Here is a 111716-nt window from a genome sequence, read left to right on the forward strand (position 1 = left end):
ATGGGCAGCGCGGCCTTGCGGAGGTTAGACAGCTCGCCGTGGACGAACTCCTCCTTGACCTCGACACCGGCCACGAAGAAGAAGATCGTGAGCAGGCCGTTCTGAGCCCATTCGCGAAGATCGAGATCCAGGTGGAGGGAGGCGGGGCCGAACGTCGTGGCACGCAGCGCCTCGTAGGAGTCGGTGGACACGTTGGCCCAGACCAGCGCGACGACCGTGGCGGCCAGCATGACGACGCCGCCGACCGTCTCCGCCCTCAGCGCCTCGGCGAGCCTGCGGGAGTGGTGGATGGTCGGCCTGAACGGCCAGACCTCGACGACGCGACGCATGCGACCTCCGGGGAGTGCAGGCAGGGCCGGTTCCCTCCCTGGCCGACCAGACTTCCCGGCACACCTGATCGACAGCCTACAGAAGACCGGCGAAAGGGACTCACAGTGCCTTTGTGTCGCATATCACTCTTGGCGATCGGTCGCGCCCTCGGTCGCCCGTGCCTTGTGGGCGGCGACGTCGAGGGGCGCGAACCGGGAGCCATCATCTTTTTCCTGCTTGTTCGCGCGCCGCGCTGCTGGCGGGGTGTCCGCCCGCGGCGCCCGAGGTGGTCCTCAGTCCTCGCTCTTGGCGCTGGGCAGCTTCTCGGAGATGAGGTTCATCACCGTGCTGTCGGCCAGCGTGGTGACGTCGCCGATGCTGCGGTTCTCCGCCACGTCACGCAGCAGACGCCGCATGATCTTGCCGGAACGGGTCTTCGGCAGCTCGGGCACGACCAGGATCTGACGCGGCTTGGCGATCGGGCCCAGCGTCTTGGCCACGTGGTTGCGCAGCTCGGCCCCGATGTCCTCGCTCTCCTCCACGCTGCCGCGCAGGATCACGAACGAGACGATCGCCTGGCCGGTGACCGGGTCGGTCGCGCCGACGACCGCGGCCTCGGCGACCTTCGGGTGCGAGACCAGGGCGGACTCGACCTCGGTGGTCGAGATGTTGTGACCGGAGACGAGCATGACGTCGTCGACCCGGCCCAGGAGCCAGATGTCGCCGTCGTCGTCCCTCTTGGCGCCGTCGCCCGCGAAGTACATGCCCTCGAAGCGCGACCAGTAGGTGTCGATGTAGCGCTGGTCGTCGCCCCAGATCGTGCGGAGCATCGAGGGCCACGGGTCACGGATGGCCAGGTAGCCGCCACCGCCGTTGCCCACGCTGTTGCCCTGGTCGTCCACCACGTCTGCGGTGATGCCCGGCAGCGGACGCATGGCCGCGCCCGGCTTGGCGCTGGTCACACCCGGCAGCGGGCTGATCATGATGGCGCCGGTCTCGGTCTGCCACCAGGTGTCCACGACCGGGGTGCGGTTGCCGCCGATGTGCTCGCGGTACCAGACGTAGGCCTCGGGGTTGATCGGCTCACCGACGCTGCCCAGGACGCGCAGGGACGACATGTCGAACTTGGCGGGGATGGCATCTCCCCACTTCATGAACGTGCGGATCGCGGTCGGCGCGGTGTAGAGGATCGTGACGCCGTACTTCTGCACGACCTCCCAGAACCGGCCCCGGTGCGGGGTGTCGGGGGTGCCCTCGTAGATGACGCTGGTCGCGCCGTTGGCGAGCGGGCCGTACACGATGTAGGAGTGGCCGGTCACCCAGCCGATGTCGGCGGTGCACCAGTAGACGTCGGTCTCCGGCTTCAGGTCGAAGACCGCGTTGTGGGTGTAGGCCGTCTGGGTGAGATAGCCGCCGGTGGTGTGCAGGATGCCCTTGGGCCTGCCGGTCGTGCCGCTGGTGTAGAGGATGTAGAGCGGGTGCTCGGCGTCGTGCGGCTGCGCCTCGTGGGTGTCGGACTGACGCTCGACGAGGTCGTGCCACCAGACGTCCTTGTCCGTCTGCTCGACCTCCTGGCCGGTCCGCCGTACCACCAGGACGTGCTCGATGCCGGGACACTCCTGGACGGCCTCGTCCACGGTCGGCTTGAGGGCGCTGGGCGCGCCACGGCGGTAACCACCGTCGGCGGTGACCACGACCTTGGCGTCGGCGTCCTTGATGCGGCCGCTGAGGGCGGTCGCGGAGAAGCCGCCGAAGACCACGGAGTGGATCGCGCCGATGCGGGCGCAGGCGAGCATCGTGATCGGCAGCTCGGGGATCATCGGCAGGTAGACGGCCACCCGGTCGCCCTTGCCGACCCCCAGCTCCTGCAGGGCGTTGGCCGTCTTGGCGACCTCCCGCTGCAGGTCGGCATAGGTGATCGTACGGCTGTCGCCCTCGGGCTCGCCCTCCCAGTGGTAGGCGATCTTGTCACCGCGGCCCGCCTCGACATGACGGTCCACGCAGTTGTAGGCGACGTTCAGCTCCCCGCCGACGAACCACTTGGCGAAGGGCGCGTTCCACTCAAGGGTGGTGTCCCAGCGCTTGGACCAGGTCAACCTGTCGGCCTGCTTGTCCCAGAACGCGAGACGGTCGCGCGCGGCCTCCTCGTAAGCCTCGGCGGTCACGTTCGCGGACGCGGCCAGCTCGGCAGGAGGGGCGAACCGCCGGGTCTCGTTCAGCAGGTTTGACAGCGTCTCCTGGGTCTCACGCGACTCGGAACCAGGGGTCTCCGGGGCCACTGCTCACTCCTTATACGTACTGCTCGTCTACTGTTCGTGTCCCACTTCACCAGGCCAGAGGTGCCCGCCACAAGAGGTCTAGACTGGTCTGTACCAATCGGTGATAGCGGTCCGTACGGTTCACAGGCGCCTTAACACCGGATAACAACCGCAGCGGAAACGTTGCTCTTTTGTCATCGTAAGAATGTAGATGACGCTATTCGGCGGCCTTTAGCTGGGGGGCCTGACACGTCCGGAGGGCGGGTACTTACGGGCCGTCCGTAAGGACGGGGCGTGTCCACCTCCCGGCACCCGGCCGCTATGGTCGGGGAGCGTGAACGACCCATTGGCTGTCATCGCGGAGATGCCGGGCGTGCCGGAGGCCGTCGCCGAGGCGCGCAAGGCCGTTGACCGGCTCTACGGCCACCGTGTGCTGCGGCGCAAGAGCCCGGAGGTGTCGGCCAGGTCGGCACTGCGCGGCGCCCGCGCCTCCGCCGCCCTCGACGGTGCCGACATCCCGCTCGAAGCCGTCCCCGAGACCGTCGATCCGGTCGTCCAGGGCTCCCTGCGGGTGTCCGCCGAGCTGGGACGACTCGGCGCGACCTGGCGTACTGCCCCCCGCCAGGTGCTGGCCAGGCTGCACACCCTCGCCGCCGCCGGTCACGGTGACGACCTGGGCCGTCCCCGGTCCTCGGTGACGGCTCCCGACCCGCTCGGCCTGGGCGCCGCTCCCGGCCCCGAGGAGACCGTGGCCAGGGTTGACGGCCTGGTCGGCCTCCTGACCCGCCCGACCACGGCCCCCGCCCTGGTGCTGGCCGCCGTGGTCCACGCGGAGCTGGCCGTGCTGCGCCCCTTCGGGTCCGCGGACGGGGTGGTCGCCAGGGCCGCCGAACGCCTCACGCTGGTCGAACACGGGCTGGACCCCAAGTCGCTGGTGGCCGTCGAGGTCGGTCATCTCGAACTCGGGACGGCCTATCCGCAAGGGTTGCGCGCCTATCTGAGCGGGACGCCGGACGGGGTGGCGACGTGGGTACGGCACTGCGCGGACGCGGTCGTGCTCGGGGCGCGTGAGGCCACGGCGATCTGCGAGGCCATGCAACGCGGCTGACCGCGGGGCTGTGGCTTTTCCGGACACAGCGGACGGCGCCCCTGGTGATGGGACGCCGTCGCTAACACGACGCCACCGGGTTACCAAGCGTGCACCTGTCTGTCGTCGGAACGGGTCGAAAAACCCGTCCTCGACATGCCTCCCGCGGCTCGGCGGCACGTGGGTACCCGGCGGTCGTGCCCGGACAAGTGGTCCGTGCACCCTTTGTACGTCGGATCCGGGCCGATGGGAACCCCTTGCGGCGGGTCCTTTACGGAACATGGGACATTTATGGACAAAGCGCACATATGCCGCATCTCATGTGTTGGGTGATCATTGGTGCGGCCGATGTTGGTCACTCTGCGTTACCGAAAACGGGCCTATTAGGGACGTGCCTGATTGGGCCCTATGGCTATACGAGATCGTTACATTGAAAAAAACTAGCGGAAACTGCAGATTGCTCCTCGACGAAACTCAACTCGATCGGGCAGCATGAGGTGGTATCTCCACAAACTGGAGCGACCGCGCACGCGGGGGCATGCAATGTCCTTGCCGTGCCCTGGTCAACCCTTGAGGCTTTCTTCTGAAACAGGGCCGGCTCTACCCCCCCAGAGCCGGACCGGTTGGCGGCCCCCGCTCTCCCCCCCGGCGGGGGTCGCCACTTTTCCTCCATGTACGGCATGCGTTCCCATCGTCGGACACTTCGACTGCCCGCGTTCGTTGGTGTTCCCGCGCCCTGTCCGGGGCTCCCTCGGCGGCTGGTGGCTCCCTCGGCGGCGCCCGAATACCCGGGTTCGCTCCCCGCCGCGTTCCAACCGCCAGGCATCCACGCCTTCCGGGGCATCTCGCCAGAGGATCCAATTGCCCTGCTCGTTGGCGTTCTGTCCGCAGGCGCTGTCGGAGGCCCCTTCAATCGGACGCTCCGTTCGCCCCCGCCGCGGCTGCCGGTTGGCCTGTGTCCGTGCTCTGTCCGAGCCACCCGCCCGCTTTCCAATCAGGCGTTTCGTTCGCTTTTGCCTTGGCCGCTCGTTGGCGGACTTCCAGGTCGCCTGTCGGGCAGTGCTTCTCGTAGAGAGATCGTCCCCTCGCATCGGTCGCGGACGAAGGCCGTGATGCTCCGGGTGATCTCCGAGACCCTCTTCTGAGAAGTTATCCACAGGCTGAACCAGCCTCCTCGGGTTTTCCACAGAACGGCGTTCGGTGCCGCCGGGGGGAGGGCTCTTCGCCGAAAGTGGGCTTCCCGCGTCTCAGGGAGGCATCATTGGACCGTCCGCTGGTCATCACCGAGGACCACGATCTGCTCGACGACCTTCTCCGGGTCGCCGCCGCTGCGGGGGCCGAGCTCGACGTCGCCCACGCGCCCACCCACGCCAGGCCGTACTGGAGCCGTGCCCCGCTCGTTGTTGTTGGCGGCGACATGGCCGACGCGCTGGCGGCGACCGGGCCACCGCCCAGAGACCGCGTCCTGCTGGTCACCCGCGCGCCCGGCGATCCCGACACGTGGCGCAGGTGCGTCGCCGTCGGAGCCCAGACCGTCCTGGAGCTGCCCTCGGCCGAGCGGCGGCTGGTCGAGGAGTTCGCCGACGCCGTCGAGCCGGTGTCCAGGGCCGGGCCCGTGGTCTGCGTGACCGGTGGACGCGGCGGAGCGGGGGCCAGTGTCCTGGCAGTTTCCCTGGCGCTGACCGCCTCCCGGCGACGGCTGCGCACCCTCCTCGTTGACGCCGACCCGCTTGGTGGCGGCCTCGACCTGCTGCTCGGCCAGGAGGAGGCTGAAGGAGCCCGCTGGTCAGACCTGGTCGCCCGGGAGGGCAGGATCGGCGCCGCCGCCCTTCAAGCCGCGCTTCCCACATTCGCGGACCTCACCCTGCTCTCCTTCGGACGGGAAGAGGTCGAGGCCATCCCCGCCGAGGCGATGCGCTCGGTCCTCGAAGCGGGCAAGCGCGGTTTCGACCTGGTTGTGGTTGATCTGCCACGCCGCCGCGCAGGCCCTCGGCAGGGCGGCGACAACCCTGCTGGTCGTCACCGCCGACGTGCGCGGCGTGCTGGCCGCCGCGCAGGTGCTGGCCCGGCTGCGCGAGCACACCGCCGAGATCCGGGCCGTCGTGCGGGGCGGCGTCCTGGACGACGACGTCGTCACCTCCTCGCTCCGTCTGCCGTGCGCCGGTGGCCTTCCCGACCAGCCCAAGCTCACCGCCGCCCTCAACCGGGGAGATCCGCCCTCGCTCGGCGGGCGGTCCCCTCTGGGCCGTTTCTGCGCGTCGTTCCTGAACGCGCTGCCCGGGACCGGGCGATGAGCCGGGAGAGCACGGTCTCACCCGAGGTGGTCGAGGCCGTCCGGGTGCGACTGGCCCGCGCCGGGGCCGAGCCGAGCGCCGCGCACGTCGCGGCCGCCCTAAGGGCTGAACGCGCGGTGCTCGGCGACGCGGAGATCCTGGCGGTGACCCGCGCTCTGTGCGCCGACCTGATCGGTGCCGGGCCCCTGGAGCCGCTGCTGGCCGAGCCCGACGTGACCGACGTGCTCGTGAACGGCCCGGAGGAGGTGTGGGTCGACGACGGCCGGGGCCTGCGCCGCACGTCCGTCACCTTCCCCGACGAGGAGACGCTCCGGCGGCTCGCCCAGCGGCTGGCGGCGTCTGCGGGCAGACGTCTCGACGACGCCTGCCCCTTCGTCGACGCCCGTCTCACCGGAGGCGTACGGCTGCACGCCGTCCTGCCGCCCGTCGCCACGGGCGGGACCTGCCTGTCCCTGCGGCTTCCGCCACGCCGTACGTTCACCATGCCCGACCTGGTCAGGGCGGGCACCATCAGGGCGGAAACCGTGCCCGTGCTCGACGCGCTGGTCCGTTCAAGGCTCGCCTTCCTCGTCGCGGGCGGGACGGGCACGGGAAAGACCACTCTGCTGTCGGCATTGCTGTCCCTGGCCGATCCTGGAGAACGCCTGATGCTGGTCGAGGACTCGGCCGAGCTACGACCACTCCATCCGCACGTCGTGCGGCTGGAGACCCGTCCCGCCAACCTCGAAGGGGCAGGCGGCGTGTGCCTGCGCGACCTCGTGCGTCAGGCCCTGCGCATGCGCCCCGACCGCCTGGTCGTCGGCGAGGTTCGCGGCGCGGAGGTGGTCGATCTCCTCAACGCCCTCAACACCGGCCACGAGGGCGGATGCGGCACGCTGCACGCCAACACCGCGGTGGACGTCCCACCCCGCCTTGAGGCCCTGGCCTGTGCGGCGGGTCTCAGCAGGGAGGCAGTCCACAGCCAGATCGCCGCCGCGCTGGACGTCGTCATCCACCTCGTCCGAGACCACGCCGACGGGCGCCGCAGGGTCGCCGAGATCTGCGTGATGACCCGTCGCCCCTCCGGCCTGGTCGAGGCCGAGCCCGCACTCACCTTCTCTCCCGACGGCCGGGTGATCACAGGCCCGGGGCTCCCCGCCCTCACGTCCCGTGCCCCCGGCGTGGCCTACTCACCGATCCGAGCCCTGCCACGAGGCGGAACCCCACCGCCAGAGGTGGACCGCCCGCCGTACGAGGAGCTTCCCGAGATCGCAGGGCGCACAGGCCGCACGGGATACGCGGTGCGTCAGGTTCGTGAGAGCGATCGAGCCGGTCCGCCACCCACCCCCTCACCGATCGCCGGGCGAACCGTCGCGAGAGTGCTGTCATGACGGTGATGGCCGTGCTTCTGGCCGCCCTGGCGACCTGGCTGTGGACCGGCGCCGACCAGGCGACCGCCCGCCTGCACCGGGCAGCGCGTGATCACCGGCATCCACCTCTTCTCCCACACCGACCGTGGCCGTCGCTCGGGCGCGTCGTGGCCTCTCTGCCGTCGAGACGCGCTCAGGCCTGGCGGATCGCGTCGATCGAGCTGTGCCGGGGTCTCGCCGCCGAGCTGACCGCTGGACGGACGGCCGGGGAGGCGCTGGCCCGCGCCGCGTCAGCCACCGACTTCCCCGATCCGACGGCGACGCGTCCCCTGGTCGCGGTCGCGCGAGACGGCGGTGACATCCCTTCCGCCCTGCTGGCCGTGGCCCCGGAGAGAGGTGGGGAGGCCTTCCACGCCCTGGCGGCCTGCTGGCGGGTGAGCACGACGACCGGAGCGGCCCTGTCCGTCCTGGTGGACCGCGTCGCCGACTCCCTCGGGCAGGCGCGGACCCACCGTCAGGACCTCACCGCCCAGCTCGCCGGTCCCCGTGCCACCGCCCGGCTGCTGGCCTTCCTGCCCGTGCTCGGCCTGCTGATGGCCACCGGCCTCGGCATGGATCCCCTGGGTTTCCTGTTCGGCGGTCCCGCCGGTGTGGGGTGCCTCGTCGCCGGTCTCGCCCTCGAAGGCTGCGGTCTGTGGTGGACGAACCGACTCGTCGCCCGCGCCCAACCCTCCTGATCTCCGATCCCTACGGCGGACCATTCGCCGCCCGGAGCTACCCGTGATCCACAAAGCCGCTTTCGTCAGGCGGCCATGGCGACCGTGAGGAGTGGAACAAATGATCACCATGCTGGCCGTCGCCCTCGCCGGAACGGCCGGATGGCTGTGGACGTCACCCGGTGGTCCCGCTGACCGGGTCCACCGAGCCCTGCGGGCCGTACAGACGCCTTCAGCCCCTTCGCCGCCCTCCTGTTCGTCGCGGCCCGTCATACAGGGTTCGCCCGCCGTGAAACAGGTCTGGACGCCGTCTTCGATCCGAGGGCACCCCGAGCCGCCCTCCGGGCGGAGACGGCAACCGGCGCGGGGAGAGGTGCTTCTCTGCGCGGCCGTCGGCCTGACAGCGTTCCTCACCGTCGGGGGCGCTGCCGGGTTCGTCGTCGGTGTGATCGGGTTCGTGGTCGCGCTGGAGGCCGTGCGGAGGCGGGAGCCGTCCTGGCTTCGTCAGGAGCGTGACCGCCTGGCGAAGGACCTTCCGCTCGCCGCCGATCTCATGGTCGCCTGCCTGCGCGCCGGACAGCCGATCGCCGGTGCCGTCGATGTGACGGCCAAGGCGGTCGGCGGGCCACTCGGCGACCGGTTGGCGTGGGTGGGCGGGCAGTTGAGGCTGGGAGCCGCTCCCGAGGAGGCCTGGCAGGCTCTGTCGTCCGAAGGTCCATTGGCCCCGCTGGCACGGACGATGAGCCGTGCCGCGCTCAGCGGCGCGCCCGTGGCCGACATCCTCACCAGACTGGCCGACGACGCACGCCAGGAGGCCTGTGCCTTCGCCTCCGCTGCCGCTCGACGGGTCGGCGTGCTGGCCGTCGCCCCACTGGGGCTCTGCTTTCTCCCCGCCTTCGTCTGCCTGGGCATCGTTCCCGTCGTGGCCGGCCTCGCCGGTGACGTGCTGTTTCCCTGAGCCGTCCGGCGTTTGTCCACAGGGCGTGCCCGTGCCCCCGAGTTATCCACAGAACGCCGTTCAGGCCCTCGGAACCCGGTCGTCATCGAGAAAGCTGGCCTGACCGGCGCCGGGAGCCCATCCGGCGACGATCCCGACAACCCCCAGGAGGAAACGATGTCCCCGACGATGCCCTCATCGCCCGCTGGTCGTGACCGTCCCGAGCCACTGCGGTGGCTCCGCGACCGCTGGGCGCGTCTGACCACGGTTCCCGGTCGTGACCGGGGCATGTCCACCGCCGAATACGCCGTCGGCACGATCGCCGCCTGTGCCTTCGCGATGCTCCTTTTCAAGGTGGTGACAAGCCCCGAGGTCCGGCAGATGCTCACCAACCTGGTCAAACGGGCCCTCAACGTGGCCGGGTGAGCTCCATGAGGTCTGCCGTCTCCTTCCGCGGGTCGAGAGGGTCGGTGACCGCGGAGACCGCGGTCGCGCTTCCCGCGCTGGTCGTGGTCCTGGCGGCCGCACTGTGGGCGGTGATGGTGGCCGGAGCGCGACTTGAGTGCGTGGACGCGGCCAGGGCGGGCGCCAGGGCCGCATCGCGAGGCGAGTCCCTGGAGCGCGTGCGAAGCGGTGTCCTGGCCGCGGCTCCAGCGGGGGCGCGGGTGACGGTGACCCGAGGTTCGGAGACCACTCGGGTGGAGGTGTCCGTGACCGTCACTCCCGGCTGGGGCGCGTCGCTGCCCGGCATCACCGTCCACGCGACCGCCGTCTCCGCCACCGAACCGGGCGCGGAGCAACCAGGCGGCACACCGGAGTGAGAGAAGACCGAGAGCCAGGAAACAGCGGCAGAACCGTGCATAGAGGCCACACAGACGGCGTGGGAGCGGCCTGACCAGGGACTCCAGGTCCCAAAGAAGGCGACCAAGCCTCCAGGAAGCACGAAGGGGAGACGGGAGACGGACATGGGGCGCCGCGGACCGGACGGACGACAGAAGAGAAAAGAGACGAAGAACGATGAAGCGGCAGTAGTTACGACAGGCAGAGCCGTAGAGACAAACAGCCGCGAGGGACGAGGAGACAGTCGGGCAGGTGGGAAGGCCAGGGCGCCGGGAAGTCGGCGGGGAGGAGACCGGGGAGCGATGACGATCTGGATGGCCGGGCTCATGACGCTGATCCTCATGGTGATGGTCGCGATCATGTTCGCCGGAACGGTCAGGGTCGCCCGGCATCGCGCCATGAGCGCCGCGGACCTGAGCGCCCTCGCCGCCGCCCGCCTGGCCTTCGCCGACCCAGGACGCGGGTGCTCCCTGGCGGCCTCGCTGGCCGAGGACAACGGCACGAGACTCACCCGGTGCTCCATCAACGATCACGGGATCGCCGATGTTCAAGTGACCGTACGGTTCCACCTGCCCGCACTGGGACCGCAGACGGTCACGGCCGCCGCCAGGGCCGGTCCCGTTCAGCTCACCGTCCCCGGAGGCCCCGAAGGAGAGGCCGACGAAGCGGTGAGGGGTCCACCCCCGAGAGGGTCTTCCCCTTGAGGAAACCGGCTGTGGCTGAGGGCCGGTCGTCGCGCGGTCCGGCGACGGATTCCAGGTCCCGACGACCGGATGGCTGCGCACGCCGGTCAGAGGTGGTGGTCGCCGAGCGACATGCCCGCGATGGAGATCCTGAGGGGAGCGGTCATCGCCCGTTGGGCGGCCGACCGGACGGCGCGAATTTCCCGGTGACCTGCCGAGACGTGCCCGCCCCTTCACGCTAGGGTCTGTTTCCTGGATCTTCGTCGTGGTGAGGATCAGTCAGGCATGCGCGTCGTGAGGGAAGGAGCCCGTGACGGTGTTGTGGGCGATACGACCCTCCCGGGGCTTACGGCGAGCACGAGATTGGCGGAACGTCATCGCGGGTGAGCCGACGCCACAGGCGGCGCCCAGCCGATCACGGTGGGCGCGAGGCTTCAGGGAGCCGACCCGGGGTGACCCAGGGTGACCGTGCCGAACGGCTGGTCAGCGATGAGAAGACCAGTGCGGTGTCGAATGATTGCGTATGCCATGGCGGTCTGATCCTGATATGTGACGCCCGGTGCCCTGGCCAGACAGGCAGGACATCGGCTACACCAACGAACAGTGAAACCTCCCCTCCGGCCCCTCCTCTCCGATTCACCTGGCAGAAGGCGAAACGACTGCGCGGATCGCCTGCCTCCCCCTTGGGGGCTGCCGCTGAACACCAACCCCATATCGCGGCCGGAGTGATGAGTTGTCGGTAAGAAGCTCCCCACACCACGGTTCGCCACGACGACTGACCCGAACCGGGGAGAGAGACCATGCACGATCAGCCGTGGACCGCCGTGCCCCGCCTGGTGGCCTTCGACATGGAGGGCACAGGCGGCCAGGACAGGGAACGTGAGGCGGTCCTGGAGGTGGCCGTCGTCCCACTGGACGGCGGGTGCCCCGCCCTTTCGGATGCCTACCACTCCGTGGTGAACCCAGGTCGCTACATTCCGCCCCACCGGTGGATCTCGCCCGGACTGACCAACGACCTGCTCGGACTCGCCCCACCGCTGGAACACGTCCAGCCGGAGTTGGCGACCCGTCTGGACGGCGCCGTTGTCGTCGGCCACAACGTGCGTGTCGACGCACGGCTGTTGGAGTTGCGCTGTCCGGGCATCCATGTGGCCAGGCTGATCGACACGCTCAAGCTCGCCCGGCTCGTTCACCCTCACAACCGGCGCCTCGGGCTGACGGCACTGTTGGATCACTACGAGCTCACCGAGGAGGTGAGTGAGCTGACCGGCAGCGTCCCGCACCGGGCACTGTGGGACGCGGTGGGAGCCGCCCTGCTGCTGGGCAGTCTGCTTCGAGACATCCCGGGAGGCGCCGACTACACCTTCGCCCAACTGAGCGCGGCGGCCGGCCTGCCCGACACGGCCGGTGCCGAGGAGAGCCGCTCACACGAGGACGACCGGTCGCAGCTGTTCTGACGATGTTCTGACGGTTGTCCTGACGTGTTCTGGCGGCGAACCTGGTGGACCCCGCTTTCCGGTGGGGCGGTCGTTTGGGATTCCACCTCTATATGGCGGTCTTCCGCGTGCCGGTCGGAACCTCTGACGCGCATGGGCCGCCGAGCCGTACGGCATGCGGATCGTGGCCAAGTTCCTCGGTGCTTGGGGAACTCCGTGGGGCGCGGAGTTCGACGGGAGAGTCCCCGGAGAGACGATTGATGTGAAAAAACGGATATGTCGGAAATGGTATTTATGGAGGCGGTTTTTTGTCGGGCGCGTATTGACCTTCTTCCCTCGCCTTCCCTGATCTTCGCCCTTGTCTCAAGCTCTTAAGGCCCCTTCAGTCCGAAGTCCCAACCTTCCAGCTCCAGACCCAAAGCCCGCGCCTGCCGAGCCAGACCTCAACCTTCCGGATCGAGCCTCAGCCTCCAAGCTGAGATCTCCACCTGTCAGGCCAAGGCGCCCACCACCAGGGACACGATCCCAAGATCACCATGTCCACAGAGCTTCACAAGCAAAGACTCACGACAGAAAGGAGACCGGCAGGCGGCAAACGCCAGGCGGATACTCGGTCACCGTGGCCTCCATAAAGAGGTGCGTCGTAGGGACGGCGCCGGGCGGGTTCCCCAGGAGCGGAAAGGGTTCTCCGGAATACGTGGAATGAACTCTCCGGAATATCGGATGCCCGAAGAGAGCGCCTCAGCCCTCTAACACTTCACGCCGCCATCCCTAACCCCAAGCCCTCAAGCCGACCCCTCAAGAGCAGAACCAGGAGAGAGCAGGACGGCGAGAAGGCGTAGGGCTCCGGCCTTGTCGAGGGGTTCGTTGCCGTTGCCGCACTTGGGGGACTGGATGCACGAAGGGCAGCCCCGCTCGCACTCGCACGCGAGGATGGCCTCCCTGGTAGCCGTGAGCCAGTCGACGGCACGGGCGTAGCCGCGTTCGGCGAAGCCCGCGCCCCCCTCGTGGCCGTCGTAGACGAAGACCGTGAGCAGGCCGGTGTCGGGGTGCAGTTCGGTCGAGACGCCGCCGATGTCCCAGCGGTCACAGGTCGCGAAGAGCGGCAGGAGCCCGATGGAGGCGTGTTCGGCCGCGTGCGCAGCCCCGCCCAGGTCCAGGCCCTCCTGCGCCAGGGAGGTGGTCGCGGAGGCGGGCAGGGTCCACCAGACCGCCCGGGTGCGCAGGGTGCGCGCGGGAAGCTCAAGGGGTTCGTCCCCGAGCGACTCACCGCTCTGGACGCGGCGCTTGAGATAGGAGACGACCTGGCGGGTCACCTCGACCGAGCCGAAGTGCAGTTCCCCGGGGCCGAGGGGGTGGGAGTGGAGCGACTCCAGGACGGAGATGTCGGTGACGTCCCTGGCGAAGGTCGTGTAGTCGGGGCTGCCCTCCTCGACGAGGGCGACCCCCGCGTCGAGGTCCAGCTCCTCGACCAGGAACGTCTCTCCCCGGTGCACGTAGACGGCGCCGGTGTGCACGGCGGTGTGCGCAGAGGCCTCGTCCACGGTGCCGAGGAGCCGTCCCGTCGAGGCCTCGACGACCTGTACGGCGGGCCCGCCCGCCCCCCTGATGTCGGCGAGATCGGTCGCCCGTTCCCTGAGGGTCCAGAACCAGCCCGTCGCCCGCTCCCTGAGCAGGCCGTCCGCGACGAGGTCGGCGAGCACCTCCTTGGTGCCCTCCCCGAAGATCTCCAGATCGTCCCGGGTCAGCGGGATCTCGGCGGCGGCGGCGCACAGGTGGGGGCCGAGCACGTAGGGGTTGCCCGGGTCGAGCACGATCGCCTCGACCGGGCGGCCGAAGAGGGCCTCGGGGTGGTGGACGAGATAGGTGTCCAGCGGGTCGTCCCTGGCGATCAGTACGGCCAGCGCGTCCCGGCCGGCGCGTCCCGCCCGGCCCGCCTGCTGCCACAGCGAGGCCCTCGTCCCCGGCCAGCCCGCGATGAGCACGGCGTCCAGGCCGGACACGTCGACGCCGAGCTCCAGCGCGTTGGTCGTCGCGAGCCCGGCGAGCTCTCCAGACCGGAACGCCTTCTCCAGCGAGCGGCGGTCCTCGGCGAGGTATCCGGCACGGTAGGCGGACACCTTGTCGGGCAGGTCCGCCGGGGCCCCGGCGCCGAACACGAGGTCCTGGAGCCTGGCCCTGGCGGTCAGGGCGACGGACTCGGCCGCCCGGCGGGAGCGGACGAAGGCGAGGGTGCGGACGTCGGCGGCGACCAGGTCCGCGAGGAGGTCGGCGCTCTCCAAGGTGGCCGGGCGCCGCAGCGGGGCACCGCGCTCGCCGCGCAGCTCGGTCAGGGGCGGCTCCCAGAGGGCGAAGGTGGTCGCGCCCCGGGGAGAGCCGTCCACGGTCACCTCGGCCGCCTGGAGGCCCGTCAGACGCTCCGCGAAGGCCCCGGGCTCACTGGCGGTCGCCGAGGAGAGTAGGAAGACCGGACGGGAGCCGTGGCGCGCGCACACCCGGCGCAGGCGCCGCAGGATCTGCGCGACGTGCGAGCCGAACACCCCGCGATAGCCGTGGCACTCGTCGACCACGACCATCCTCAGCCGCCGCCAGAAGGCCGCCCACTGGGCGTGCCGGGGCAGCAGCGAGCGGTGGAGCATGTCGGGGTTCGTCAGGACGTAGTTGGCGTGCTTGCGGACCCACAGCCGTTCCTCGTAGGGGGTGTCACCGTCGTAGGCGGCCGCGCGCAGTTCGGGAAGGTCGAGATCGCGCAGCGCGCGGAGTTGGTCGGCGGCCAGGGCCTTCGTCGGCGTCAGATACAGGATCGTGCCGCCGTCCAGCACGGACGTCAGGGCGGGGACGAGGTAGGCCAGGGACTTGCCCGAGGCGGTGCCAGTGGCGATGATCACGTTTTGGCCGCGCCGTACCAGCTCGGCGGTTTCGGCCTGATGCGGCCAGAGGCCGGGGATCCCTTGGTTCGCCCAGCGCGTAACCAGACGTTCCTCCACCCAGTCCGGCCACTCGACCTGGGCGCTCTGACGTGCGGGAACGTGTTCGACGTGCGTCACGCGATCATGACGTGCGGAAACACGGAGCAGGGTGTCGAGCGCGGAACCCGCTCCGAGGGAGGAGGATGAGGTCGGAGTCACTGGTTTCCAGTCTGGCATCTGTGGGCAGAGTCGCCGGGAATCGTGATTTCGTATAGACACTGAGCGTACGCATGGTTGAATGCCGCGCGTCGGGGCTTGTCGTCTGGGGGCCACCCGGTCCCAGGAGTCACGCCTGAATCGGTACTTTCGCAGGCAAGGCGCTGGAGGATCTGTGGATCTGAAGTTGGACCACCATTCCGAGGACCGTCTCACCATCGTTGAGGTCGAGGGTGAGATTGACGTCTACACCGCGCCCAGATTGCGTGAGCTCCTGATCGACCTGGTCAACAAGGGAAACTTCCACCTTCTCGTGAATATGGAGAAGGTCGACTTCCTCGACTCGACGGGCCTTGGTGTCCTGGTCGGCGGGCTCAAGCGCGTTCGGGCGCACGACGGCTCACTGGAGTTGGTCTGCACCCAGGAGCGCATCCTGAAGATCTTCCGGATCACCGGACTGACCAAGGTCTTCGGGATCTACGCCTCGGTTGAGGAGGCCAAGGAAGCTCACGGCTCAGACAAGTAATCATGGCTACCGTCGAGCTGACGTTCAGCGCCCTTCCAGCCCACGTGCGCACGGCACGTCTGGTCGCCACGGCGATCGCCAGGCGCACCGGGGTGGAGGAGTCGCTGCTGGACGAGGTACGGCTCGCAGTCGGTGAGGCGTGTTCCCGGGCCGTCGAGGCACATCGTCTCCATTGTCCGGGAGAGCCGATCCGCATCGAGCTGCGTGATGATCTGGGACGGTTCGAGGTCACGGTCACGGATTCGGCCCCGAGCGACGAGCTGGAGCAGGAGCAGGCCTCGTTACGTTTCGAGGACCCGCTCGTGCAGCTTCCCGACACCCTGATGTCCGGTTTCGGCATCGCGGTAATCGTGGGGCTGGCCGACGACGTCCAGGTCTATCCGAGCCAGAAGGGCATGCGCATCCGCATGAGCTGGCCCGCGACGGCCAACGGCCTGTCCGCGGTCTGACCGTCCGTGGCACCGTGACCCGAGGTGATCCGGGCACGGGACCGGCGAGCAGCCCCACAACCTGATCTGACAGCGTGAGAAGACCCCGGCGACCGGGCGCGTCCTCCAGGACGCGCCCGGTTGTCTGTTTGGGGCAAACATAATTTTTGACACGTACAGACCGAAACGTGCATGAAGGCTGGTGAAGGTACCTCCTGTCCCAGTTTGAACCTCCCGTTAACCGGGGGAGTCGGGAAGGATTACTGACCCTGTCATCAAATGGCCACGCGCGGAGGCTTCATATCGGCGTCCTCGCTGCGTAGACTCCCCGCACCGGCCAAGGTTTGTCCTTCGGAAACGGCCCGCAGGCGGGCTGGGTTCCGCGGGAGGTCTGCGGACGCAACCGGAAGCGGCACTGCCAACCACCCCGGATGCGCGCCGCCTTCCACTGCCGATCACCTACCGCGGCGCAGTCCGGGCAGGACGTGTTCCCGTCTTGCCGAGGAGAGTCGGATGTCTGTGCTCGATCTCGCCGCTGCCAGTGAGCCAGCGGTTTCCCTGAGCGGTTCTCACTTCAACATCGTGATCGCTGTGGCCATTGTGGCCCTGATAGCACTCGCCGTGGCGGCCGTGCTGGTCCGGGAGGTGCTCGCTGCCAGCCAAGGCACCGAGCGCATGCGGGACATCGCGCGAGCCGTACAGGAAGGAGCTTCCGCGTATCTGACGCGGCAGTTCAGAACCCTGGCGTTGTTCGTGGTTCTCATACCCTTCCTGCTCTACCTGCTTCCCGCCGACTCGACCGGGGTGGCCGTCGGCCGCTCCGTTTTCTTCGTGGTGGGCGCGGTCTTCTCCGCGCTTACCGGCTTCGTCGGCATGTGGCTCGCGGTCCGGGGCAATGTCCGGGTCGCCGCGGCCGCCCGTGAGTCCGGCGAGAAGGTCGCCATGCGGATCGCCTTCCGCACCGGCGGCGTGGCCGGCATGATCACCGTCGGCCTCGGCCTGCTCGGCGCCGCCATCGTCGTGATCGTCTACGGTGGCGAGGCCCCCGCCGTGCTTGAGGGCTTCGGCTTCGGCGCCGCGCTGCTGGCCATGTTCATGAGGGTCGGCGGCGGCATCTTCACCAAGGCCGCCGACGTCGGCGCCGACCTGGTCGGCAAGGTCGAGCAGGGCATCCCCGAGGACGACCCGCGCAACGCCGCGACCATCGCCGACAACGTGGGCGACAACGTCGGCGACTGCGCCGGTATGGCCGCCGACCTGTTCGAGTCCTACGCGGTCATGCTGGTGGCCAGCCTCATCCTCGGAAAGGTGGCCTTCGGCACCGAGGGCCTGGTCTTCCCGCTGGTCGTGCCCATGATCGGTGTGCTCACCGCCATCATCGGCATCTTCACCACCGCCCCGCGCAAGGGTGACCGCAACGGGATGGCGGCGATCAACAGGGGATTCTTCATCTCCGCGGCCATCTCCGCGATCCTGGTCGCCGTCGCGGCCTACCTGTACCTGCCCAGCAGCTTCTCTGCGCTGAGCGGGGTCGACCCGCAGATCGCCGCGATCACCAGCGACCCCCGGCTGATCGCCATCGGCGCGGTGCTCATCGGTCTGGTGCTGGCCAGTGCCATCCAGATCCTCACCGGCTACTTCACCGAGACCAACCGGCGTCCGGTCAGGGACATCGGCGAGAGCGCCCGCACCGGTCCGGCGACCGTCATCCTGTCCGGCATCAGCGTCGGCCTGGAGTCGGCGGTCTACTCGGCGCTGGTCATCGGTGCCGCCGTCTACGGGGCGTTCCTGCTCGGCTTCGGCAACGTCACGATCGCCCTGTTCGCGGTCGCGCTCGCCGGAACCGGTCTGCTGACCACGGTCGGCGTGATCGTGTCGATGGACACCTTCGGCCCGGTCTCCGACAACGCCCAGGGCATCGCCGAGATGTCCGGCGACGTCGAGGGAGAGGGCGCCAGGGTGCTCACCTCGCTCGACGCGGTCGGCAACACCACCAAGGCCATCACCAAGGGCATCGCGATCGCGACCGCCGTACTCGCCGCGACAGCCCTGTTCGGCGCGTTCAGAACCGCGATCGAGACCCAGCTCGCCTCGGCGTCGCAGGGGGTGAAGGACGCGCTCGGGTCGTTCGCCACGTTCAACCTGAGCGTCGACTCGCCGAACGTGCTCGTCGGCCTGGTCGTCGGCGCGGCGGTGGTGTTCATGTTCTCCGGCCTGGCGATCATGGCGGTCGGCAGGGCGGCGGGCCGGGTGGTCTTCGAGGTCCGCGAGCAGTTCCGCACCAAGCCGGGCATCATGGCGGGCACCGAGCTGCCCGACTACGGCAGGGTCGTGGACATCTGCACCCGTGACTCGCTGCGGGAGCTGGCCACGCCGGGTCTGCTGGCCGTACTCACGCCGATCGCCGTCGGTTTCGCCCTCGGCTACCCGTCGCTGGGCGCCTTCCTCGCCGGTGCCATCGCCTGCGGCACGCTGATGGCGGTGTTCCTGGCCAACTCGGGCGGCGCCTGGGACAACGCGAAGAAGCTGGTCGAGGACGGTCACCACGGGGGCAAGGGGTCGGACGCCCACGAGGCGACGATCATCGGCGACACCGTCGGAGACCCGTTCAAGGACACCGCGGGACCGGCGATCAACCCGCTGCTCAAGGTGATGAACCTGGTGGCGCTGCTGATCGCCCCGGCCGTCGTGATCTACGCCGACAACGTCGCGCTGCGGACCGGGATCGCCCTGGTCGCGGTGGTCATCGTGGTCGGCGCCGTCGTGGTCTCCAAGCGCAGGTCGGCGAGCATTTCTCCGACCGAGGAGAACCACGTGGACCGCACGAGGGAGCCGGTCGGAAGCTGACGGCCGAACCGGTGTGAAGGGGTGCACGGTCACCGTGCACCCCTTTGCCGTCAAGGGGACCCCTCGGTGGAAGACTGACCCGTATGGAACAGCAGCCCTCAGGAGGCAGAACGCTCGTGATCATCCTGTTGGCGATGGTCGTGGTCTTCGCGGCGATCGTCGGCCTGGCGACGTGGGCGTCGAGGTGAGCGGGACGCGGACGCTGGTCGTCCTCAGGCACGCGAAGGCGGCGCACGTCCCCGGTCTCGCCGACCGGGAGCGGCCCCTCACCGATCGCGGGCGCCGCGACGCCGACCGGGTCGCGCGGACCCTCACGGACCTGGGCGTCCAGCCCGACCTGGTGCTCTGCTCGCCGTCCGTGCGGACCAGGCAGACCGCCGAGCTGGCGCTGCCGGGCGCGGACGTCGTCTACGAGTCCGAGATCTACGAGGCCTACGCCGACGAGCTGCTCGCCCTCCTGCGGCGCGGCGACCCCGAGGCCCGCACGCTGGTCCTGGTCGGGCACAACCCCGGTGTCCACGAGCTGGTCCAGCTCCTCACCACGAGAGACGACGAGGGCTTCCCGCCCGGCGCGTTCGCGGTCATCGAGACCGACGACGAGTGGTCCGGCCTCGACTCCGGGCGTGCCGTCGCGCGCTGGAGCCCGAAGGAGCAGTAGGAAACACGGGGTGGCATGCGCAGGATCGCCGGGGCGCTACGCGGTGACTTCGCGCTGGCCGCGCGTCCCGCGTGGGGGTACGGCCTGCTGTGCGCCCTGGCCATCTGCCTGCCGCTGGTCGCCGGGGTCCTCTCCGGTCACGTCCGGGAGGGCGCGGCGGCGGCCCTGGGCGGTTATCTCACCGTCTTCGGCGACGCCCCCGGCCTGCCGTACGGCGCGCGGGCCAGGAAGCTGCTGCTCACCGCGCTGATGGCCACGCTCGGGGTGGGGCTCGGGCAGCTGATCCAGCCGTGGCCGTGGCTCGCCGCCGTCGTGATCGGCCTGGTCGCCGCGGCCGGGGCGGTCTGGCCGGTGATCAACACTCCGGCCGTGCTCGCGGTGACCCTGACCTACTTCGCCCCGATGGGGATGAGTCTGCCCGCCCGGATGGCGATCACCGTGGCGGGTGGCCTGCTGATCACGGCGCTGGTCCTGGTGCTGTGGCCGGTGCGCCGCCTCCAGCCGCTGCGCACGGCCTTCGAGGAGGCCGGTACGGCGCTGGCGGATCTCCTGGTCGCGGCGGGACGCGCCCCGCTGTCCGACGAGAGCTGGGAGTCGCTGCGGCGCGAGGCCGTGACGACCCACGACGACGCCTCCCGGGCCTTCTCCCTCTACCGGGTCTCGCAGGAGGACGACAGGGCCCTCGAACGGCTGCTGACCACCATGGACCGGATCTTCCGCGAGACCATCGCGCTCCGGGTGCTGCGGGTGGCCGCCGTACAGGAGGATCCGGAGGGCGAGTGGGTCGGGGTGCTCGACGAGACGACCGAGGCGCTGGCCCACGCGCTGCGGGGGGCGGTCACCCGAGGTGGCCCGGTCACGGTGCCCGAGGCTATGGACGCCGTCGGACGCTTCGCCGACCTGAACGAGGAGGTCCGCAGGGCCGCCCACGCCAGGAGGACGCCGCTGCCGGTGGCCGTACTGCTCGGGCAGATCCGCCGCTGCCTCGACCGGATCGGCACGGCGGTGCGGTCGATCTCCCAGCAGGCGGAGGAGGCGGTCGAGGTCGGCCCGCGCCTGCCCAGGTTCACCCGCCCGCGCCGCCCGGTCTTCTCCACCGGCCACCATCCGGTACGGCTCGGCCTCGCGGTGACGCTGGCGATGGCGCTGATGCTGCTGACCCACGAGCACTACGCCAAGTGGTTCGTGGTGACCGTGCTGGTCAGCCTCCGTCCCGCCTACCGTGACACGGTCGACCGGGTGACGCTGCGGGGGATCGGCACCGCGGTCGGGGCGGCGGGGGCGGCCGTCGTGCTCGCGATCGCGCCCGGCCACACCTACCTGATCGTGTTCATCGGGCTCTGCGCGCTGCTGGGGTTCGCGTTCAGGGGCGTCAGCTACGGCTACTGGACGATGTTCGCCACGCCTCTTTCGCTGATGCTGTCGGACTTCACGCTGCCGCTGGACTGGGGAGCGGCGGCGGCCAGGGTGACGCTCACGGCCGCCGGTGGGGCGCTGGCGCTGGTCTTCGCGCGGCTGCTGTGGCCCAGGGGGCACCGGGCCAGCCTGACCGGCAGGATCGTGGACACCCTCGAACGGCACGCGGCGCTGGTGCGCGCCCTGGTCGACAGGGACTCCAAGAAGGTCCTGGAGCGGGTCTCCAAGGCCTCGGAGGCGGCGCACCTGCTCGCCGACTCCCTCGACCGGCTGGACAAGGAGCCGGGGGGAAGCGCCCCGCAGCGGCTCAGGGACGCCGTGACGGCCGCCAGACGGGTGCGGGACAACGCCCTGGCGCTGCTGGCCGTACCGGCGCCGGTCGAGGAGTCGGGGCCGACGGTCGCGCTCCTGGACATGGTCGCCGACCGGCTTGAGGACGTCGCCGAGGCGGTCAGGACGGGCCGGCCACTGAAGCGGGCCGACGACTTCGACCACGTGCTCGACGAGCTCGGCGCACACGTCGAGCGGCTCGCCGAGCGCCGTCTCGACGAGGTTGCCGAGGGGGCGGCCGACCGGATGACCGGGGTGCGCCGGGGCATCATGCACGCCGCCGCCGCACGGCCCGCCCTGAACGCGCTCGGCACCGAGGCGCTCAAACTGGCCTCGCTCACCGCCCCGCGCACCTGAACCGGTCGGATCAGGCGGTGACGACGCCGTCCTCGGCGTCGGCGGCCTCGACCTCGGCGCGCGGGATGCCCAGCAGGTAGAGGATCGCGTCGAGGTAGGGCACGTTGACCGCGGTGTCGGCGGCCTGGCGGACCACCGGCTTGGCGTTGAACGCGATGCCCAGCCCCGCCGCCGCGATCATGTCCAGGTCGTTGGCGCCGTCGCCGATGGCCACGGTCTGGCTGATCGGGATGCCCGCCTCACGCGCGAAGCGCTCCAGCGCCCGCGCCTTGCCGGGACGGTCCACGATCTCGCCGATGACCCGGCCGGTGAGCAGGCCGTCGACCACCTCAAGCGTGTTGGCCGCCGAGTAGTCGATGCCGAGGTCCTCGACGAGGGCGTCGGTGAGCTGGGTGAAGCCGCCGCTGACGATCGCGAAACGGTAGTCGAGCCGCTTGAGCGTGCGCACCAGCGTGCGGGCGCCGGGGGTCAGCACGAGCTCCTTGCGGACCTTCTCGAAGGTCTCCTCGCGCAGACCGGCCAGCAGCGCGACCCTGCGGCGCAGCGACTCGGCGAAGTCGAGCTCCCCGCGCATCGCCTCCTCGGTGACCCTGGCCACCTCCTCAAGGCAGCCCGCGTGCGCGGCCAGCAGCTCGATCACCTCGGCCTGGATGAGAGTGGAGTCCACGTCCATCACGATCAGCCGCTTGGCCCTGCGGTGCAGGCCGCTGCGCTGGACCGCGACGTCCACCTGCTGGGCCGCTGCCTCGATGGCCAGCTCGGCGCGGAGCGTGTCGGGGTCGGCCCCGGAGACCGCCAGCTCGAAGCAGGTCACCGGGTAGTTCGACAACCGTTCGATCCGGTCGATGTTGGCGCCCGCCGCGGCGATCCGGCCGGAGATGCCCGCCATCGCGGCCGGCTGCAGGGGCGAGCCGAGGACGGTCACGTGCAGCCGTCCGCGCCTGCGCTTCTCCTGCAGGTCCGAGCCGGTGGACAGCTCGACCTCAAGGCCAAGGTCCCCCGCGGTCCGCTCGACGGCGGTCCACAGGGCGCCGAGCGTGCCACCGGTCCCGGTCGGGGTGTCGCCCGCGTAGGCGACGAGGACGCCGAGGGTGAGCCTGCCGCGGATGACGACCTGTTCGACGTCGGCGACGACTATGGGAAAGCCGGACAGGACGGAGAAGAGCCGCGAGGTTACCCCTGGGCGGTCCGGTCCGGACAACGTGATCAGAAGCGTGCGCTGGTTCATCGGTATCTACGCTACTTGGCCCCCAAAACGATCGTGAATGCGGTTCATCATCCGGACGCCTGGCGTTCGCGGCGCCCTCCCGTTCCACGTCATCTGGCCCTGCCTTCATATCGTCATGACGACCACACCCGCGCGGCAGCGGGCCGCCCGTTACACCGTCGGACTGGCCGGCACCGCCGCCGACATGCGGGAGGCACAACGCCTGCGTCACCAGGTGTTCGCCGAGGAGCTGGGCGCCCGGCTGGACACCCCCATAACCGGTCTCGACGTCGATCCGCTCGACGCCTACTGCGACCACCTCCTCGTACGGCACGGCGACACCGGTGAGGTCGTGGGCACCTACCGGCTGCTGTCCCCCCGCAGGGCCGACCGGCTGCACGCCGACGCGGGCTTCGACCTTCGTCCGCTGGACGGCGTCAGGGCGAGCATGGTCGAGGCGGCCAGGGCCTGTGTGCGCGCCGACCACCGCTGCGGCGCCGTGATCGGGCTGATGTGGACGGCCATCGCGCGCTACGTGGTCGCCGGGGGACACCGGTGGATCGCGGGTAGCTGCTCGGTCCCGGTCTCCGGGGTCACCGGGGTCGCCGAGATCATGCGGCGGCTCCCGCTGTGCCCTCCCGAGTACCGCGTCACCCCACGCCGCCCCTGGCGCGGGACCAGAGCACGCGGCACGGGGACGGTTCCCGCGCCGCTCAGGGGCTACGCCAGGATGGGCGCCTGGGTCTGCGGGCCGCCCGCGCACAACCCCGACCTCGGCACCGCGGACTTCTTCGTGCTGCTGTCGATGGCGAACCTGGACCCCCGGTACCGCCGGCACTTCCTGGGAGCCCCGTCATGACCGCGTGGTCCCCCGAGGCGCCGTGCCGGTCGGGCACCTGCCTGACCCCGCGGGGCCCCACGGTCGCCGCGCCGCTCAGGGCGCTGCGCCTGGTGGCGTTCTCGCTGGTCGTCCTCGCGGGCGCGGTGCTCTCCCTGCCCGCCAGGCTTCTCGGTACGGCGGAGCGCGCACGGCTGGCGAGCGGCTGGTCCAGGCTCGCGCTGTGGACCCTCGGCGTCCGGATCGCGGCCAGGGCGGGCTTCGCCTTCCTCGCGGGCTCGGCGGCGGGGCTGCGCGCCCTGCCCGTCTCCGGGGTGGCGCCGTTGATCGTCTCCAACCACGTGTCGTGGCTCGACCCGCTCGTCATGATGGCCGTGGCGCCGTGCCGCGTGTTGGCCGGGCGGGAGGTGCGTGACCGGCCGCTGGTCGGGGAGCTGGCCGTCGGCGCCGGGGCGCTGCTCATCGACGGGCGCGGGCCGTACACGCTGCCCGAGGCGGTCGCCGGGGTGGCCAGGGCGCTGGAGGAGGGCGACCCGGTCGCGGCCTTCCCCGAGGGCGCCAGGTGGTGCGGCAGGGAGATGGGGGTGTTCAGGCGCGCGGTGTTCCAGGCGGCGCTGGACGCCGGGGCGCCGGTCAGGCCGGTCGCGATGCGGTATCTGGGCCCCGGCGGGGTCCCCGCGGCGGAGGCGGCCCACGTGGGCGACGACTCGCTGGGCGCCTCGGTCCTGCGGGTGGCCGGGCTGCGCGGGCTGACCGTCGAGGTGACGCTGCTGCCCCCGGTCCAGGCCCGTGACCGCAGGGCGCTGGCGTGGGCCGCGGAGTCGTCGATCGCCTCCGTGGTGATCGCACCGACCGTTCACGGCGCCCGGGTGGCCGCCTGACGCCACAGAGCGGCTCGGCCGCTCACGGAGCCTGGGCGGCCGCCTGATCGTCGCCGGGTAGCTCCACCGCGAGTGTGCCGGGCGGCGGGACCGGGTCGCGGGGCTCACGGACCCCACCCTCGCCGGGGTCGTGGCGCACCCACACGGTCACCGTGCCCCAGCGCTCGATCCTGCTGCCCGGGGGTGGCTGCTGGGCCACCACGACGCCGTCCATGACCGGGTGCGGGCTGTCGGGGTCCGGCCCCTGCAGGAGCACCCCGGCGTCGTGCCCGGCCAGCCAGGCGTTCAGCGCCTGGCTGCCGCGGAAGTCGGGAACCACCACGAAGTCAGTCAAATCTCGTCACCCGCGTCAATCGTACGCCAGGAGAGTCGCTGTTCACTAGATTGCTAGCATGCTAGCATCGGCCACATGGGCGGCGCTGAGGTCAAGCAGTTCAACGTGTACCTGCCGGTCGAGCTGATCAAGCAGGTCAAACATCACGCGATCGAGACGGGCACGTCCCTGTCGGCGCTGGTCGCCGACGCGCTGCGCGTCTATCTCGACGCGCAGGGACCTTCGGAAGAGGAGAGATGACATGGCGACAACCGGAGTCGAGGCGGTGTTCCTGGAGACCCACAACTGGGGAAGGGCCGCGAGGTTCCTCCAGGCGCTGGGGTTCGAGCTTGAGGTCTCCACAGGAGACGGCTCGGGGGTGTTCCGCAACGGCGGGGGTGCCTTCCTCGTCGTCGCGGAGGTCCCCGAGGACCGCGAGCCCGGGGTCCAGGTCGCGCTGCGGGTGCCCGACGCGGACGCCTTCCACGCCGGTCCCGACGTCGAGGTGGTGACCCCGTTCGAGGACACCCACTACGGGACCAGGGAGATGACCGTCAGGGACCCCGACGGGCGGCTGTGGAGCCTGCAGGCTCCCGCGAAGGGATGAGATCTCCCTGGGCGGTGCTGCTGACGCTCAGCCTGGGGTTCTTCATGACGCTGCTGGACCTGACGGCCGTCAACGTCGCCATCCCCAGCATGGTCGAGGGCCTGCACGCCTCGCTCGACGAGGTGCTGTGGGTGGTCAACGTCTACGTCCTCGTCCTGGCGGCGCTGCTGATCACGTTCGGCAGGCTGGGCGACGTGCGCGGGGCCCGCGCGGTGTTCGTCGGGGGCGTGGCGCTGTTCACGGTGGCGTCCGTGCTGTGCGGCCTGTCGCAGGACCCGGCGCAGCTCATCGCCGCCAGGGCCGCGCAGGGCCTGGGCGCGGCGGCGCTGACACCCCAGACGATGTCGATCATCATCGCCACGTTCCCCGCCGAGCGCAGGGGCGCGGCGCTCGGCGTCTGGGGGGCGGTCGCGGGCGTGGCCACGGTCGCGGGGCCCACGCTCGGCGGATTCCTGGTCAGTACGGCGGGCTGGCGCTGGATCTTCTTCGTGAACGTCCCGATCGGCGTGGCCGTCCTCGTGATGGCCGTCACCCTCGTGCCGGACGTCAGGCCCGGCACGCGCCGCAGGATGGACGTGCCGGGGGTCGTGCTCGCCACGACGGCGCTGGCGTGCCTGACCTTCGGGCTCACCGAGGGCCAGCGCTACGGCTGGAACGCCGGGATCTGGGCGCTGCTCGGCGGGGCCGCGCTGGCGCTGGCGGTGTTCCTGGTCCACCAGGGCACCCGGCGGGACGGTGAGGCGCTGCTGCCCTTCGCGCTCTTCCGCGACCGTGACTACGCGGTCATGAGCTTCGTGGCCGCGACCGTCCAGGTCGGGATGATCGGCCTGTTCCTGCCGGTGATGATCTATCTGCAGTCGGTCCTGGGCCTCGGCGCGCTCGAAGCCGGGCTGGTCATGGCGCCCGCGATGGCGCTCTCCGCGCTCCTGTCGCCGTTCGCTGGCCGGACGGCGGACCGGATCGACGGCAGATACGTCCTGATGGCCGGTCTCAGCCTGTTCGCGGCGGGCATGGCCTGGCTGACCTGGACCATCGACGTCGGCAGGCAGTGGTGGGAGTTCCAGCCAGCCCTGGCCGTGGTCGGGACCGGCATCGGCTGCGTGTTCGGCCCGATGGTCACGGTGGCGATGCGCAACGTGGGCCCCGCGACGGCGGGGGCGGCCTCGGGGGTGCTGAACACGATCAGGCAGGTCGGCACGGTCGTCGGCAGCGCCGTGATCGGGGCGGTGCTGCAGAACCGCCTTGCCGTCTCGCTGCGGGACGAGGCGGCGAGGCGGGCCGCCGACCTCCCGGCGAGCGTGCGGAGCGGTCTCCTGTCCGGCCTCGACGGCGGCCTGGAGATCAAGCCGCCCCCGGGGACGCCCCCGGAGCTCGCGGAGCACGTCCGGCGGGTGGCGGCCGAGACGTTCGCGCACGGTTTCGTCCACGCCGTACGGCCCGCCCTGGCGTTCCCCGTCGTGGTGATCGTGATCGGCGCCGCCGCGTGCCTCCTGGTGCGACGTTGTCGGCCCGGTGGCACATATGCCGCGACCCGGGCCGTGAGCCGTACGGGGCGGGGCGGGGTGTCGAAACGGTAAGGGCACCCTGGCCGGTTGGGTGGTGTGGGGCTGAGGTGGCGCGGGGGACACTCGTTTCGTCACGCAGAGGAAGTGACTCATTACGTTCCGTTGACATTCGGCCGGTGGTGACCGGTGCCGTCTCCGGCGGCTGGGAGGCGGCCCGTGGGCCGCCGGCCGGGAAAGGTGATGCACCCGTGCGATCCATACGCCGGATCGGAGCGCTGGCCGCCACGATTCCCATGGCGCTGCCCGTCGTAGCCATGCTGGCCCCGGCCGCCCACGCCGACCCGCCGATCTCCTACGTCGGCTCAAAGGCAAGCTCGCAGTCCTCCTCCTCGCCCTGGGCGACCACCTCGACCCGCTGGTCCACGCCGCCGAGCGCCGTCTCTCCCGACCTCGTCTCGGGAGGTCCCTCGGTGGTCCTGGTCTCCTTCGAGGCGGAGGGGCGCTGCGTCGCACCCTCGGGCGGGGGCGCCTGTGAGGTCGCGGTCGAGGTCGGCGGGCAGCGCACCCGCCCGCACGTCGGTGACGGGGGCCCCGACACCATCTGGCGGGGGAGCGACTGGGGAGCCCGCAGGCTCAGCCGTACCGTCTGCGTCCCCTACCAGGACTCCCTGCGCGACCTGACCGTCAAGGTCCTGGCCAGGAGTTCCCCCGGCGCCAGGTTCGAGCTGCGCAACCGGCGCCTGAAGGTCGAACGCCGCGCCCAGGTGCGGGAGGACGGCTGCTCCTGACCTCCGGGCGGCGTTGCGCACAGGTTTGCGTACGTTGTAAGTTTACGACGTACGCAAACCTGTGCGTGTGAACCGAGGGAGTGCCGCGCCATGACCACCGTCGCGATCGTCGTCCCGTTCGTCTGGCTCGCCTGGCTGGTCCTGACCGAGTGGGTGCCGATGTTCCCGCTCAACGACCTGGCCCCGGGCAACCTCCGCAACCGGCTGGTCGCGGCGTCGATGAACTACCCGATCCCCCTGCTGATCGCCGGGGGAGTCGCCCTGCACCAGACCTGGTCGCTGGTCACGGCCACCGTCATCTCCGGGCTGGTCATCGTCGGACACGTCCAGAGCTGGTGGCTGCCCTACTTCGGGGTCAGCTCCGCCGCGCAGCGCGAGCTGTACCGGGCCGACTACGCCCGCACGCTGAAGATCCTGCCCACCGAGGGGCGCGACGTCGTCATCGACGTCCAGCACATGGTGGTCGGCGTGATCTCCGTGGTGATGCTGGTCACCACGCTCACCGCTACCCTGACCGCATGACCCAGACAGCCCGTCGCCGGAGCCAGGGGAGCAACCGTGGGGGCAGGCCCGCCACCCTCACCCCCGAGCGCGTCGTCGCCGCGGCTGTCGAGATCCTGGACGAAGAGGGCCTTGAGGCCCTGACCATGCGCCGTCTCGGCGCGCACCTGGGCGTGGCCGCGATGTCGCTGTACCGCCACGTCCCCAACCGTGACGCCCTGCTGGCCGAGGTCGTCACCCACCTGTTCACCGAGGCCGTGATCGAGCTGGGCCCCGCCGAGCCCTGGGACGAGGCGCTGACCCGCTTCGCCGGGGCCTACCGCGAGACGCTGCTCGCCCACCCGCACGCCGTACCCCTGCTGGCCACCCACCCCGTCGACACCGACAGGGGCCTGGCACTGCTCGCCGGGCTGCTCGGGCGCTTCGCGGCCTCGGGCGTCGGTGAGCAGGACGCCCTGACCGTGGTCCAGTCCGTCGCCGTCTACGTGCTCGGCCACGCGCTGGCCCAGGTCGGCACCCCGTCCGGTACGGCTCCCGCCCAGGCCACCACCGACCCCGCCGCGACCGCGTTCTACGACCGGTGGTTCGAGGCGGGGCTGGCGGCCATGGTCTCCGGGTTCGAGAGGCGGCTCGCCGGAGACGACCGGCCGACCAGATAGTCGGCCGGTCATCGACTCAGGACTGTCAGGCCCGGGGGCCGCAGGCCGCGCAGGCGGCAGGGGCGCAGTCGGAGCAGGGCTTCGGGGGCTCGACGCAGACCTCGACGGAGTCGGAGTCGTTCGCCGGGTCGAGGTCCAGCTCGTCGCCGCTCACGGTCGCGGTGTTGGTCGTCCTGCCGGTCTCCGTCGCCTTCGCGTGGACCGTCAGGGTCGCCGTCTCCCCGCTGGGCAGGGCGCCGACCGTCCAGAGACCGGCGACCGGGTCGTAGCCCCCGGAGGAGGCCGTCGCCGAGACGAAGGTCAGCCCGGCGGGCAGCGACTCCTCGACGGTGACACCGCTGGCGTCGTTCGGGCCCGCGTTGCGGACGGACAGGCGGTAGGTGACGGTCTGCCCGACCGTCGCCCTGACCAGGTCGGCCGACTTGACCACGCTCAGGTCGACGGCGGGGTTGACCCGGGTGACCACCTCACCGGTGGTCGAGCGCAGCTCCTGCGGTTCGTCGCCGAGCAGGTTGTCGTAGCCGACCGTGGCCTCGTTGACGATCTGACCACCGGCGGCGGCCCGCTGGACCCGCACCCGGAACTCGACGGTCGTGCCACCGGGCAGGTCGGCGGTGTTGGCCAGCCTTCCCGGCGCGCTGTCGGTGGCGCCGTCGCCCAGCAGGAAGGAGATCCTGTCGTCGCCCGGGTCGTAGGTCGCCTGGTCGTCCCCACCCTGGTCGGTCTTGGGCCCGGCGTTGGGGCCGTCAACCACGCGCAGCGAGCCGGGCACGTAGGCGGTCCCCTCGGGGATGGCGTCGGTGAGCCTGACGTTCTCCGCGACCGCGCCGCCCTCGTTCCTCGCGGTCAGCCGGTAGGTGATCACGTCACCGACGTCGGCGGGCCCGTCGGGGACGGCGCTCTTGGTGACGATGACGCAGGGCGCGGTGCCGAAGAAGACGTCGTCGAGGAAGTTGCCGATGCTCCGGTTGCCCCCGGCCGCCGACAGGGAGTGGAAGGCGAACCGGGTGAGCGTCTGACCCGCGGGGACGGTGTAGGTGCCGGTGTAGGTGCCCCAGGCGCCCGCGCCGTCGGACACCGTGCGCTGCCCCACGGGCGCGCCGGGAGCGCCGATCTCCAGGGCCATCGTGTCGACGCCCAGGCGTCCCCGGTGGGCCAGCCGCCAGTACAGCGTGGAGCCCGGGGTCGTCGCGTGGTCCTGGTAGAGGGTGGAGACCTGGTTGGCGTTCAGCTCGGCGAACTGCCTGCCCTCGGCGGGTACGGCGTTGGTCGGGTTCGGCGGTCCCGTCCACAGCTCGATCTGGTGGTCGGTCGCGCTGGTCAGCCAGCCGGGCACCCCGTTCAGCGAGGCGTCGGGGAAGAACCTGACCGCGCCGCCGCTGAAGGCCGGCTGCTCGAAGCCGCCGTTGACCAGGGCGACGCGCCGGGGGCAGGCGGCGGGGACGGGGGCGGCGAGCGCGGCCTTCCCGGAGGCGGGCCGTACGGTGTCGGCACGGGTGTGAGCACCCGCGTTGGCGCTGCCGGGCAGGGTCAGGGGTACGGCCAGCATCGCGAGCGCGGCGACCGGGTAACACATCCGCCGGATGTGTCTCATTTATCGACTTCCTCTCCTGGAGCGGCGTACTGCCTTGGAGGCATCGGCGCCGTGTGACGACGGCGCCGGTGCTGGAGGGCAGGCTTGCCTGAAGCCCCGGGGGGAAGGCGTGCGACACGGGCACGCGTTCCAAGGTTTGGGAGGAGGTTGACCTGGGTAACGAGCGGGGGCTACCGAGGGCCCAGATAGGCGATGACGGCCGCGACCCTGCGATGGGTGTCGGGGCTGTTCTCCAGGGCCAGCTTCATGAAGATCGAGTTCACGTGTTTCTCGATCGCGGAGATCGACAGGTGCAGGGCACGGGCGATGCCGCCGTTCGACAGGCCGTGCGCCATCTCCCTGAGCACGTCCAGCTCACGCGGGGTCAGCTCGGCGGGCGGCGGGCTGTCCCTGACGCCGCGCTTGGCCAGCAGGCCCTCGACCACCTTGGGGTCGATCACCGAGCCGCCCGTGGCCACCGAGCGGATCGCGCCGAGCAGCTCGTCGATGTCGCCGACCCGGTCCTTGAGCAGGTAGGCGCGGCCCTCGGTGCCGTCCCTGAACAGGTCGAGGGCGAACAGGGCGTCGGCGAACTGGGAGAGCACCACGACCCCGATGTCCTGGGAGGCCGCCCTGATGCGGTGGGCGGCGTCGATGCCCTCCATGCCGGGCCGTACGAGATCGGGGGAGCCGGGCATCCGGATGTCGGTCACCACCACGTCGGGCCGCAGCCGCCTGGCGGCGTCCAGCAGGTCGTCGGCGGTTCCCACGGCCGCAACCACACCGATCTCGCCCGAGGCCTCAAGCAGTCTGCGGGTGCCCTCGCGCACCAGGTAGTGGTCCTCGGCCAGGACGACCCTCAGCTCAGTCATGGGGAAATCCTGCCTGGTGGGCGGCCGTGCCGTACATGGGGCTGTCCGCACATCCGGCCGGGCAGCCCCTCGGTGACGGGGGTCAGCGCAGGATGCGGGTCCTGACCTTGACGTACTTCAGGTCGACACCGGCGTCGATGCCGTAGATGTTCAGGGTGTCGATGCCGCCCGCGGGGACGTCGATGGAGGCCGTGGCGAACTCGGCCGTCGCGGTGCCCCTGGCGCTTCCCCTGAGCCACACCTTCACCTTGACGCTCGCGGTCTTACCGGGCCGCAGCCTGTTGAGCAGGCAGCCGACCTCACGTCCCTTGGCCTCGCAGTAGGAGCCGGAGGGGCCGACGATCTGGACGCGGCGTGCCTGCTTGGGGACGTAACCGCCGACGTAGGCGATGTCGGTCGGCCAACTGCCGACGTTCCTGGTCTTGAGGGTGTAGACGATCGTGTCGCCCGCCCACGCGCTGCGCGGGTAGTAGGCGGTCAGCTTCAGTGGCGAGAGCGGAGGAGAGGCGAGGGCCCCCGCGGAGGCCCCCAGGGTCGCCACGGTCGGCGGCGCGGTGGCGGCGTTCGCGCTCTGCGGAACGAACAGCACTCCTGCGGCCATGGCGGTGGCGGCGAAGGCGGTGAGATGCCGGCGCATTTCATACTCCAGTCGGAATAGGTGCTTGCCGGCATCAGCATGATCTGTCCCACTTGAAACCCTCTTGCGGATGACTGACTCCACCAAGGATCAGCCGAGGATCAGGTGGAGGTCGCCGAACTCGTGCCAGAGGTAGCCCTCCCCGAGCGCCTCGCCGTACGACCGGGAGAGCAGGTCCTCGCCGGTGATGGCCGAGAGCATCAGCAGGTGGCTCGATCGGGGCTCGTGCAGGCCGGTGATCAGCCCGTTCACCACCCGCACTCCGGAGGAGGGGGTGACCAGGTGCGAGGTCCAGCCCCGCGCGGCCCGTAGCCCGTCCTCGGCCAGGCCCGCGGTCTCCAGGGCCCTGACCACGGTCGTGCCGACGGCGATCACCTGTCTGCCCGACGCCCGGGTGAAGGCCACCTGGCGGGCCGTGGCCTCCGGCACCTCGAAGCGTTCCGGATAGGGCGGTTCGTCCCGTTCAGGGGAGGCGACGCCGGTGTGCAGGGTGATCGGCACGATCCCGATGCCGTGCGTCACCAGACGGGTCACCAGCTCGGTGGTGAAGGGCCGTCCCGCACTGGGCATCTCGGCGCTGCCCGGCCGTGCCCCGAAGACGGTCTGGTAGTGCGACAGCGGCCAGTCACGGCCCACGTAGGAGTAGCGGATCGGCACGCCGTACCGGTGCAGATAGGTGGGAACGTCACGGTCTAGTACGGCACGCCACAGCCGGGGCGTGTGCCGTTCCAGCAGCCGCAGCGTCGCACCCCCCGGCAGCGGCAGCCATTCCCCCACGGCCCCGCCCCGGTACGGCTCGCTCGCCGACTCGGGCGCGCCACGGCGGCGCAGCTCGACCAGCCACGTCCCGTCCTCATGCTCGGTGGAGAAGTGCACCGCGAGCCGGTCGAGCCGTACCGCGGCGGGCAGGGTCGCCGAGTCGTTGACCACCAGCAGGTCGCCGGGGCGCAGCAGACCGGGCAGGTCGGTGAACCTGTGGTGACTGACCTCCCCGGTACGGCCCCGCGAGACCAGCAGCCGCACCTCGTCACGAGCCAGCCCCCGTGCCTCCGGTGGCTCGTGCGCCTCAAGCTCGGGAGGGAGCGTGAAGTCCGCGGCCAGCGCGTTCACCGGACCCCGACCCTTCCGCTCGCCGGGCGTTCCCCGATCAGCCTCAGCAGGGCCGCCGCGGCCTTCTCCGGCCCGGGAGCCGCCCCCGCCTCCTCCGCGCCGACCGCCGCCGCGAGCATGGCCGTGTTCATCTCCCCCGGATCGACCCACCAGACCGTGACGTCCGGCTCCTCGACGGCGAGCACGTTGGAAAGCTGTTCGAGCGCGGCCTTCGTCGCCCCGTAGCCGCCCCAGCCCGGATAGGCCTCGACGGCCGCGTCCGAGGAGATGTTGACGATCGTGCCGCCGTGCCGCCTGAGCGAGGGCAGCGTCGCCTGAACCAGCGCGAGCGGCGCCAGCGTGTTGACCTGGAACAACTCCCTCAGCTCGTCGAGCGGATAGTCGGCCAGCGGCGGCATCGGACCGAGCCCCGAGGCGTTGTTGACCAGCAGGTCGAGCCCGTCCTGTACGGCGTGCGCCAGGCGTTCCCGGTGGGCCGGGTCGGCGACGTCCCCGGCCAGGGCGAGGGCGCCGAGTTCCGCGGCGACGGGGTCGAGAGCCTCCGCGCCCCGCGCGGTGAGGACGAGCCGCCAGCCGTCGGCGGCCAGCGCGCGGGCCAGCTCAAGGCCGAGACCGCGGGAGGCGCCGGTGATGAGTGCTGTCTTCGTCATGCCCCCGACGGTAGGAACCGGGACGTGCCGTCCACATCGGCCGAGAGCCGGGCTGAAGGTCCTAGGACCTGTGGCTGACCGGTTCCGTCCCGGGTGCTCGTAGAGTTTCAGCGTGGAGAGCGTGGGAGACGACAGGGACGCCGTGCTGCACGCGGTCAGCTCGGCCGTCCTGGCCGTGACCAGGCACCTGTCCGTCAGGGAGGTGCTCCAGGTCATCGTGCGTTCGGCGCGGCGGCTGCTGGACGCCCGCTACGCCGCGCTCGGGGTGCCCGACGACCAGGGGGCCTTCGCCGAGTTCGTCGCCGAGGGCATCTCGGACGAGCAGTGGGACGCGATCGGGCCGATGCCCCGCCAGCACGGCATGCTCGGCGCGATGTTGCGCGAGGGGGCGCCGGTCAGGCTTGCCGACATCCGCAAGGACCACCGCTTCGAGTACTGGCCGAGGGCGCACCCGGTGCTCAAGGACTTCCTCGGGGTGCCGATCCTCGACGGCGACGCGGTGCTGGGCATCATCTTCCTGTCCAACAAGCGCTCACCGGGCGGCTTCACCGAGGCCGACCAGGACCTGCTCACCATGTTCGCCGCGCACGCCGCGATCGCCCTCACCAACGCGCGCCTGTACGAGCGCGGCAGGGAGCTGGCGCTGGTCGAGGAGCGCACCCGGATGGCCAGGGAGCTGCACGACGCGGTCACCCAGAAGCTCTTCTCCCTCAGGCTCACCGCCCAGGCCGCCTCCTCGCTGGTGCGCCGCGACCCGGACCGGGCCCTCCACGAGCTCGAACGGGTCGAACGGCTCGCCGGGGAGGCGCTCGCCGAGCTGCGCGCGGTGATCGTCGAGCTGCGCCCCGCCGAGCTCGACCGGCACGGCCTGGCCGAGACGCTCCGCAAACACGTCCGCCTGCTCGACCGGCTGCACCCGGCGTCGTTCACCTTCGAGGAGAGACCGGTGTGCGAGCTGGACCCGGCGACCGAGGTCGCCGTGCTGCGGGTGGCCCAGGAGGCGCTGCACAACGCCTCCCGGCACGCCAGGGCCGTCGGCGTCGCCGTACGGCTCGGCTGCGAGGGAGGCAGGGTGGTCCTTGAGGTGCGTGACGACGGGACGGGCTTCGACGTGGCAGCCGCGGCGGGCCGGGGGCTGGGCATCGCCTCGATGGAGGACCGGGCACACGCCCTGGGCGGGAGCGTGCTCGTCAGTTCGGCCCCCGGGGAGGGGACGCTCGTGCGGATGGAGGTTCCGGTGTGATCAGGGTGCTCATCGCCGACGACCACCCGGTGGTCAGGCAGGGCCTGCGGACCTTCCTCGCCCTGCAGGACGACCTCGACGTCGTGGGGGAGGCCGCAGACGGCGAGGAGGCCGTCGAGCTGACACGGTCGCTCGACCCGGACGTGCTGCTGCTCGACCTGAAGATGCCTGTCCTGGACGGACACGGCACGCTGCTGCGGCTCAGGGAGCTCGGCCTGTCACCCCGGGTGCTGGTGCTGACCTCGGTCGGCGACCGTCAGGACGTCACCCCGGCCATCAGGGCGGGCGCGACCGGCTTCCTCTACAAGGACGTCGATCCCGCCGCGCTCGTCCAGGCCATCCGCGCGGTCAGCGGCGGTCAGGTGCTGCTGGCCGCCGAGGCCGCGGAGGCGATGCTGACGGCCCCCGCGAGCGTGCCGGGCTCGCCCACGCCCCCGATGACGCCGCTCACCGAGCGGGAACGCGAGGTCCTGGCGCTGATCGCCTCGGGCCGCTCGAACCGGGAGATCGCCCGCGAGCTGACCGTCGCCGAGAAGACCGTCAAGACCCACGTCTCCAACGTGCTGATGAAACTCGGCGTCCAGGACCGCACCCAGGCCGCCCTCTACGCGGTACGGCACGGCCTGGCCTGAGGCGGGTCAGACCAGCTCGGAGATGGCGTGGTGGGCGGCCACGCGGGCCCGCCGTACGGCACGGTCGAGGGCACGCAGCGCCTGGCTCCTGACCGCGACCTGGCCCGAGGTGAGGCCCCGCTCGTCGGCGATCCTGAGCACCGCGGTGAGCCGGGCGGCCAGGGCGGCGACGCGGTGGGCGCGGGCGGGGTAGCCGGGCGCCAGGCCGTCGTCGAGGGTCTGCGCCCGCCGGTGCCCCTGGGCGGGCCCCCCGACGCCCGTCAGCGCGTCCGTGGCGTCGCGCATCGCCATGGTCAGGGCGTGCTCCGCCTCCGCGAGGGAAGGAATGTCCGGAATGTTAACGCTGGCCGCGAGCACGCTCCAGCGCACCCCGGCGTACGATGAGCCGCGGCGGTCCCGTGCGGGGACCAAGCCCAGGCATCTTCCGGGGAAAACGGCTATCGCCGCCTGCCCGGCCTCGATCGCCGCGGAGTTGAAGGAGGGCGGTCCGGTGAGTCCGAGCGGGTCGCCCGCCACGGGAAGCGCCAGGCGCAGCGAACGCATCCCCTCGACCCTCAGGTCGGCGAGGAAGCCGCGCAGGGAAACGTCGCCCGTCTCCTCAGCGACGAGTTGGGGGCCCGCCTGCCGTTCCACACGGTCGGCGGCCTCGTCGAGGCCGACCTGTCCGGTGAGCCAGGCGTTGCCCCAGCAGACCAAGGTGGCCGAGATCTGTGAATCAGGGTGCACCGATCCACGATATGCGCTCGCCCTGCAATAGGTTTTGTTCGAGCGATACTCAAGGAGGCGTAAGGGATGGGCGGTCAGGTGCTTCGGCTACAGGACGTCACCGTCCGCAGGGACGGTGCGGCCCTGCTGCGGGACATCGACTGGACCGTTCACGAGGACGAGCGGTGGGTCGTCATCGGTCCCAACGGCGCGGGCAAGACGACGCTGCTGCAGGTCGCGGGGACGATGCTGTTCCCGGCCGAGGGCGTCGTCGAGATCCTTGGGGAACGGCTCGGTCAGACGGACGTGTTCGACCTGCGGCCCAGGATCGGCATCGCGAGCGCCGCGCTCGCCGAGAAGGTCCCGCCGGACGAGAAGGTCATCGACCTCGTTCTCACCGCGTCGTACGCGATCCTCGGGCGCTGGACGGAGGAGTACGACTCCAACGACGTCACCAGGGCCGTCGAGCTGATCGACCAGCTCGGCTGCGCCCACCTGATCAGGCGCCGGTTCAACACGCTGTCCGAGGGTGAGCGCAAGAGGGTGCAGATCGCCAGGGCGCTCATGCCCGACCCCGAGCTGCTGCTGCTCGACGAGCCCGCCGCGGGCCTGGACCTCGGCGGCAGGGAGGACCTGGTCCGCCGTCTCTCCACGCTGGCCAACGACCCGAAGGCGCCGACCATGGTGCTGGTCACCCACCACGTCGAGGAGGTGCCGAGCGGCTTCACCCACGCGCTGCTGCTGCGGCATGGCTCCGTCGTCGCGCAGGGGCCCATCGACCAGGTGATGACCGCCGAGAACCTCTCGCGCACCTTCGCCGTCCCGCTGACCCTGGAACGCGGGCGCGATGACCGGTGGTATGCCCGCGCCTACCAGTTCTGAGCTTGTTTACGCTGTTCAGGGGTCGGTAACGAGAAAACCAAATACCATTCCGAGCGAGAGAGATCCACTTGACTCGACCGTCCGGAGTGGCTCATGGAAACGCTTCTTGCCGCGCTCGTCGCGGTGGCCGTCGTTGGCTTCATCCTTTTTCGGGCGATTCATATCGTTCCTCAGGCCACCGCGGGGGTCGTGGAGCGCCTCGGGCGCTACCACCGGACACTCTCCCCGGGCCTGAACTTCGTGGTCCCCTTCGTCGATCGCCTCAAGCGCACGATCGACCTGCGTGAACAGGTCGTCTCCTTCCCGCCGCAGCCCGTGGTGACCTCGGACAACCTCATCGTCTCCGTGGACACGGTCGTGCACCTGCGCGTCGCGGACCCCAAGGCCGCGACCTACGAGATCGCCGACTTCCTGGTCGGCATCGAGCAGCTCACCGTGACCACGCTGCGTAACGTGATCGGCGGCATGGAGCTCGAACAGGTGCTCGCCTCCCGCGAGGAGATCAACACCGAACTGCGCGCCGCACTCGACGGCGCGGGCGGCTGGGGGATCAGGATCGGCAGGGTCAGGCTCAAGGCCATCCAGCCCTCCGCCGAGATCCAGGAGTCGATGGAGCGCCAGATCCGCGCCGACAGGGACAGGAAGGCAGCCCTGCTCGCGGCCGACGGCCAGAAGCAGGCGGCCATCCTCAGCGCCGAGGGGCACAAGCAGGCCGCGGTGCTCAAGGCGCGGGGCGAGGCGGAGGCCGTGGTGCTCAGGGCGCAGGCCGACGCCGAGGCCAAGGCGGTGCGGGCCAAGGGGGAGGCGGACGCGATCGGCATGGTCTTCCGCGCGATCCACGACGGCAAGCCCGACCAGCGACTCCTGGCCTACCAGTACCTCAGGACCCTGCCCGAGATCGCGAAGGGCGACGCCAACAAGGTTTGGATCGTTCCATCCGAAATGGCCAAGGCCGTGGAGAACCTCGGCGGCCTGTTCACGGTCAGGGAGAAGAAGACCGCCGAGGAGAGCGGCTGACGCCCGCCCGGGTGGCTCACGGCGGCAGCAGGCGGTAGACGAGGGCGACCGCGAAGAAGGCGGCCGTGGCCAGGGTGAGCAGGGTGTAGGCGATCCGGGCGGACGGCCCCCACCAGCGGGCCCGCCAGGCCAGCACCGTCGCCGGGACCATCGGTACGGCGAAGACCAGCGCGAGGGTGGCCAGGACGGGCAGTACGGCAAGGCGCGGGGGGTTCAGCGGAAGGTCGGCCATGAGGACGTTGGGATCGGCCATCAGCAGGCCGAACCCGGCGAGGAAGACCGTGGTCAGAGCCGCGCAGATCCAGGCGGTGAGGACGGCCAGCCGTGCTTCTCGCGGGCGGCGGATGGCGGCGATCAGGGGAAGAACGAGAACGGCCAGCAGGAGGGCCAGGGCGCCGGTCGCGAAGAGCGGCAGGGCCAGGCCGGGGGCCTCGTACCACGCGATCCGCTCGTAGACCTCGGCGGGAAGGGCGGAGGAGACGAGGACGCCGTCCCGGGGGAAGGAGATCCGGGCCTGGCCGCCGCGTTCGGCGAAGAGGCCCGGAGCGGTCTGGACCCAGTGCTGGACCGGCCTTTCCGGGTCGGGGGACAGCCCGGTCGTGGTGAGGGTCCCGTCGGGGTTGGCGGTGACGGACGGGGTGGAGAACAGGGTGGCGACCTTCGTCAGGGTGGTGTGGCTGGTGCGGGCGGAGCGGTAGGAGCCCGCGTGGCGTGAGACGTCCGTGACGAGCGGCGTGAACGCGGGGGCGGCGGGCGTGGGGAAGCGCAGATCGACGATCTGACCGAGGAGCCGCTGCGCGTCCCAGGCGCCCACCCCCGAGACGCCGTCGCCGTTGAGGACGACGTAGACGCCGAACCCCTGGTCGGGCATGAGAGCCATCGCGTTGTGGTAGCCGGGGACGTCGCCGTCCTTGTAGAGGAGCCTCCTGCCGCCCCGGGGGCGTTCCTCAAGGACGTAGCCCATGCCGGGCATACGCTCGTCGGCGGTGAAGTGCCGTTCACGCATCAACCGGGAGACGGGGTCGTCCCCCAACTGGTCGATCATGTAGTTCGCCATGTCGGCGGGGGTGACGGCGGGGCCGGTCCCCGAGGGCGTCCAGGGGGCGTACTGGCCTTTCTGCTCGACGTAGCCGTCACCCTCGGGCCGGTAGCCCCGGGCGAGCCGCTTTCCGACCGCCGCGGGGTGCGGCAGGGCCGCGGTCGAACCGGTCATCCGGTGCGCGGCGAAGACGTGCTCCGCGACATGGTGGGCGTACGGCTCGCCGGAGACGATCTCCACGAGGTGGCCCGCCAGGGCGAGGGCGTAGTTGTCGTAGGCGGTCACGGTGCCCGGGGGCCGTACCCGGGGCGGCTGGCGGTCCCTGAGGCTCTCGGCGAGGGAGGGCAGCGTCGCCGGGTCCTCCTCCGCGAGGCCGACGAGGTCCTCGTCGAAGCCCGCGGTGTAGGTGAGCAGGTTCTCCAGGGTCACCGGGCGGCCCGGCCAGGTGTCCTCGATCCTGAACGAGGTCAGGTAGCGGTTGACGTCAGTATGCAGGTCGAGCTTTCCCTGCCTGACCAGGCGCAGTACGGCCTCGGCGGTGAAGACCTTGGCCAGCGAACCCGTGAGGAAGGGCGTCGTGGCATCGACGGGACGACCCGAGACCGTGTCGGCCAGGCCGTACCCCCTGCTGAGCACCGTCCTGCCGCCCTCCACGACGACGACGGCGGCACCGGGGATTTTGTCCCTGGAGAGCATGTCCGGCACGAGACGATCGAGGGCGGTGCCGAGGTCGTCGGCCCGATCCTGAGTGGCGCCGAGGTCGCCTTCCTGGCCTTGGGCTGTCGCCTGGGTGGTGCCGAGGTGGTCAACGGTCGCGCTGGGGCCGCCTGGCCGATCCTGGGCTGCCGCCTGGGCGGTGTGGGAGGTGAGGAGGACGGCCACGGAGGCGAGGAGGGCGGTTGTGGCTCTCTTCATGGTCGTCAGCGTGCCGTCGCGGCCTGTCCCGGCATCAGTGTCCGGCACCCGAGTTCGACATGGAGAATGCACGATCAGGGCATATGGTGCATAAAGTGCTGATCGTTCTGGTGGTCCTCGTCGGCGCCGCGTTCGATCCGCTCCACCCGGTGCCGAGCGCGCCGTTCGCCCTCGTCGTGGCCCTGCAGGTGCTGCACTGCCTGACGCCGTGGCGCGGCCGCTGGTCACTGGCCGTCCAGGTCCTCCTGCTGCCCTGGGCGGGACCCGCCGCGGCGGGCATGGTCGCGGCGTCGGCGCTGCTCCTCCTGCGCGGGACGGCCCGTTGGTGCCTGTTCGCCTCGGTGGTCGTCGCGGCGGCCCTGCTGGCGCCCACGACGCCGTTCGAGATCACGCTCGCGGCGCTGAACGCCGCATGCCAGGGGCTCGTCCTGTACGGCGTGACCCGGCTCGGCGACACGCGTGCCGCCCTCCAGGCCGCCCGCGCGGAACTGGCCGCCGGGTCGGTCGCCGCGGAGCGCTCCCGGGCCGCCCGAGAGCTGGAGTCCGTCCTCGGAGGCGCCCTGTCCACGATCGCCACCCTCGCCGGACGTGGGGAGGCCGCCGGACGCGGCGAGACTGCCGGACGCGGCGAGACTGCCGGACGCGGCGAGGCCGCCGGACGTGAAGAGGCGGTGCGGATCGCCGAGATCTCCCGGGCGACGGCGGCGCGGGCCCGTGCCGTCCCGGTAGCGGCCGAACAGGGCCCGGAGCCGGATCTCATGCCCAGGCTCGCGCTGCCGATCCTGGTCGTGGTGCACGCCGGATACCTCGTGACCTCGCTGATCTACCTCGGGGGACGCCCGGTGCTCGCGCTGGTCGCCGCGGGGATCCTCGGGCTGAACCTCTATCACGCCCTGCCCCGCCCGTACGGCGCGCGCCCCCGGCACGTCGTCTGGACGGCCTGCCCGCTGCTCCTGCTCACGGCCGTCACGCTCCTGCTTCCCGGGCAGGCCTATCCGCAGCTCGCCGGGTTCGCCGCGGCCGGGTTCCTGGTCCTCGGGCGGGCCTGGTGGCCGCTGGCCGGGGTGGTCGTGGCCGCGCTCGCGGTCGTGCTGGCCGTACGGGGCGAGGCTCCGGCGGACAACCTGTACTGGACGTTCAACGCGGTCGCCGTCGCGGCCATGTTCCACGGGCTGGCCGTACAGACGTCGCTGGTCCTGCAGGCGAGGCAGGCGCAGCGGGCACTGGCGGCGCTGGCCGTGGCCGACGAGCGCAGGCGCATCTCCCGTGACGTCCACGACCTGCTTGGATACGGGCTCTCCGCGATCACGGTCAAGGCCGAGCTCGCCGTACGGGCGGGAGAGGAGGACGCGCGGGGGCAGCTCGGGGAGATCGCCGCCATCGCCCGCCGGTCGCTGGCCGCGCTGCGGGCCATCCCGGCCGAGCCCGATCCCCGGCTCTCGCTGGCCGCGGAGGTCGACTCGGCCCGCGCGGTCCTCCTGGCGGCGGGCGTCGAGGTCACCGTGCGCCGGGAGTCGGACAGGGACGACGCGCTGCTGGCGATCGTCCTGCGCGAGGCCGTCACCAACGTGCTGCGGCACAGCGACGCCACCCGCTGCCGCATCGAGATCACCCGGGACGGGCTGCTCGTCGTCAACGACGGCGCTCACCATGCGAAAGGATCGGGCAGCGGCACGGCCAACCTCGTCGCGCGGGTCACCGCGGTGGGAGGCACGCTGACCGCCGGGCGTGACGGCGGCGAGTATCGGCTGAGGGCGCTATATCCAGCCGTTCTCGGCGGCGATGCGGACGGCGTCGAGCCGGTTGCGCGCGTCCAGCTTGGTGACGATCGCCCCGAGGTAGTTGCGTACGGTCCCCCTGCTCAGGAACAGCTCGGCCGCGATCTCGGCCAGGTCGGCGCCCTCACCGGCCCGGCGCAGCACCTCGGCCTCGCGCGGGCTCAGCGGGTTCGGCCGCCCGGTGATGGCGGCGGCGGCCAGGCCGGGATCGACGACGGTCTCGCCCGCGCTGACCCGCCGGATCGCCTCGGCCAGCCGGGCGGGCGGCGCGTCCTTCAGCATGAAACCGCGTGCCCCGATCTCCAGCGCCCTGCGCAGGGTCTCGGGCCTGCCCGCTGAGGTCAGCATGAGCAGCCCGCACTCCGGCGCCCGCGCCCGCAGCTCCCCGGCCGCGTCGAGTCCGTCCAGCTCGCCGGGTAGCTGGATGTCCAGCACCACCACCTCGGGGCGGAGTTCGAGCCCCAGCGTGACCGCCTCCCGTCCGGTCGCCACCTCCCCGACGACCCGCATGTCGTCCTCAAGCTCGATCAGCGCGGCCAGCGCCCCCCTGATGAGGTGCATGTCCTCGGCCAGCAGAACCCTGATCACGGCCACCCCTTGTCATGCGCTCTTTGTCCTAATGATCCCGGTACCCCGCCGCCTGGCGGGGAGCGCTCCCCACTTACCATCCGGTAAGGCCGTGCACCGGTTACGGGCGCGAGCCGTACGAGCGAGGGAGAGGCATGACGCTGTGGGAGGCGGTCGCGATCTTCGCGGCCGGAGTCGGGGCCGGGGGCATCAACGCCGTCGTCGGCTCGGGGTCGCTGATCACGTTTCCGACGATGGTCGCGGTGGGGATACCGCCGGTCGTCGCGAACGTCTCCAACAACATCGGGCTGGTGCCGGGGTCGATGACCAGCGTGCTCGGCTACCGGGCGGAGCTGGAGGGCCAGCGGTCCCGGCTGGTCAGGCTCGGGATCGGCTCGGTCATCGGCTCGCTCATCGGCGGCCTGCTGCTGCTCTCCCTGCCCGCCAAGACGTTCAACGTGGTGGTCCCGATCCTGATCGGCCTGTCGTGCGTGCTGGTGGTCATCCAGCCCAGGCTCAACAGGTGGCTCGCCGCCCGGCGTGAGACCGCCCACCCGCACGGCGGCCCGTGGCTGTGGCTGGGGGTGCTGGGCGCCGGGGCCTACGGCGGCTACTTCGGCGCGGCCCAGGGGGTGCTGCTCATCGGGCTGCTCGGCAGCGTTCTCGACGAGGACCTGCAGCGGGTCAACGCCGCGAAGAACGTGCTGGCGCTGCTGGTCAACGGGACCGCGGCCCTGCTGTTCGTCGTGGTCGCCGAGGTGGACTGGCGGGCCGTGGCGCTGGTCGCGCTCGGCTCCACGATCGGCGGTTTCTTCGGCGCGAGGTTCGGCAGGAAGCTGCCCGCGTCGGTGCTGCGGGGGATCATCGTCTGCGTCGGCGTCGTGGCGATGGTCAAGCTGATATATGCCTAAATTCCCCTGTCAACGGGCATGAATCAGGCATGAAAGGCGACCGGGTAGAGATCGTTATCGACGCGGGCGACAGTTCGCGTACCTACGAAGTCGTCGCCACCCGTGCGGGCCGTCGGGTCGAGGTGACCAACAGCCGGGGTGGCGTGGTCGAGGTGAGTGAGGTCACCCGAAGCGGTACGGCGGTGCGCACCGCCCGCTTCATGTCCAGCAGGATCCTCGCCCTGGTCGAGCATCCGGCGGAGGACGCGGCGGCCTGACCGACCGCCGGGCCGCCCCAGCGCGGGACGGCCCGGCGTGGCCGTACAAATCCATATAAACCGGTTAGATCGGGGCGGGGCGGACCTGGAGCACGCCGTCACGGCGGATCCTGGTCTCGAAGTACGGCTGCGGCGCCGTGGCGGGCCCGTGGGCGACCGTGCCGTCCGTGAGGCGGAAGGCGCTGCCGTGCCACGGGCATACCACGCAGACCGTCCCCTGGTCGGAGACGAGCTGCCCCTGGTGCAGCGGCCCGGCCAGGTGGGAGCAGTGGTCGGCGAGCACGGTGACCCCCTCGCCGACCCGCAGCACGAACAGGTCGATGTAGCCGAGGCGCCTGGCCACGGGCCGCCCCTCCGGCAGGTCCTTCAGCTCGCACAGGTCGTGCCAGCCGAGCGGGACGAGGTGGGTTACCGACTCGGCGTGGTTGGAGCCCGCCGCCTGCCGGTAGGCCAGGTGCCCCCCGAGGTAGCCGCCCGCGCCCGCCGCGCCCAGGCCCGCGAACGCCAGCAGCTTGCCGCGCCTGTCGTGCCCGGCGATCCGGAAGGCCAGGGAGCCCACGTAGAGCCCCAGGGCGGCGACGTTGGCGATGGCGTGCACGAACCCGACCCGCTGCTGCTCCCGGTGGAGTGCCGACCAGTCGGTGATCCCCGAGGCGGCGGTGGGGATGGCCCCCGCGATGCCCGTGGCGAGCACCGCCCGCGCCGCGCGGGGGTCGGCACCCGCCAGGTCGAGCACCGCGGTCGCCAGCCAGCAGCCCAGGCTGAGATCGGTGAGCGGAGGATGGAGTGGCTTGCCCGTCGGCACCCCGTGCAGCAGGTCACGCAGCCGCCCCGGGCCGATGCGCTGCCGTACGGCCTTGGCCAGGACCCGGATGGGCCTGTCCATCCGCTCCGATCGCTCGATGCGGCCCGCGATGTCGACCGGGGGTACGAGATGCCGGAGACTACGGCGGTTCGTTTTGACTGATTCCTTCACGATCGCCCCCTTCTCAACCCAGTAGGGACCTACCCGGGAACCATGTCACGCACGCGCCAGGTGCCCCCGGCTGACGGACAGCTCGATGATCTCCTTGGCGTAGGTGCCGAGTGTCGGCGACCCCTCCTCGATGATCTTCACCTTCTCCAGGACCTGTTCGGCCGTCACCTTGTACAGCGACCAGGTGCCGCCGTCGTTGTGATGGTTGGCGAGGATCGGCGCGATCCTGTCGAGCGCCTTGGCGAACTTCGCCTCCGGGGTGGCGCGCTCCTCGAACTCGTCCCACAGCGCGCGCAGCCGCTTCGCCTGGTCGTCGGGGAGCAGGCCGAAGATGCGGTCGGCGGCCTTGCGCTCGATGCCGAGCTGCGCCTCTACGGCCCCGGCGTCGTAGATGAAGGTGTCTCCGGCGTCGATCTCGACGATGTCGTGGACGAGGAGCATCGCGACGACCTTGTCGGTGTCGGTGCCCGGTGGGGCGTGCTCGGCCATGATCATGGCCAGCATCCCGACGTACCACGAGTGCTCGGCGTCGTTCTCCCGCCGCGACCCGTCCATGAGGGTGTTGCGGCGCACGATGCGTCTGAGCTTGTCGATCTCCATGGCGAAGGTGAGCTGGGCGTGGAGGCGATCCTGTTCTGGAGGGGTGGTCACCCGCGCAAGCCTAGTGCGCGCCGATCCCCGTTTATCGAACGGTCAGGTGAACGTACGGGACCTGGCGTGACGACCACCCCGCTGAACAGGGGGTACGGCCAGGCCGTACGAAAAGGCGGTGGGGCCCGTGTTTCGCGCACGGGCCCCCGCGCCGTCACTCGCTGATGCCGAGTCCCTGGGCGACGCCCTGGCCCAGGTCCTTGTGGATGTTGGTCCAGTACTCGACGACCCGCTTCTTCGTCTCGGCCGTCACCTCGGGGGCCGAGGCGTGGCCGACGACGTTGCTCACCAGGTGGGAGCGGTCGGTCTCGGACAGCACGTTCTCCCACAGCGCGCGCGGCTGGACGTAGTCGTCGTCCTCGCGGTGCAGGGTGTAGGCCGAACGGATGATCTCACCGCTGACGTGGTAGTCCTCGCCCCTGAACAGCTCCGGGTCGGCCACGGGGCCGCCGGCGGTGTTGGGGGCGTAGACCGGGTCGGCCGGGTTGACGAAGGCCATCTGGCCGTCCTTGTTGTAGCTGTGGACGGGCGAGAGCGGCCGGTTGATCGGCAACTGCAGGTAGTTGGTGCCGATGCGGTAGCGGTGGGCGTCCGGGTAGGAGAACAGCCGCCCCTGGAGCATCTTGTCCGGGGAGGCGCCGATGCCGGGGACGAGGTTGGCGGGCTCGAAGCTCGACTGCTCGACCTCGGCGAAGTAGTTCTCCGGGTTCCGGTTCAGCACGAACTTGCCGATCGTGATCTCGGGGTAGTCGGAGTGCGGCCACACCTTGGTCAGGTCGAACGGGTTGAACCGGTAGTCGGCGGCGTCCTCGAACGGCATGACCTGGACGTTGACCGTCCAGGACGGATGGTCGCCGTTCCTGATCGCCGTCTGCAGGTCGCGGATGTGGTGGTCGGCGTCCTGCGCGATGATCGCGCCCGCCTCGGCGTCGGTGAGGTTCTTGATGCCCTGGTCGGTCTTGAAGTGGTACTTGATCCAGAACTTCTCACCGGCCGCGTTGTACCACAGGAACGTGTGCGAGCCGAAGCCGTGCATGTGCCGCCAGGAGGCCGGGGTGCCCCGGTCGGTCATCAGGAAGGTGACCTGGTGGGCGCTCTCCGGGGAGAGCGTCCAGAAGTCCCACTGGATGTTGTGGTCGCGGAGGTTGGTGTCCGCGCGGCGCTTCTGGCTGTGGATGAAGTCGGAGAACTTCTGCGGGTCGCGAATGAAGAAGATCGGCGTGTTGTTGCCGACGATGTCGTAGTTGCCCTCTTCGGTATAGAACTTGATCGCGAAGCCACGCGGGTCACGCTGGGTGTCGGGGCTGCCGAGTTCCCCGGCGACCGAGGAGAAGCGCAGGAAGAGCGGGGTCTCCTTGCCCTTCTGGAACAGTCCGGCCTTGGTGTACTGGCTGACGTCCTCGGTGATCTGAAGGATGCCGTGGGCGCCACCACCCTTGGCGTGGACCACCCGCTCGGGAACGCGTTCCCGGTTGAAGTGGGCCATCTTCTGGATCAGGTAGTGGTCCTGCAGCAGCAGGGGCCCATTCGGTCCGACGGACTGGGAGTGCTCGTCACTGGGGGCGGGAATTCCGGCATCGGTCGTGGTTGTGGGCCTGGTGCTCATGATCGGTCCTCCGGGTTCTCTTCATCGAGCATCTTCGGAACGACACTCGGGACACACGCCCCAATAGATGACGTCCGCCTCGTCGACCAGGTATCCGGCGTTCGAGGCGGGGTCGAGGCACGGGGCGTGTCCGACAGCGCAGTCAACGTCGGCGACCCGCCCGCACCGCCTGCAGACGAGGTGGTGATGGTTGTCACCGACCCGCGTCTCGTATCGGGCGGGGCTGCCGGCCGGTTCGATCCGGCGCAGGAGCCCCTCGCGATGCAACGCGTGAAGGGAGTCGTAAACGGCTTGCAGGGAGACATGACCCACTCGCTCCCGTACGCCACGGTGGACGGCTTCCACGTCGAGGTGGTCGCCCTCCCGTACGGTCTGCATGATCGCCAGACGTGCCGCGGTCACCCGTAGGCCCGCCTGTCGAAGCCGGTCTTCGTCCTCCATGTCCCCACGCTATGTACTAAACCGGAATGATTCAACCAATTGACGCATTCCATTTTGTCTGCTTCGAGTCATCACGGCCTGCCTGTTCCCCATCGAGACGACGGGGTGGCATCCTCGGATAGCGATGGACACGTATATCCCCCGCCGCCTCGCCGTGGCCGCGGTCGCCTCCGCCTTCGCCCTCATCGGTACGGCCTGCTCGGCGGCCGAGTCAGCCACCCCGGGATCCGCCGGCAGCACACCCGACGTCGTCGAGAAACCGGCCTCCTCTCCCGCGGCCGATCCGACGGCCGAGCCCGAGCGCGGGCCGTACACCATCTCCTTCGGGGGAGACGTGCACTTCGAGGGGGTGCTGCGCACCAGGCTCAACGCCAACCCGAGGACCGCGCTCGGCCCGATCGCCAAGGTGCTCGGCGCCGCCGACCTGGCGATGGTGAACCTGGAGACCGCGATCACCACGGGCGGGACCCCCGCGCCCGGCAAGCAGTACACCTTCCGTGCCCCGGCCAGCGCGCTGACCGCGCTGCGGGCCGCGGGGGTCGATGTGGCGTCCATGGCCAACAACCACGGCATGGACTACATGCAGAGCGGTTTGACCGACACGCTGGCCGCGATCAAACGTTCCAAGTTCCCCGTCGTTGGCATCGGCAGGAACGCCGACGAGGCCTACAAGCCGTGGCGGACCACGGTGAACGGCAACCGGGTGGCCATCATCGGCGCCACCCAGGTGCTCGACTCCGAGTTCATCCAGGCGTGGACCGCCACCGACAGGCAGGGCGGCCTGGCCTCCGCCAAGAACGAGGCACGGCTGCTGCAGGAGGTGCGCAGGGCACGCAGGAACTCCGACACCGTGATCGTCCACCTGCACTGGGGCACCGAGCTGCAGAAATGCCCGAACGAGGCCCAGCGCGCCCTGGCCCCCAAGCTCGTCGCGGCGGGCGCGGACGTCGTGGTCGGCGGCCACGCGCACATCCTGCTCGGCAGCGGTTACCTCGGTAAGGGCTACGTCAACTACGGCATGGGCAACTTCGTCTTCTACAACTGGGGCCCGGAGACCGGCAGGACCGGCGTCCTGACCCTGACGATCAACGGGCGCAGGGTGCTCAAGGACCGCTGGACCCCAGCGACCATCCAGGGCGGAGTGCCGGTCCCGGTGACCGGGACGAGCGGGCAGCAGGCGCTGGCGAGCTGGAAGTCGCTGCGCGGCTGCACGGGCCTGACGCCGAGGCCGAGCTGATCCGGGGATTGACAACACCCATACGGGGTGTACGGGGAAAATCATGCGATTGACAGAGAGAACCTGACCGGAAGGGGGACGGGCGGGCAAGATGGGTGGGTGACCATGCCTGCCGAGGAGACATGTGAAGCTCCGCTGCGGCGCCAGCCGTCCCAGCGGCGCAGCGCACGCCGTGTCGAGAGGATGCTCGACGCCTGTGCCCAACTGCTGGACGAGATCGGATACGAGGCGCTGTCGACCACCAGGATCGCCGAACGCGCGGGTGTCGCGATCGGTTCGATCTACCAGTTCTTCCCCGACAAGCGGGCCATCACCCAGGCGGTGACCAGGCGCCATGTCGAGCGGTTCGTCTCCCGCGTCGGCAGGCGCTTCCTGTCGGAGGACTACGGCGGCTGGTGGGACGCCGTCGACGCGATCATCGACGAGTACGTGGACATGCACAGGACCGTTCCAGGTTTCCGTGTCCTGCACTTCGGCGACGTCGTCGGCCTCAACCTGCTCGACGGGGTCTCCGACAGCAACACGGTGATCGCGGGCAGACTGCGCGGCCTCCTGCTCCAGGAGTACGGCCTGGCCGACAGTGAGGAGCTCGACCTGGCCATCCTCGTCGCGGTCGAGGCCGGGGACGCGGTGCTCAAGCTGGCCTTCCGGCGCGATCCCGAGGGCGCCCCCGAGATCGTCGACGAGGCGAAACGCCTGATCAGGGGCTATCTGAACCGTCAGTTCGCCGGGGCCTCCGCCTGAGAGGAACCGGTGACCGAGCCGCCGGCGGGGGCGTCGGTCGCGGGCCTCTCAGGGGTCGCCGCGCACAGACGCTCCTGCCGCTGCTTGCGCCGCTGCTCACGTTTGGTGGCCTCGGAGGTCTCCGCGGAGGCGGACACGTGGGCTCCGGAGGCGGCCCCCACGCCGCTGGCGAGCGTCCCGGACCCTCGCTTGCCCGCCTGCGGGCGCGGCTTGATGTCGCACGGCGTCATGCCCGGCACGGCGACCGTCTCGTTGCGGGCCCAGACCGGTGCGGTGAGGAGCTGTTCCTGACGTATCCGGCTCTCCAGGGAGACAAGCTCCCTGTGCGCCCGTTCGACGGCGTCCATCCTCGCGGACAGGTATCCGGCACACCCCGGAACGATCACGGAGAGTCCCGCGAGGAAGGTCAGAGTGAAGGTCGTCTGCTTGGACATGCCCATCGCAGCCCCTCCGAACATAACGCTCCACGAGCAGGAGACGCCTGCCATATGCCCGCTTTCCTGGCGAAACACGCGCTTGGTAGTCAATCGTTTACAACTGGTGGATGAAGGAATACCTGCCGTTGTGCGGACGAAACCAAGCGCCGCTCGCTACTCTCGCGATGTGGCGCATGTGACACGTGGGCAACTTGATCGGTTGCTTGAGCAGGCACTTTTGGCCGACGATCACGGAGACCTCGCCCGGCGGTTGGAAGCGCTGGCCGAGGAGTACGTGTCCGGGGAGATCTCGCGGGCCGCGATCCTGGTGCTCGCCGCCGAGGAGTGGCGGCAGGCCGGGCAGCCGGCCCACGCCCTCGTCTGCTTCCAGCGGGCCGTCGACGACGGCGGGGAGGTGAGCGTCGATCCGAGGGCGGGCATCGCCGACACCCTCTTCGAGCTCGAACGGCCGGACGAGGCACGGCAGGTCATCGAGACCATCAGGAGCGAGGGCGGGGTGACGGCCGCGACGGCCCTCACGGTCGCCGAGACGCTCGTCGCCTACGGCGATCTGCGGCAGGCGCATCTGTGGGCCACGGAAGGGGCGCACAGGGCGGTGCGGGACAGCGGGGAGCACACGGCCCTGCTCCGGGCCCGCTATCGCATCAGGGTGGATCTGGGGCTTCCCGAGGACGAGCTGGACGCTCTCCTCGACGCCTCACGCTGAGGTCGGGCCGTGGTCCCCGCGCAGGGAGAGCCACGGCCCACGGGTCATCCCAGGCCGCCCAGGCCCAGGAGCGGCAGCAGCATCCCCAGCGGGGACAGCGGGGGCTTCGACGCGGGCTTCGCCGGCCTCGTCGGAGCCGAGGGCCGGGACGCGGGCGGCTGGGCGTAGGGCGGGGCGTACGGCGGCTGCTCGGCCGCGGGCGGACGCTCCTCGCCGATCTCCCGCACCGAGGCGGGACGGGGCAGCGGCGTCAGGTCGTAGGGGTTCTCCCGGCCGTAGCTCTCCGGCGGCGCGGGAACCGAGGCGGACTGCGGGTAGCCGCCCGTGACGTTCTTGCGCGTCTCGCCGACGGCCACGCCGTAGGTGGGCGCGTTCGCGAGACGGTCGGCCCAGTCGCCCTCGGCGACGCTGATGAGCTGGGACTGGGTGTGGGTGGACTCGTTGGCGTTCCTGGCGAACTTGCTGTACTTCGGATCCATGATGCCCTCGGCGGCGGCGAACTCGTTCACCACGCCGAAGATGCTCTCGGCGAACCGGAGGGCGTTCGCCGTCTGGGGCTTCATGGCCTCGTCCACGACCCGCAGCGGGGCCCTGCCGGCCGCGAAGCCGTTGGCGACGATGTCCCGCTGCGCGTCGAGATACTCGTTGGCTCCGTCGCAGACGGTCGGTGCGGCCCCGGGTGCCTGCAGAAGGCAGGGCACCACCGCGTCCACCGAGGCCGAGGCCGAGGCGGCCGCCGGAAGTCCGAATCCGGCCGCGAGTCCGCCGACGAGGGCGGTGGTGAGCACCGCCCTCGCGAGGATCCCGCGGGTCTTGCGTGACCCGTTCGACATGCTCGTCTCCCTGTTACGTTCGGTTGTCGGAAGAATGCTGAAAGTAACAGGAAGAGGCGGGCGCCGAGAGCGTTTGGTCCGATGCTGGTCAAACTCTTGCCGACGAGTCCACGGCCAGGGTGTCCCCCTTCTCGTCGAGATCGACCAGAACCTCGTCACCGTCCTGGATCTCGCCGCCCAGCACCTTTTTGGCCAGCGTGTCGCCGATCGCCGACTGCACCAGACGACGCAGCGGGCGCGCGCCGTACAGGGGGTCGTAGCCGGTCAGCGCCAGCCAGTCGCGGGCGGCGGGGGTGACCGTCAGCGTCAGCCTCCGGTCGGCCAGGCGCCTGGCGAGGTGGGCCACCTGGAGATCGACGATCTTCGACAGCTCCTCGGTGCCGAGCGCGTCGAACAGGATGACCTCGTCGAGCCGGTTGAGGAACTCCGGCTTGAAGGAGCCCCTGACCGCGTCCATCACGGCCTTGTGCTGGGTCTCCCTGTCCAGGCTCGGATCGACCAGGAACTGTGAGCCGATGTTGGAGGTCAGGATCAGGATCACGTTGCGGAAGTCGACGGTCCTGCCCTGCCCGTCGGTGAGCCGCCCGTCGTCGAGCACCTGGAGCAGGATGTCGAAGACCTCCGGGTGGGCCTTCTCGACCTCGTCAAGAAGCACCACACCGTACGGCCTGCGCCTGACGGCCTCGGTGAGCTGGCCGCCCTCCTCGTAGCCGACGTAGCCGGGAGGGGCGCCGACGAGACGCGCCACACTGTGCTTCTCGCCGTACTCGCTCATGTCGATGCGGACCATGGCCCGTTCGTCGTCGAACAGGAAGTCGGCCAGCGACTTGGCCAGCTCGGTCTTGCCGACGCCGGTCGGGCCGAGGAACAGGAAGCTGCCGGTCGGCCGGTCGGGGTCGGCGATGCCCGCGCGGGCGCGCCGTACGGCGTCGGAGACGGCCTGCACGGCCTGGCGCTGGCCGATCAGGCGCGCGCCGAGCTCCTCCTCCATGCGCAGCAGCTTGGCGCTCTCGCCTTCGAGCAGCCGGCCCGCGGGGATGCCCGTCCACGAGGAGATGACCTGGGCGATGTCGTCCGGGCCGACCTCCTCCTTGACCATCGGGTCCTCGGGCTGGGAGGCGGCGGTCGCCTCGGCCAGCTCGGCCTCAAGCCTGGGCACCTCGGCGTACATCAGCCGGGAGGCGGCCTCGAAGTCGCCGTCGCGCTGGGCGCGCTCGGCGGTGCCGCGCACCTCGTCGAGCTGCTTCTTCAGGTCGCCGACCCGGTTCAGGCCCGCCTTCTCGCGCTCCCAGCGGCCGACGAGGCCGTTGAGCTCCTCCTGGCGGTCGGCCAGCTCCCTGCGCAGCCGTTCGAGACGCTGCAGGCTGCTCTCGTCGGTCTCCTTGGCGAGCGCCAGCTCCTCCATCTTCATCCGGTCCACGTTGCGCTGGAGCTGGTCGATCTCCACGGGACGGGAGTCGATCTCCATGCGCAGCCGGGAGGCTGCCTCGTCCACGAGGTCGATCGCCTTGTCCGGCAGGAACCGCGAGGTGATGTAGCGGTCGGACAGCGCCGCGGCGGCCACCAGCGCGCCGTCGGCGATCTGCACCTGGTGGTGGGCCTCGTAGCGGCCCTTGAGACCACGCAGGATCGCGATGGTGTCCTCGACAGTCGGCTCGCCGACGTAGACCTGCTGGAAACGCCGTTCGAGGGCGGGGTCCTTCTCGATCCGCTCGCGGTACTCGTCGAGCGTCGTCGCGCCGATCATCCGCAGCTCGCCCCTGGCCAGCATGGGCTTGAGCATGTTGCCCGCGTCCATCGCGCCCTCGGCGGCGCCCGCGCCGACCATGGTGTGCAGCTCGTCGATGAAGGTGACGACCTGTCCGTCGCTCTCCTTGATCTCGCTGAGCACGGCCTTGAGCCGCTCCTCGAACTCACCGCGGTACTTCGCCCCGGCGACCATCGCGCCCAGGTCGAGCGCGACCAGGCGCTTGTCACGCAGGCTTGAGGGCACGTCGCCCGCGACGATCCGCTGCGCCAGACCCTCGACCACGGCGGTCTTGCCGACGCCGGGCTCGCCGATCAGCACCGGGTTGTTCTTGGTCCTGCGGCTGAGCACCTGGATGACCCTGCGGATCTCCGAGTCACGGCCGATCACCGGGTCCAGCTTGCCCGCCCTGGCCCGCTCGGTCAGGTCGACGCCGTACTTCTCCAGCGCCTGGTAGGTGTCCTCGGGCGTCTCGCTGGTCACCCTGGCGTGCCCGCGGACCTTCTCGAAGGCGTCGAGCAGGGCGTTCGGGGTCGCGCCGCTGCGCTTGAGCAGCTCGGCGATCGGGCCGCCGTCCGCGGCCAGACCGACCAGGAGGTGCTCGGTCGAGACGTACAGGTCCTCAAGCTGGGTGGCCCGCTGGGCGGCGGTGTTCAGCACCGTGAGCAGCTGCCGCGAGCTGGACGGGGCGCTGACGGTCGATCCCTGCGCCTTGGGCAGGGCGGCCAGCTGCGTCTCCGCCTCGGTGCGCAGCTTCCTCCAGTCGGCGCCAACGGCCTCAAGCAGGGGTACGGCGGTGCCCCCGGTCTGGGCGAGCAGCGAGGTGAACAGGTGGGCCGGGGCGACCTCGGGGTTGCCCTCGGCGGCCGCCCGCCTGATCGCTGAGGAGAGGGCCTCCTGGCTCTTCTGGGTGAGCTTGTAGTCCATGGTTGTCTGCCTCGCTCCGTTCGGCGGCTACGGCGCCGGTGGGGCCGGCGCGATGATGTCCCCCCGGCCTTCGAGTTGGAGTGTCAGGCGGGTGGCAGTTGGTACTGGATGAGGGCGCGGATCATGGCCATCTCCGCGCGCAGGCGGTGGTTCTCGTCGCGCAGGCGGAGCGCCTCGGTCTCCAGCGCCAGGATGCGCTTGATGCCCGCGAGGTTGATGCCCTCCTCCTGGGAGAGCCGTTGCACCTCGCGCAGCATGACGATGTCGCGCGTCGAGTACAGGCGACCGCGCCCCGCCGTACGGCCCGGGCTGACCAGGCCGAGACGGTCGTACTGGCGCAGGGTCTGGGGGTGGAGGCCCGACAGCTGGGCCGCCACCGAGATCACGTAGACCGGGGTGTCGTCAGACAGGTCGAAGTAGTTGGCGTCCATGGCTACTCGCTTCTGGCCAGTTCGATGAGCTCGGCTCTCGGGTCACCACCCGCCGTCGCCTCACGGAAGTCCTCAAGGGCCCCCCTGGCCTTGTCCTCCAGATGTTGCGGCACCAGGACCTCGACCGTGACGAGCAGGTCGCCCTTCGTGCCGTCCTTGCGGGCCACGCCCCTGCCCCGCACCCGGAAGGTGCGGCCGTTGGGGGTGCCCTCGGGGATGCGCAGCGTGACCGGCAGCCCCTTCAGGATCGGCACCTTGATCTCGGCCCCGAGCGCCGCCTCGGTGAAGGTGACGGGCACCGTGATCGTCAGATTCTCGCCGGTCCTGCCGAAGACGGGATGCGGCTTGACGTGGATCTGGACGTAGAGGTCGCCCGCGGGACCGCCGTTCTCGCCCGGCGCGCCCTTGGCCTTGATCTTGATGCGCTGTCCGTCGCCGACCCCCGCCGGGATGCGCGCCTGGATCGTGCGGGTGCTCTTGCCCCGCCCGCTGCCCTCGCAGACCTCGCACGGGTTGTCGACCAGCAGCCCCCTGCCCTTGCAGTCGCGGCAGGGCTCGGAGAAGGCGAAGTTGCCGAGGTTCCTGCTGGCGGCCCCGGTGCCCTCGCAGGTCGGGCAGACCCTCGGGGTCGTCCCGGCCTTGGCCCCCGTGCCCGCGCACGCCGTACAGGCCGAGGAACTGGTCAGACGGAGCGAGACCGTGGTCCCCTCGACGGCCTCGCCGAAGGAGAGCGTGACCTCGGACTCGATGTCCTGGCCACGCCGCGCCCTCGTGGTCGCCCCCCCGGCGCGGGTGGTCGTGCCGCCGCCCCGGTTGAAGATGCCGCCGAAGATGTCGCCGATGCCACCCCCGCCCGTGCCGCCCTGGTGGGTGCCTCCGAACAGGTCTCCCAGGTCGAAGGGGAACCCACCGCTCCCGCTCCGCGAGGCCCCCCCGGTCCCCGCGTAGCCGCCGAGTCCCGATCCGAACAGCGTCCGCGCCTCGTCGTACTCCTTGCGGCGCTTGGTGTCGGACAGGATGTCGTAGGCCTCGGAGACCTCCTTGAACTTGGCCTCGGTCTCCGTGCTGCCCTGGTTGGCGTCCGGGTGGTACTGCCTGGCCAGCTTCCGGTACGCCTTCTTGATCTCTTCGGCGGTGGCGGTCTTGGGCACACCAAGGACGGCGTAGTAGTCCTTCTCCAGGTAGTCCTTGGTGCTCATCTCAGTTCCTTTTCAGATCTCAGATACGGGGGGTTCAGCTGTCGCTCGCGACAGGCTCTTCTTCGGGCTCGGCGACGGAGACCCGCGCGGGGCGGAGCACACGGTCGCCGATTCGGTAACCGGGCTGCAGGATCTCCACGCAGGTCGGCTCGGTGACTTCGGGGGAGTAGCTGTGCATGAGGGCCTCGTGCACCGTCGGGTCGAAGGGCTCACCCTTGGTTCCGAAGGCGCTCAATCCCAGCTTGCCCGTCGCGGCCTCAAGAGACTCGCTCACCTTGGCGAAACCGCCGGTGAGCTCGCCGTGGTCGCGTGCCCTGCCGATGTCGTCGAGAACGGGCAGCAGCTCGGTCAGCACACCGGCCACGGCCTGTTCCTTGATCGTCGTCCTGTCCCGATCGACCCGCTTGCGGTAGTTGGAGTACTCCGCCTGGAGACGCTGCAGGTCGGCGGTGCGCTCGGCGAGCTGGGTCGCCAGCTCGGCCGAGGCCAGGTCGGAGACCGCCGCGGCCTGCTCGTCCTGCCTGTCCGTCTCCCTGTCCGCCGCGCGCGCCTGCCCCGTCTCGGGGTCGATCTTGCGGTTGTCGCGGATCACCGGCTCCTGCTCGGAACCGTTCTCACGCGTGCTCACGCTCTTGCTCCCCTCGGCTCCGACGTCACTTCGCGCCGTTGTCGCGCTTGGGCTCGTCGTCCACGATCTCAGCCTCGACCACGTCGTCGTCGGCCTTCTGACCGTCGGCGCCCGCCGTACCGGCCGCACCCGCCTGGGCCTCTGAGGCCTGGGACTGGGCGTAGATGGCCGAACCCATCTTCTGGCTGACCGTGGCGAGCTTCTCCGCGGAGGTGCGGATCGCCGCCGAGTCGGTGCCCTCAAGGGTCTTCTTCAGCTCGGCGAGAGCCTCGTTGACCTCGTTCTTGATGTCGTCGGGGACCTTGTCGGTGTTCTCACCGAGGAACTTCTCGGTCTGGTAGACCAGCGACTCGGCGTTGTTGCGGGTCTCGGCCTCCTCGCGACGGCGCTTGTCCTCCTCGGCGTAGGACTCGGCCTCGCGCATCATGCGCTCGATGTCGTCCTTCGGCAGCGCGGAGCCGCCGGTGATGGTCATCGTCTGCTCCTTGCCGGTGCCGAGGTCCTTGGCGGAGACGTTGACGATGCCGTTGGCGTCGATGTCGAAGGTGACCTCGATCTGCGGGATGCCGCGCGGCGCCGGGGCGATGCCGGTCAGCTCGAAGGTGGCCAGCTTCTTGTTGTAGGCCGCGATCTCACGCTCGCCCTGGTAGACCTGGATCTGCACCGACGGCTGGTTGTCCTCGGCCGTGGTGAAGACCTCAGAGCGCTTGGTGGGGATCGTGGTGTTGCGCTCGATGATCTTGGTGAAGATGCCGCCCTTGGTCTCGATGCCCAGCGAAAGCGGGGTCACGTCGAGCAGCAGGACGTCCTTGACCTCGCCCTTGAGGACACCGGCCTGCAGGGCGGCGCCGATGGCCACGACCTCGTCCGGGTTGACGCCCTTGTTGGGCTCCTTGCCGCCGGTCAGCTCCTTGACCAGCTCCGCGACCGCGGGCATACGGGTCGAGCCGCCGACCAGGACCACGTGGGCGATGTCGGAGACCTTGATGCCCGCGTCCTTGACGACCTGGTTGAACGGGCCCTTGCACCGCTCAAGGAGGTCGGCGGTCAGCCGCTGGAACTCGGCCCGGGTGAGCTTCTCGTCCAGGTGCAGCGGACCCTCGGCCGAGGCCGTGATGTAGGGAAGGTTGATCGAGGTCTCGGACTGGCTGGACAGCTCGATCTTGGCCTTCTCCGCCGCCTCGCGCAGGCGCTGCAGGGCCATCTTGTCCTTGGTCAGGTCCACGCCGTGGGCGTTCTTGAACCGGTTGGCCAGCTCGTCGACGACGCGCTGGTCCCAGTCGTCACCACCGAGGTGGTTGTCGCCGCTGGTGGCCTTGACCTCGACGAAGCCGTGGCCGTCCTCCTGGCCGACGTCGAGCAGGGACACGTCGAAGGTGCCGCCGCCGAGGTCGAAGACGAGGATGGTCTCGTCCTTCTCCTTGTCGAGGCCGTAGGCGAGCGCGGCCGCGGTCGGCTCGTTGATGATGCGCAGCACGTTGAGGCCGGCGATGGTGCCCGCCTCCTGGGTGGCCTGACGCTGGGCGTCGTTGAAGTAGGCCGGAACGGTGATCACCGCGTCGGTGATCTTCTCGCCCAGGTAGGCCTCTGCGTCCTGCTTGAGCTTCTGCAGGACGAAGGCGCTGATCTGCTGCGGGGAGAACTTCTTGCCGTCGATCTCCTGAGACCAGGTGGTGCCCATCTCGCGCTTGACCGAGCGGATGGTCCGGTCGACGTTGGTGACGGCCTGGCGCTTGGCCACCTCACCGACGAGGACCTCGCCGTTCTTCGCGAAGGCGACCACGGACGGGGTGGTCCGCGAGCCCTGAGCGTTGGCGATGACCGTGGGCTCACCGCCTTCGAGAATCGAGACGACGGAGTTGGTCGTCCCCAGGTCGATACCTACCGCACGTGCCATGAGTACGTCCTTGTAGTCAAAGTTGAGTGGGTCAGACTCATAGTGGAGCTTCGAGTGACGTTTGTCAAACGACTTGAGTCTATGCCGCTCAACCCTGAAGCGCGTGAAAGCATTCCCGAAATCCGGGAAACAACGGGCGTCCACGTCCCCCAACGAAGGAACCCGCGTGATCGCTCCCGAGACGGCCCCAACATGATCGACTCCTCGGGCCCGGACCTGAAGGAGGGGCTCGACCAGGTCTTCGACGCCCATTTCGCCGAGATCCACCGCTACATCGCCAGACGCCTGGACACCGACACCGCCGACGACCTCGCGGCGGACACCTTCCTGATCGCCTTCCGCGACCGCCACCGCTTCGACGCGGCCAGGGGCGCCGTCAGACCGTGGCTGTACGGCATCGCCACCAACCTCGTCGCCAGGCATCGCCGTGAGGAGGTGCGCCGCTGGAAGGCGCTCAGCCGTACCGGCGCTCCACGGGGGTGGGCGCAGGAGGGGCACGAGGACGCGGTGACGGCGAGGGTCGCCGCGGGGCAGGTGACGGGCAGGCTCGCGGGGGCGCTCGCCGGTCTGGCCAAGCGGGACCGCGACGTGGTGTTGCTCCTGGCGCTGGGCGGCCTGGCGCACGCCGAGGTGGCCGATGCGCTCGGCATCCCCTACGGAACCGTGGCCTCCCGGTTGAACCGGGCCCGCAGACAACTACGCAAGGCGCTGGGCGGCGTCAACCCGCTTGAGGAGGCCCACGATGGATGAGATCACCCTACTGGCGTCCCACCTGCCCGACGCGCCGCCCCCCGCCCCCGAGGTCGTCGCCCGCGCCAGGGCGCGCCTGAGGGATCCCGGATCCCGTACGGCCAGGCCCGGACCGCGGAGGTGGACTCCGATGGCCGGACTGGCCACCGCGACCGCGACCGTCGCGGTCGCCGTGGCGGTCACGGTCGTGGTGGCCAACCTGGGCGACGCCGTACCGCAGACCGTGGCGACCCCGCTGAAGGGAAAGCAGCTCCTCCTGGCCATCGCGGACAGGGCAGAGAAGGCCCCCGTGGAGACCGGTGCCTACTGGCGGCGCCGGTCGGTCGTCGGGGCTCTCTTCCCGGTGGACGCCGTCTCCAGCGGAGTCGTGATCAACACCTACGACATCACGCTCTGGGCGCCACGGGAGTCCGGTGATCCCGCCCTCGCCAGCTCCAAAATGGAGCGCAAACGCTCCCTGACCCTGCCGTCGGGGAAGGCGCGCGAGCCGTGGGACCCGGCGAAGAAGTACGACTACATGCTGGGCAGCGAGCCGAACCGGTGCGAGTACTCCTGGAAGGTCGAGCGGAAGGGGGTCCTGTACGACCGCAGGGCTGCCGAGCTGACCTTCGCCGACCTGGAGGCGCTACCGACGGATCCGGCCGCGCTGCTCGAACGGCTGAGGGCAGTGTGGACCGACCGGCCCAACGTGTCACCGGCCCCCGGGAGGGCGGGGCGTGGGGAGGTGCCCAAGGACGCGAAGGAGGAGCAGTACCTGAGCCTCGCGGCGGTCTCGCTGCTGAATCTGCCGAGTCCACCCGCCCTGCGGGCCGCGGCGCTGCGGATCCTCGCCGACCGGCCGGGCACCGAGGTGGTCGGGGAGGTTGTCGACGCGCTCGGCCGTACCGAGGTGGCGGTGCGGGTCAACGCCGACCCGCCCTCCGAGACCGACTACCAGGTCATGGTCGATCCCAGGACGGGGGAGCTGGCGGGGAGCCGGAGCACCGCGGTGACGGACCGCGGCGGCCTGCCCCGGGGTACGGTGCTCGACTACGCCGCCTACGCCGAGCAGGGCTGGACCGATGAACGGCCCGCCCGGCCCGGCGGGTGTAAGCGGGTTTCGAACATCCCCTGACGGGGGTCAGTTACCAGGCGTGGCGGTGGGCTTGGGCTTCGGCTTGGGTTTGGCGCCGTCCACGAGTTTGCGGTGGGCGAGGGGGGTCTTGAGCTTGACGGTCGTCACCTTCTTGATGGCGATGTCGATGCAGACCGGGTTCTGGATCTTGCTGCTCTGGCCCTCCCAGAGGGTGACGGTCACCTGCTTGGAGGTCTGCTTGACGCTCACCCGGTCGAGCACCGCGCAGGGCTCGACGCCGGACCACCAGACGACCCGCAGGCTCTTACCGTCCTTCGACGGCTTGGCGGAGAGCCAGGCGACCTTGCGCGGGCCGATGGTGTGGCCCTCGGGCTTGACCGGCTTGGGGCCGCCCCTGCCGGTCGGTTCGACCCTGGGGGCGACGGTACGGCTCACCGCCAGGGAGGGGACGGTGCCACCCGTGGCGCGCGTCGGGGCTTCGGCGCCGGTGGCGTTCTGGGAGCTCTGGGTACCGCAGGCCGCCGTCAGCAGCAGGCCCCCGGCCAGGACGGGGATCACGATCCTACGCATACTCCTGTCAACGGATCGCGGCGCCGTACGGTTCAAAGGTGCCCTTAGGCTGGTCATCCGCTTCTCCTCATGCAAGGTGCTTCGACGTGATCGCGATTCTGGGAACCGGGAAGATGGGCGAGGCCCTGCTCTCGGGGCTGCTGCGGGCCGGGTTCGAGCCGGACGAGGTGCTGGCGACGGCGCGCCGCCCCGAGCGGGCCGCCGATCTCGGCAAGCGGTACGGCGTGCGGGTCGTGACCAACGCCGAGGCCGCCAGGAGCGCCGGGACGATCATCCTTGCGGTCAAGCCGCAGGACATGGGCTCCCTGCTTACCGAGATCGCCCCGCACGTCGCCGCCGACCGCCTGGTGATCTCGGCCGCCGCGGGCATCACGACCTCCTTCGTCGAGTCTCGGCTTGAGGCCGACGTCCCGGTCGTGCGGGTCATGTCCAACACCCCGGTGCTGGTGGACGAGGCGATGAGCGTGATCTCCGCGGGCGCCCACGCCGGGGAGGAGCATCTGCGCCTGGCCGAGGACCTGCTGCGGCCCGTCGGCAAGGTGCTGCGCATCCCCGAGTCGCAGCAGGACGCCGCGACCGCGCTGTCCGGCAGCGGCCCCGCCTACTTCTTCTATCTCGTCGAGGCCATGGTGGACGCGGGCATCCTGCTCGGCATGCCCCGCGCCGCCGCGCTCGACATGGTCACCCAGTCGATCGTCGGCGCGGCCATCATGCTCCGTGACTCCGGCGAGCACCCGGTGATCCTCCGCGAGGCCGTCACCTCGCCGGGCGGCACGACCATCGCGGCCATCGCCGAGCTCGAACGGCACAGCGTCCGCGCGGCCTTCCTGGCCGCCATCGAGGCCGCCAGGGACCGCAGCCGCCAGCTCGCCGGTGGGTGATCCCCCCTTAGCCAGTTAAGTTTCCTTTTCATGCCATAAGCGGCATCATTTCCACGAGGTTCCGGGGGAGTGATGTGTGATGGGCGGGCGTGCCGTACGAGCCGATGACCAGGGGAGACGGGAGCTGCCCGCGGTCTGGTCACGGAGCTTCGCCCTCTTCTTCACCGCCCGCTCGGTCTCCATGCTCGGCAGCGCGATGGTGCCGATCGCCACGGCGCTCGGTGTGGGCGGGCTGGGGTACGGCCCGACAGGGGTGGGGCTGGCGCTGGCCGCATGGATGGGGCCGGTCGCGCTGCTGATCCTGTTCGGCGGGGTCTTCGCCGACCGGTTCACCCCGCGCCGCATGATGGTCGGCGCCGACACGGTCAGGGTGGTGACCCAGGCGCTGCTGGCCTCGCTGTTCGTCTTCGGCACGCCCCGGCTGTGGCAGATCCTCGTCATCTCCGCGATCAACGGCGCCGCCGCCGCCATGTACCAGCCGGGGGTCGCGAGCACGGTCCCCAGGGTGGCCGGGGACGTGCAGCGGGCCAACGCCACCCTGCGCGTCTCCGAGTCGATCATGATGCTGGTCGGGCCTGGGGTCGCGGGGGCCGTGGCGGGCTTCGTCAACGTCGGGGTGGTCTTCGCGATCGACGCGGTGGGGTTCGCGGTCAGCGCCACCTGCCTGCTGCTGATGCGGCTGCCTCCCGGTCCCCGGCTCGTCACCGAGGGGGCGATGTGGCGCGACCTGCGCGGCGGCTGGCAGGAGTTCCGCTCCAGGACCTGGATGTGGTCGGTGATCCTGGTCTGGATCATCTTCGGCGCCACCCTGTTCGGCCCGCTGATCCCGCTGGGCTCGGTGCTGGTCAGCGCCAGGCTCGGGGAGCAGGGGTACGGCCTCGTCATGTCCGCCTCCGGCGCGGGCACGATCCTGGGCGGGCTGCTCGCGATGCGGGTACGGCCCGCGCGACCGCTGATGGCCGGGGCGATCGGCATGTTCGGCTTCGCCCTCGAACCGCTGACGATCGCGACCGGCATGCCGCTGGAGATCCTGATGGCCGGGCACGTGGTCGGTGGCGCGGGCTGGGCGTTCTGGTCGGTCATGTGGGCCACGAGCATCCAGACTCAGGTGCCGCCGGAGGCGCTCAACCGGGTCACCGCCTACGAGGTCGGCGGCTCGACGCTGGCCGTACCGGTGGGGCAGGTCCTCGCCGGTCCGCTCGCCGAGGCCTTCGGCGCGCGGGAGACGCTGACCGTCTCCACGGTGGTCGCGGTGTGCGGCTGCGCCTGCCTGCTGCTGGTGCCCGCGGTCAGAAGACTGCGCAGGGTCACCGGCGCGGTCACCGCGTGAGACCGGATGGGTCTGTGCGTCTGCACGTGCGGTAACGTCGGCCGGGGTGGGGGCCGTACCGGAACGCCTGTCTCCCGCGCACGATCGAACAGGGGAGGGCGCATGAGCCGATCCGTGCGGGTCGTCTGGGACGATGCGCTCACCGGATACGACTTCGGACCGGGGCACCCGCTCGCGCCCGTCCGGGTCGAGCTGACCATGGCGCTGGCCAGGGAGCTGGGCGTGCTCGACGCCGTCGAGGTGGCAGGCTGCGTGCCCGCGACCGACGACGAGCTGGCGCTGGTCCACGGGCGCGGCTACATCGAGGCCGTCAGACGCGCCTCCGTCACCGGCAGACCCTACAGGGCCCACGGGCTCGGCACCGAGGACACCCCCTCCTTCGTCGGGGTGCACGAGGCCTCCGCGCTGATCACCGGCGCCACCCTCGCCGCGGCCCGCGCCGTCTGGTACGGCGAGGCCGAGCACGCGGTCAACGTCGCGGGAGGGCTGCACCACGCGATGCCCGACGCGGCGAGCGGGTTCTGCGTCTACAACGACCCCGCGGTGGCGATCGCCTGGCTGCTGGCCCAGGGGGCTACCCGGGTCGCCTACGTGGACGTGGACGTGCACCACGGCGACGGGGTGCAGACCGCCTTCTACGACGACCCCAGGGTTCTGACGATCAGCCTGCACGAGAGCCCCCGCACGCTCTTCCCGGGGACGGGCTTCCCCGACGAGCGCGGGGCCGAGGGGACGGCGGTCAACGTCGCGCTGCCCGCCGGGTGCGGGGACGTCGGCTGGCTGCGGGCCTTCGGCGCGGTCGTGCCGCCGCTGCTGCGGGAGTTCGCCCCCGAGGTCCTGGTCACCCAGCACGGCTGCGACAGCCACGCCCTCGACCCGCTGGCCCACCTCATGCTCAGCCTGGACGGCCAGCGTGCCGCCTACGCCGCGCTGCACGAGCTGGCCCACGAGACGGCGGGCGGGCGCTGGGTGGTGACCGGGGGCGGAGGCTACGAGCTGGTGCGGGTGGTGCCCAGGGCGTGGACCCACCTGATCGCCGAGGTCTCCGGCCAGCCGCTCGACCCGGAGACCGAGACGCCCCACGAGTGGCGGCGGTTCGTCGCCGAGCGGACGGGGGAGACGGCGCCGCTCACACTGACCGACGGCAGAAAACCGGAATTTCGTGATTTTTCTGCTGGTTATGACCCAGCAGACCCGATCGACAGGGCCATCATGGCGACGAGGAAGGCGATCTTCCCCTTCCACGGGCTGGACCCCCTCCCGTGACGGTTCCGCGACGCTGGAAAGACACGCCACGACAGGGAGGAAGGGCCGATGACGCGTGAGGACCTCCGCGCCCACCTGGTCCGCACCCGCATCGCCGGGGACGTGGACACCAGCAGGGAGAACAACCTCGACCACTACCGGGCGCTGGCGGAGCGGGAGCCGTACCACCTGTTCGGGCTGAGGCCGGAGGGCAACTGGGACGAGCGGGACGTCCTGGAGCTGATGGCCAAGTCCGCGGGGGTCGTGGCCGACCCCGGTCACAGGTTCGGCCAGGACACCATCGACCCGGACCTGACGATCGACGCCGTCGAAGCGATGGGGGACACGATCGCCGGGGCGCTGCGGGTCGGTTCGCCGAGGGTGCTGATCGCCACCGGCCACCCCACCGGGCTGCTGGCCGTACATCTCGTGCTGGCCAGGTTGCTTGAGGAGCACGGGGCGGAGCTGCTCAGCCCCGCCGAGGGGTGGTCCTACCGCAACCCGAGGACCGGCAGGAAGAACGAGATCCGCTATGTGGGCGGCGTCGGCATGGCCGCCGACCGGGGCAACCTCATCCACACCCACGACTCGGTCCTCATGAGGGCCATGCTCGCCGAACTCGGCGAGGAGCGTCCCGACCTGGTGATCGCCGACCACGGCTGGGCCGGGGCGGCCGGGGAGGCGGGCGTTCTCACGGTCGGATTCGCCGACAGCAACGACCCCGCGCTCTTCGTCGGCGAGGCCGAGGGGAAGATCGCGGTGACCGTCCCGCTCGACGACAACGTGCTACCGCGCCATTACGCTCCGCTGACGAATCATCTCGTCGAGAGGGTCGTACGGGCTCTCTGAGGCGGGCGTTGCGCGAATCGGTTCGTCCCTTACGTGCTTTTCGCGCCTGCATTCCATCTGCCTCGCCGCCCGTTTACCGATTTTTTGGTTGTTGTGGGCCACGCTGAGAGAAGACAGTTGGTCCGTTCCAAGATCGGAAAGAGGGGTGTGGTCCGGCTGCTGGCCAGCGTTTTCTTCCGTTTCGCTGACGTGGGGCTGCGAGGACTGAGACAGTGGGGGGTTTGCACACTCGGAGTCCCGACTTACGCTGACGGCAGTACACGTGCGTGAGCAATGGCACCAGTGGGGATAACCCGGAAACACGTGCGGAAGAGGCGTCCGATGGGTGCAGGCGAAAGACCTCTCAGTGAGGTGAAGTTCCTGACCGTGGCCGAAGTGGCCACTGTCATGAGGGTGTCCAAGATGACGGTGTACCGACTCGTGCATTCGGGCGAGCTGCCGGCCATCCGGGTCGGCCGATCCTTCAGAGTGCCTGAGCAGGCGGTCCACGACTATCTCAGGGATGCCTACATCGAGGCTGGTTGAAGCGGTGCGAGCCTGACGAGCGAGTCGGGCGGACGGGGTCCTGGGTGATCCGGCCGCCGGGCGAGCGAGACGGGCGAACGGCCGACGGGTTCCGGTCCTCCGGGTGAGACCGGAGGCGGGAACCCGGCCTTCAGCCTTCGAGACGGCTGTGGGGTAGCGACGTGCGCGTCACGTCGTGAGTTCCGGTACCCGGGATCCCCCCAGGGGGCGATCTACCATGGATCGCCGGTAGTCTGTTGAGCCGGTGTGCTCGCGCGCACCGGTCTGACAAACTCGGCTACCAGCTACCTGGGGGTCCCGTGGGCTCTGTGATCAAGAAGCGCCGTAAGCGCATGGCGAAGAAGAAGCACCGTAAGCTGCTCAAGAAGACCCGCATCCAGCGGCGTAACAAGAAGTAGCGACGCGGATCTGCGAGGCGCCGATGACCCAGACCGTGCTTGTCACCGGGGTCTCGCGCCACATCGGCGCCCGAGTGGCGAGCGTTCTCGCGGCTGACCCGGCCATCGACCGGGTCATCGGAGTGGACACGGTGCCGCCGCCCTCGCTCTCACGTGATGGCGGCGTACCTTCCGACCGGGTCGAGTTCGTCCGTGTCGATCTGCGCAGCCCCGACATCGCCCAGGTGATCGCGGCCGCCGACGTCGACACTGTGGTCCACATGAGCCTGGTCAGCGCTCCCCCGAGGAGTGGCGGCAGAGCCCTCATGAAAGAGCACAACGTCATCGGCACCATGCAGCTACTCGGTGCCTGTCAGCGGTCCGCGACGGTCCGTCGCGTCGTCATCCGCTCGACAACGGCGGTCTACGGATCCTCCCCGCACGACCCCGCGGTCTTCGCCGAGGACACCGAGCCCGGCGAGCACCCGGGTCACGGCTACGCCAAGGACGCCTGTGAGGTCGAGGGCTACGTCCGCGGCTTCGCCAGACGACGCGCGGACGTGGCCGTCTCGATGCTCAGGTTCGCCAACTTCATGGGACCGGGCATCGACTCGCCACTGACGCGTTACCTCTCCCAGCCGGTCCTGCCGACCGTGCTCGGCTTCGACCCCCGGCTGCAGTTCGTCCACGAGGGCGACGCCGTCGAGGTCCTCAGACGGATGGCGACCGAGGACCACCCCGGCACGTTCAACGTGGCCGGGGACGGGGTGCTGCTGCTGTCGCAGTGCGCCCGCAGGGCGGGCATCGCGGCGCTGCCCCTTCCCGCACCGGCCTTCCGGCTCATGGGAGACCTCGTGGGCGACCTGGTCAGGGGCGTGGGCTTCACCGGCTACTCCGCTTACTCCGCCGAGCAGGTGCGCCTGATGCGCTACGGCCGCGTGGTCGACACCACCAGGCTCGCCACGGCCCTCGGCTGGCGGCCCAAATACTCGACAGCCGCGGCCTTCGACTCACGCTTCGCGACGGCGGCCCGACGGTGAGCGGGACGGCCTCCGAGCTGCTGGACTTCCTGCGCCGCCGTGTCACCGGGCAGTACGACGTCGACGAGTTCGGCTTCGACCCCGAGCTGACCGACAAGGTGCTGCTCGAACTCATCCGCCCGCTGTACCGGCACTGGTTCCGCGTCGAGACCGTCGGGATGGACAACGTCCCCGGCGACTCCGGCGCCCTGGTCGTGGCCAACCACTCGGGCACGGTCCCCCTCGACGCGCTCATGCTCCAGGTGGCGTTGCACGACGACCACCCGCGGCGCCGTGCCGTACGGCTGCTCGGGGCCGATCTGGTCTACCAGCTTCCCGTGCTCGGGCACCTGTCCCGCAAGACCGGGCACACCCTGGCCTGCCGGGAGGACGCCGACCGGCTGCTGCGCAAGGGCGAGCTGGTCGGGGTCTTCCCCGAGGGGTTCAAGGGCGTGGGCAAGCCGTTCTCCGAGCGTTACCGGCTGCAGCGCTTCGGCCGTGGCGGCTTCGTCGCCTCGGCCATCAGGGCGGGGGTGCCGATCATCCCCTGCGCGATCGTGGGGGCCGAGGAGATCTACCCCAAGATCGGCGATCTGCGCTTCCTGGCCAGGGCTCTCGGCCTGCCGTACCTCCCGGTCACGCCGTTCTTCCCCTGGCTCGGTCCGCTGGGGCTGGTGCCGCTGCCGTCCAAGTGGGTGATCGGCTTCGGCGAGCCCATCAGGACCGACGAGTTCACCCCCTCGGACGCCGACGACCCCATGCTGGTGTTCAACCTCACCGACCAGGTCCGCGAGGTCATCCAGCAGCAGCTGAACGAGCTGCGCCTGCGGCGGGGACACGCCTTCCCGCCGCTCTTCTGAAGGTCACCGGGAGCGGTAGAACCGGCGCAGGGCGACGGCCGCGGCCACCCCGCCCGCGACCGCCCCGACGCCCGCGGCGATGGGCAGCCCGATCATGGTCGCCTTACGGCCGGTACGGAAGTCCCTGACGTCCCAGCCGTTCTCCCTGGCGTACTCACGCAGCTCGGCGTCCGGGTTGATCGCGGTCGCGTGGCCGACGAGCGACAGCAGCGGCAGGTCGTTGGCCGAGTCGCTGTAGGCCGAGCAGCGGCTCAGGTCGAGACCCTCCCTGCGGGCCAGCGCCCGTACGGCCTCGGCCTTGGCGGGGCCGTGGAGCAGGTCGCCGACCAGCCGCCCGGTGTAGACGCCGTCCTCGGTCTCGGCGACCGTGCCCAGGGCGCCGGTCAGGCCGAGGCGCTGGGCGATGACCCGGGCCAGCTCGACCGGGGTCGCGGTGACCAGCCACACGCGCCTTCCGGCGTCCAGGTGGCTCTGTGCCAGCGCGCGGGTGCCCGCCCAGATGCGGTCGGCCATCACCTCGTCGTAGATCTCCTCGCCGAGCCTGACGATCTCCTCGACCTTGCTGCCCGCCACGAAGGCCAGCGCGGTCTCCCTGGCCTTGGCGATGTGCTCGGGGTTCTCGTCGCCGCGCACGCGGAAGATGACCTGGCCGAGGGCGAACCTGACGAGGTCCCTGGTCGTGAACAGGCCGCGCGAGGCAAGCCCCCTGGCGAAGTGGTAGATGGAGGCGCCGCGCATCATCGTGTTGTCGACGTCGAAGAAGGCGGCCGAGGACGGGTCGGGCTCAACCATCGGCATGGCCACCGCCGCCGCGGCCGCCACCTCTCCGGCCATCCGAGATTCGTCCCGCCGTCGTAGTAGCCGCCTCATAGCCCCTCAGCTTAACCGCGTACGTACGCCGAGCCGGTGTGCCGCTCTCTACTCTCTGGTGACGGGTTGTGAGGAATCGGGCTGGGTCAGCCCGTCGATGTAGTCGAGGTAGCCGTTGGCCCTGCGGCGGTCGTTCTCGTCCATCTTGGGGAGCATGATCTGGATCTGGTCGCGCTGCTTCTGGACGAAGCGCCTGAGCTGCCCGGTGCTCCTGCCGCTGCGGCGCTCGACCCGGGTGAGGGAGGTGACCGCGGAGCGGGTGGTGTCCTCCATGTCCTTGAGGGTCTCGTCGATCAGGCCGCTCTCCCGCTCGGTCGCGCCCAGCAGCTCCTCGACCTCGTGGGCGCGTGTCTCGGCGTAGCCGAAGGAGCGGTCGGCCCGTTCGGCGTCGTTGGTGCTCAGGTGGAAGAGCGTGCTCTCGGCCGCGCGCTTGAGCGGGTAGAGGGCGTCGCCCGGCATCGACCGGTAGGTCCCCACGCCTCCGCCGACCAGCGCGCCCGCCAGCGCCAGGCTGACCACCTGGGGCACCAGTGTCGTACGGCGCCGCCGCACGGGGGCGCTCGCGGTCTCCGGGACCGGGTCCGGGGGCAGGTCCTCCTGCTCGGCGACGGTCACCTCGGCGGCGGTCATCTCGGTGACGGTCATGAGGCGTTCGCGCAGCTCGGCGCGGAACTCGGGCCTGGGGTCGCCGCCCATGTCGGCACCGAGCCTGGACACGCGGTCCTGGATGCGTGTCCGCGATCTGCGTGAGATGCCGGGCAGCCACTTACCCATGAACGCTCCCTGCCGCCCCCAGGTCATGATCCGTCTGTGCACTTGCCTAACGACAGCCCCGCGTGCCAGGTTACGCGATCCCCTGCCATCGGCACGGTCAGCCGAGGTCCGAGGGCAGCGCCCGCGCGAGCGCCCGGATGGCGCGGAACTGCAGGGCCTTGATCGCCCCGCTCTTCTTTCCCATGACGAGAGCGGTCTCCGCGAGGGACATTCCGTGCAGGAACCGCAGGACCACGCACTCCTGCTGTTCGGGGCCGAGGGCGCGCACCGCGCTGAGCACCCGGTCGTTGATCATGGCGGTGACGACGGCGTTCTCCGGGATGTGCGGGCCGTCGAGGGGGACGTCGAACACCTGGGCGGTCGAGACCTCAAGGCGGTATCTCCCCGACTTGAAGTGATCGGCGACCAGGTTCCTGGCGATGGTCACGAGCCAGGCCCCGAAGTCACGGCCCTGCCAGGTGAAGTCGGCGATTCGGCGCAGTGCCCTCAGGAAGGTCTCGCTGGTGAGATCCTCGGCCAGCGGGTGGGAGCCGACCCGGAAGTAGACGTAGCGGTAGACCAGGTCCAGATAGCGGTCGTAGAGCGTGCCAAAGGCGTCCGTGTCCCCGGTCTTGGCACGCAGAACAAGCCTCCGGAGTTCCTCCGAGGCGTCCTCGCGTGTGGCGAGCTCATTACTGCGGGCAGGCTGGGTCACCCCGGTGGTCGTGGGGAGGGGCCCGGCGAACGGCCACGTGTCTGGCATCCGGTATCCCTTGGGGGAGGGGGCACGGCGTGCTCGAACACTCTAGGAAAACATCCTGAAATTCCACAATCCACTGGGCAATGTCGTGACTGCGGGTAATCGATCGATACGGTAGGGCGCCGGTGGTTTCGTACCGATCCGGGCAGCCCGTCATCAGTTCGGCTACCGGTTAGGGGGTAATGTCCGGCAGCATTGGAGGCACCATGAATCTCCTCGTCGCTGTCATCGCGTTCGCCGGGGCGCTGCTCGCGGTCATCGCCACAGTCGCTCTCATCAGCCGGATCCGGGACGAACGCAAGGGATGGCTGATCGCCTGGAGCCTCACGACGGCGACGCTGGGGGTATCACTCGGAGTAATCGGAACCGGTTGCATCATTGGATTTGGGGCGACCACATTCCGCGTTTTCCAGCTTTCCGGATCATTGCTCGCCCCGCTCTGGATGGCCGTCGGAGTGGTTCAGCTCATCGGTCGCGGGTCGGCGGGAAGATTCGCCTCCTGGCTGCTCGGAGTGGCGTTCACCATCGTCGGAACGGTCATCATGATCTCCGACCGGGTGGACCTGGTGCAGGAGTTCACCACCAGCCTGCCGCCGGGCAGCCGCCACTGGGACGTCTTCCCCGCCTACCTGCTCTGGGTGACGCACGCGGGCGCCGCGCTCGTCCTGCTCGGCGGTCTGATCTTCGCGGTACTGCGCCGCAACGGCGACGACTACGACGCCGACAACCTGCACGCGATGCTCGTGCTCGGCCCCGTCGGGCTGGCCATGATCGGGGGGGTCAGCTTCTCGGTCCCCGGGATGTTCACGATCGTCCTGCTCGCCGTCACCGGCGCCGCCGTCTGGTACGTCGTGCTCCGCCCGCTGGCACCGTACGAGGACGAGGACGAGGAGGAGCCGGTGGAGGAGGCACGGCGCGAGGTAGCACCCGCGGGCCGCAGGGCCGCGCCGGAGCAGCCGCCCTTCCAGGACGTCCAGGTCGCCGGGCGCCGGGCCGTACCCGAGGATTCGGCACGCCGTTCCGGTCTGGGTGATCTGGTGGCCGAATATCGGGCGGGCGAGCGGGAGGCCGACTACGCGGCGCACACGCGTCAGGCGCCGCTCCCCGCGAACACGCCGCCAGTGCCGCCAGCGGGGCCCGTGGGGAACGAGGCGTTCGGCGGGCCCGCGACGGGCATGTTCATGGCCGGTGACTACGTCATGCCGCCGACGGGCGGCGCCCACGCTCCCCAGCAGCCGGTGAACGGCCAGTTCGGCATGACCTCCGGCGGCCCGGCCACCGGGGAGTACGACATCCCGACCAACGAGTACAGCAGGCGCGGCGGCAGGCGGGCCAAACCCGCCGACCCCGCGCTGGGGCCCGTCACGGGCGAGTTCGCCGCCGACCCTCTGCGCGGCGGCAGGCACAACGGCCTCACCCCCATGCCCGCGGACCAGGCCTTCGGGCCCCCGCACCCCCCCGCGCCCCTCCAGGAGCCCCCGAGGGCCCCCAGGCACGGTCAGGTGCCCGAGCAGCCGCAGGCGGGCGTTCCCGCCTTCGGGGTGTACGGCCAGCCGCCCATGGCCGCCCCGGAGACCGGAGCCATGTATCCCGGCGCCAGGCCCGAACAGGGCGGCGGCGGAGGCCGTCCCTCCCCGGGCATCTTCGGGCTGCTGACCGTGTTCACCATCCTCGACGGCACCGGCGAGAGGTTCGACCGGCTGGCCGAGGAGACGCTCGAAGCCGTCCGCCGCACCGAGCCGGACACGCTGATCTACGCCTGTCACTCGGTGAAGTCGGCCCCGCTGCAGCGCATCGTCTACGAGCTCTACCGCGACGAGGTGGCCTACGCCGAACACCAGCGGCAGCCCCACGTCGAGCGCTTCGTCGCCGAGCGGCAGGCCATGGTGCTCGCGACGAACGTGATCGAACTCACGGTCAACGCCGCGAAGGTCGTGCCGCTGCCCACGGCGTTCAGGATCTGAGGGTCAGCGGGCCAGCGCGGCGCGCAGACGACCCTCGTCGACCCGCCAGAAGTCGTGCTGGACGCCGTCGATCAGGGTGACCGGGATCATCTCCCAGTACTTCGCCTGGTCCTCCTCGGAGAGCGTGATGTCACGCTCCTCCCAGGGAACGCCCAGCTCCGCCGCCACGCGGCCTATCACCGCCCGCGCGTCGTCGCACAGGTGACAGCCGGGCTTGCCGTACAGCGTGATGCGGTGGTCCTGCGGTGCCATGCCGTCACGCTAGCCCAGGGCGAGGCCGGTCCCGGCACGTGGGGGACAGGAGAGCAACCTGGGAGTTCTCGTCTCCCGCCGCCGTGACCGACACTGGGAAGACCCACTTTGTGCACCGGTTCACAAAGGGACTAACCTGAAAGACAGTGGCCTCACCTCGTCATCCGTCGCGTCCGGGCCGCGCCGGCCGCCTGTCCCCCTGGAGCTCCGGCACGTGATTCGCCGTCTTTCCCAAGCTCGTGAACGTGGCATCCCCGAGGCGACCGTCGCCCGGTTGCCGCTCTATCTGCGAGCGCTCAACGGCATGGCCGAGCGGGGCCTTGCGACCGTGAGCTCGGAGGACCTGGCCGTCGCCGCGGGAGTCAACTCGGCCAAGCTCCGCAAGGACCTGTCACACCTGGGTTCCTACGGCACCCGCGGGGTAGGCTACGACGTCGAGTACCTCATCTACCAGATCTCCCGTGAACTGGGTCTGACCCAGGACTGGGCGGTCGCGATCGTCGGGGTGGGCAACCTCGGGCGCGCGCTCGCCAACTACGGAGGGTTCGTCTCCAGGGGGTTCAGGGTCGCCGCGCTCCTGGACGCCGACCCGGAGGTGGTGGGTGACCACATCGCGGGCCTGACCGTGGAGCACGTCGACGAGTTGGAGGCCGTCATCAGGCGGCGGGCCGTGTCGATCGTGGTGCTCGCGACTCCCGGCGCGGCCGCGCAGCAACTGGCCGACAGGGTCATCGCCGCAGGTGTGACCAGCATTCTGAACTTCGCTCCGGTCGTACTCGCTGTACCCGAAGGCGTCGATATCCGTAAAGTCGACCTATCCATTGAACTGCAGATCCTCGCGTTCCACGAACAACGTAAGACGGATCGGATGACTGGGGGGCCCGCGATGGCCGAGGAGTGGCCCGAGGCGGTGGACTTGTGAACGACAGAGCCCGAAGGCACGACGTCTCCCGTCGGGGGACCACGGGTTCGCCACGACCCGGGGAGGCCCGATGAGCGTCCTCGTCGTCGGTCTGAGTCACAGGACCGCCCCCGTCGCCCTGCTCGAACAGGTCTCCGTCTCCGGTGACGCCCTGGTCAAGCTGCTGCACGACGTGCAGCAGGACGCCCGGGTCGCCGAGGCCATGGTCGTCTCGACCTGCAACCGGGTCGAGGTCTACGTCGTCGTCGACCGCTTCCACGCGGCCGTCAACGCGATCTCCGAGCTGCTCGCCGTGCACTCCGGCGTCGCCATGGAGCGGCTGATCGGCCACCTGTACGTCCACTACGAGGACCGGGCGGTCGAGCACCTGTTCTCCGTCGGCTCCGGGCTCGACTCGATGGTCCTGGGCGAGGGGCAGATCCTCGGCCAGATCCGCTCGGCGCTCAAGCTCGCCCAGGAGCAGGGCACCGTCGGCTCCACGCTCAACGAGCTGGTCCAGCAGACCCTGCGGGTCGGCAAGCGCTCCCACACCGAGACCGGTATCGACAGGGCGGGCGCCTCCCTCGTCGGCGTCGGCCTCACCCTCGCCGAGCGCACCCTCGGCCCCATCCAGGGCAGGCGCGCCCTGGTCGTCGGCGCGGGCTCGATGAGCGCCCTGTCCGCCGCGACCCTCCAGCGCTCCGGCGTCACCGACATCGTGATCGTCAACCGCACCCACGAGCGCGCCGTACGGCTGGCGCAGACGGTCGGCGGCAGGGCCGCCAGGTTCGACGACCTGGCCGCCGAGCTGGCCGAGGCCGACCTGGTGATCTCGTGCACCGGCGCCACCGACGTGGTCGTCACCGCCGACATGGTCCCCGCCAGGCAGATGTTCGTGCTGGACCTCGCGCTGCCCCACGACGTCGATCCGGCGGTACGGCGCCTGCCCGGCGTCACCCTCGTGGACCTGGAGTCGATGCAGGACGGCGACATCGACGCCGAGACCGACGACGGCGGACGGGCCGAGGCGGTCGTCGCCGTCCGCGAGATCGTCGCCCAGGAGGTCGCGGCCTACCTGTCGGCCGAGCGCGCCGCGCGGGTCACCCCGACCGTGGTCGCGCTGCGCAGCAAGGCCGCCGACGTGGTCGAGGCCGAGCTGGGACGGCTCGCCTCCCGGGTGCCCAGCCTCGACGGGCGGGTCCGCGACGAGGTCGCGCAGACGGTCAGGCGCGTGGTCGACAAGCTGCTCCACGAGCCCACCGTGCGTGTCAAACAGCTCGCCGAGTCTCCGGCAGGCGATCATTATGCGGAGGCACTGCGCGAGCTGTTCAATCTTGACCCGAAGGTGCCCGACGCGGTGAGACGGGTCGAATCGGTGGAAACGGAGACGAGCAAGAAGGAGGTGGGCAGATGAGCGACACGGTTCCTCCGCTGAGGATGGGGACGCGGCGCAGTCTGATGGCGACGACCCAGTCGGGCCTGGTCGCCGCCCGCCTCACCGAGCTGACCGGCCGCGCCGTCGAACTGGTCGGCGTCACCACCTTCGGTGACGTGACCAAGGCCAACCTCACCCAGCTCGGCGGGACCGGCGTCTTCGTCAGCGCGCTGCGCGACAAGCTCATCGAGGGTGAGATCGACTTCGCGGTCCACTCGCTGAAGGACCTGCCGACCACGCCGGACCCGCGCATCGTCATCGCCGCCATCCCGCCCCGCGACGACCCCAGGGACGCCCTGGTCGGTCCCGCCAAGCTGGCCGATCTGCCGCCGGGCTCCAAGATCGGCACCGGCTCCCCGCGCCGGGTCTCCCAGCTGCGGATCCTCCGCCCCGACCTGGAGTACGTCGCGATCCGCGGCAACGCGGAGACCCGCATCGGCAAGGTCACCTCGGGCGAGCTGCAGGGCATCGTCCTGGCCGCCGCGGGGCTCGGGCGTCTCAAGCGCGAGGCGGAGATCGCCCAGGTCTTCGAGGTCGAGGAGATGCTCCCGGCCCCCGGGCAGGGCGCGCTGGCCGTCGAGTGCCGCGCCGACCGTCCCGACCTCGTCGAGTTCCTGAGCGTGCTCGACGACGCCGCAACCCGCGCCGCGGTCACCGCGGAGCGCGCGGTGCTCGCCGCTCTTGAGGCGGGGTGCGCGGCCCCGGTCGGCGCCTACTCCGCGGAGCGCGGGCACGAACTGTTCCTTACCGCCGCTGTCGTCGCCGTGGACGGCAGCCGAGCGGTACGCAAGTCCGCCGCCGGGACCTCTTCGGCGCCCATGGATCTCGGTCGCGACCTCGCGGCCGAGATGATCGCCGAAGGGGCAGGCACGTTGATAGGGGAGCGAGCACATTGAGCTCCGGAAGTACCACCTTCGAGCGCTCCGCCGGGTTCGTCGCCTTCGTGGGCGCAGGACCGGGTGACGAGGGCCTGCTCACGCTTCGCGGCGCCGACCTGCTCTCGAAGGCCGACGTCGTCGTGCTCGATCGGGAGCCGTACGGCACGCTGCTGCGCCACTGCCGGGAGAACGTCGAGGTCGTCGACACCGCGAACGAGGAGGCCGTCTCACTGCGAGCCGTCACCGCGGCCAAGGCGGGCCGCGACGTCGTGCGCCTGTGCGCTGGCGACCCGATGTTCTTCTCCTCGATCACCGAGGAGGTCGCGGCCTGCGCCAAGGCCGAGGTGGACTTCGAGATCGTCCCCGGCGTGCCAGCGGCGACCGCGGTCCTCACCTACGCGGGCATTCCCGCCGCGGTCTCCGTGCCCGAGTTCCGGGTCGTGGACGCCACCCAGGTCGAGGACTGGTCGGCGCACGCGGCCGGCGCGGGCACCCTGGTGATCTACAACGGCCTCTCCCAGGCCGCCGCGATCGGCAAGGCACTCATCGCCGCGGGCCGCCCCGACTCGACGCAGGTCGCGATCAGCGGTTCGGGCACGACCACCGAGCAGTACACCGTGGTGACGACGCTCGGCAGGATCGCGCCCGACCTCAAGCACGCCGGGATGGCCGAGCCCGCGCTGATCGTGGTCGGCGAGGCGGTCGGCATGCGGGAGCGCCTGTCGTGGTTCGAGACCAAGCCGCTGTTCGGCTGGCGGGTGCTCGTGCCCAGGACCAAGGAGCAGTCGGCCGGGCTCGTCGAGCAGCTCCGCTCCTACGGCGCGGTGCCGGAGGAGGTCCCCACGATCTCCGTCGAGCCGCCCCGCACGCCGCAGCAGATGGACCGGGCGATCAAGGGCCTGGTCACGGGCCGCTACGAGTGGGTGGCCTTCACCAGCGCCAACGCGGTCAAGGCCGTGCGGGAGAAGTTCGAGGAGTACGGCCTCGACGCCAGGGCCTTCGCCGGGCTCAAGGTCGCCGCCGTCGGCGAGGCCACCGCGCGGGCCCTGGTGAGCTTCGGGGTCAAGCCCGACCTGATGCCCTCGGGCGAGCAGTCGTCTGAGGGACTCGTCGCGGAGTGGCCACCGTACGACTCGATGCTCGACCCGATCAACCGGGTCCTGCTGCCGCGCGCGGACATCGCCACGGAGACCCTCGTGGCCGGGCTGACCGAGCTGGGCTGGGAGTGCGACGACGTGACCGCCTACCGGACGGTCAGGGCGGCGCCGCCGCCCGCGCCGACCCGGGAGGCGATCAAGAGCGGTGGCTTCGACGCGGTGATGTTCACCTCGTCGAGCACCGTGCGCAACCTTGTGGGCATCGCGGGCAAGCCGCACAACGTCACGGTCATCGCCGTGATCGGCCCGCAGACCGCGAGGACCGCCGAGGAGTTCGGGCTCAGGGTGGACGTCATGGCCGACAAGCCCTCCGCCTCCGCCCTCGCCTCGGCACTGGCCGAGTACGGCGCCAAGCAGCGGCAGGCGGCCGTCGCCGCGGGGGACGTCCCCCGCAGGCCCTCCCAGACGAGGCGGGGGGCCAGGCGCCGCGCCAAGTAACCTGAAGAACGGCAGGCACGGGTGCCACGCGGCAGGAGGTCGGCGCGTCGGCACCCGGGAAGACGTTGACCAACCGAACACGTCCCCCGGCTCCTCTCACCTCCTTGCGGTGCCGTGTGCCGTTGCCGGGGGGAGGGGGAGAGACCATGACCGCCCAGTTCCCTGTCGCGCGCCCACGCAGGCTCCGCCGTACGGCGGCGATGCGCCGGATGGTCGCGGGAACCCGCCTGCACCCGTCCGAGCTGGTGCTGCCGGTGTTCGTCAAGGAAGGCATCGACGAGCCAAGCCCGGTGACCTCCATGCCCGGTGTCCTGCAGCACACCCGTGACTCCCTGCTCAAGGCCGCCAACGAGGCGGCGCAGGCGGGGGTCGGCGGCCTGATCCTGTTCGGCGTGCCCGAGGTGAAGGACGCCAGGGGCTCGGCCGCCGACGACCCCGAGGGCATCGTCCAGCGCGCGGTCGCCGACCTGGTCGCCGAGGTCGGTGACGCGCTGGTCGTGATGACCGACACCTGCCTGGACGAGTTCACCGACCACGGCCACTGCGGCGTCCTGACCCCGGACGGGGAGGTCGACAACGACGTCACCCTTGAGCGTTACGCCGCCGCCGCGGTCGCCCAGGCCAGGGCCGGGTCCCAGGTCATCGCGCCAAGCGGCATGATGGACGGCCAGGTCGCCGCGATCCGCGCCGCCCTGGACGCCGACGGCTTCGAGCAGATCCCGATCCTGGCCTACTCGGTCAAGTACGCCTCGGCGTTCTACGGCCCCTTCAGGGAGGCCGCCGAGTGCGCGCCGCAGTTTGGCGACCGCAACGCCTACCAGCAGGACGGGGCTGGCCCGGTCGGGGAGGCGCTGCGCGAGGTGCGTCTCGACCTGGAGGAGGGGGCCGACGCCGTGATGGTCAAGCCCGCCCTCGCCTACCTCGACATCCTGCGCCAGGTGCGCGACCTGGTCGACGTCCCGGTGGCCGCCTACCAGGTCAGCGGCGAGTACTCCATGATCGAGGCCGCCGCGGCGAACGGCTGGATCGACCGGGACCGCGCCATCATGGAGTCCCTGGTCGCGATCCGCAGGGCGGGGGCCGACATGATCCTCACCTACTGGGCGACCGAGGTGGCCAGAAAGCTGGGCTGACCTGGTGTGACGACAGGCACGTGGTGAGAACCGGGGGTTTGTCGCTTGCGGATGGGGTCTGTGCGTTAGAGTGCGAGGACCGGTGCGGATGTGTCCCAGGTGGTGTAGACCCTGGCTGTCTGACTTCTTGTGCTGATCGACCGAACGCGGGCATGTCATCGCATCCGAGGACATGCGGGACGCGCGGACGACGGAGGACACGATGGTGGGGGTACCGCTGACTCGTCGCGGCAAACGACGCGCTCATCCGAAACAGACGGTCGCCTCCGTGCTGGAGTACGCCGCCCTCGGCTGGCCGAGCTGTCCCGGGGCGCGGCCGCTGAACAGCGGTTCCCGCGCCTGCTCGTGCGACCGCATCGGCTGCCCCGACGCCGGTGCCCACCCGCTCTCCCGCGCCTGGCAGATGCAGGCGACCACCGACCCCGCCCTGCTGAGCCACTGGTGGCAACGGGACCCGGAGGCGAACGTGATCCTCCCCACGGGCCGGGTCTTCGACGTCTTCGACGTGCCACTCGCCTCCGGCCTGGCCGCCTTCGCGAACATGGACTCCGCCGGAACCGCCCAGGGCCCGGTCGCCGCCAACGGTGACCGGGTCCTGTTCTATGTGGCCACCCGCAACACCTCCGAGGACGAGGACGAGTGGTGGTCCTGCCCCCTGGACTACGGGCCCTCGACGATCGAGGAGATGCCGGGCCTGCGCTGGCACTGCCGCGACAGCTACGTCCTGGCCCCACCCTCCCTGCTGGCAACAGGCAAACCCGCCACCTGGCTCCGCCCTCCGGATGGTCGACCGCTTCCTGATCCTCTGCTGGTGCTGGAGCAACTGGCTGATACCTGCTGATTTGCGACGCCTGGCGGCGTCGCGGGCTTGGGCGCTTCGGGTCGGCTCCTTCCCTCGTCACTCGTCCGCTTCGCTCCCTCGCTCCTCAGTCCAGTCGCCGACGCGCCCAAGCCGACACTCTTCACTCACGGCACCGGTACCCCCAACTCCTCACGCACGGCGCCGGGGCGCGGAGCCAGGTTTCGATGGGCCCTTCCACGAGGGTTTTCCGGGGTGGCCCTGAGGCCGGGGGTGGGGTTTGCGTCGTTACGCTGGGGGCGTGAGCCTTACTGAGAAGTCCGAGGACCTGTTCGCCCGTGCCCGCGAGATCGTCCCTGGAGGGGTGAACTCTCCCGTCCGCGCCTTCGGTGCCGTCGGTGGGACGCCCCGGTTCATGGCCTCGGGGCAGGGGCCGTACATCACGGACGTGGACGGCAACCGCTACGTCGATCTGGTCTGCTCCTGGGGGCCGATGATCCTCGGGCACCGGCACCCGGCCGTGGTCGAGGCCCTGCAGGACGCGCTCGCCGCCGGAACCTCGTTCGGTACGGCCACGCCCGGCGAGGTCGCGCTCGCCGAGGAGATCGTCTCCCGTGTCGCCCCGGTGGAGAAGGTCCGGCTCGTCAGCTCGGGCACCGAGGCCACGATGTCCGCCGTACGGCTGGCACGGGGGTTCACCGGCCGGGCGAAGATCGTCAAGTTCGCCGGGTGCTACCACGGCCACGTGGACGCGCTGCTCGCCTCCGCCGGGTCGGGACTGGTGACCTTCGGGCTGCCCGACACCCCCGGCGTCACCGGAGCGTCGGCCGCCGACACGGTCGTGCTGCCCTACAACTCGGTCGAGGCCGTGACCGAGGCATTCCGGGAGTTCGGCGACGAGATCGCGTGTGTGATCACCGAGGCGTGCCCGGCCAACATGGGCGTCGTTCCTCCGCTGGACGGCTTCAACGCCAAACTGCGTGAGCTGTGCACCGCCCACGGAGCCCTGCTGATCCTCGACGAGGTGCTCACCGGCTTCCGGGTCACCGAGGCCGGGTGGTACGGCCACGACCCGGTCGAGGCCGACCTGATGACCTTCGGCAAGGTCATGGGCGGTGGCCTGCCCGCCGCGGCCTTCGGAGGACGTGCCGACGTGATGGCCAACCTCGCCCCCGAGGGGCCGGTCTACCAGGCGGGCACCCTGTCGGGGAACCCGCTGGCCTGCGCGGCGGGCCTGGCCACGCTGCTCGCCTGCGACGAGGAGGTCTACGACCGGGTCGACGCCGCCGCCCTGATCATCGGCCGCGCCGCCTCCGACGCTCTGGCGGCGGCCGGGGTGCCGCACCGCCTGCAGCGCGCGGGCAGCCTGTTCTCCATCTTCTTCACCGAGGACCGGGTCGCCGACTTCGCCGGGGCGCAGAGCCAGAACACCGCCGCCTACCGGGCGTTCTTCCACGGCATGCTCGACCAGGGCGTCTACCTGCCCCCTTCGGCCTACGAGGCGTGGTTCCTCTCCTCGGCCCACGACGACGAGGCCCTCTCCCAGGTAGCGGAAGCCCTCCCCACAGCCGCCAAAGCCGCCGCCCAAGCTTTCTGACCATGAAGAACCCGGCTTGGGCGCGTCGGCGACTGGACTGAGGAGCGAGGGAGCGAAGCGGAGGAGCGACGAGGGAAGGAGCCGACCTGAGGCGCCCAAGCCCGCGCTGCCGAAGGTGGCGCAAAGGGGCGCGGCTAGTCGATGGGGAAGGGGACCGGGACGGTCAGGTGGCCGTGGTGGATGCCGGTGAGGCCGTAGGCGCCGGTGGCGGGGTCGAGTTCGTAGACGTAGACGACGGCTTTGCCGTCGTTGTTCTCCACCCGCCAGAAGTGCCTGATGCCCGCCTCGGCGTACCGGAACGGCTTGGTCTTGCGGTCGCGGTCCTCTGACTCGGGAGAGACGATCTCGACGACGAGACGCACTTCGTCGGGGGTGTAGAACGTCCGCTCGTCGTCGTCGGCCGCGACGGTGTCGATGACGACGATGTCGGGACAGGGACGTGTCCGATGCCCGAGCTTGACGTCCATCTGGTCCACCGCTGAGAGGGACTCCGGAGCCTGTTCGTCGAGCGCCGCAGTGAGGCGACGGATCATGCGCTGGTGGAAACGCTTCTGGGGGGACATGAAGACGAGGGCTCCATCGATGAGTTCGACGTGCTTGAAGAAGTCGGGCTCGCCGTTCGGTCCCTCTGCCGGAAGGTGGTCGAGGTCGTCGGCCTTCCACCCCCAGGGGGGCGGTGACGGCCAGTATTCGAGCGCGCTACTCACGGTGTTCACCGTAACGTCATCCTCGTCACCCGGTGTACCCATTCCAGATCATCTCCGTTGCCTTCCGCTCATTGTCTCCCGCCTCCCCGCCCCGAAGCCATAAACACGATGCGGACGCGCCAAGCCCCAAGTTCGGGTTTTGGGGTACCGGTGCCGTGCGTGAGGAGTTTGGCTTGGGCGCCGTCGGTTTCTGGACTGAGGAGTGACGGAGCGCAGCGGAGGAACGACGAGGGAAGAGACCGACGGCGCCCAAGCCCGCGGCGCCGTTAGGCGCCGCAAAGAGGCAGGGCAGCGGCGCACTATGGCGCTGTAAGAATCTGATCAAGAGAAGCAGGGTCAGAGAGAAGTTCGTTGACCTGTTCCGCGGTGAGGTCCTTGCCGTTGAGGCGGAGGGTCGGGGTGCTGTTGACCTGTTGTTTCTGGGCGTATTCGGTGGCCTTGTCCACGTCGCCCGCCATCCCCATGCCGACGACGCACTTCTCGAACCCGGCGTCGTAGAAGCCGAGGTCACGGGCCCAGTTGAGCAGGTCCTTGTTCTCGAAGCCGTTCTGGCCCTCGACGGGCTGGTTGGCGTACAGCGTCTTGGCGTACGAGGCCCACTTGTCGGGCGGGGTGCACAGGGCCGCGTTGGCTCCGCGCCGGGAGACCGAGGGCACGGGTTCGGGGTGGTTGGGTGCCTTGAAGAGCTGGAACGGCCGGAAGATCACCTTGGCCCTGCCGTCCGCGGCGGCCTTGTAGATCGCGTCGCCCGCGCTGTCCTCAAGCTTCTTGCAGAAGGGGCACTGGAAGTCCTCGAAGATCTCCAGGGTGGGGGCGGTGACGCCCTCCTTGGCCATGAGGATCGAGCCGTCCGCCTGGCGGGTGGTCGGGGCCAGCGGGCCGGTGTAGGCGACGGCCTTCTGGTCGCTCTGACCGGCGTTGTTCTGCACGACGACGACCGTGACCACGACGACCGCCGCGGCGGCTATACCGCCCAGAACGCCCAGCAGCAGTTTCCGCTGCCTTTCACGGGCGGCCTGAAGTTTGCGTTCCTCGGCGATGCGCTCCCTGGCCGACTTCTGCCGGGCACTCTTGCTCATCACGACTCCTCATCGATATCGCCACGGCGGTCAGGCCGTCTGGCCCACCCGTCGGTATTCGTCAGCCACGACACATCCGAAAAGCGCCACGGTTATCACGTGTACGGCCGTGCACCACAGGCAGATCTTGCCGAGAACGAGCAGTTCCGCGCTCACCAGGTAGACCACGAAGAGCACCCCGACGATCACGCTGCCGAGCCGTACCCAGCGGATGAGGGGGGAGGCGGAACGCCAGGCCCACGGGGTGGTCAGCGCCGTGATCGCGGCGAAGAACAGCAGGCCGAGCATGGGGACCGGAATGCCCATCAGTTCGGAGTAGCTGCTCGACGTCACGGAGGCGCAGTCGATCGTGGAGTTCTCCGCGCACACGAGACGGATCGCGGTGTCGTAGTGGGCGAGGGTCAGGTAGGCCGAGATCGCCAGGCCCACGACGCTCAGCAGGAGGGTCGTGACAAGGAGCCAACGCGGCTGCTCCGGTGCTCGGCCGGAGCGCGGGTGGACGTCTGTGGCCATGGGGTTTCCTTCGTACGGCCCCGCTCTTGCGCCGTGGGGGAGAGGCGTGGCGATGCTAGAACAAAGGGCGTAAGAGGGTGGTAAGGGGCTTGGTACTGCCTTTTTGTGGGTCAGGTCTGAGCGACGATAGCCGGGGCCGCTTTCCTGAAATAGGGGACAAAGTCCCTCGAAAGGATTGGCCGTTGCTTTCCTGGGGCCGACATGGGCCGGGGAGGGCGGACGGGTAGCCTGAGGGAGTCGGTTGTGAGGCCGTTCCAACAGCGGATGAGGGCCGCGCGTGTGCCGACGTGGTGCCATGGGCGACCTACGATGATCATCGGCGATCCGTGGTAGACAGTCGTCCTCCGGACCGATCATCGTCCCCCGATTGGAAAAGCCCGTGACCGAACGAGGAACGTATGTGCTGGGCATCCCCACCGCCGCGGGCGGCAAGGTGGTGTTGCCTTTCCTGACGGGGGAGCAGGCGGAGCGGATCAAGGCGGCGTTCGAGGACGTCGCCGAGGCCGCGGCCCACGTGAAGGAGAAGCCGATGGGAGCGACGCGCCCCTGTGGCAACTGCGGAGGAAACGGCCACTACTACGAGACCCGCGAGACCAGGACCGCCGCGGGCGGGACGGTGGTGACCCAGGTCGAGATCACCTGCCGTCCCTGCAAGGGAAGTGGACAGGTCAGCGTGAAGGCCTGAGGTCCCCACAGCCGTGCCCCGTGGCTCGAAAGGTGCGCGGGCGAAGGCGATGGGCCGGGCGGGACGAAGACGTGATGGATTCGGTGACTTTCGTCCCTGTTTGTGCCTTTTCTTTAGTAAAGGGAGCTTTCTGGACTATGGGCGTTTAGAGTTACTACATGTTGGATCTCAACCGCCTCAAGGCCCTGCATGCCGTGGCCGTGTACGGATCGGTCGGCGCGGCGGCCGACGCCCTCATGGTGACCCCGTCCGCCGTGTCGCAGCAGCTCGCCAAGCTCGAACGCGAGACCGGGGCGACGCTGCTCGAACGCAACGGGCGCGGGGTCCGGCTGACCGACGCGGCCGGGCTGCTCGCCGACCACGCCGAGCGCATCCTCGCGCTGGTCGAGACCGCGGAGGCCGACTTCGAGGCGCTGCGGGGAGCCGTCGTCGGCAGGTTGAGCATCGGAGCGTTCCCGACGGCGGCCCGGGGGCTGCTGCCCGCCGCCCTGGCCCACCTGCAACGGCGCCACCCCGACCTCAGGCTCCAACTGCACGAGCGCGAGCCGGAACGCCAGCTCCGCGAGGTGAGCAGGGGCGAGCTGGACCTCGCTGTCGTCCAGGACTGGATGAACCGGCCGCTTGCCGTCCCCGAGGGACTGTCCAGGGCGATGCTCTTCGACGACGTGGCCGACGCGATCCTGCCCTCCTGCCACCCGCTGGCCGACCGGCAGGAGATCGAGCTGTCCGAACTGTCCGGCGAGCGGTGGATCAGCTCCTCGCCCGGCACGATCTGCCACGACTGGCTCGTCTACACGCTGCGTTCCGCCGAGCTCGAACCCGACATCGCCTGCATGGCCGACGAGTATCCAACCCACCTCGCCCTCGTCGCGGCCGGTCAGGGCTGCGCGATCATCCCGCGTCTCGGCCGTGACTTCGTGCCCGCCGGGGTGCGGATCGTCCCGCTCAGGCCGCGTCCCATCAGGAAGATCTACGCGCTCTGGCGTACCGACGCGGCCCGCCGCCCGGCGATCAGGGCCGCCGTCGAGGCGCTGCGGATCGCCGCCGAGCCCCACCAGCCCGCGGGTACGGCCGAGCCGGTCAGGGAGCCCGTCGAGGGATGACGCACGCGGGCCGGGATCGGCCACGGATGGGCCGTGGAACGGTGAGATCCTGCACGGAACACCGGAAAACGCCGCGAAACCCGGAAGTCGACCCCCTCCGACGCTGGCGTCGCCCGTGTGGCACGGCCACACTGGTCCATCTATGCGCCCTATTCATCCATACCTGTCGGTAGGCTGGCGGCACCATGGCTGAGACGACCGTCGTTCACCTCCTGCGCCACGGTGAGGTGCACAATCCCGCGAACATCCTGTACGGCAGGCTGCCCGGCTACCACCTGTCGGAGACGGGAAAGCAGATGGCCGAGATGGTCGCCAAGTCCGTCGCGGGACGCGACATCACGGCCCTGTTCTCCTCTCCTCTTGAGCGGGCGCAGGAGACCGTGGCCCCGATCGCCTCGTCCTTCGGCCTTGAGCCCACCCTGGACGAGCGCCTCATCGAGGCGGAGAACATCTTCGAGGGCTTCTCGGTCGCCGGGGGCAACGGGGTCTTCCGCAGCCCGCGTCACTACCGCCACCTGTGGAACCCGCTGCGTCCCTCCTGGGGGGAGCGCTACACCGACGTCGTGCGGCGGATGAAGAGCGTGATCGACACCGCCAGAGACGCGGCGCGCGGGCACGAGGCGGTGCTGGTCAGCCACCAGTTGCCGATCTGGATCATCCGGCTCGCGGCCGAGGGCAGGCGGCTGCCGCACGACCCCAGGCGCAGGCAGTGCGCGTTGGCCAGCCTCACGAGTTTCTCCTTCGAGGGGAACCGGTTGGTCAGCGTCGGATACAGCGAACCCGCGGGCGCGCTCGTCAGGCGCCCTGCCGTACCGGGCGCCTGACCGCGCCGGTAGAGTGACTGCTCTACCGGTTGTAGTACAGGAAGACTCAGCCCCTGATGCGCGCAAAACCCTTCGCCGCCGTGCTGCTCGTGGCCGTGTCACTCGTCACAGTGGCCGGATGCGCCGGTAACCAGGGATCCCAGCCGCAGAGCGGGGACACCCGGTTCATCCCGGGAGACGGCAAGATCGTGGTGTTCGAGGCCGCCGACCGTAAGCCCGCGCCCGCCGTCGAGGGCGAGACCCTCGACGGTGCGACCGCCTCCCTCGGCGCGCACAAGGGCAAGGTCGTCGTGCTGAACTTCTGGGCCGCCTGGTGCGCGCCCTGCCGTGCCGAGGCGCCGGTGCTCAAGGACATCGCCGCCAAGACCAAGGCGGCGGGCGTGGAGTTCCTCGGCATCGACTTCAAGGACCGCAAGGCCGAGGCCCTGGCCTTCGAACGCAGCCAGCAGAGCGGCTACCCCAGCATCTTCGACCAGCCGGGCCGGATCGCGCTGGCCTTCCACGGCACCGTGCCTCCCGCCGCGATCCCCTCGACGCTGGTCATCGACCGTCAGGGCCGGATCGCGGCCCGCGCCCTCGGCGCCGTCAAGTACAACGACCTGCTCAGCGTGGTGACCAAGGTCGGCGATGAACGCTGACCTGACCGCGACGGTCGCGAGTGGATCACTGCTGCTGGCGTTGCCGATCGCGGTCGCCGCGGGTCTGGTCTCCTTCCTGTCGCCGTGCGTGCTGCCGCTGGTGCCCGGCTACCTGTCGTACGTGACGGGGATGAGCGGCGACCCGCGCCGCGGCCGGATGGTCGCGGGCACCGGGCTGTTCGTCCTTGGCTTCGCGGTGGTCTTCGTGGCGGGCGGAGCGATCTTCGGCAGCCTCGGCGAGGCGCTGATCACCAACACCGCGGTCATCACGCGGGTGCTCGGCGCGCTGACGATCGTGCTCGGCCTGGCGTTCATGGGGGTGATTCCCGGCCTCCAGCGTGACCTGCGCATCCACCGGGTCCCGGCCGCCGGGCTGGCCGGGGCGCCGCTGCTCGGCGTGGTCTTCGGCCTCGGCTGGACCCCGTGCATCGGCCCCACCCTCGGCGCCGTACTCACCCTCGGCCTCACCGAGGGCAGCGCGGGCAGGGGAGCGCTGCTCGCCTTCGCCTATGCTCTCGGTCTCGGACTGCCCTTCCTGGTGGCCGGACTGGCATACCGTAGGGCACTGCACACGTTCAAGGCGGTTCGCCGCCATTCGCAGCTGATCACCCGGATCGGCGGGGCCATGCTGGTCACCGTCGGCCTGCTGCTCGTCACGGGACTCTGGGGAGAGCTCGTCGCGATCATGCAGGGGTGGATCGGCGGATTCGAGCCGGTGATCTGATGGTGGAGGAAGTCAAGCAGGCCACGCCGGGCCGTACGGCTGAGCGGAGTGAGCCGGGCGGGGACGAGCAGGCCGTACGGCCCGCGTCCTTCGGCGTGCTCGCCTGGGCGCGGTGGTTCTGGCGCACGCTCACCTCGATGCGCACGGCCCTGATCCTGCTGTTCCTGTTCGCCCTCGGCTCGGTCCCCGGGTCGATCTGGCCGCAGCGCGGCGTCTCCGACGCCAAGGTCTCGCAGTACTTCACCGACAACCCCGCCCTGGCCGAGTGGCTCGACCGGCTGTGGCTGTTCGACGTGTTCAAGGCGCCGTGGTTCGCCGCGATCTACCTGCTGCTGTTCCTGTCCCTGGTCGGTTGCGTGCTCCCGCGCGCCGCGACCCACCTGCGCGAGCTGCGCAGGAAGCCCCCGGCGCCGCCGCGCAACCTGTCGCGGCTGCCGCAGAACGCCTCCTTCGACGGCGACCTGACCGTCGAGGAGGCCGCCAAGCGGCTGCGCGGGATGCGCTTCCGGGTGACCACGGGCCCCGGCTGGGTCGCGGCAGAGAAGGGATACCTGCGCGAGACGGGCAACCTGCTCTTCCACATCGCCCTGCTCGGCCTGCTGGTCGCGGTCGGCGCCGGCGCCCTGTACGGCTACCGCGGCAACGTGCTGGTCGTCGAGGGGGAGGGCTTCGCCAACACGGTCGCCGCCTACGACCGCTACATGCCCGGCCAGCAGGTCAACGCCGAGTCGCTCGAACCGTTCTCCTTCACCGTCGAGGACTTCCAGGCCTCCTACATCGCCCAGGGTGAACGGCGTGGCCAGCCACTCGACTTCCTGGCCAAGCTCAAGGTCACCGACGTCCCCGGCGGCCCGCAGCGCGACTACACGCTGAAGGTCAACGACCCGCTGGACGTCGACGGCACGCTGACCTACCTCATCGACCACGGTTACGCCCCGACCTTCAGGATCACCGACGGCAAGGGACAGGTCGCCTTCGACGGCCCGGTGCCGTGCCTGGTGGTCCAGCCCGCGACGTTCACCTCCGAGTGCGTCATCAAGGTCCCCGACGCCCAGCCCGAGCAGCTCGGTCTCCTGGTCGGCTTCCTGCCGACCACGGTGCCGATGAACGGGGAGTGGGTCTCGGTCTTCCCGGGCGCGGCCAACCCGACCGCCCAGGTGTACGGCGCGTTCGCCGGGGACCTCGGGCTGAAGAACGGCAGGCCGCAGTCGGTCTACGAGCTGGACCCGACGAGCCTGAAGAAGATGCGCCCGCTGGTCATGAAGGCCGACCCGCTGGCCGTCGGCAAGAAGCTCGACCTGCCCAACGGCGCCGGGTCGATCGAGTTCACCGGGGTCAAGGAGTGGATCGCCCTCCAGATCACCCACGACCCGGGCCGGATGCCCGCGCTCGTCGCCTCCGTGCTCGCGGTGGTCGGCCTGGTGCTCTCGCTGACCGTCCGGCGCCGCAGGGTGTGGGTGCGGGTCGGCGAACAGCAGGGAAAGGACCGTGGACACGTCGAGATCGGCGGTCTCACGCGCACCGAAGGCAGCGATTTCAGCGAGGAGTTCGCCGGGATCGTCGCCGATTTGAATCCAGGAGTGAACAACGATGCCCGTTGAGGTCGACGTCGGCCTCGCCACGCTGAGCGACCAGCTCACCTTGGCGACCGTGCTGCTCTACATCGTCGCGATGATCGGCTACGCCCTCGACCTCGGCTTCGGCCGGGTCAGGAGCACCGCGAAGGCCAGGGCGGCCGGTGAACCCGCGCTGGTCACGGCCGGAGGAGAGACGGTGGACGCCCCCTCGGCTCCCCGGGAGGGGACGCCCGAGGAGAAGGCGCCGCCCGCTTGGGCGCTGCGGGCCGCCCCGGTCGCGCTCGGGCTGACCTGGCTCGGCTGGACCGCCCACCTGGTGGCCATCCTGACCAGGGGCTGGGCCATCGGCCGGTGGCCGTGGGGCAACATGTACGAGTTCGTGGTCGCGATGTGCTTCGCGGCGGTGAGCGCGTTCCTGTTCATGCACCTGCGCTACCGCAACCTGTTCCTGGGGGCCTTCGTCACGGTCGCCGCCGCCCTGGGGCTCGGTTTCTCCGTACGGTACCTGTATGTGCAGGCCGGACCCGTGGTGCCCGCGCTGAACTCCTACTGGGTCGCCATCCACGTGTCGGCGGCGATCATCGCCAGTGGCCTGTTCATCATGGCGGGCGTGTCCGGCATCCTCTTCCTGGTCAGGAAGGACAGCGCGGTCCGGCTGCCGTCCCGGCAGGACCTGGAGCGGGTCGCGCACCGGGCCATCGTGGTCGGCTTCCCGATCTGGACGTTCGCCGTCATCGCGGGCGCCCTCTGGGCGGACAAGGCCTGGGGCCGTTACTGGGGCTGGGACCCCAAGGAGATCTGGGCGTTCATCACCTGGATCGCGTACGCGGCTTATCTGCACGCCCGCGCGACGGCGGGGTTCAAGGGCAAGGCCGCGATGATCGTGCAGCTCATCGCCTTCGCCTGCCTGATGTTCAACCTGGTCGGGGTGAACATCTTCCTCGGTGGCCTGCACTCCTACGCCGAGGTTCCCGGCTGAGACCGGTTCTTCCCACCCGTCAGGGGGGCGGCCGTGCCGTACCTCCTGACGGGCTTTCGCATGCGCGGTGCCGGGGGCCGGGGTCACCGGGCGCCGCTCACTCCTCGTCGCGCAGGCGCCGCTCCAGGTCCTTGAGGAAGTCGGGGTCGTCGTCGGGACCTCGGGGGACCTCGCGGCGCACGGGCCTGTCGTCGTCCGGCGGGAGGGTGCCCGTGACCCCGGAGGCGCTCGGCCTACCGAGCAGGAGCCAGAACACGCCACCCGCGACGGGCAGCAGCAGAACGATGATCACCCATAGGAGCTTGGGCAGGTTCCTGGTCTCCTCGTCCGGCGTGGTTATCGCGTCGAACAGGCAGTAGAGCCAGAAGGCGAGAATCGCCAGACCGACAAGCAGGGGCATGCCCGAACTGTAAGCCATTCGGCGCCAGGGTGCGGTCGTGGCCCCGATCCAGGTGACTGGCGAAGGTCCACACCGTACGGTGGAGCCTGTTGCCACTTCCTCCTGGGGCGTGTGATGGCGAATTCGGCGGACAAAGGCCGTCATCGACGGCGCTGGTGGCAGCGGAGCCTGCCGCAGCGCACGGAGAGTGTCACTGGCCGGACGGTCCGTGACGCACCGGTAGCGCCCGAGCGGCGGGTGGCCGTGACGGCGCCGGTTGTCGATCGCCCGCAGTACACCTGGCGGGACTTCGAGCTCGACGACGACCGGCCGAGAGCCATGCCGAACCCACCGGACGCGCCCAGGACGGGCGACGGCCTGCTGCACTGCGGACGGCTCGAACGCATCCTGCACCGCCAGTGGGACGCCCGCCAGGGACCGCCGTCGGCCGACGCCGTACGCGCCGTCGAGAGCCTGGCCAGGCTGCCCGAGCTGCTGAAGGCGAAGCTCGCCGAGGGGCTCGACGGCATCTACGTCGGCGCGGGCGGGGTGCCCGACCTCGACGACATGGGCTATCTGCGTGGCGCGCCGCTGCCCTCCGGCCGGGCCACCTGGGACATCTGCGCGGGGGCGTACGGCGACAGCAAGATCGTCGTGGGGGACAGGCCGTCACCGACCCCGGACGTGATGATGCACGAGGTCGGGCACGCGCTCGACGACGTGGACGCGCCCTACGGTGGCTGGGTCTCCGACTCTCCGGAGTTCGCGGCCCTCTACGACAGGTGCGTCCCTATGCTGGCCTCCGGGTTCCACCTTCAGCCGGGAGATCTGGGGCGCAAGGAGTTCTTCGCCGACGCCTTCGCCGCGATCGTCTCGCGGCAGCGTCCCGCCCTGGTGGACATGCTCGGCGGTAACACGAGGCTGGCGCTCGATGTCATGTTGTTCTTCAACCGGCGTTACGGAATCTAGGTGATCTGGGATGTACGTCATCCGGCTCGCTGACGGAACGCTGCGCGTGCCGCAGACCCTGTCCAGCGACGACGGGCGCCTGATCGGCAACGCGTACGTGGAGCTGCTGCCGGGTGACCCGGACTACGACCGGTGGCTCACCGAGGCGCTCACCGAGGAGGAGCTCGCCGAGCGCAGACGGCGCTGGCTTGAGGAGAACGACGATCTGGAACGTGAGTTCCTGGCCTTCAAGGCCGAACAGGACGGTTGACGTCCCTGGGGGCGCCCCGGGTGGGCGGGGCTGCGGCTCGGGGGGTGCGAGCCGTACGACTCCATCGGTGACCCTGCGGCTTTCCGGTGGGGGCCCCGTAGGACCACCGATGGTGTGACGTCATAAGTCGTCAGACACGCGGTGCGTCGCCTGCCGGCCTTTCGGCCGTCAAGACGTCTTCCCCGCGCAGAAGGGCGTGCACTTCCGACTCGCGGAACCGCCGATGCCCTCCGGGGGTACGGATGCTGCTGATGCGGCCTGCCGCGGCCCAGCGTGTAACCGTCTTTGGGTCCACCCGGAAGAGGGCGGCAACCTCTCCAGGCGTCAGCAGACGCTCGCTGCTACTCTCCACAATCTCTCCCCCTCGCATCCCGCTTCCTGCCAGCGGGCGGACAGGTAACCAGTGTGCCGAGCGAAGTCTGATTTATCCGTGCTTTTCAACAAAGATCACGGGTTGTTATCGACTGACTGCCCGATTGTTATATGATAGAGCCTCTTTGAGAGTCTCGTGGGTGTTTCTTTACGAAACTGATCTGTTGTGCACACTAGCAGCGCTCGCGCGCAGTGCGAAGCACCCACTTCCGCCACCCCACCCGTCCCTGAGCAGGCCGAGCACGGGGTGACGTAACCTCAACGCTGTGCATCCCGTCTTCGTTTACACCGTCTCCCGGCTGGGACTCCTGCTAGGGAGCATCGGTGTGCTCTATCTCCTTGGCCTTCGCCAGCCCTTCATCCTGCTGGTCGCCGCATTCCTGGTCAGTGGGGTGGCCAGCTACGTCCTGCTGTCGAAGCAGCGCGACGCGGTGAGTGAGCGATTCACTAAGAATCAGGAGTGATCACGGCAACGGGAACATGCCGACTCGGGCATGGTACTCGTGACCAAGCCGCGTTGTGTCACTACCAACCAGTAACCCTCCGTGATGGGCGAGGAAAGCCTTGACGCCGATTCCCCGGTCTCTCGTGGGGTTCCAGGACAGGGCCTTGCCCGTGCGCGGGTCGATCGCCGAGATTCCCGGCCGTGGGACCGCTCCAGGGCCCGCCGAGTCACGGCCGAGCGGGTTGTCCAGCCAGCGCTGGTGCCCGCCGACGTACACGGCCGCGCCCGTCGCGGCGACCGCGTAGAGCGAGTCGCCCCCGGTGAGGTTCATCCAGGTGGGCCGGATGTTCTCCAGCGAACCCCGGGGACGTGTCTCGAACCGCGCCGCGCTGTCACACGGCTTGTTCGGATCGGCGGGACCCCCGGTCGTGACGACCGCGAAGTAGGAGCCGTCCGGCGCGAAGTCCACCCCGCGCACGTAGGAGGGGAAGACGGCCTTGCACCTGGCAGCGTAGGTCGAGGTCCGCCAACCGGCGACCTTCGCCGGGCGGGAACCGACGTCGACGAGACCGAGCTGCGGCCTGGACAGGCCGTCCAGCGTGGTGAAGTCGCCGATGACCGCCAGCCGGTCCCCGCTCAGCGCCAGCGCGGCGACCTTCGTCCTGCGCCCCCTCGGATCCCCAGGCCGTACGGCGAAGCCCGCGTCGATCACCCCGCTCACGGCGTCGAGCCTGGCCAGTGCCGTACGGCCGACCCCGCTGATCCTGGTGAAGTCGCCGCCGACGTAGAGCTGTGAGCCGGACCTGGCAAGCGCGGTGACCCCGCCCCCGTACGCCTGGGCGCCGAAGCCCGGCACCGGCGTCCCGTCGGACAGACGCAGTCTGACCAGGCCGTTGGTCTCGGCCCCCGAGGCCGCGGGACCCACCGCGGGCAGCCCTGCGGCCCTGGCCCCGGCCGCCATCTCGGTGAACTCGCCCCCGGCGTACACGGTGCCGTCAGGCCCGTCCACGAGCGCCCTGACCTGCCCGTCCAGCTCCGGCGCGAAGCCCGGCAGAACACGCCCCGTGACCAGGTCGTAGGCGAAGATATTGGACCGCTCCAAGGTGGTCGTGCCCCGGGCGTCGCTCACCCTGCTGAAGGACCCGCCGACCACCACGGTCCTGCCGACGAGCGCGATGGCGTTGACGATCCCGTTGAGCACGTGGGGGGTGGTGTCCACCGGGTCCGCGGAGACGACCCGCGTATGCCGTACGGTGCCCGCCTGCGCGGGCGAGGCCGCCCAGGGCGGCAGAAGAACCATTGCTGCGACCAGCGCCAAGGCGCTCCTGGTAAACATTCGGTAATTCCTAGCAGACCCACAGTGATCGAACCGTCGCTTTACGTAGATCCCACGACCTCACCGATGCCTGGGGCTGAGGGGTTTTGGGGTACTGGTGCCGTGCGTGGGGGTACGGCTCGGCTCTCCTGGCGCCGTGCGTGAGGGTGTTCGGGGTACCGGTGCCGTGCGCGAGGAGTGTCGGCTTGGGCGCGTCGGTGAGCTGGACTGAGGAGCGACGGAGCGAAGCGGAGGAGCGACGAGGGAAGTCACCGACTTGAGGCGCCCAAGCCCGCGGCGCCGCCAGGCGCCGCAAAGAGGCAGGGCGCAAAGAGAATTACTCTTGTGCTCATGACGCGCGCTTCGCTGGACAAGCAGCCGCATGAGGTCGCCGCGATGTTCGATCGCACGGCCCGGCGGTACGACCTGGTCAATGACGTTATCTCCCTTGGCCAGGTCAGGCTGTGGCGCAAGGCGGCCGCGGCCGCGGTCGACGCGGGCCCCGGCGAGCTGGTCCTCGACCTGGGCGCGGGCACCGGCACCTCGACCGACACCTTCACCACCCTCGGGGCGCGGGCCATCGCCTCCGACTTCTCGCTGGGCATGCTGGGCACCGGGGTACGGCGGCGCGGCGGTTCCGGCATCCACGGCGGTGGGGTTCGCGGGGTCAGTTTCATCGCGGGTGACGCGTTGCGGCTGCCGTTCGCCGACGAGGTGTTCGACGCGGTGACGATCTCGACGGCGCTGCGCAACGTGCAGGACACCGGGCAGGCGCTGCGCGAGATGCTGCGGGTGGCCAAGCCGGGCGGGCGCCTGGTGATCCTGGAGTTCTCCCACCCCACGCTGCCCGCGTTCGACCTGGTCTACTCGCAGTACCTCATGCGGTTCATGCCGCAGGCCGCCAAGCTGTTCGGCTCGAACGACGACTCCTACGAGTATCTGGCCGAGTCGATCAGGGACTGGCCGGACCAGGCGGCGCTGGCGAAGATCATCCAGGGCGCGGGCTGGGAGCGGGTCGCCTGGCGTAATCTCGCTCTGGGCATCGTGGCCCTTCACCGTGCATATAAGCCCGCGTGAACATTGACAGGCGATAGCCGTACCCGCCTGACACTTCTTGCCGCAAAGGGGTTAGACTTCGGCGCGACAAGTTTGTGAAGGTCTTCACAAAGGAACGAAAGGCCCCACTCCGAGGCCCTCAAAGCGTGTAGGACAGGACAGGTCCCGTGACCGTGCCAGCCGCCGTACAGCGGAAAGTCGCTGAGGCTGACGCCGACGTCATCGTCGTCGGCGCCGGGCCCGCCGGTTCGACAACCGCTTTCCATCTCGCACAGGCCGGGCTTGACGTCCTGTTGCTCGAGAAAACCACCTTTCCCCGCGAGAAGGTCTGCGGTGACGGGCTGACGCCCAGAGCTGTCAAGCAGCTCATCGCGATGGGCATTGACATCGACGCCCCCGGTTGGGTCAGGAACAAGGGCCTGCGCGTGGTCGGCGGTGGCAGGCGTTTCGAGCTCGACTGGCCCGAACTGGCCAGCTACCCGGACTTCGGGCTGGTCCGCACCCGCCAGGACTTCGACGAGATCCTCGCGGACAACGCGGTGCGTGGCGGGGTCCGCCTGCTGCAGGGCGTCAACGTCACCGGCCCGATCCTCGACGACCGCAGCGGTCACGTGGTCGGCGTGGTCGCCAAGAAGGACGACGAGGAGGTCACCTACCGATCCCGCCTCGTGGTCGCCGCCGACGGCAACTCCACCCGCATCTCACTGGCGATGGGGCTGCACAAGCGCGAGGACCGCCCGATGGGCGTGGCCGTGCGGACCTACTTCACCAGTCCGCGTCACGACGACGACTACCTTGAGGTCTGGCTGGAGCTGTGGGACGGCGAGACGCTGCTGCCCGGCTACGGCTGGGTCTTCGGCGTCGGCGACGGCACCTCGAACGTGGGCCTCGGCCTGCTGAACACCACCGAGGCCTTCAAGGGCATGGACTACCGCGACCTGCTCAGGCGCTGGGTCAAGGGCATGCCCGAGGAGTGGGGTTTCAGCGAGGAGAACATGACCTCCCCGATCAGGGGGGCGGCGCTGCCGATGGCCTTCAACCGCCAGCCCCACTACACCCGGGGTCTGGTGCTGGTCGGCGACGCGGGTGGCATGATCAACCCGTTCAACGGCGAGGGAATCGCCTACGCGATGGAGAGCGGTCACGTGGCCGCCGAGACCATCGTCCAGGCGCTCGGCCGTACGACCCCGGCACAGCGTGAGCGCGTGCTGCGGGCCTATCCGCAGACCTTGAAGGACGCCTACGGAGGCTACTTCACGCTGGGCAGGGGCTTCGTCGAGCTGATCGGGCACCGAGGGGTGATGGACTTCGCCACCCGGCACGCGCTGCCGCATCCTCGCCTGATGCGCTTCGCACTCAAACTCCTTGGTAACCTCACCGACCGACGAGGCGATGCGTCCGACCGCATCATCAACGCTCTGTCGAAGGTCGCGCCATCGGCATGACCTCAGCAAACGTCAAGAACGTGGAAGCAAGAGCGATGATCGCCCTGCCTAGACTTGCACAACGACCTGCACAAGCCGCACAAGGAAACGACCTGATGAGCTGCGCGCCGGCGCGCGTGGAGATGGGAGAGGAGGCGTAGCGATGGAGTTGTACGCACCCATCCTGGTGCTCGCCGTTCTCGCGGCGGGATTCGCGATCTTCTCGGTGACGATCGCGCCCTTCACCGGTCCCAGGCGCTGGAACCGCGCGAAACTCGACGCCTACGAATGCGGGATCGAGCCGACCCCCCAGCCGGTCGGTGGTGGTCGCTTCCCGCTGAAGTACATGATCACCGCGATGCTGTTCATCGTGTTCGACATCGAGATCATCTTCCTCTACCCGTGGGCGGTCGCCTTCGACCAGCTCGGGATCTTCGGACTGATCGAGATGGTGCTGTTCATCGTCACCGTGCTCGTGGCCTACACCTACGTGTGGCGCCGCAAGGGTTTGGACTGGGACTAGACATGGGTCTTGAAGAGAAACTTCCGAGCGGGTTCATGCTCAGCACGGTCGAGCAGGTCGCGGGCTGGGCGAGGAAGAACTCCGTCTGGCCGGCGACCTTCGGTCTCGCCTGCTGCGCCATCGAGCTGATGTCGACCGGCGGTCCCAAGCACGACCTGGCGCGCTTCGGTATGGAGCGCGCTTCGGCGTCTCCGCGCCAGGCCGACCTGATGATCGTCGCGGGCAGGCTGTCGCAGAAGATGGCGCCGGTGCTGCGCCAGATCTACGACCAGATGGCCGAGCCCAAGTGGGTCATCGCCATGGGCGTGTGCGCGTCGAGCGGCGGCATGTTCAACAACTACGCCATCGTGCAGGGCGTGGACCACGTCGTCCCCGTCGACATCTACCTGCCCGGCTGCCCGCCGAGGCCCGAGATGCTCATCGACGCGATCGTGAAGCTGCACGACAAGATCCAGAACACGAAGTTCGGCGCGCATCGCGCCAAGCAGATCGACGAGCTCGAACTGCAGGCGCTGCGGGCGCTGCCCCTGATCGACCAAGGGAGCGCCAAATGAGGTGCCGCGACGGCCGGCCCCGCGCGACGGACGAGGAGCGGTGAGGGACCGACATGAGCAGTGACAACCTCCCCGGGGTTCCCGAGGAGCCGATCGCCCGGACGGGCATGTTCGGCGCCACGGGGACCGGTGACACCTCCGGCTACGGTCGCCTGGTCGTACGGCGCAAGCCCGAGCTTTCGACCCCCCGCCCCTACGGCGGCTACTTCGACACCGTCGCCGACGAGCTTGAGCGCGCGCTCGGCGCCGAGCTGGCCGACGCGGTCGAGCGTGTCGTCGTCGATCGCGGCGAGCTGACCTTCCACGTCAGGCGGGAGCGCCTGGTCGAGGTCGCCAGGACCCTGCGCGACGACCCGGCGCTGCGGTTCGAGCTGTCGCTCGGTGTCTCCGGCGTGCACTATCCCCACCTTGAGGGGGAGGAGCTGCACGCGGTGATCCACCTGTGCTCGATCACCCACAACAAGCGCCTGCGGCTTGAGGTCTCGTGCCCCGACGCCGACCCGCACATTCCCTCCACGGTCTCTGTCTACCCGACGCACGACTGGCACGAGCGTGAGACCTGGGACTTCTTCGGGATCGTCTTCGACGGCCACCCGGCGCTGACGCGCATCATGATGCCGGACGACTGGGACGGGCACCCCCAGCGCAAGGACTACCCGCTCGGCGGTATCCCGGTCGAGTACCGCGGCGCCGAGATCCCCGCGCCCGACCAGAGGAGGTCGTACTCGTGAGTGCTCCGTACGAAGAGATCACGGACGCCACCGAGGGCAAGGTCTACACCGTCTCGGGCAACGACTGGACGGAACTGGTCGAGACCCTCACCGGGCAGCAGGACGAGCAGCTCGTCGTCAACATGGGTCCGCAGCACCCCTCGACGCACGGCGTGCTGCGCCTGGTGCTGAACCTCGACGGTGAGACGGTCACCGAGGCCCGCACGGTCATCGGCTACCTGCACACGGGCATCGAGAAGAACATGGAGTTCCGGACGTGGACCCAGGGGACCACGTTCGTCACCCGCATGGACTACCTGGCGCCCATCTTCAACGAGACTGCCTACTGCCTGGGCGTCGAGAAGCTGCTCGGCATCACCGACCGCGTCCCCGAGCGGGCGCAGGCCATCCGCGTGATGATGATGGAGCTGACCCGCATCTCCTCGCACATGGTGGCCATCGGCACCTTCGGCATGGAGCTCGGCGCGACGACGCCGTTCCTCTTCGGGTCCCGCGAGCGCGAGATGGTGCTCGACGTGATGGAGTACATCACCGGCCTGCGGATGAACATGGCCTACATCCGGCCCGGCGGCGTCTCGGTTGACCTGCCCGCGGGCGCGGTCGACAAGGTCGGCGAGCTGCTCAAGATCATGCCACAGCGCATCAAGGACATGCGCAAGATGCTCGACGCCAACCCGGTCTACCTGGCCAGGACCAAGGACGTCGCCTACCTCGACCTCACCGGCTGCATGGCGCTGGGGATCACCGGGCCGATGCTGCGGGCCGCGGGCCTGCCGTGGGACCTGCGCAAGTCGCAGCCCTACTGCGGCTACGAGACCTACGAGTTCGACGTCCCGACCGAGAGGACCGCCGACGTCTACGGCCGCTACCTCGTGCGGATGGCCGAGATGGAGCAGTCGCTCAAGATCATCGAGCAGGCGCTCGACCGCCTGTCCGGGCCGCTCAAGGGCGACCGGGTCATGGTGGACGACAAGAAGATCGGCTGGCCCGCGCAGCTCGCGCTCGGTCCCGACGGCCTGGGCAACTCGCCCGACCACATCGCGCACATCATGAGCGGTTCGATGGAGGCGCTGATCCACCACTTCAAGCTGGTCACCGAGGGCTTCCGGGTCCCGGCGGGGCAGGCGTTCGCCTCGGTCGAGTCGCCGCGAGGTGAGCTGGGCGCCCACGTGGTCAGCGACGGTGGCACCCGGCCGTACCGCGTGCACTTCCGTGACCCGTCCTTCACGAACCTGCAGGCGGTGCCCGCGACCTGCGAGGGTGGCATGGTCGCCGACGTCATCTCGGCCGTGGCCTCGATCGACCCCGTCATGGGAGGGGTTGACCGGTGAACGAGGAAAGGAACGAGGAGGGGGGCGCGACCGTGGGCACAGGGTACGCACCGGAGGTCCGTGAGCGCCTTGAGCGCGACGCCAAGGAGATCATCGGCCGGTACCCCCGGCCGAGGTCGGCGCTGCTCCCGCTGCTGCACCTGGTGCAGTCGGAGGACGGCTACGTCTCCGACGCGGGACACGAGTTCTGCGCCGAGATGCTGGGCCTGAGCAAGGCCGAGGTGGTCGGCGTCTCCACCTTCTACACGATGTACAAGCGCAGGCCGATGGGTGACTACCACGTCGGGGTGTGCATCAACACGCTGTGCGCCGTCATGGGCGGCGACCAGATCTGGGACGAGCTGTCCGAGCACGCCGGGGTCGGCCACGACGAGGTCACCCCGGACGGGAAGGTCTCGCTGGAGCGGCTTGAGTGCAACGCCGCCTGCGACTTCGCCCCGGTGATGATGGTCAACTGGGAGTTCTTCGACAACCAGACGCCCGAGTCGGCCAAGCAGCTCGTCGACGACCTGCAGGCGGGCAAGGAGGTCTCGCCGACCCGGGGCCCGAAGAGGCTGTGCACCTTCAAGGAGGCCTCGCGGGTGCTGGCGGGTCTGCCCGACGGCCAGGCGGGGGACGGCCCCTCCGCGGCGGGCGCCTCCCTTGAGGGCCTGAAGGTCGCCAAGGCCAACGGATGGAAGGCACCTGAGCCATCATGACGACTCTCACCCCGGTCCTGACGGCCAACTGGGACCAGCCGGACTCCTTCACCCTGGACGGCTACGGTGACTACTCGGCGGCCAGGAAGGCGCTGGGCATGGACCCGGACGCCGTCATCCAGGCCGTCAAGGACTCCGGTCTGCGCGGCCGTGGCGGTGCGGGCTTCCCCACCGGCATGAAGTGGGGGTTCATCCCCCAGGGCGACGGCAAGCCGCACTATCTCGTGGTCAACGCCGACGAGTCCGAGCCGGGAACCTGCAAGGACATCCCGCTGATGATGGCGAACCCGCACGCGCTGGTCGAGGGCGTCATCATCGCCTCCTACGCCATCCGTGCCAACCACGCCTTCATCTACGTGCGCGGCGAGGTGCTGCACGTCATCCGCCGCCTGCAGGCCGCGGTCGCCGAGGCGTACGCCAAGGGTCTGCTCGGCAGGGACCTCTTCGGCACCGGGTTCGACCTGGAGCTGGTGGTCCACAGCGGCGCGGGCGCCTACATCTGCGGCGAGGAGACGGCACTGCTCGACTCGCTTGAGGGACATCGCGGCCAACCTCGCCTCAAGCCCCCCTTCCCGGCCGTGGCGGGCCTGTACGCCTCGCCAACCGTCGTGAACAACGTGGAGTCGATCGCGAGTGTTCCCTCGATCATCGCGAACGGGGCCGACTGGTTCGCGGGCATGGGCACCGAGAAGTCCCAGGGCTTCGGCATCTTCTCGCTGAGCGGCCACGTCACCAGGCCCGGTCAGTACGAGGCGCCGCTGGGCATCACGCTCCGCGAACTGCTCGACATGGCGGGCGGCATCCGCGCCGGGCACCGGCTGAAGTTCTGGACCCCCGGCGGGTCGAGCACGCCGATCTTCACCGACGAGCACCTGGACGTCCCGCTCGACTTCGAGTCGGTCGGGGCCAAGGGGTCCATGCTCGGCACCCGGGCACTGCAGATCTTCGACGAGACGACCTGCGTGGTGCGGGCCGTGATGCGCTGGACCGAGTTCTACGCGCACGAGTCCTGCGGCAAGTGCACCCCGTGCCGCGAGGGCACCTACTGGCTCAAGCAGGTGCTCAAGCGGCTGGAGAAGGGACAGGGCACCGAGGAGGACCTGTCCACGATCACCGACATCGCGGACAACATCCTGGGCCGCTCCTTCTGCGCCCTGGGCGACGGCGCGACCAGCCCCATCCACTCGTCGGTCAAGCACTTCAGGGACGAGTACCTCAAGCACTTCGAGATCGGTGGCTGCCCGTTCGACCACGCCCCCTCAACGGTCTGGGGGAACAGGTGAGCGGGCGGTACACAACCGGCAAGCACAGCACCGTTTCGGTCATGAGGCCGACGGAGGAGGCGCCATGACCGTCGAAGCGACCACCCCGGCGCAGACGCCGGTAGAACTGGTAACCCTCACCATCGACGGTTTCCAGGTGAGTGTCCCGAAGGGCACGCTGATCATCCGAGCGGCGGAGCTGCTCGGCATCCAGATCCCCAGGTTCTGCGACCACCCGCTGCTGGACCCGGCGGCCAACTGCCGTCAGTGTCTGGTCGACATCCCGGACGCGGGCAACGGCAGGGGCTTCCCGAAGCCGCAGCCGTCCTGCGCCATCGAGGTCGCCCCCGGCATGGTCGTGCAGACCCAGCTCACCTCGCCCGTCGCCGAGAAGGCGCAGCGCGGTGTGATGGAGCTGCTGCTGATGAACCACCCGCTGGACTGCCCGGTCTGCGACAAGGGTGGCGAGTGCCCCCTGCAGAACCAGGCCATGTCCAACGGCCAGGGGGAGAGCCGCTTCCAGGAGAGCAAGCGGACCTTCCCCAAGCCCATCGCGCTGTCCACCGAGGTGCTGCTGGACCGCGAGCGCTGCGTGCAGTGCGCGCGCTGCATCCGCTTCTCGGACGAGATCGCCGGTGACCCGCTCATCGAGTTCTTCGAGCGCGGGGCCAAGGAGCAGGTCAGGACCGCCGACGGCGAGCCGTTCGAGTCCTACTTCTCCGGCAACACCGTGCAGATCTGCCCGGTCGGCGCGCTCACCGGCGCGGCCTACCGCTTCCGGGCCCGTCCGTTCGACCTGGTGTCCACGCCCAGCGCGTGCGAGCACTGCTCGGGCGGCTGCGCGCTGCGCACCGACCACCGCCGGGGCAAGGTCACCCGCCGTCTGGCCGGGGACGACCCCGAGGTCAACGAGGAGTGGAACTGCGACAAGGGTCGCTGGGCCTTCACCTACGCCACCCAGCCCAACCGGCTGAAGACCCCCCTCGTCCGTGACGAGGAGGGCCACCTGGTCCCGGCGTCCTGGCCCGAGGCGCTGGCCGTCGCGGCCCGCGGCCTGGCCGCGGCGCGCGGCAGGGCGGGCGTCCTGGTCGGTGGCAGGGTCACCGTCGAGGAGGCGTACGGCTACGCCAAGTTTGCCAGGATCGCGCTCGGCAGCAACGACGTCGACTTCCGCGCCAGGCCGCACTCCGTCGAGGAGGAGCGCTTCCTGGCGCACGCGGTCGCAGGGCGGGGCATCGAGATTCGCTACCGCGACCTGGAGAGCGCCCCCGCGGTGCTCCTGGTCGGCTTCGAGCCCGAGGAGGAGTCGCCGGTCGTCTTCCTGCGACTGCGCAAGGCGTGGCGCAAGAAGGGCCTGAAGGTCTTCTCGGTCGCGCCGTTCGCCACCGAGGGCCTGGCCAAGATGGGCGGCACGCTCGTGCGCACCCTGCCGGGCGAGGAGACCGCGGCCGTCGAGGACCTCATCTCCGGCGTCTCGCCGATCGCCGGTGAGATCAGGCGCGAAGGTGCCGTCATCCTCGCCGGTGAGCGGCTGGCCACCGTGCCGGGCGCTCTTTCCGCTCTGGTACGGCTCGCGGACGCCAGCGGCGCCAGGCTCGCCTGGATCCCGAGGCGGGCGGGGGAGCGCGGCGCCGTCGAGGCGGGCGCGCTGCCGAACCTGCTGCCCATCGGCAGGCCGATCGACGACGCCGAGGCCCGCGCCGAGGTGGCCAGGGCCTGGAACGTCTCCTCGCTGCCCTCGACCCCGGGCCGTGACACCTCGGCCATCCTGACGGCGGCGCTCGGCGGCGAGCTCGACGCCCTCGTCGTGGCCGGTGTGGACCCCTACGACCTGGCCGACCCCGAGGCCGCTCTCGCGGCCCTGGAGAACACCCCGTTCATCGTGAGCCTCGAACAGCGCCCGAGCGCGGTCACCGACCGCGCCGACGTCGTGCTGCCGGTCGCCGCGGTGAGCGAGAAGGCCGGCACGTTCGTCAACTGGGAGGGGCGCGGCCGTACGTTCGAGGAGGCGGTGCCGGTCCCCGGCATCATGAGCGACCTGCGGGTCGTCTCCGCGATCGCCGACCACATGGACGTCCACCTCGGTCTGCCCGACCCCGCCTCCGCCCGGCGTGAGCTGGCCGCGATCGGCGCCTGGCGTGGCCCAAGAGCCAGCGCGCCGAACGTCGGGGCCTCCAGGACCCCCGCCCCCAAGCAGGGCGAGGCGATCCTGGCCACCTGGCACCGGATGCTCGACGACGGCCGCCTGCAGGACGGCGAGCCGTACCTCGCGGGCACCGCGCGTGCGGCGGTCGCGCTGGTCTCGGCGGCGACCGCGGCCGAGTCGGGTCTCGCGGACGGCGGCGAGATCACCGTCACCGCGGAGGGCGGCTCGGTGAGCCTGCCGGTCCTGGTCGCCGACCTGCCGGACCGGGTCGTGTGGCTGCCCACGAACTCCGCGGGCCGTTCGGTGACCCGCGACCTGCGCGCCACGGCCGGTGACGTCGTCAGGATCGGCGCCACGAGCGCCGCTGACGTCGTGAGCGCCGTCCGCGAAGTGATTGAGGAGCGGTGAGCGACCAATGAATACGCACGTGCTCGCGGTTGCGAGCGATCCGTCCCTTGCCGACTTCGGCCACGACCCGCTCTGGATCAGCATCATCAAGGCCGTCGTCATCTTCGCGGTCCTGATGCTGGGCGTGCTGTTCGGCGTGTGGTTCGAGCGCAAGCTCATCTCCCGCATGCAGAACCGCTACGGCCCCAACAGGGCGGGCAAGTTCGGCCTGCTGCAGTCGGTCGCCGACGGTCTGAAGATGGGTCTCAAGGAAGACCTCATGCCCAGGACCGTGGACAAGGTGATCTACTTCATCGCCCCGGTGGTCCTGGCGGTTCCGGCCTTCCTCGCCTTCTCGGTCATCCCGATGGGGCCGATGGTCTCGATGTTCGGCGTCAAGACCCCGCTGCAGCTCACCGACCTGCCGGTCGCGGTGCTGCTGGTGCTGGCGATGGCCTCCATCGGCGTCTACGGCATCGTGCTCGCGGGCTGGGGCTCGCGCTCGCCGTACACCATCCTGGGTGGGCTGCGGGCCAGCGCCCAGGTGGTGTCCTACGAGATCGCGATGGGTCTCTCGTTCGTCGGCGTCTTCCTGTACGCGGGGACGCTGTCCACCTCGGAGATCGTCGCCTCGCAGGCCGGGGGCAGGGAGATCGTGCTCGGCGGGCTGACCCTGCAGCTGCCCTCGTGGTACATGATCCTGCTCATCCCCTCCTTCCTCATCTACATCGTCACGATGCTGGGTGAGACCAACCGGGTCCCCTTCGACCTGCCCGAGGGTGAGGGTGAGCTGGTCGGCGGCTTCCAGACCGAGTACTCCAACTCGCTGAAGTTCGCGGTCATCATGCTCGCCGAGTACGTCAACGTCTTCGTGGTCTCCGCGGTCTCGATCACCCTGTTCATGGGCGGGTGGCGGGCGCCGTTCCCGATCTCGTTGTGGTCGGGGGCGAACACCGGCTGGTGGCCGCTGCTGTGGTTCTTCCTCAAGATGGTGATCGTCTTCTCGTTCTTCATCTGGTGCCGCGCCTCGCTGCCGCGGGTGCGCTACGACCAGCTGATGGCCCTGGGATGGAAGGTCCTCATCCCGATCAACCTCGGCTGGATCCTCCTGGTGGCGACCATGAAGGCCTTCCAGATCCCGGGCGTCAACGGACAGGTGATCCTGATGCTGGGCGGTCTCGTGCTGGTCGGGTGCTTCGCGCTGTGGTGGCGCTTCGACAGCGTGCTGCAGAAGCGCAGGGAGGCCAAGGCGGCTCAGGTCGAGGAGGAGTTCGCGCGGCTCGACGCAGAACCGGCCGCGGGTGGCTTCCCCGTGCCGCCGCTCGACCTGCCGCACTACCACGGGGTAGCGCGCAAGGAGGTTCCCAGTGGGAGCAACTGATTGGCTGAACTCCGTCAAGGGGTTCGGCGTGACCTTCCACACGATGTTCAAGAAGGTCGAAACGGTCAACTACCCCGAGGAGAAGCGGCCGACGGCTCCGCGCTTCCACGGCCGTCACCAGCTCAACCGCTGGCCCGACGGCCTGGAGAAGTGCGTCGGGTGCGAGCTGTGCGCCTGGGCCTGTCCGGCCGACGCGATCTTCGTCGAGGGAGCGGACAACACCGAGGAGGAGCGCTTCTCGCCGGGCGAGCGCTACGGGCGCACCTACCAGATCAACTATCTGCGGTGCATCCTGTGCGGCCTGTGCATCGAGGCCTGCCCCACCCGGGCGCTGACCATGACCAACGAGTACGAGCTCGCCGACTCAAGCCGCGAGAGCCTCATCTACACCAAGGAGATGCTGCTGGCGCCGCTCGGGCCGGGCATGGAGGTTCCGCCCCACGCCATGCGTCTCGGTGAGACCGAAGAGGACTACTACCGGCTGGGACGAAACAATGGGTGAGACCATCACGTTCTGGGTGCTGGCGGTGGTCTCCGTCGCCGCGGCCCTCGGCCTCGTCTTCAGCCGCAAGGCGGTCTACTCGGCGCTGATGCTGGGCGTGGTCATGCTCTCCCTGGCGGTCCTCTACGCCGTCCAGGACGCGCCCTTCCTGGCCGCGGTGCAGATCATCGTCTACACCGGCGCGGTCATGATGCTCTTCCTGTTCGTGCTGATGCTCGTGGGCGTCGACTCGGCGGACTCACTGGTCGAGACGATCAGGGGACAGCGGTTCTGGGCGGCCATCGCGGGCCTCGGCTTCGCGGCCCTGCTCGCGCTCGCGGTCGGCAACACGCTGATCGCCCCCGCCAAGGGCCTGACGAACGCGGTCAAGGAGGCGGGCGGCAACGTCCCCAGCCTGGCCCAGTTGATCTTCACCAGATACGTCTTCGCCTTCGAGGTCACCTCGGCGCTGCTGATCACCGCGGCGCTCGGCGCGATGGTCCTGGCCCACCGCGAGCGCGTACGGCCCAAGGCCACCCAGCGTGACCTGGCCCGTGCCCGCTTCAGCGGCCCGCAGCCCTCGCCGCTGCCCGGCCCCGGCACCTACGCCCTGCACAACGCCATCGACATGCCCGCCCTGCTGCCCGACGGCACGATCGCGGCCAAGTCGATCAACCGGGTGCTCGCCAGGCACGAGGAGGAGGACGGCGTCACGCCGACCGACCCGAGCAAGGCGGCGATCGTCAAGCAGCTCCTCGTCGAGGAGCGGCTCGCCCCGAAGGACGAGGTGCCGGACGACTCCCACACCGACGCGCGGGCGGTCGTCGAGGACAACGTCGCTCAGGACGACCTCCGGGACGAGGCCGCGACGGACGAGGCCGAGACGGGCGGCGCCGTACGGGAAGCCCACCAGGAGGACGGCAAGTGACCACCCACTATCTGGTGCTCTCCGCACTGCTGTTCGCGATCGGTGCGATCGGCGTGCTGACACGGCGCAACGCGATCGTGGTGTTCATGTGCGTGGAGCTCATGCTCAACGCCTGCAACCTCGCGTTCGTCACCTTCGCCAGACAGCACGGCAACCTGGACGGCCAGATCATCGCGTTCTTCGTGATGGTCGTGGCCGCGGCGGAGGTCGTGATCGGTCTGGCCATCATTGTGATGATCTTCCGAACCCGCAGGTCAGCGTCGGTGGACGACGCGAACCTGCTGAAGTACTAAGAGGTGGCAGGTGCAATCTCCCGCTGAGATCGTTCCGCACTCCACAGGGGTGGTCGGGGTCTCCTGGCTGATGATCGCGCTGCCGCTGCTCGGTGCCGCGATCCTGTTGCTCGGCGGACGTCGTACCGACCGCTGGGGCCACCTGCTCGGCGTCGTCATGTCGCTGGCCTCGTTCGTGGTCGCCGTGCTGGCCTTCGTCCAGATGCTCGGCCTGGACCCGGGCAAGCGCCGGATGGCGGTGGAGCTGTACCAGTTCATCCCCGGCGTCGCGAACATCGGCCTCCTGATCGACCCGCTGTCGATCAGCTTCGCCCTGCTGATCACCGGTGTGGGCTCGCTGATCCACATCTACTCGATCGGCTACATGTCGCACGACCCCGACCGCCGCAGGTTCTTCGCCTACCTGAACCTGTTCGTCTCGGCCATGCTCCTGCTGGTGCTGTCGGACAACTACGTCGGCCTGTTCATCGGCTGGGAGGGCGTCGGCCTGGCGTCCTACCTGCTGATCGGCTTCTGGCAGTTCAAGCCCTCTGCGGCGGTCGCGGCGAAGAAGGCCTTCATCGTCAACCGGGTCGGTGACTTCGGCCTCCTGATCGGCATCTTCACGATCTGGACCACGTTCGGCTCGGTCGCCTTCAAGGAGGTCTTCGAGGCCGCCCCCGGCGCCCAGCAGAACACGCTCACCGCCATCGGCCTGCTGCTGCTCCTGGGCGCGTGCGGCAAGTCCGCCCAGCTCCCGCTGCAGTCCTGGCTCCTGGACGCGATGGAGGGCCCGACCCCGGTCTCGGCCCTCATCCACGCCGCGACCATGGTCACCGCCGGTGTCTACCTCGTGGTCCGCTCCGGCGCGTTCTTCGAGGCGGCCCCGACCGCGCAGCTCGTCGTGACGATCGTCGGCGTGGCCACGCTGCTCGCCGGTGCGATCATCGGTTGCGCGAAGGACGACATCAAGAAGGGCCTTGCCGGTTCGACGATGTCGCAGATCGGCTACATGATGCTCGGCGCGGGTCTCGGCCCGGTCGGCTACGCCTTCGCCATCGCGCACCTGATCACCCACGGCTTCTTCAAGGCCAACATGTTCCTCGGCGCCGGTTCGGTCATGCACGGCATGAACGACGAGGTCAACATGCGCAAGTACGGCGGACTGTTCTCGGTGATGAAGGTGACTGCGATCACCTTCATCATCGGTTATCTGGCGATCATCGGCTTCCCGCTGCTGTCCGGTTACTTCACCAAGGACGGCATCATCGAGACGGCCATGGAGCACAACCAGATCCTGGGCTGGCTCGCCGTCGTCGGCGCGGGCATCACCGGCTTCTACATGTCGCGGATGGTCTTCATGACCTTCTTCGGCAAGCGACGCTGGGAGGACGGCGCCCACCCGCACGAGTCGCCCGCCGTCATGACGGTGCCGCTGATCATCCTGTCCATCGGGTCGATCTTCCTGGGTGGCTTCCTGATCCTGGGCAACCGGTTCATGCAGTTCCTGGCCCCGGCCGTCGGTCTGCCCGAGGAACTGCCGAGCTTCCACCCCTTCAGCGTTCCCGGTCTGGCCACGCTCGCGCTGGTCGCCGTCGGCGCCGCCTTCGCCTGGTTCAGGTACGGCGCCGCCGAGGTGCCCCGGGTCGCCCCGCGCGGCTCGTTCCTCACCACCTTCGCCCGCCGTGACCTGTACGGCGACGCCCTCAACGAGGCGCTGTTCATGCGTCCCGGCCAGTGGCTGACCCGGCTGGCGGTGTTCTTCGACAACCGAGGCATCGACGGCCTGGTCAACGGGCTGGCCGCGGCGATCGGCGGCACCTCCGGGCGGCTGCGCCGTGTGCAGACCGGCTACGTACGGTCATACGCGCTGTCCATCCTCTTCGGTGCCGCCGTGGTCGTTGGCGCGCTGCTCTACGTAGGGAACATGTGATGCCCTGGCTCTCGACCCTGATGGCCGTGCCCGTTGTGGGCGCGGTGGGTGTCTCCCTTGTCAAGAGTGACAAGCTCGCCAAGCAACTGGCCCTGGTGGTCTCGCTGGTCGTGCTGGTCCTGACCGCCGTCATGGCGTTCAGGTTCGACCCGGCCCTGGGCGCCGCGAAGGAGACCCGCTTCCAGTTCGCCGAGGTCTACGACTGGATCCCGGCCTTCGGCGTGCACTACGGCGTCGGCGTGGACGGCATCGCCCTGGTGCTGATCGCGCTGTCGGTCATCCTGGTGCCGATCGTGATCCTGGCCTCCTGGCACGACGCGGACGGCACCGGGGCCGCGGCCCCGCCCAGGCGGTCCGTGAAGACCTACTTCGCGCTGCTGCTGGTGCTGGAAGCGATGATGATCGGCGTCTTCGCGGCGACCGACGTCTTCCTCTTCTACGTCTTCTTCGAAGCCATGCTGATCCCGATGTACTTCATGATCGGGTCGTACGGCGGAGCGCAGCGGTCCTACGCGGCCGTCAAGTTCCTGCTCTACTCGCTCTTCGGTGGCCTGCTCATGCTGGTCGCGGTGATCGCGCTCTACGTGATCGCCGAGAAGGGCACCTTCATGTTCCCCGAGCTGGTCGGGGTCATCCAGGACCCGACCACGCAGAAGTGGCTCTTCCTCGGCTTCTTCATCGCGTTCGCGGTCAAGGCGCCGCTGTGGCCCTTCCACACCTGGCTGCCCGACGCAGCCGCGCAGGCCCCGGCGGGCGCCGCCGTACTGCTGGTCGGTGTGCTGGACAAGGTCGGCACCTACGGGATGCTGCGCTTCTGCCTTGAGCTGTTCCCCGACGCGGCCAAGTTCTTCACGCCGCTGGTGATCACGCTCGCGGTGATCGGCATCATCTACGGCGCGATCGTGGCCATCGGCCAGACCGACATGAAGCGCCTGATCGCCTACACCTCGATCTCGCACTTCGGCTTCATCGCGCTCGGCGTCTTCGCGATGACCACGAACGCGGGTGCGGGCGCCACGCTCTACATGGTCAACCACGGCTTCTCGACCGGCGCGCTGTTCCTGATCACCGGGTTCCTGATCTACCGCAGAGGATCGAGCCAGATCGCCGACTACGGAGGCGTGCAGAAGGTCGCCCCCGTGCTGGCGGGCACCTTCCTGGTCGCCGGGCTCTCCGGTCTCTCGCTGCCGGGTCTGTCCACGTTCGTCAGCGAGTTCATGGTCCTGCTCGGCAGCTACGAGCGCTACGTGGTCCCGACGATCATCGCGACCACCGGGGTCATCCTGGCCGCGGTCTACATCCTGTGGATGTACCAGCGCACGATGAACGGTCCCACGGCGGAGAAGGTCAAGGGCCTGCCCGACCTCGACGCCAGGGAACGATGGGTGGTCGGCCCGCTGATCGTCCTGATCATCGCCCTCGGGTTCTTCCCCAAGCCGGCGCTCGACATGATCAACCCGGCGGTGGACCACACGCTGTCCAACGTGCACATCTCCAACGTCCACGTCACTCCGGCCGTCGCTGAGAAGAAGGGGGCCGGGCAGTGAACGGCACCACCATCACCGCTCCGACGATCGAATACGCGCTGCTGGCCCCGATGCTGATCGTGTTCGGCGCCGCGCTCGTCGGTGTGCTGGTCGAGGCGTTCGCGCCCCGCTACCTGCGCAAGTCGATCCAGATGCCGCTCACGCTGCTCGCGCTGATCGGCGCGTTCGTCACGACCGTCCTGACGGCCCTCAACGGCCTGCCGGAGCGGGCGGCCGCCATGGGCGCGGTCGCTGTCGACGGCCCCTCGCTGTTCATCTGGGGCATCATCCTCATCCTGGCCTTCGTCAGCGCGCTGCTGATCAACGACGACGACCAGTTCGTCGCGCAGGCGGCAGCCGTACCCGGAAGCGTGGACGAGGAGGAGGCGGTCCGCAGCGGGTTCGCCCAGACCGAGGTCTACCCGCTGCTGCTGTTCGCGGTCGGCGGCATGCTGCTCTTCCCCGCCTCCAACGACCTGCTGGCGATGTTCGTCGCCCTTGAGGTCATGTCCCTGCCGCTGTACCTCCTGTGCGGCCTGGCCCGCCGTCGCCGCCTGCTCTCGCAGGAGGCCTCGGTCAAGTACTTCCTGCTCGGTGCCTTCTCCTCGGCCTTCTTCCTGTACGGCACGGCCCTGGTGTACGGCTACGCCGGGTCGGTCGACCTGAGGGCCATCAGCGAGGCGCTCGGCAGCGTCTCCGGGCAGCAGACCCTGCTGCTCGTCGGCGTCGCGCTGCTCGGCGTCGGCCTGCTGTTCAAGATCGGCGCCGCGCCCTTCCAGGCGTGGAAGCCCGACGTCTACCAGGGCGCGCCGACCGCGGTCACCGCGCTGATGGCCTCGACCGTGCTGGTCGCCGCCTTCGGCGCGCTGCTGCGCGTCTTCTGGGTGGCGCTGGGCAACCTCGACTGGGACTGGCGCCCGGTCATGTGGGGTGTGGCGATCCTGACGATGATCGTCGGTGCGATCCTGGCGATCACCCAGACCGACATCAAGCGCATGCTCGCCTACTCGTCCATCGCGCACGCGGGCTTCCTGCTCACCGGCGTGATCGCCACCGGCTCCGCGGCGCAGAACTCCCAGTCGCTGTCGGCGGTGCTGTTCTACATGGCGGCCTACGGCTTCACCACGGTCGGCGCCTTCGCGGTCGTCACCATGGTCCGCGACGCGGGCGGCGAGGCCGGGCACCTGTCCCGGTGGGCGGGTCTCGGCAAGCGGTCCCCGGTGCTCGCGGGCATCTTCGCCTTCTTCCTGCTGGCCTTCGCGGGCATCCCGCTGACGAGCGGTTTCTTCGGGAAGTACGCCGTGTTTACCGCGGCGGTCGGCGGCGGGGCGCTGCCGCTGGTCATCGTGGGTGTGGTCAGCTCGGCGATCGCGGCGTTCTTCTACGTCCGCGTGATCGTGCTGATGTTCTTCAACGAGCCCGCGGCCGACGGCCCGAGCATCGCGGCGCCCAGCGTCGGCACCTCGGCTGTGGTCGCCCTGGCGGCAGCGGCTACCGTAGTGCTGGGGGTTTTCCCGCAGCCGGTGCTCACTCTGGCGGACCAGGCTGCGTCCGCGTTGTTCATTCGTTAGAGGGAGTAGTGCTTCATGGCTGCGCCACCCGTTGTTGATCTCCCGTTCGTCGACGAGCGGCTGGCGCAGGACCTCGCCGAAGGACTGGCGGAGGTCGAGAAGCTGCTTCGCTCCTCGGTCGAGAGCCGGGACTCCTTCGTCACGGAGGCGTCCCGGCACCTGATCGAGGCGGGTGGCAAGCGGTTCAGGGCGATGCTCGTGCTGCTGGCCGCCCAGTTCGGGGCGCCCGGTGCCGCGGGGGTGGTTCCCGGCGCCGTGGTGATCGAGCTGACCCACCTGGCCACGCTGTACCACGACGACGTGATGGACGAGGCCCCGGTGCGCAGGGGGTCGCCGTCGGCCAACGCCCGCTGGGACAACACCGTGGCCATCCTGACCGGCGACTACCTGTT

The 111716-nt window shown here is 69.9% G+C and carries 109 protein-coding genes and 4 pseudogenes (2 of these 113 cut by a window edge); 78 read left to right on the plus strand and 35 right to left on the minus strand.

Going from position 1 to position 111716, the window contains the following annotated elements; translation table 11 throughout:
* On the minus strand, window positions 1-329 hold the 5' portion of the coding sequence (gene nhaA, locus FHS44_RS00800; RefSeq protein WP_184711914.1) for a Na+/H+ antiporter NhaA. The gene continues 928 nt to the left of window position 1, outside the view; only the first 329 of its 1257 coding nucleotides appear in the window; it begins with the start codon at window positions 327-329; its stop codon lies off the left edge, out of view.
* A gap of 273 nt (window positions 330-602) precedes the next feature.
* The gene (acs, locus tag FHS44_RS00805) at window positions 603-2588 is read right to left on the minus strand and encodes an acetate--CoA ligase (RefSeq protein ID WP_184711915.1); all 1986 of its coding nucleotides are present in this window, start codon (window positions 2586-2588) and stop codon (window positions 603-605) included.
* Window positions 2589-2901: 313 nt separating this feature from the next.
* On the opposite strand from acs, the gene FHS44_RS00810 reads away from it, so the two are divergent.
* From FHS44_RS00810 to FHS44_RS00850, 10 genes and pseudogenes are all read left to right on the plus strand, one after another.
* Complete coding sequence (locus FHS44_RS00810; protein ID WP_312863488.1) at window positions 2902-3675, plus strand: Fic family protein; 774 nt, start codon at window positions 2902-2904, stop codon at window positions 3673-3675.
* Between the two features lie 1210 nt (window positions 3676-4885).
* Window positions 4886-5575: pseudogene (gene ssd / locus FHS44_RS40525) on the plus strand (septum site-determining protein Ssd); the annotation flags it as partial.
* Between the two features lie 40 nt (window positions 5576-5615).
* Window positions 5616-5948, plus strand: a complete 333-nt coding sequence (locus FHS44_RS40530; protein ID WP_246435381.1) for a CpaE-like family protein — start codon at window positions 5616-5618, stop codon at window positions 5946-5948.
* An 89-nt stretch (window positions 5949-6037) separates the two neighbouring features.
* Window positions 6038-7318 (plus strand): annotated as a pseudogene (locus FHS44_RS00820) (TadA family conjugal transfer-associated ATPase); the annotation flags it as partial.
* Entirely contained in the window at window positions 7315-8034 is a 720-nt protein-coding gene (locus FHS44_RS00825; RefSeq protein WP_184711916.1) for a type II secretion system F family protein, read from the plus strand. The pseudogene FHS44_RS00820 and the gene FHS44_RS00825, both read left to right, overlap by 4 nt.
* A 352-nt stretch (window positions 8035-8386) precedes the next feature.
* Window positions 8387-8971 (plus strand): type II secretion system F family protein, encoded by a 585-nt coding sequence (locus FHS44_RS00830; RefSeq protein ID WP_312863489.1) that lies wholly within the window; start codon window positions 8387-8389, stop codon window positions 8969-8971.
* Window positions 8972-9127: 156 nt separating this feature from the next.
* On the plus strand, window positions 9128-9376 hold the full coding sequence (locus tag FHS44_RS41575; RefSeq protein WP_312863490.1) for a DUF4244 domain-containing protein: 249 nt from the start codon (window positions 9128-9130) through the stop codon (window positions 9374-9376).
* Window positions 9377-9381: 5 nt separating this feature from the next.
* Entirely contained in the window at window positions 9382-9771 is a 390-nt protein-coding gene (locus tag FHS44_RS00840; RefSeq protein ID WP_184711917.1) for a TadE family type IV pilus minor pilin, read from the plus strand.
* 321 nt (window positions 9772-10092) lie between these two features.
* Window positions 10093-10494 (plus strand): Rv3654c family TadE-like protein, encoded by a 402-nt coding sequence (locus FHS44_RS00845; RefSeq protein WP_184711918.1) that lies wholly within the window; start codon window positions 10093-10095, stop codon window positions 10492-10494.
* Between the two features lie 779 nt (window positions 10495-11273).
* A complete protein-coding gene (locus tag FHS44_RS00850; RefSeq protein WP_184711919.1) occupies window positions 11274-11930 on the plus strand; it encodes a 3'-5' exonuclease in 657 nt (218 codons plus the stop codon).
* A 764-nt stretch (window positions 11931-12694) separates the two neighbouring features.
* On the opposite strand, the gene sftH is transcribed toward FHS44_RS00850, so the two are convergent.
* Complete coding sequence (sftH, locus tag FHS44_RS00855) at window positions 12695-15055, minus strand: DNA 3'-5' helicase SftH (protein ID WP_184711920.1); 2361 nt, start codon at window positions 15053-15055, stop codon at window positions 12695-12697.
* Between the two features lie 154 nt (window positions 15056-15209).
* On the opposite strand from sftH, the gene FHS44_RS00860 reads away from it, so the two are divergent.
* The 5 genes from FHS44_RS00860 to FHS44_RS00880 all read left to right on the plus strand — a co-directional run bounded on the left by FHS44_RS00860 (window position 15210) and on the right by FHS44_RS00880 (window position 21596).
* Window positions 15210-15560: an STAS domain-containing protein gene (locus tag FHS44_RS00860; RefSeq protein ID WP_184711921.1), complete on the plus strand. Its 351-nt coding sequence runs from the start codon at window positions 15210-15212 to the stop codon at window positions 15558-15560.
* 2 nt (window positions 15561-15562) lie between these two features.
* Window positions 15563-16009, plus strand: a complete 447-nt coding sequence (locus FHS44_RS00865) for an ATP-binding protein (protein ID WP_184711922.1) — start codon at window positions 15563-15565, stop codon at window positions 16007-16009.
* Window positions 16010-16501: 492 nt separating this feature from the next.
* Window positions 16502-18835, plus strand: coding sequence for a sodium-translocating pyrophosphatase (locus FHS44_RS00870; RefSeq protein ID WP_184711923.1), 2334 nt, complete (start codon window positions 16502-16504; stop codon window positions 18833-18835).
* Between the two features lie 172 nt (window positions 18836-19007).
* On the plus strand, window positions 19008-19493 hold the full coding sequence (locus FHS44_RS00875; RefSeq protein ID WP_184711924.1) for a SixA phosphatase family protein: 486 nt from the start codon (window positions 19008-19010) through the stop codon (window positions 19491-19493).
* A 15-nt stretch (window positions 19494-19508) separates the two neighbouring features.
* Window positions 19509-21596: an FUSC family protein gene (locus FHS44_RS00880; RefSeq protein ID WP_184711925.1), complete on the plus strand. Its 2088-nt coding sequence runs from the start codon at window positions 19509-19511 to the stop codon at window positions 21594-21596.
* A gap of 10 nt (window positions 21597-21606) precedes the next feature.
* On the opposite strand, the gene serB is transcribed toward FHS44_RS00880, so the two are convergent.
* Window positions 21607-22824 (minus strand): phosphoserine phosphatase SerB, encoded by a 1218-nt coding sequence (serB, locus tag FHS44_RS00885; protein ID WP_184711926.1) that lies wholly within the window; start codon window positions 22822-22824, stop codon window positions 21607-21609.
* A gap of 115 nt (window positions 22825-22939) precedes the next feature.
* Here serB and FHS44_RS00890 point away from each other — a divergent pair, with 115 nt between their 5' ends.
* Window positions 22940-23662 carry a GNAT family N-acetyltransferase gene (locus tag FHS44_RS00890; protein ID WP_184711927.1) on the plus strand — a complete coding sequence of 241 codons (723 nt, stop codon included), beginning with the start codon at window positions 22940-22942 and terminating at the stop codon, window positions 23660-23662.
* Window positions 23659-24522: a lysophospholipid acyltransferase family protein gene (locus FHS44_RS00895; protein WP_184711928.1), complete on the plus strand. Its 864-nt coding sequence runs from the start codon at window positions 23659-23661 to the stop codon at window positions 24520-24522. Before FHS44_RS00890 ends, FHS44_RS00895 begins: the two co-directional genes overlap by 4 nt.
* Window positions 24523-24544: 22 nt before the next feature.
* On the opposite strand, the gene FHS44_RS00900 is transcribed toward FHS44_RS00895, so the two are convergent.
* The gene (locus FHS44_RS00900; protein ID WP_184711929.1) at window positions 24545-24856 is read right to left on the minus strand and encodes a PASTA domain-containing protein; all 312 of its coding nucleotides are present in this window, start codon (window positions 24854-24856) and stop codon (window positions 24545-24547) included.
* A gap of 75 nt (window positions 24857-24931) precedes the next feature.
* Here FHS44_RS00900 and FHS44_RS00905 point away from each other — a divergent pair, with 75 nt between their 5' ends.
* The 6 genes from FHS44_RS00905 to FHS44_RS00930 all read left to right on the plus strand — a co-directional run bounded on the left by FHS44_RS00905 (window position 24932) and on the right by FHS44_RS00930 (window position 28895).
* Window positions 24932-25096 (plus strand): ribbon-helix-helix domain-containing protein, encoded by a 165-nt coding sequence (locus tag FHS44_RS00905; RefSeq protein ID WP_184711930.1) that lies wholly within the window; start codon window positions 24932-24934, stop codon window positions 25094-25096.
* 1 nt (window position 25097) lies between these two features.
* A complete protein-coding gene (locus FHS44_RS00910; RefSeq protein ID WP_184711931.1) occupies window positions 25098-25442 on the plus strand; it encodes a VOC family protein in 345 nt (114 codons plus the stop codon).
* Window positions 25439-27019, plus strand: coding sequence for a DHA2 family efflux MFS transporter permease subunit (locus FHS44_RS00915; protein ID WP_184711932.1), 1581 nt, complete (start codon window positions 25439-25441; stop codon window positions 27017-27019). Before FHS44_RS00910 ends, FHS44_RS00915 begins: the two co-directional genes overlap by 4 nt.
* A gap of 176 nt (window positions 27020-27195) precedes the next feature.
* Window positions 27196-27735, plus strand: coding sequence for a hypothetical protein (locus FHS44_RS00920; RefSeq protein WP_184711933.1), 540 nt, complete (start codon window positions 27196-27198; stop codon window positions 27733-27735).
* A gap of 90 nt (window positions 27736-27825) precedes the next feature.
* Window positions 27826-28257: a hypothetical protein gene (locus tag FHS44_RS00925; protein ID WP_184711934.1), complete on the plus strand. Its 432-nt coding sequence runs from the start codon at window positions 27826-27828 to the stop codon at window positions 28255-28257.
* Window positions 28254-28895: a TetR/AcrR family transcriptional regulator gene (locus tag FHS44_RS00930; RefSeq protein ID WP_184711935.1), complete on the plus strand. Its 642-nt coding sequence runs from the start codon at window positions 28254-28256 to the stop codon at window positions 28893-28895. Before FHS44_RS00925 ends, FHS44_RS00930 begins: the two co-directional genes overlap by 4 nt.
* A 25-nt stretch (window positions 28896-28920) precedes the next feature.
* Here the strand turns inward: FHS44_RS00930 and FHS44_RS00935 are convergent, their stop codons facing one another.
* The 5 genes from FHS44_RS00935 to FHS44_RS00955 form a co-directional block, all read right to left on the minus strand.
* A complete protein-coding gene (locus FHS44_RS00935) occupies window positions 28921-30489 on the minus strand; it encodes a CLIPPER-2 domain-containing protein (protein WP_221460273.1) in 1569 nt (522 codons plus the stop codon).
* Between the two features lie 170 nt (window positions 30490-30659).
* Window positions 30660-31340: a response regulator transcription factor gene (locus FHS44_RS00940; RefSeq protein ID WP_184711936.1), complete on the minus strand. Its 681-nt coding sequence runs from the start codon at window positions 31338-31340 to the stop codon at window positions 30660-30662.
* 82 nt (window positions 31341-31422) lie between these two features.
* Window positions 31423-31977: a hypothetical protein gene (locus FHS44_RS00945; RefSeq protein WP_184711937.1), complete on the minus strand. Its 555-nt coding sequence runs from the start codon at window positions 31975-31977 to the stop codon at window positions 31423-31425.
* Window positions 31978-32067: 90 nt separating this feature from the next.
* Window positions 32068-33087, minus strand: a complete 1020-nt coding sequence (locus FHS44_RS00950; protein ID WP_184711938.1) for an S-adenosylmethionine:tRNA ribosyltransferase-isomerase — start codon at window positions 33085-33087, stop codon at window positions 32068-32070.
* The gene (locus FHS44_RS00955; RefSeq protein ID WP_184711939.1) at window positions 33084-33737 is read right to left on the minus strand and encodes an SDR family NAD(P)-dependent oxidoreductase; all 654 of its coding nucleotides are present in this window, start codon (window positions 33735-33737) and stop codon (window positions 33084-33086) included. The genes FHS44_RS00950 and FHS44_RS00955 overlap by 4 nt, the downstream gene beginning before the upstream one ends.
* A 112-nt stretch (window positions 33738-33849) precedes the next feature.
* Here FHS44_RS00955 and FHS44_RS00960 point away from each other — a divergent pair, with 112 nt between their 5' ends.
* Together FHS44_RS00960 and FHS44_RS00965 are read left to right on the plus strand one after the other, a co-directional pair.
* Window positions 33850-34980: a GAF domain-containing sensor histidine kinase gene (locus FHS44_RS00960; RefSeq protein WP_312863491.1), complete on the plus strand. Its 1131-nt coding sequence runs from the start codon at window positions 33850-33852 to the stop codon at window positions 34978-34980.
* Complete coding sequence (locus FHS44_RS00965; protein WP_184711940.1) at window positions 34977-35612, plus strand: response regulator; 636 nt, start codon at window positions 34977-34979, stop codon at window positions 35610-35612. Before FHS44_RS00960 ends, FHS44_RS00965 begins: the two co-directional genes overlap by 4 nt.
* A gap of 6 nt (window positions 35613-35618) precedes the next feature.
* Here the strand turns inward: FHS44_RS00965 and FHS44_RS00970 are convergent, their stop codons facing one another.
* Window positions 35619-36338 (minus strand): Rv1486c family protein, encoded by a 720-nt coding sequence (locus FHS44_RS00970; protein WP_184711941.1) that lies wholly within the window; start codon window positions 36336-36338, stop codon window positions 35619-35621.
* A gap of 66 nt (window positions 36339-36404) precedes the next feature.
* Between FHS44_RS00970 and FHS44_RS00975 the strand changes: the two genes are divergently transcribed.
* Together FHS44_RS00975 and FHS44_RS00980 are read left to right on the plus strand one after the other, a co-directional pair.
* Window positions 36405-37199 (plus strand): ABC transporter ATP-binding protein, encoded by a 795-nt coding sequence (locus tag FHS44_RS00975; RefSeq protein WP_184711942.1) that lies wholly within the window; start codon window positions 36405-36407, stop codon window positions 37197-37199.
* Window positions 37200-37292: 93 nt separating this feature from the next.
* Window positions 37293-38216 carry an SPFH domain-containing protein gene (locus tag FHS44_RS00980; RefSeq protein ID WP_184711943.1) on the plus strand — a complete coding sequence of 308 codons (924 nt, stop codon included), beginning with the start codon at window positions 37293-37295 and terminating at the stop codon, window positions 38214-38216.
* A 16-nt stretch (window positions 38217-38232) separates the two neighbouring features.
* Here FHS44_RS00980 and FHS44_RS00985 read toward each other — a convergent pair whose 3' ends face one another.
* Entirely contained in the window at window positions 38233-40170 is a 1938-nt protein-coding gene (locus tag FHS44_RS00985) for a serine hydrolase domain-containing protein (protein WP_184711944.1), read from the minus strand.
* 1160 nt (window positions 40171-41330) lie between these two features.
* Here FHS44_RS00985 and FHS44_RS40540 point away from each other — a divergent pair.
* Window positions 41331-41573, plus strand: a pseudogene (locus FHS44_RS40540) (histidine kinase dimerization/phosphoacceptor domain-containing protein); the annotation flags it as partial.
* Between the two features lie 354 nt (window positions 41574-41927).
* Here FHS44_RS40540 and FHS44_RS00990 read toward each other — a convergent pair.
* Entirely contained in the window at window positions 41928-42536 is a 609-nt protein-coding gene (locus FHS44_RS00990; protein WP_184711945.1) for a response regulator transcription factor, read from the minus strand.
* Between the two features lie 134 nt (window positions 42537-42670).
* On the opposite strand from FHS44_RS00990, the gene FHS44_RS00995 reads away from it, so the two are divergent.
* Both FHS44_RS00995 and FHS44_RS01000 read left to right on the plus strand, forming a co-directional pair.
* The gene (locus FHS44_RS00995) at window positions 42671-43426 is read left to right on the plus strand and encodes a sulfite exporter TauE/SafE family protein (RefSeq protein ID WP_184711946.1); all 756 of its coding nucleotides are present in this window, start codon (window positions 42671-42673) and stop codon (window positions 43424-43426) included.
* Window positions 43427-43455: 29 nt separating this feature from the next.
* Window positions 43456-43683 (plus strand): DUF8836 family protein, encoded by a 228-nt coding sequence (locus FHS44_RS01000; protein ID WP_184711947.1) that lies wholly within the window; start codon window positions 43456-43458, stop codon window positions 43681-43683.
* Window positions 43684-43747: 64 nt separating this feature from the next.
* On the opposite strand, the gene FHS44_RS01005 is transcribed toward FHS44_RS01000, so the two are convergent.
* From FHS44_RS01005 to FHS44_RS01020, 4 genes are all read right to left on the minus strand, one after another.
* A complete protein-coding gene (locus tag FHS44_RS01005; RefSeq protein WP_312863492.1) occupies window positions 43748-44659 on the minus strand; it encodes a Rieske 2Fe-2S domain-containing protein in 912 nt (303 codons plus the stop codon).
* Window positions 44660-44704: 45 nt separating this feature from the next.
* Window positions 44705-45259 carry an HD domain-containing protein gene (locus tag FHS44_RS01010; RefSeq protein WP_221460416.1) on the minus strand — a complete coding sequence of 185 codons (555 nt, stop codon included), beginning with the start codon at window positions 45257-45259 and terminating at the stop codon, window positions 44705-44707.
* 205 nt (window positions 45260-45464) lie between these two features.
* Entirely contained in the window at window positions 45465-46916 is a 1452-nt protein-coding gene (locus FHS44_RS01015) for a catalase (protein WP_184711949.1), read from the minus strand.
* A 21-nt stretch (window positions 46917-46937) separates the two neighbouring features.
* The gene (locus FHS44_RS01020) at window positions 46938-47357 is read right to left on the minus strand and encodes a Fur family transcriptional regulator (protein WP_184711950.1); all 420 of its coding nucleotides are present in this window, start codon (window positions 47355-47357) and stop codon (window positions 46938-46940) included.
* Window positions 47358-47481: 124 nt separating this feature from the next.
* On the opposite strand from FHS44_RS01020, the gene FHS44_RS01025 reads away from it, so the two are divergent.
* Both FHS44_RS01025 and FHS44_RS01030 read left to right on the plus strand, forming a co-directional pair.
* A complete protein-coding gene (locus FHS44_RS01025; RefSeq protein ID WP_184711951.1) occupies window positions 47482-48594 on the plus strand; it encodes a CapA family protein in 1113 nt (370 codons plus the stop codon).
* Between the two features lie 105 nt (window positions 48595-48699).
* The gene (locus FHS44_RS01030) at window positions 48700-49338 is read left to right on the plus strand and encodes a TetR/AcrR family transcriptional regulator (RefSeq protein WP_184713377.1); all 639 of its coding nucleotides are present in this window, start codon (window positions 48700-48702) and stop codon (window positions 49336-49338) included.
* On the opposite strand, the gene FHS44_RS01035 is transcribed toward FHS44_RS01030, so the two are convergent.
* On the minus strand, window positions 49314-49772 hold the full coding sequence (locus tag FHS44_RS01035) for a hypothetical protein (RefSeq protein ID WP_184711952.1): 459 nt from the start codon (window positions 49770-49772) through the stop codon (window positions 49314-49316). The two genes, FHS44_RS01030 and FHS44_RS01035, sit on opposite strands and share 25 nt — an antisense overlap.
* 220 nt (window positions 49773-49992) lie before the next feature.
* Here FHS44_RS01035 and FHS44_RS01040 point away from each other — a divergent pair, with 220 nt between their 5' ends.
* Complete coding sequence (locus tag FHS44_RS01040) at window positions 49993-50481, plus strand: hypothetical protein (protein WP_246435037.1); 489 nt, start codon at window positions 49993-49995, stop codon at window positions 50479-50481.
* 44 nt (window positions 50482-50525) lie between these two features.
* Here FHS44_RS01040 and FHS44_RS01045 read toward each other — a convergent pair whose 3' ends face one another.
* From FHS44_RS01045 to dnaK, 6 genes and pseudogenes are all read right to left on the minus strand, one after another.
* The gene (locus tag FHS44_RS01045) at window positions 50526-51314 is read right to left on the minus strand and encodes a hypothetical protein (protein WP_184711954.1); all 789 of its coding nucleotides are present in this window, start codon (window positions 51312-51314) and stop codon (window positions 50526-50528) included.
* A gap of 88 nt (window positions 51315-51402) precedes the next feature.
* Entirely contained in the window at window positions 51403-53988 is a 2586-nt protein-coding gene (clpB, locus tag FHS44_RS01050; RefSeq protein WP_184711955.1) for an ATP-dependent chaperone ClpB, read from the minus strand.
* Between the two features lie 178 nt (window positions 53989-54166).
* Window positions 54167-54419 (minus strand): annotated as a pseudogene (locus FHS44_RS01055) (heat shock protein transcriptional repressor HspR); the annotation flags it as partial.
* A 2-nt stretch (window positions 54420-54421) separates the two neighbouring features.
* Complete coding sequence (gene dnaJ, locus FHS44_RS01060) at window positions 54422-55618, minus strand: molecular chaperone DnaJ (RefSeq protein WP_184711957.1); 1197 nt, start codon at window positions 55616-55618, stop codon at window positions 54422-54424.
* Between the two features lie 34 nt (window positions 55619-55652).
* Entirely contained in the window at window positions 55653-56246 is a 594-nt protein-coding gene (gene grpE / locus FHS44_RS01065) for a nucleotide exchange factor GrpE (protein ID WP_184711958.1), read from the minus strand.
* 25 nt (window positions 56247-56271) lie between these two features.
* Window positions 56272-58143: a molecular chaperone DnaK gene (gene dnaK, locus FHS44_RS01070; protein ID WP_184711959.1), complete on the minus strand. Its 1872-nt coding sequence runs from the start codon at window positions 58141-58143 to the stop codon at window positions 56272-56274.
* Window positions 58144-58335: 192 nt separating this feature from the next.
* On the opposite strand from dnaK, the gene FHS44_RS01075 reads away from it, so the two are divergent.
* Together FHS44_RS01075 and FHS44_RS01080 are read left to right on the plus strand one after the other, a co-directional pair.
* Complete coding sequence (locus FHS44_RS01075) at window positions 58336-58893, plus strand: RNA polymerase sigma factor (protein ID WP_221460274.1); 558 nt, start codon at window positions 58336-58338, stop codon at window positions 58891-58893.
* The gene (locus tag FHS44_RS01080; RefSeq protein ID WP_184711961.1) at window positions 58886-60007 is read left to right on the plus strand and encodes a CU044_5270 family protein; all 1122 of its coding nucleotides are present in this window, start codon (window positions 58886-58888) and stop codon (window positions 60005-60007) included. Before FHS44_RS01075 ends, FHS44_RS01080 begins: the two co-directional genes overlap by 8 nt.
* A 6-nt stretch (window positions 60008-60013) precedes the next feature.
* On the opposite strand, the gene FHS44_RS01085 is transcribed toward FHS44_RS01080, so the two are convergent.
* The gene (locus tag FHS44_RS01085; protein WP_184711962.1) at window positions 60014-60538 is read right to left on the minus strand and encodes a hypothetical protein; all 525 of its coding nucleotides are present in this window, start codon (window positions 60536-60538) and stop codon (window positions 60014-60016) included.
* A gap of 86 nt (window positions 60539-60624) precedes the next feature.
* On the opposite strand from FHS44_RS01085, the gene proC reads away from it, so the two are divergent.
* The 8 genes from proC to FHS44_RS01125 all read left to right on the plus strand — a co-directional run bounded on the left by proC (window position 60625) and on the right by FHS44_RS01125 (window position 67624).
* Window positions 60625-61419 carry a pyrroline-5-carboxylate reductase gene (gene proC, locus FHS44_RS01090; RefSeq protein WP_184711963.1) on the plus strand — a complete coding sequence of 265 codons (795 nt, stop codon included), beginning with the start codon at window positions 60625-60627 and terminating at the stop codon, window positions 61417-61419.
* A 79-nt stretch (window positions 61420-61498) separates the two neighbouring features.
* Window positions 61499-62749: an MFS transporter gene (locus FHS44_RS01095; protein ID WP_184713378.1), complete on the plus strand. Its 1251-nt coding sequence runs from the start codon at window positions 61499-61501 to the stop codon at window positions 62747-62749.
* Window positions 62750-62851: 102 nt separating this feature from the next.
* Window positions 62852-64015, plus strand: a complete 1164-nt coding sequence (locus FHS44_RS01100; protein ID WP_184711964.1) for an acetoin utilization protein AcuC — start codon at window positions 62852-62854, stop codon at window positions 64013-64015.
* A 48-nt stretch (window positions 64016-64063) separates the two neighbouring features.
* Window positions 64064-64843 carry a phosphatase gene (locus FHS44_RS01105; protein WP_184711965.1) on the plus strand — a complete coding sequence of 260 codons (780 nt, stop codon included), beginning with the start codon at window positions 64064-64066 and terminating at the stop codon, window positions 64841-64843.
* A gap of 321 nt (window positions 64844-65164) precedes the next feature.
* On the plus strand, window positions 65165-65368 hold the full coding sequence (locus tag FHS44_RS01110) for a helix-turn-helix domain-containing protein (RefSeq protein ID WP_012887307.1): 204 nt from the start codon (window positions 65165-65167) through the stop codon (window positions 65366-65368).
* 299 nt (window positions 65369-65667) lie between these two features.
* The gene (locus FHS44_RS01115; RefSeq protein WP_018654693.1) at window positions 65668-65766 is read left to right on the plus strand and encodes a 30S ribosomal protein bS22; all 99 of its coding nucleotides are present in this window, start codon (window positions 65668-65670) and stop codon (window positions 65764-65766) included.
* 23 nt (window positions 65767-65789) lie between these two features.
* Window positions 65790-66785: an NAD-dependent epimerase/dehydratase family protein gene (locus FHS44_RS01120; protein WP_184711966.1), complete on the plus strand. Its 996-nt coding sequence runs from the start codon at window positions 65790-65792 to the stop codon at window positions 66783-66785.
* The gene (locus tag FHS44_RS01125; protein WP_312863493.1) at window positions 66782-67624 is read left to right on the plus strand and encodes a lysophospholipid acyltransferase family protein; all 843 of its coding nucleotides are present in this window, start codon (window positions 66782-66784) and stop codon (window positions 67622-67624) included. Before FHS44_RS01120 ends, FHS44_RS01125 begins: the two co-directional genes overlap by 4 nt.
* Window positions 67625-67627: 3 nt before the next feature.
* On the opposite strand, the gene FHS44_RS01130 is transcribed toward FHS44_RS01125, so the two are convergent.
* The 3 genes from FHS44_RS01130 to FHS44_RS01140 form a co-directional block, all read right to left on the minus strand.
* Window positions 67628-68458 carry an HAD family hydrolase gene (locus FHS44_RS01130; RefSeq protein ID WP_376771551.1) on the minus strand — a complete coding sequence of 277 codons (831 nt, stop codon included), beginning with the start codon at window positions 68456-68458 and terminating at the stop codon, window positions 67628-67630.
* A gap of 84 nt (window positions 68459-68542) precedes the next feature.
* Entirely contained in the window at window positions 68543-69268 is a 726-nt protein-coding gene (locus FHS44_RS01135) for a DUF5667 domain-containing protein (protein WP_184711968.1), read from the minus strand.
* Between the two features lie 97 nt (window positions 69269-69365).
* A complete protein-coding gene (locus FHS44_RS01140) occupies window positions 69366-70010 on the minus strand; it encodes a sigma-70 family RNA polymerase sigma factor (RefSeq protein ID WP_184711969.1) in 645 nt (214 codons plus the stop codon).
* A 203-nt stretch (window positions 70011-70213) separates the two neighbouring features.
* Here FHS44_RS01140 and FHS44_RS01145 point away from each other — a divergent pair, with 203 nt between their 5' ends.
* Window positions 70214-71971, plus strand: a complete 1758-nt coding sequence (locus FHS44_RS01145; RefSeq protein ID WP_184711970.1) for a putative quinol monooxygenase — start codon at window positions 70214-70216, stop codon at window positions 71969-71971.
* Between the two features lie 3 nt (window positions 71972-71974).
* Here the strand turns inward: FHS44_RS01145 and FHS44_RS01150 are convergent, their stop codons facing one another.
* Window positions 71975-72223, minus strand: a complete 249-nt coding sequence (locus tag FHS44_RS01150) for a glutaredoxin family protein (RefSeq protein WP_184711971.1) — start codon at window positions 72221-72223, stop codon at window positions 71975-71977.
* Window positions 72224-72437: 214 nt separating this feature from the next.
* Here FHS44_RS01150 and FHS44_RS01155 point away from each other — a divergent pair, with 214 nt between their 5' ends.
* The 7 genes from FHS44_RS01155 to hemL all read left to right on the plus strand — a co-directional run bounded on the left by FHS44_RS01155 (window position 72438) and on the right by hemL (window position 80561).
* Window positions 72438-73145, plus strand: coding sequence for a redox-sensing transcriptional repressor Rex (locus FHS44_RS01155; protein WP_184711972.1), 708 nt, complete (start codon window positions 72438-72440; stop codon window positions 73143-73145).
* 70 nt (window positions 73146-73215) lie between these two features.
* Entirely contained in the window at window positions 73216-74538 is a 1323-nt protein-coding gene (locus FHS44_RS01160; protein WP_184711973.1) for a glutamyl-tRNA reductase, read from the plus strand.
* Window positions 74535-75455 (plus strand): hydroxymethylbilane synthase, encoded by a 921-nt coding sequence (hemC, locus tag FHS44_RS01165; RefSeq protein ID WP_184711974.1) that lies wholly within the window; start codon window positions 74535-74537, stop codon window positions 75453-75455. The genes FHS44_RS01160 and hemC overlap by 4 nt, the downstream gene beginning before the upstream one ends.
* On the plus strand, window positions 75452-77032 hold the full coding sequence (locus tag FHS44_RS01170) for a bifunctional uroporphyrinogen-III C-methyltransferase/uroporphyrinogen-III synthase (protein ID WP_184711975.1): 1581 nt from the start codon (window positions 75452-75454) through the stop codon (window positions 77030-77032). Before hemC ends, FHS44_RS01170 begins: the two co-directional genes overlap by 4 nt.
* A 146-nt stretch (window positions 77033-77178) precedes the next feature.
* Complete coding sequence (gene hemB / locus FHS44_RS01175; protein ID WP_184711976.1) at window positions 77179-78165, plus strand: porphobilinogen synthase; 987 nt, start codon at window positions 77179-77181, stop codon at window positions 78163-78165.
* Between the two features lie 202 nt (window positions 78166-78367).
* Window positions 78368-79006 (plus strand): bifunctional DNA primase/polymerase, encoded by a 639-nt coding sequence (locus tag FHS44_RS01180; RefSeq protein WP_184711977.1) that lies wholly within the window; start codon window positions 78368-78370, stop codon window positions 79004-79006.
* Between the two features lie 259 nt (window positions 79007-79265).
* Window positions 79266-80561, plus strand: coding sequence for a glutamate-1-semialdehyde 2,1-aminomutase (hemL, locus tag FHS44_RS01185; RefSeq protein WP_184711978.1), 1296 nt, complete (start codon window positions 79266-79268; stop codon window positions 80559-80561).
* Window positions 80562-80695: 134 nt separating this feature from the next.
* Here the strand turns inward: hemL and FHS44_RS01190 are convergent, their stop codons facing one another.
* The 3 genes from FHS44_RS01190 to FHS44_RS01200 all read right to left on the minus strand — a co-directional run bounded on the left by FHS44_RS01190 (window position 80696) and on the right by FHS44_RS01200 (window position 82860).
* Entirely contained in the window at window positions 80696-81277 is a 582-nt protein-coding gene (locus FHS44_RS01190; protein ID WP_312863494.1) for a Uma2 family endonuclease, read from the minus strand.
* A 290-nt stretch (window positions 81278-81567) separates the two neighbouring features.
* Window positions 81568-82347 (minus strand): DsbA family protein, encoded by a 780-nt coding sequence (locus tag FHS44_RS01195; protein ID WP_184711980.1) that lies wholly within the window; start codon window positions 82345-82347, stop codon window positions 81568-81570.
* Between the two features lie 30 nt (window positions 82348-82377).
* Window positions 82378-82860, minus strand: a complete 483-nt coding sequence (locus FHS44_RS01200) for a vitamin K epoxide reductase family protein (RefSeq protein WP_184711981.1) — start codon at window positions 82858-82860, stop codon at window positions 82378-82380.
* A gap of 379 nt (window positions 82861-83239) precedes the next feature.
* Between FHS44_RS01200 and FHS44_RS01205 the strand changes: the two genes are divergently transcribed.
* From FHS44_RS01205 to ccsB, 7 genes are all read left to right on the plus strand, one after another.
* Window positions 83240-83545 (plus strand): hypothetical protein, encoded by a 306-nt coding sequence (locus tag FHS44_RS01205; protein ID WP_184711982.1) that lies wholly within the window; start codon window positions 83240-83242, stop codon window positions 83543-83545.
* Window positions 83546-83703: 158 nt separating this feature from the next.
* Window positions 83704-84648, plus strand: a complete 945-nt coding sequence (locus tag FHS44_RS01210; RefSeq protein WP_184711983.1) for a LysR family transcriptional regulator — start codon at window positions 83704-83706, stop codon at window positions 84646-84648.
* 185 nt (window positions 84649-84833) lie between these two features.
* Window positions 84834-85472, plus strand: coding sequence for a histidine phosphatase family protein (locus tag FHS44_RS01215; protein WP_184711984.1), 639 nt, complete (start codon window positions 84834-84836; stop codon window positions 85470-85472).
* Between the two features lie 56 nt (window positions 85473-85528).
* Window positions 85529-86110 carry a TlpA family protein disulfide reductase gene (locus FHS44_RS01220; protein ID WP_184711985.1) on the plus strand — a complete coding sequence of 194 codons (582 nt, stop codon included), beginning with the start codon at window positions 85529-85531 and terminating at the stop codon, window positions 86108-86110.
* A complete protein-coding gene (locus FHS44_RS01225) occupies window positions 86100-86834 on the plus strand; it encodes a cytochrome c biogenesis CcdA family protein (protein WP_184711986.1) in 735 nt (244 codons plus the stop codon). Before FHS44_RS01220 ends, FHS44_RS01225 begins: the two co-directional genes overlap by 11 nt.
* Window positions 86834-88435 (plus strand): cytochrome c biogenesis protein ResB, encoded by a 1602-nt coding sequence (gene resB, locus FHS44_RS01230; RefSeq protein WP_184711987.1) that lies wholly within the window; start codon window positions 86834-86836, stop codon window positions 88433-88435. The genes FHS44_RS01225 and resB overlap by 1 nt, the downstream gene beginning before the upstream one ends.
* Window positions 88425-89390, plus strand: coding sequence for a c-type cytochrome biogenesis protein CcsB (gene ccsB, locus FHS44_RS01235; protein ID WP_184711988.1), 966 nt, complete (start codon window positions 88425-88427; stop codon window positions 89388-89390). Before resB ends, ccsB begins: the two co-directional genes overlap by 11 nt.
* Window positions 89391-89487: 97 nt before the next feature.
* On the opposite strand, the gene FHS44_RS01240 is transcribed toward ccsB, so the two are convergent.
* A complete protein-coding gene (locus FHS44_RS01240; protein WP_246435039.1) occupies window positions 89488-89790 on the minus strand; it encodes a PLDc N-terminal domain-containing protein in 303 nt (100 codons plus the stop codon).
* A gap of 243 nt (window positions 89791-90033) precedes the next feature.
* On the opposite strand from FHS44_RS01240, the gene FHS44_RS01245 reads away from it, so the two are divergent.
* Together FHS44_RS01245 and FHS44_RS01250 are read left to right on the plus strand one after the other, a co-directional pair.
* Complete coding sequence (locus FHS44_RS01245) at window positions 90034-90738, plus strand: hypothetical protein (RefSeq protein ID WP_312863495.1); 705 nt, start codon at window positions 90034-90036, stop codon at window positions 90736-90738.
* Between the two features lie 10 nt (window positions 90739-90748).
* On the plus strand, window positions 90749-90988 hold the full coding sequence (locus FHS44_RS01250; protein WP_184711991.1) for a hypothetical protein: 240 nt from the start codon (window positions 90749-90751) through the stop codon (window positions 90986-90988).
* A 130-nt stretch (window positions 90989-91118) separates the two neighbouring features.
* Here the strand turns inward: FHS44_RS01250 and FHS44_RS01255 are convergent, their stop codons facing one another.
* Entirely contained in the window at window positions 91119-91358 is a 240-nt protein-coding gene (locus FHS44_RS01255) for a BldC family transcriptional regulator (RefSeq protein ID WP_184711992.1), read from the minus strand.
* A 268-nt stretch (window positions 91359-91626) separates the two neighbouring features.
* On the opposite strand from FHS44_RS01255, the gene FHS44_RS01260 reads away from it, so the two are divergent.
* Window positions 91627-91824, plus strand: a complete 198-nt coding sequence (locus FHS44_RS01260) for a DUF4229 domain-containing protein (RefSeq protein WP_184711993.1) — start codon at window positions 91627-91629, stop codon at window positions 91822-91824.
* Here the strand turns inward: FHS44_RS01260 and FHS44_RS01265 are convergent, their stop codons facing one another.
* Complete coding sequence (locus tag FHS44_RS01265) at window positions 91825-93105, minus strand: delta-60 repeat domain-containing protein (RefSeq protein WP_246435041.1); 1281 nt, start codon at window positions 93103-93105, stop codon at window positions 91825-91827. It lies immediately after the preceding gene.
* Window positions 93106-93471: 366 nt separating this feature from the next.
* Here FHS44_RS01265 and FHS44_RS01270 point away from each other — a divergent pair, with 366 nt between their 5' ends.
* From FHS44_RS01270 to FHS44_RS01350, 17 genes are all read left to right on the plus strand, one after another.
* Window positions 93472-94197: a demethylmenaquinone methyltransferase gene (locus FHS44_RS01270; protein ID WP_184711995.1), complete on the plus strand. Its 726-nt coding sequence runs from the start codon at window positions 93472-93474 to the stop codon at window positions 94195-94197.
* Window positions 94198-94343: 146 nt separating this feature from the next.
* A complete protein-coding gene (locus FHS44_RS01275; protein ID WP_184711996.1) occupies window positions 94344-95621 on the plus strand; it encodes a geranylgeranyl reductase family protein in 1278 nt (425 codons plus the stop codon).
* A gap of 142 nt (window positions 95622-95763) precedes the next feature.
* A complete protein-coding gene (locus tag FHS44_RS01280; protein ID WP_184711997.1) occupies window positions 95764-96123 on the plus strand; it encodes an NADH-quinone oxidoreductase subunit A in 360 nt (119 codons plus the stop codon).
* A 2-nt stretch (window positions 96124-96125) separates the two neighbouring features.
* Window positions 96126-96677 (plus strand): NuoB/complex I 20 kDa subunit family protein, encoded by a 552-nt coding sequence (locus FHS44_RS01285; protein ID WP_184711998.1) that lies wholly within the window; start codon window positions 96126-96128, stop codon window positions 96675-96677.
* Window positions 96678-96730: 53 nt separating this feature from the next.
* The gene (locus FHS44_RS01290; RefSeq protein ID WP_184711999.1) at window positions 96731-97408 is read left to right on the plus strand and encodes an NADH-quinone oxidoreductase subunit C; all 678 of its coding nucleotides are present in this window, start codon (window positions 96731-96733) and stop codon (window positions 97406-97408) included.
* A 17-nt stretch (window positions 97409-97425) separates the two neighbouring features.
* Window positions 97426-98739 (plus strand): NADH-quinone oxidoreductase subunit D, encoded by a 1314-nt coding sequence (locus tag FHS44_RS01295; protein WP_376771572.1) that lies wholly within the window; start codon window positions 97426-97428, stop codon window positions 98737-98739.
* The gene (nuoE, locus tag FHS44_RS01300; RefSeq protein WP_312863496.1) at window positions 98736-99437 is read left to right on the plus strand and encodes an NADH-quinone oxidoreductase subunit NuoE; all 702 of its coding nucleotides are present in this window, start codon (window positions 98736-98738) and stop codon (window positions 99435-99437) included. Before FHS44_RS01295 ends, nuoE begins: the two co-directional genes overlap by 4 nt.
* On the plus strand, window positions 99434-100720 hold the full coding sequence (gene nuoF, locus FHS44_RS01305; RefSeq protein ID WP_184712001.1) for an NADH-quinone oxidoreductase subunit NuoF: 1287 nt from the start codon (window positions 99434-99436) through the stop codon (window positions 100718-100720). Before nuoE ends, nuoF begins: the two co-directional genes overlap by 4 nt.
* 64 nt (window positions 100721-100784) lie before the next feature.
* Window positions 100785-103253, plus strand: coding sequence for an NADH-quinone oxidoreductase subunit G (locus tag FHS44_RS01310; RefSeq protein ID WP_184712002.1), 2469 nt, complete (start codon window positions 100785-100787; stop codon window positions 103251-103253).
* Window positions 103254-103272: 19 nt separating this feature from the next.
* Window positions 103273-104613: an NADH-quinone oxidoreductase subunit NuoH gene (gene nuoH, locus FHS44_RS01315; protein WP_376771552.1), complete on the plus strand. Its 1341-nt coding sequence runs from the start codon at window positions 103273-103275 to the stop codon at window positions 104611-104613.
* Window positions 104600-105115, plus strand: a complete 516-nt coding sequence (gene nuoI / locus FHS44_RS01320) for an NADH-quinone oxidoreductase subunit NuoI (protein ID WP_184712004.1) — start codon at window positions 104600-104602, stop codon at window positions 105113-105115. Before nuoH ends, nuoI begins: the two co-directional genes overlap by 14 nt.
* Complete coding sequence (locus FHS44_RS01325; protein WP_184712005.1) at window positions 105108-106022, plus strand: NADH-quinone oxidoreductase subunit J; 915 nt, start codon at window positions 105108-105110, stop codon at window positions 106020-106022. Before nuoI ends, FHS44_RS01325 begins: the two co-directional genes overlap by 8 nt.
* A complete protein-coding gene (gene nuoK / locus FHS44_RS01330) occupies window positions 106019-106315 on the plus strand; it encodes an NADH-quinone oxidoreductase subunit NuoK (protein ID WP_184712006.1) in 297 nt (98 codons plus the stop codon). The genes FHS44_RS01325 and nuoK overlap by 4 nt, the downstream gene beginning before the upstream one ends.
* Window positions 106316-106385: 70 nt before the next feature.
* Complete coding sequence (gene nuoL, locus FHS44_RS01335; RefSeq protein ID WP_184713381.1) at window positions 106386-108227, plus strand: NADH-quinone oxidoreductase subunit L; 1842 nt, start codon at window positions 106386-106388, stop codon at window positions 108225-108227.
* Window positions 108227-109774 (plus strand): NADH-quinone oxidoreductase subunit M, encoded by a 1548-nt coding sequence (locus tag FHS44_RS01340; RefSeq protein WP_184712007.1) that lies wholly within the window; start codon window positions 108227-108229, stop codon window positions 109772-109774. The genes nuoL and FHS44_RS01340 overlap by 1 nt, the downstream gene beginning before the upstream one ends.
* A complete protein-coding gene (nuoN, locus tag FHS44_RS01345) occupies window positions 109771-111324 on the plus strand; it encodes an NADH-quinone oxidoreductase subunit NuoN (RefSeq protein ID WP_184712008.1) in 1554 nt (517 codons plus the stop codon). The genes FHS44_RS01340 and nuoN overlap by 4 nt, the downstream gene beginning before the upstream one ends.
* Window positions 111325-111339: 15 nt before the next feature.
* A protein-coding gene (locus tag FHS44_RS01350) for a polyprenyl synthetase family protein (RefSeq protein ID WP_184712009.1) crosses the window boundary here: on the plus strand, window positions 111340-111716 show its 5' portion. Its footprint extends 619 nt past the window's final position; 377 of the gene's 996 nt are visible here — the first part of the coding sequence; its start codon is at window positions 111340-111342; its stop codon lies beyond the right edge, outside the window.

The sequence above is a fragment of the Streptosporangium saharense genome (genome assembly GCF_014203715.1).
In the GTDB taxonomy this organism is placed as follows: Bacteria; Actinomycetota; Actinomycetes; order Streptosporangiales; family Streptosporangiaceae; genus Streptosporangium; species Streptosporangium saharense.

Coding starts and splice junctions, on each gene's coding strand:
- FHS44_RS00825 (WP_184711916.1), top strand. CDS start 7,315: ATGACGGTGATGGCCGTGCTTCTGGCCGCCCTGGCGACCTGGCTGTGG.
- FHS44_RS41575 (WP_312863490.1), top strand. CDS start 9,128: ATGTCCCCGACGATGCCCTCATCGCCCGCTGGTCGTGACCGTCCCGAG.
- FHS44_RS00840 (WP_184711917.1), top strand. CDS start 9,382: ATGAGGTCTGCCGTCTCCTTCCGCGGGTCGAGAGGGTCGGTGACCGCG.
- FHS44_RS00845 (WP_184711918.1), top strand. CDS start 10,093: ATGACGATCTGGATGGCCGGGCTCATGACGCTGATCCTCATGGTGATG.
- FHS44_RS00850 (WP_184711919.1), top strand. CDS start 11,274: ATGCACGATCAGCCGTGGACCGCCGTGCCCCGCCTGGTGGCCTTCGAC.
- sftH (WP_184711920.1), bottom strand. CDS start 15,055: ATGCCAGACTGGAAACCAGTGACTCCGACCTCATCCTCCTCCCTCGGA.
- FHS44_RS00865 (WP_184711922.1), top strand. CDS start 15,563: ATGGCTACCGTCGAGCTGACGTTCAGCGCCCTTCCAGCCCACGTGCGC.
- FHS44_RS00870 (WP_184711923.1), top strand. CDS start 16,502: ATGTCTGTGCTCGATCTCGCCGCTGCCAGTGAGCCAGCGGTTTCCCTG.
- FHS44_RS00880 (WP_184711925.1), top strand. CDS start 19,509: ATGCGCAGGATCGCCGGGGCGCTACGCGGTGACTTCGCGCTGGCCGCG.
- serB (WP_184711926.1), bottom strand. CDS start 22,824: ATGAACCAGCGCACGCTTCTGATCACGTTGTCCGGACCGGACCGCCCA.
- FHS44_RS00890 (WP_184711927.1), top strand. CDS start 22,940: ATGACGACCACACCCGCGCGGCAGCGGGCCGCCCGTTACACCGTCGGA.
- FHS44_RS00895 (WP_184711928.1), top strand. CDS start 23,659: ATGACCGCGTGGTCCCCCGAGGCGCCGTGCCGGTCGGGCACCTGCCTG.
- FHS44_RS00905 (WP_184711930.1), top strand. CDS start 24,932: ATGGGCGGCGCTGAGGTCAAGCAGTTCAACGTGTACCTGCCGGTCGAG.
- FHS44_RS00910 (WP_184711931.1), top strand. CDS start 25,098: ATGGCGACAACCGGAGTCGAGGCGGTGTTCCTGGAGACCCACAACTGG.
- FHS44_RS00915 (WP_184711932.1), top strand. CDS start 25,439: ATGAGATCTCCCTGGGCGGTGCTGCTGACGCTCAGCCTGGGGTTCTTC.
- FHS44_RS00925 (WP_184711934.1), top strand. CDS start 27,826: ATGACCACCGTCGCGATCGTCGTCCCGTTCGTCTGGCTCGCCTGGCTG.
- FHS44_RS00930 (WP_184711935.1), top strand. CDS start 28,254: ATGACCCAGACAGCCCGTCGCCGGAGCCAGGGGAGCAACCGTGGGGGC.
- FHS44_RS00935 (WP_221460273.1), bottom strand. CDS start 30,489: ATGAGACACATCCGGCGGATGTGTTACCCGGTCGCCGCGCTCGCGATG.
- FHS44_RS00940 (WP_184711936.1), bottom strand. CDS start 31,340: ATGACTGAGCTGAGGGTCGTCCTGGCCGAGGACCACTACCTGGTGCGC.
- FHS44_RS00945 (WP_184711937.1), bottom strand. CDS start 31,977: ATGCGCCGGCATCTCACCGCCTTCGCCGCCACCGCCATGGCCGCAGGA.
- FHS44_RS00955 (WP_184711939.1), bottom strand. CDS start 33,737: ATGACGAAGACAGCACTCATCACCGGCGCCTCCCGCGGTCTCGGCCTT.
- FHS44_RS00975 (WP_184711942.1), top strand. CDS start 36,405: ATGGGCGGTCAGGTGCTTCGGCTACAGGACGTCACCGTCCGCAGGGAC.
- FHS44_RS00980 (WP_184711943.1), top strand. CDS start 37,293: ATGGAAACGCTTCTTGCCGCGCTCGTCGCGGTGGCCGTCGTTGGCTTC.
- FHS44_RS00985 (WP_184711944.1), bottom strand. CDS start 40,170: ATGAAGAGAGCCACAACCGCCCTCCTCGCCTCCGTGGCCGTCCTCCTC.
- FHS44_RS00995 (WP_184711946.1), top strand. CDS start 42,671: ATGACGCTGTGGGAGGCGGTCGCGATCTTCGCGGCCGGAGTCGGGGCC.
- FHS44_RS01000 (WP_184711947.1), top strand. CDS start 43,456: ATGAAAGGCGACCGGGTAGAGATCGTTATCGACGCGGGCGACAGTTCG.
- FHS44_RS01010 (WP_221460416.1), bottom strand. CDS start 45,259: ATGGAGATCGACAAGCTCAGACGCATCGTGCGCCGCAACACCCTCATG.
- FHS44_RS01015 (WP_184711949.1), bottom strand. CDS start 46,916: ATGAGCACCAGGCCCACAACCACGACCGATGCCGGAATTCCCGCCCCC.
- FHS44_RS01020 (WP_184711950.1), bottom strand. CDS start 47,357: ATGGAGGACGAAGACCGGCTTCGACAGGCGGGCCTACGGGTGACCGCG.
- FHS44_RS01025 (WP_184711951.1), top strand. CDS start 47,482: ATGGACACGTATATCCCCCGCCGCCTCGCCGTGGCCGCGGTCGCCTCC.
- FHS44_RS01030 (WP_184713377.1), top strand. CDS start 48,700: ATGCCTGCCGAGGAGACATGTGAAGCTCCGCTGCGGCGCCAGCCGTCC.
- FHS44_RS01035 (WP_184711952.1), bottom strand. CDS start 49,772: ATGTCCAAGCAGACGACCTTCACTCTGACCTTCCTCGCGGGACTCTCC.
- FHS44_RS01045 (WP_184711954.1), bottom strand. CDS start 51,314: ATGTCGAACGGGTCACGCAAGACCCGCGGGATCCTCGCGAGGGCGGTG.
- clpB (WP_184711955.1), bottom strand. CDS start 53,988: ATGGACTACAAGCTCACCCAGAAGAGCCAGGAGGCCCTCTCCTCAGCG.
- dnaJ (WP_184711957.1), bottom strand. CDS start 55,618: ATGAGCACCAAGGACTACCTGGAGAAGGACTACTACGCCGTCCTTGGT.
- dnaK (WP_184711959.1), bottom strand. CDS start 58,143: ATGGCACGTGCGGTAGGTATCGACCTGGGGACGACCAACTCCGTCGTC.
- FHS44_RS01075 (WP_221460274.1), top strand. CDS start 58,336: ATGATCGACTCCTCGGGCCCGGACCTGAAGGAGGGGCTCGACCAGGTC.
- FHS44_RS01080 (WP_184711961.1), top strand. CDS start 58,886: ATGGATGAGATCACCCTACTGGCGTCCCACCTGCCCGACGCGCCGCCC.
- FHS44_RS01085 (WP_184711962.1), bottom strand. CDS start 60,538: ATGCGTAGGATCGTGATCCCCGTCCTGGCCGGGGGCCTGCTGCTGACG.
- FHS44_RS01095 (WP_184713378.1), top strand. CDS start 61,499: ATGGGCGGGCGTGCCGTACGAGCCGATGACCAGGGGAGACGGGAGCTG.
- FHS44_RS01100 (WP_184711964.1), top strand. CDS start 62,852: ATGAGCCGATCCGTGCGGGTCGTCTGGGACGATGCGCTCACCGGATAC.
- FHS44_RS01105 (WP_184711965.1), top strand. CDS start 64,064: ATGACGCGTGAGGACCTCCGCGCCCACCTGGTCCGCACCCGCATCGCC.
- FHS44_RS01110 (WP_012887307.1), top strand. CDS start 65,165: ATGGGTGCAGGCGAAAGACCTCTCAGTGAGGTGAAGTTCCTGACCGTG.
- FHS44_RS01120 (WP_184711966.1), top strand. CDS start 65,790: ATGACCCAGACCGTGCTTGTCACCGGGGTCTCGCGCCACATCGGCGCC.
- FHS44_RS01130 (WP_376771551.1), bottom strand. CDS start 68,458: ATGGCCGGAGAGGTGGCGGCCGCGGCGGCGGTGGCCATGCCGATGGTT.
- FHS44_RS01135 (WP_184711968.1), bottom strand. CDS start 69,268: ATGGGTAAGTGGCTGCCCGGCATCTCACGCAGATCGCGGACACGCATC.
- FHS44_RS01140 (WP_184711969.1), bottom strand. CDS start 70,010: ATGCCAGACACGTGGCCGTTCGCCGGGCCCCTCCCCACGACCACCGGG.
- FHS44_RS01145 (WP_184711970.1), top strand. CDS start 70,214: ATGAATCTCCTCGTCGCTGTCATCGCGTTCGCCGGGGCGCTGCTCGCG.
- FHS44_RS01150 (WP_184711971.1), bottom strand. CDS start 72,223: ATGGCACCGCAGGACCACCGCATCACGCTGTACGGCAAGCCCGGCTGT.
- FHS44_RS01160 (WP_184711973.1), top strand. CDS start 73,216: ATGAGCGTCCTCGTCGTCGGTCTGAGTCACAGGACCGCCCCCGTCGCC.
- hemC (WP_184711974.1), top strand. CDS start 74,535: ATGAGCGACACGGTTCCTCCGCTGAGGATGGGGACGCGGCGCAGTCTG.
- hemB (WP_184711976.1), top strand. CDS start 77,179: ATGACCGCCCAGTTCCCTGTCGCGCGCCCACGCAGGCTCCGCCGTACG.
- FHS44_RS01180 (WP_184711977.1), top strand. CDS start 78,368: ATGGTGGGGGTACCGCTGACTCGTCGCGGCAAACGACGCGCTCATCCG.
- FHS44_RS01195 (WP_184711980.1), bottom strand. CDS start 82,347: ATGAGCAAGAGTGCCCGGCAGAAGTCGGCCAGGGAGCGCATCGCCGAG.
- FHS44_RS01200 (WP_184711981.1), bottom strand. CDS start 82,860: ATGGCCACAGACGTCCACCCGCGCTCCGGCCGAGCACCGGAGCAGCCG.
- FHS44_RS01210 (WP_184711983.1), top strand. CDS start 83,704: ATGTTGGATCTCAACCGCCTCAAGGCCCTGCATGCCGTGGCCGTGTAC.
- FHS44_RS01215 (WP_184711984.1), top strand. CDS start 84,834: ATGGCTGAGACGACCGTCGTTCACCTCCTGCGCCACGGTGAGGTGCAC.
- FHS44_RS01220 (WP_184711985.1), top strand. CDS start 85,529: ATGCGCGCAAAACCCTTCGCCGCCGTGCTGCTCGTGGCCGTGTCACTC.
- FHS44_RS01225 (WP_184711986.1), top strand. CDS start 86,100: ATGAACGCTGACCTGACCGCGACGGTCGCGAGTGGATCACTGCTGCTG.
- resB (WP_184711987.1), top strand. CDS start 86,834: ATGGTGGAGGAAGTCAAGCAGGCCACGCCGGGCCGTACGGCTGAGCGG.
- ccsB (WP_184711988.1), top strand. CDS start 88,425: ATGCCCGTTGAGGTCGACGTCGGCCTCGCCACGCTGAGCGACCAGCTC.
- FHS44_RS01240 (WP_246435039.1), bottom strand. CDS start 89,790: ATGCCCCTGCTTGTCGGTCTGGCGATTCTCGCCTTCTGGCTCTACTGC.
- FHS44_RS01250 (WP_184711991.1), top strand. CDS start 90,749: ATGTACGTCATCCGGCTCGCTGACGGAACGCTGCGCGTGCCGCAGACC.
- FHS44_RS01255 (WP_184711992.1), bottom strand. CDS start 91,358: ATGCGAGGGGGAGAGATTGTGGAGAGTAGCAGCGAGCGTCTGCTGACG.
- FHS44_RS01265 (WP_246435041.1), bottom strand. CDS start 93,105: ATGGTTCTTCTGCCGCCCTGGGCGGCCTCGCCCGCGCAGGCGGGCACC.
- FHS44_RS01270 (WP_184711995.1), top strand. CDS start 93,472: ATGACGCGCGCTTCGCTGGACAAGCAGCCGCATGAGGTCGCCGCGATG.
- FHS44_RS01280 (WP_184711997.1), top strand. CDS start 95,764: ATGGAGTTGTACGCACCCATCCTGGTGCTCGCCGTTCTCGCGGCGGGA.
- FHS44_RS01285 (WP_184711998.1), top strand. CDS start 96,126: ATGGGTCTTGAAGAGAAACTTCCGAGCGGGTTCATGCTCAGCACGGTC.
- FHS44_RS01290 (WP_184711999.1), top strand. CDS start 96,731: ATGAGCAGTGACAACCTCCCCGGGGTTCCCGAGGAGCCGATCGCCCGG.
- nuoF (WP_184712001.1), top strand. CDS start 99,434: ATGACGACTCTCACCCCGGTCCTGACGGCCAACTGGGACCAGCCGGAC.
- FHS44_RS01310 (WP_184712002.1), top strand. CDS start 100,785: ATGACCGTCGAAGCGACCACCCCGGCGCAGACGCCGGTAGAACTGGTA.
- FHS44_RS01325 (WP_184712005.1), top strand. CDS start 105,108: ATGGGTGAGACCATCACGTTCTGGGTGCTGGCGGTGGTCTCCGTCGCC.
- nuoL (WP_184713381.1), top strand. CDS start 106,386: ATGATCGCGCTGCCGCTGCTCGGTGCCGCGATCCTGTTGCTCGGCGGA.
- FHS44_RS01340 (WP_184712007.1), top strand. CDS start 108,227: ATGCCCTGGCTCTCGACCCTGATGGCCGTGCCCGTTGTGGGCGCGGTG.